The organism is Desulforhopalus vacuolatus (assembly GCF_016918505.1).
In the GTDB taxonomy this organism is placed as follows: Bacteria; Desulfobacterota; Desulfobulbia; order Desulfobulbales; family Desulfocapsaceae; genus Desulforhopalus; species Desulforhopalus vacuolatus.
In genome coordinates this window covers 1-115,343 of the sequence record NZ_JAFFPZ010000006.1, presented here as the reverse complement: position 1 = coordinate 115,343, position 115,343 = coordinate 1, and the positions used below count along the sequence as shown (strand labels likewise).

At 51.4% G+C, this 115,343-nt stretch carries 99 protein-coding genes; 37 read left to right on the top strand and 62 right to left on the bottom strand.

Translation table 11 applies throughout. The features are described 5' to 3' along the window. Positions 1 to 49: 49 nt before the first annotated feature. Positions 50 to 937 carry a glucose-1-phosphate thymidylyltransferase RfbA gene (gene rfbA, locus JWG39_RS05890; RefSeq protein WP_205218452.1) on the top strand — a complete coding sequence of 296 codons (888 nt, stop codon included), beginning with the start codon at positions 50 to 52 and terminating at the stop codon, positions 935 to 937. Continuing rightward, complete coding sequence (rfbD, locus tag JWG39_RS05885) at positions 934 to 1,815, top strand: dTDP-4-dehydrorhamnose reductase (protein ID WP_205218451.1); 882 nt, start codon at positions 934 to 936, stop codon at positions 1,813 to 1,815. Before rfbA ends, rfbD begins: the two co-directional genes overlap by 4 nt. A 458-nt stretch (positions 1,816 to 2,273) precedes the next feature. On the opposite strand, the gene JWG39_RS05880 is transcribed toward rfbD, so the two are convergent. Further along, positions 2,274 to 2,861 carry a CvpA family protein gene (locus JWG39_RS05880; protein ID WP_205218450.1) on the bottom strand — a complete coding sequence of 196 codons (588 nt, stop codon included), beginning with the start codon at positions 2,859 to 2,861 and terminating at the stop codon, positions 2,274 to 2,276. Between the two features lie 211 nt (positions 2,862 to 3,072). Here JWG39_RS05880 and mutM point away from each other — a divergent pair, with 211 nt between their 5' ends. Then, a complete protein-coding gene (mutM, locus tag JWG39_RS05875; protein WP_205218449.1) occupies positions 3,073 to 3,897 on the top strand; it encodes a bifunctional DNA-formamidopyrimidine glycosylase/DNA-(apurinic or apyrimidinic site) lyase in 825 nt (274 codons plus the stop codon). A 516-nt stretch (positions 3,898 to 4,413) separates the two neighbouring features. On the opposite strand, the gene JWG39_RS05870 is transcribed toward mutM, so the two are convergent. The 7 genes from JWG39_RS05870 to rpmH are packed head-to-tail and all read right to left on the bottom strand — an operon-like array spanning position 4,414 to position 10,279. Next, positions 4,414 to 5,631: a molybdopterin molybdotransferase MoeA gene (locus JWG39_RS05870; protein ID WP_205218448.1), complete on the bottom strand. Its 1,218-nt coding sequence runs from the start codon at positions 5,629 to 5,631 to the stop codon at positions 4,414 to 4,416. After that, positions 5,628 to 7,058 carry a tRNA uridine-5-carboxymethylaminomethyl(34) synthesis GTPase MnmE gene (gene mnmE, locus JWG39_RS05865; RefSeq protein WP_240192014.1) on the bottom strand — a complete coding sequence of 477 codons (1,431 nt, stop codon included), beginning with the start codon at positions 7,056 to 7,058 and terminating at the stop codon, positions 5,628 to 5,630. Before mnmE ends, JWG39_RS05870 begins: the two co-directional genes overlap by 4 nt. After that, positions 7,012 to 7,854 carry a Jag family protein gene (locus JWG39_RS05860; protein WP_205218447.1) on the bottom strand — a complete coding sequence of 281 codons (843 nt, stop codon included), beginning with the start codon at positions 7,852 to 7,854 and terminating at the stop codon, positions 7,012 to 7,014. Before JWG39_RS05860 ends, mnmE begins: the two co-directional genes overlap by 47 nt. Before the next feature lie 13 nt (positions 7,855 to 7,867). After that, entirely contained in the window at positions 7,868 to 9,547 is a 1,680-nt protein-coding gene (gene yidC / locus JWG39_RS05855; protein WP_205218446.1) for a membrane protein insertase YidC, read from the bottom strand. 20 nt (positions 9,548 to 9,567) lie between these two features. Further along, positions 9,568 to 9,795: a membrane protein insertion efficiency factor YidD gene (yidD, locus tag JWG39_RS05850; RefSeq protein WP_205218445.1), complete on the bottom strand. Its 228-nt coding sequence runs from the start codon at positions 9,793 to 9,795 to the stop codon at positions 9,568 to 9,570. Positions 9,796 to 9,798: 3 nt separating this feature from the next. Further along, positions 9,799 to 10,173, bottom strand: coding sequence for a ribonuclease P protein component (gene rnpA / locus JWG39_RS05845; RefSeq protein WP_338032183.1), 375 nt, complete (start codon positions 10,171 to 10,173; stop codon positions 9,799 to 9,801). Continuing rightward, the gene (rpmH, locus tag JWG39_RS05840) at positions 10,142 to 10,279 is read right to left on the bottom strand and encodes a 50S ribosomal protein L34 (protein WP_205218444.1); all 138 of its coding nucleotides are present in this window, start codon (positions 10,277 to 10,279) and stop codon (positions 10,142 to 10,144) included. The genes rnpA and rpmH overlap by 32 nt, the downstream gene beginning before the upstream one ends. A gap of 605 nt (positions 10,280 to 10,884) precedes the next feature. Here rpmH and JWG39_RS05835 point away from each other — a divergent pair. The 4 genes from JWG39_RS05835 (at position 10,885) to JWG39_RS05820 (ending at position 17,095) form a co-directional block, all read left to right on the top strand. After that, entirely contained in the window at positions 10,885 to 11,745 is an 861-nt protein-coding gene (locus tag JWG39_RS05835) for a class I SAM-dependent methyltransferase (protein ID WP_205218443.1), read from the top strand. Further along, the gene (mnmG, locus tag JWG39_RS05830; RefSeq protein ID WP_205218442.1) at positions 11,745 to 13,649 is read left to right on the top strand and encodes a tRNA uridine-5-carboxymethylaminomethyl(34) synthesis enzyme MnmG; all 1,905 of its coding nucleotides are present in this window, start codon (positions 11,745 to 11,747) and stop codon (positions 13,647 to 13,649) included. Before JWG39_RS05835 ends, mnmG begins: the two co-directional genes overlap by 1 nt. A 98-nt stretch (positions 13,650 to 13,747) precedes the next feature. Further along, the gene (lgt, locus tag JWG39_RS05825) at positions 13,748 to 14,581 is read left to right on the top strand and encodes a prolipoprotein diacylglyceryl transferase (RefSeq protein WP_205218441.1); all 834 of its coding nucleotides are present in this window, start codon (positions 13,748 to 13,750) and stop codon (positions 14,579 to 14,581) included. A 312-nt stretch (positions 14,582 to 14,893) separates the two neighbouring features. Further along, positions 14,894 to 17,095, top strand: coding sequence for a SulP family inorganic anion transporter (locus tag JWG39_RS05820; RefSeq protein WP_205218440.1), 2,202 nt, complete (start codon positions 14,894 to 14,896; stop codon positions 17,093 to 17,095). 127 nt (positions 17,096 to 17,222) lie between these two features. On the opposite strand, the gene JWG39_RS05815 is transcribed toward JWG39_RS05820, so the two are convergent. From JWG39_RS05815 to efp, 3 genes are all read right to left on the bottom strand, one after another. After that, positions 17,223 to 17,687, bottom strand: coding sequence for a pyridoxamine 5'-phosphate oxidase family protein (locus JWG39_RS05815; protein WP_205218439.1), 465 nt, complete (start codon positions 17,685 to 17,687; stop codon positions 17,223 to 17,225). Between the two features lie 229 nt (positions 17,688 to 17,916). Next, positions 17,917 to 18,807, bottom strand: coding sequence for an EF-P lysine aminoacylase EpmA (gene epmA, locus JWG39_RS05810; protein ID WP_205218438.1), 891 nt, complete (start codon positions 18,805 to 18,807; stop codon positions 17,917 to 17,919). A 9-nt stretch (positions 18,808 to 18,816) separates the two neighbouring features. Then, positions 18,817 to 19,380, bottom strand: a complete 564-nt coding sequence (gene efp / locus JWG39_RS05805; protein WP_205218437.1) for an elongation factor P — start codon at positions 19,378 to 19,380, stop codon at positions 18,817 to 18,819. A 327-nt stretch (positions 19,381 to 19,707) separates the two neighbouring features. On the opposite strand from efp, the gene JWG39_RS05800 reads away from it, so the two are divergent. From JWG39_RS05800 to JWG39_RS05785, 4 genes are all read left to right on the top strand, one after another. After that, positions 19,708 to 20,193 (top strand): metallophosphoesterase family protein, encoded by a 486-nt coding sequence (locus JWG39_RS05800; RefSeq protein WP_205218436.1) that lies wholly within the window; start codon positions 19,708 to 19,710, stop codon positions 20,191 to 20,193. Positions 20,194 to 20,197: 4 nt separating this feature from the next. Further along, the gene (locus tag JWG39_RS05795) at positions 20,198 to 20,710 is read left to right on the top strand and encodes an HIT family protein (RefSeq protein ID WP_205218435.1); all 513 of its coding nucleotides are present in this window, start codon (positions 20,198 to 20,200) and stop codon (positions 20,708 to 20,710) included. After that, positions 20,707 to 23,364 carry a DNA mismatch repair protein MutS gene (gene mutS / locus JWG39_RS05790; RefSeq protein ID WP_205218434.1) on the top strand — a complete coding sequence of 886 codons (2,658 nt, stop codon included), beginning with the start codon at positions 20,707 to 20,709 and terminating at the stop codon, positions 23,362 to 23,364. Before JWG39_RS05795 ends, mutS begins: the two co-directional genes overlap by 4 nt. Positions 23,365 to 23,530: 166 nt before the next feature. Then, on the top strand, positions 23,531 to 25,369 hold the full coding sequence (locus JWG39_RS05785; RefSeq protein WP_205218433.1) for an N-acetylmuramoyl-L-alanine amidase: 1,839 nt from the start codon (positions 23,531 to 23,533) through the stop codon (positions 25,367 to 25,369). Positions 25,370 to 26,022: 653 nt separating this feature from the next. Here JWG39_RS05785 and JWG39_RS05780 read toward each other — a convergent pair. From JWG39_RS05780 to JWG39_RS05740, 9 genes are all read right to left on the bottom strand, one after another. Further along, entirely contained in the window at positions 26,023 to 26,439 is a 417-nt protein-coding gene (locus JWG39_RS05780; RefSeq protein WP_205218432.1) for a F0F1 ATP synthase subunit epsilon, read from the bottom strand. Between the two features lie 130 nt (positions 26,440 to 26,569). After that, the gene (gene atpD / locus JWG39_RS05775) at positions 26,570 to 27,982 is read right to left on the bottom strand and encodes a F0F1 ATP synthase subunit beta (RefSeq protein WP_205218431.1); all 1,413 of its coding nucleotides are present in this window, start codon (positions 27,980 to 27,982) and stop codon (positions 26,570 to 26,572) included. 59 nt (positions 27,983 to 28,041) lie between these two features. Continuing rightward, positions 28,042 to 28,908 carry an ATP synthase F1 subunit gamma gene (gene atpG / locus JWG39_RS05770; protein ID WP_205218430.1) on the bottom strand — a complete coding sequence of 289 codons (867 nt, stop codon included), beginning with the start codon at positions 28,906 to 28,908 and terminating at the stop codon, positions 28,042 to 28,044. Positions 28,909 to 28,951: 43 nt separating this feature from the next. Beyond that, positions 28,952 to 30,475, bottom strand: a complete 1,524-nt coding sequence (gene atpA, locus JWG39_RS05765; RefSeq protein WP_205218429.1) for a F0F1 ATP synthase subunit alpha — start codon at positions 30,473 to 30,475, stop codon at positions 28,952 to 28,954. 5 nt (positions 30,476 to 30,480) lie between these two features. Beyond that, positions 30,481 to 31,023: an ATP synthase F1 subunit delta gene (gene atpH, locus JWG39_RS05760; RefSeq protein WP_205218428.1), complete on the bottom strand. Its 543-nt coding sequence runs from the start codon at positions 31,021 to 31,023 to the stop codon at positions 30,481 to 30,483. Beyond that, positions 31,020 to 31,703, bottom strand: a complete 684-nt coding sequence (gene atpF, locus JWG39_RS05755; protein WP_205218427.1) for a F0F1 ATP synthase subunit B — start codon at positions 31,701 to 31,703, stop codon at positions 31,020 to 31,022. The genes atpH and atpF overlap by 4 nt, the downstream gene beginning before the upstream one ends. Beyond that, a complete protein-coding gene (locus tag JWG39_RS05750; protein WP_205218426.1) occupies positions 31,703 to 32,128 on the bottom strand; it encodes a F0F1 ATP synthase subunit B in 426 nt (141 codons plus the stop codon). Before JWG39_RS05750 ends, atpF begins: the two co-directional genes overlap by 1 nt. Before the next feature lie 292 nt (positions 32,129 to 32,420). Further along, positions 32,421 to 35,066 carry an alanine--tRNA ligase gene (alaS, locus tag JWG39_RS05745; RefSeq protein ID WP_205218425.1) on the bottom strand — a complete coding sequence of 882 codons (2,646 nt, stop codon included), beginning with the start codon at positions 35,064 to 35,066 and terminating at the stop codon, positions 32,421 to 32,423. Positions 35,067 to 35,148: 82 nt separating this feature from the next. Then, positions 35,149 to 35,706: an isochorismatase family protein gene (locus JWG39_RS05740; protein ID WP_205218424.1), complete on the bottom strand. Its 558-nt coding sequence runs from the start codon at positions 35,704 to 35,706 to the stop codon at positions 35,149 to 35,151. A gap of 590 nt (positions 35,707 to 36,296) precedes the next feature. On the opposite strand from JWG39_RS05740, the gene JWG39_RS05735 reads away from it, so the two are divergent. After that, positions 36,297 to 36,590: an ArsR/SmtB family transcription factor gene (locus tag JWG39_RS05735; protein ID WP_205218497.1), complete on the top strand. Its 294-nt coding sequence runs from the start codon at positions 36,297 to 36,299 to the stop codon at positions 36,588 to 36,590. A 255-nt stretch (positions 36,591 to 36,845) separates the two neighbouring features. On the opposite strand, the gene JWG39_RS05730 is transcribed toward JWG39_RS05735, so the two are convergent. The 3 genes from JWG39_RS05730 to JWG39_RS05720 all read right to left on the bottom strand — a co-directional run bounded on the left by JWG39_RS05730 (position 36,846) and on the right by JWG39_RS05720 (position 44,402). Next, positions 36,846 to 41,075 (bottom strand): PEP/pyruvate-binding domain-containing protein, encoded by a 4,230-nt coding sequence (locus JWG39_RS05730; RefSeq protein WP_205218423.1) that lies wholly within the window; start codon positions 41,073 to 41,075, stop codon positions 36,846 to 36,848. 242 nt (positions 41,076 to 41,317) lie between these two features. Beyond that, positions 41,318 to 42,322, bottom strand: coding sequence for a type I glyceraldehyde-3-phosphate dehydrogenase (gene gap / locus JWG39_RS05725; protein WP_205218422.1), 1,005 nt, complete (start codon positions 42,320 to 42,322; stop codon positions 41,318 to 41,320). A 367-nt stretch (positions 42,323 to 42,689) separates the two neighbouring features. Then, positions 42,690 to 44,402 (bottom strand): glycogen synthase, encoded by a 1,713-nt coding sequence (locus JWG39_RS05720; protein WP_240192011.1) that lies wholly within the window; start codon positions 44,400 to 44,402, stop codon positions 42,690 to 42,692. A 101-nt stretch (positions 44,403 to 44,503) separates the two neighbouring features. Between JWG39_RS05720 and JWG39_RS05715 the strand changes: the two genes are divergently transcribed. The 4 genes from JWG39_RS05715 (at position 44,504) to JWG39_RS05700 (ending at position 47,761) form a co-directional block, all read left to right on the top strand. Further along, positions 44,504 to 44,662, top strand: coding sequence for a hypothetical protein (locus tag JWG39_RS05715; RefSeq protein WP_205218421.1), 159 nt, complete (start codon positions 44,504 to 44,506; stop codon positions 44,660 to 44,662). A 14-nt stretch (positions 44,663 to 44,676) separates the two neighbouring features. Next, the gene (locus JWG39_RS05710) at positions 44,677 to 46,461 is read left to right on the top strand and encodes a UbiD family decarboxylase (protein WP_205218420.1); all 1,785 of its coding nucleotides are present in this window, start codon (positions 44,677 to 44,679) and stop codon (positions 46,459 to 46,461) included. Beyond that, on the top strand, positions 46,461 to 47,171 hold the full coding sequence (locus JWG39_RS05705; RefSeq protein WP_205218419.1) for a pseudouridine synthase: 711 nt from the start codon (positions 46,461 to 46,463) through the stop codon (positions 47,169 to 47,171). Before JWG39_RS05710 ends, JWG39_RS05705 begins: the two co-directional genes overlap by 1 nt. A gap of 311 nt (positions 47,172 to 47,482) precedes the next feature. Continuing rightward, complete coding sequence (locus JWG39_RS05700; RefSeq protein ID WP_205218418.1) at positions 47,483 to 47,761, top strand: HU family DNA-binding protein; 279 nt, start codon at positions 47,483 to 47,485, stop codon at positions 47,759 to 47,761. Between the two features lie 24 nt (positions 47,762 to 47,785). Here JWG39_RS05700 and JWG39_RS05695 read toward each other — a convergent pair whose 3' ends face one another. Beyond that, positions 47,786 to 48,523 carry a gamma-glutamyl-gamma-aminobutyrate hydrolase family protein gene (locus tag JWG39_RS05695; protein ID WP_205218417.1) on the bottom strand — a complete coding sequence of 246 codons (738 nt, stop codon included), beginning with the start codon at positions 48,521 to 48,523 and terminating at the stop codon, positions 47,786 to 47,788. A gap of 152 nt (positions 48,524 to 48,675) precedes the next feature. On the opposite strand from JWG39_RS05695, the gene JWG39_RS05690 reads away from it, so the two are divergent. Continuing rightward, a complete protein-coding gene (locus tag JWG39_RS05690; protein WP_205218416.1) occupies positions 48,676 to 49,503 on the top strand; it encodes a cytidylate kinase-like family protein in 828 nt (275 codons plus the stop codon). A 96-nt stretch (positions 49,504 to 49,599) separates the two neighbouring features. Here JWG39_RS05690 and JWG39_RS05685 read toward each other — a convergent pair whose 3' ends face one another. From JWG39_RS05685 to JWG39_RS05640, 10 genes are all read right to left on the bottom strand, one after another. Then, a complete protein-coding gene (locus tag JWG39_RS05685) occupies positions 49,600 to 49,905 on the bottom strand; it encodes a Dabb family protein (protein WP_205218415.1) in 306 nt (101 codons plus the stop codon). Between the two features lie 105 nt (positions 49,906 to 50,010). Beyond that, positions 50,011 to 50,382 carry a NifB/NifX family molybdenum-iron cluster-binding protein gene (locus tag JWG39_RS05680; protein ID WP_205218414.1) on the bottom strand — a complete coding sequence of 124 codons (372 nt, stop codon included), beginning with the start codon at positions 50,380 to 50,382 and terminating at the stop codon, positions 50,011 to 50,013. 78 nt (positions 50,383 to 50,460) lie between these two features. Further along, positions 50,461 to 50,838: a NifB/NifX family molybdenum-iron cluster-binding protein gene (locus tag JWG39_RS05675; RefSeq protein ID WP_205218413.1), complete on the bottom strand. Its 378-nt coding sequence runs from the start codon at positions 50,836 to 50,838 to the stop codon at positions 50,461 to 50,463. Positions 50,839 to 50,985: 147 nt separating this feature from the next. Then, positions 50,986 to 51,879, bottom strand: coding sequence for a 4Fe-4S binding protein (locus tag JWG39_RS05670; RefSeq protein WP_205218495.1), 894 nt, complete (start codon positions 51,877 to 51,879; stop codon positions 50,986 to 50,988). Continuing rightward, positions 51,879 to 52,739, bottom strand: a complete 861-nt coding sequence (locus JWG39_RS05665) for an ATP-binding protein (RefSeq protein ID WP_205218412.1) — start codon at positions 52,737 to 52,739, stop codon at positions 51,879 to 51,881. Before JWG39_RS05665 ends, JWG39_RS05670 begins: the two co-directional genes overlap by 1 nt. 17 nt (positions 52,740 to 52,756) lie before the next feature. Then, entirely contained in the window at positions 52,757 to 53,119 is a 363-nt protein-coding gene (locus JWG39_RS05660; RefSeq protein ID WP_205218411.1) for a response regulator, read from the bottom strand. A 42-nt stretch (positions 53,120 to 53,161) separates the two neighbouring features. Then, the gene (locus JWG39_RS05655; RefSeq protein ID WP_205218410.1) at positions 53,162 to 53,560 is read right to left on the bottom strand and encodes a NifB/NifX family molybdenum-iron cluster-binding protein; all 399 of its coding nucleotides are present in this window, start codon (positions 53,558 to 53,560) and stop codon (positions 53,162 to 53,164) included. 154 nt (positions 53,561 to 53,714) lie between these two features. Further along, a complete protein-coding gene (locus JWG39_RS05650; RefSeq protein ID WP_240192009.1) occupies positions 53,715 to 55,100 on the bottom strand; it encodes a sigma-54 interaction domain-containing protein in 1,386 nt (461 codons plus the stop codon). A 637-nt stretch (positions 55,101 to 55,737) separates the two neighbouring features. After that, positions 55,738 to 56,139: an H-NS histone family protein gene (locus tag JWG39_RS05645; protein WP_205218409.1), complete on the bottom strand. Its 402-nt coding sequence runs from the start codon at positions 56,137 to 56,139 to the stop codon at positions 55,738 to 55,740. 540 nt (positions 56,140 to 56,679) lie between these two features. Then, positions 56,680 to 56,919, bottom strand: coding sequence for a hypothetical protein (locus JWG39_RS05640; RefSeq protein ID WP_205218408.1), 240 nt, complete (start codon positions 56,917 to 56,919; stop codon positions 56,680 to 56,682). Between the two features lie 543 nt (positions 56,920 to 57,462). Between JWG39_RS05640 and JWG39_RS05635 the strand changes: the two genes are divergently transcribed. From JWG39_RS05635 to JWG39_RS05620, 4 genes are all read left to right on the top strand, one after another. Further along, positions 57,463 to 59,241 carry an ABC transporter ATP-binding protein gene (locus JWG39_RS05635; protein WP_338032180.1) on the top strand — a complete coding sequence of 593 codons (1,779 nt, stop codon included), beginning with the start codon at positions 57,463 to 57,465 and terminating at the stop codon, positions 59,239 to 59,241. Then, on the top strand, positions 59,234 to 61,030 hold the full coding sequence (locus JWG39_RS05630) for an ABC transporter ATP-binding protein (protein ID WP_205218407.1): 1,797 nt from the start codon (positions 59,234 to 59,236) through the stop codon (positions 61,028 to 61,030). The genes JWG39_RS05635 and JWG39_RS05630 overlap by 8 nt, the downstream gene beginning before the upstream one ends. Positions 61,031 to 61,443: 413 nt before the next feature. Then, entirely contained in the window at positions 61,444 to 61,683 is a 240-nt protein-coding gene (locus JWG39_RS05625) for a hypothetical protein (protein ID WP_205218406.1), read from the top strand. Positions 61,684 to 61,812: 129 nt separating this feature from the next. After that, positions 61,813 to 62,535, top strand: a complete 723-nt coding sequence (locus JWG39_RS05620; protein ID WP_205218405.1) for a hypothetical protein — start codon at positions 61,813 to 61,815, stop codon at positions 62,533 to 62,535. A 143-nt stretch (positions 62,536 to 62,678) separates the two neighbouring features. On the opposite strand, the gene JWG39_RS05615 is transcribed toward JWG39_RS05620, so the two are convergent. The 3 genes from JWG39_RS05615 to JWG39_RS05605 form a co-directional block, all read right to left on the bottom strand. Next, complete coding sequence (locus JWG39_RS05615; protein ID WP_205218404.1) at positions 62,679 to 63,017, bottom strand: P-II family nitrogen regulator; 339 nt, start codon at positions 63,015 to 63,017, stop codon at positions 62,679 to 62,681. A gap of 21 nt (positions 63,018 to 63,038) precedes the next feature. Then, positions 63,039 to 64,310 (bottom strand): ammonium transporter, encoded by a 1,272-nt coding sequence (locus tag JWG39_RS05610; RefSeq protein ID WP_369130577.1) that lies wholly within the window; start codon positions 64,308 to 64,310, stop codon positions 63,039 to 63,041. A gap of 356 nt (positions 64,311 to 64,666) precedes the next feature. Further along, positions 64,667 to 66,040 (bottom strand): ExeA family protein, encoded by a 1,374-nt coding sequence (locus tag JWG39_RS05605; RefSeq protein ID WP_205218402.1) that lies wholly within the window; start codon positions 66,038 to 66,040, stop codon positions 64,667 to 64,669. Between the two features lie 269 nt (positions 66,041 to 66,309). Here JWG39_RS05605 and JWG39_RS05600 point away from each other — a divergent pair, with 269 nt between their 5' ends. The 4 genes from JWG39_RS05600 to JWG39_RS05585 all read left to right on the top strand — a co-directional run bounded on the left by JWG39_RS05600 (position 66,310) and on the right by JWG39_RS05585 (position 69,836). After that, positions 66,310 to 67,041, top strand: coding sequence for a glycosyltransferase family 2 protein (locus JWG39_RS05600; protein WP_205218401.1), 732 nt, complete (start codon positions 66,310 to 66,312; stop codon positions 67,039 to 67,041). Continuing rightward, positions 67,038 to 67,679, top strand: coding sequence for a lipid-A-disaccharide synthase N-terminal domain-containing protein (locus tag JWG39_RS05595; protein WP_205218400.1), 642 nt, complete (start codon positions 67,038 to 67,040; stop codon positions 67,677 to 67,679). Before JWG39_RS05600 ends, JWG39_RS05595 begins: the two co-directional genes overlap by 4 nt. Positions 67,680 to 67,716: 37 nt before the next feature. Further along, the gene (locus JWG39_RS05590; protein ID WP_205218399.1) at positions 67,717 to 69,219 is read left to right on the top strand and encodes an ArnT family glycosyltransferase; all 1,503 of its coding nucleotides are present in this window, start codon (positions 67,717 to 67,719) and stop codon (positions 69,217 to 69,219) included. A gap of 68 nt (positions 69,220 to 69,287) precedes the next feature. Further along, a complete protein-coding gene (locus JWG39_RS05585; RefSeq protein WP_205218398.1) occupies positions 69,288 to 69,836 on the top strand; it encodes a DUF2062 domain-containing protein in 549 nt (182 codons plus the stop codon). A 332-nt stretch (positions 69,837 to 70,168) separates the two neighbouring features. On the opposite strand, the gene JWG39_RS05580 is transcribed toward JWG39_RS05585, so the two are convergent. Continuing rightward, complete coding sequence (locus tag JWG39_RS05580; RefSeq protein ID WP_205218397.1) at positions 70,169 to 73,435, bottom strand: AAA family ATPase; 3,267 nt, start codon at positions 73,433 to 73,435, stop codon at positions 70,169 to 70,171. 69 nt (positions 73,436 to 73,504) lie between these two features. Here JWG39_RS05580 and JWG39_RS05575 point away from each other — a divergent pair, with 69 nt between their 5' ends. After that, positions 73,505 to 73,687, top strand: a complete 183-nt coding sequence (locus tag JWG39_RS05575; protein ID WP_205218396.1) for a hypothetical protein — start codon at positions 73,505 to 73,507, stop codon at positions 73,685 to 73,687. Positions 73,688 to 73,938: 251 nt separating this feature from the next. On the opposite strand, the gene JWG39_RS05570 is transcribed toward JWG39_RS05575, so the two are convergent. The 3 genes from JWG39_RS05570 to JWG39_RS05560 form a co-directional block, all read right to left on the bottom strand. Continuing rightward, positions 73,939 to 75,174: an exonuclease SbcCD subunit D C-terminal domain-containing protein gene (locus JWG39_RS05570; protein ID WP_205218395.1), complete on the bottom strand. Its 1,236-nt coding sequence runs from the start codon at positions 75,172 to 75,174 to the stop codon at positions 73,939 to 73,941. Positions 75,175 to 75,367: 193 nt separating this feature from the next. Next, complete coding sequence (gene pta / locus JWG39_RS05565; RefSeq protein ID WP_205218394.1) at positions 75,368 to 77,476, bottom strand: phosphate acetyltransferase; 2,109 nt, start codon at positions 77,474 to 77,476, stop codon at positions 75,368 to 75,370. Between the two features lie 684 nt (positions 77,477 to 78,160). After that, entirely contained in the window at positions 78,161 to 79,375 is a 1,215-nt protein-coding gene (locus JWG39_RS05560) for a tetratricopeptide repeat protein (protein ID WP_205218393.1), read from the bottom strand. Positions 79,376 to 80,287: 912 nt separating this feature from the next. Between JWG39_RS05560 and JWG39_RS05555 the strand changes: the two genes are divergently transcribed. Further along, positions 80,288 to 81,169, top strand: coding sequence for an aq_1923 C-terminal domain (locus JWG39_RS05555; RefSeq protein ID WP_205218392.1), 882 nt, complete (start codon positions 80,288 to 80,290; stop codon positions 81,167 to 81,169). A gap of 362 nt (positions 81,170 to 81,531) precedes the next feature. Here the strand turns inward: JWG39_RS05555 and JWG39_RS05550 are convergent, their stop codons facing one another. Then, complete coding sequence (locus JWG39_RS05550) at positions 81,532 to 83,868, bottom strand: hypothetical protein (protein WP_205218391.1); 2,337 nt, start codon at positions 83,866 to 83,868, stop codon at positions 81,532 to 81,534. Positions 83,869 to 84,284: 416 nt separating this feature from the next. On the opposite strand from JWG39_RS05550, the gene JWG39_RS05545 reads away from it, so the two are divergent. Beyond that, a complete protein-coding gene (locus JWG39_RS05545) occupies positions 84,285 to 84,761 on the top strand; it encodes a ferritin family protein (protein WP_205218390.1) in 477 nt (158 codons plus the stop codon). Continuing rightward, positions 84,758 to 85,216: a DUF3124 domain-containing protein gene (locus JWG39_RS05540; RefSeq protein ID WP_205218389.1), complete on the top strand. Its 459-nt coding sequence runs from the start codon at positions 84,758 to 84,760 to the stop codon at positions 85,214 to 85,216. Before JWG39_RS05545 ends, JWG39_RS05540 begins: the two co-directional genes overlap by 4 nt. 106 nt (positions 85,217 to 85,322) lie before the next feature. Here JWG39_RS05540 and JWG39_RS05535 read toward each other — a convergent pair whose 3' ends face one another. The 5 genes from JWG39_RS05535 to JWG39_RS05515 form a co-directional block, all read right to left on the bottom strand. Beyond that, positions 85,323 to 86,165 (bottom strand): cytidylate kinase-like family protein, encoded by an 843-nt coding sequence (locus JWG39_RS05535; RefSeq protein ID WP_205218388.1) that lies wholly within the window; start codon positions 86,163 to 86,165, stop codon positions 85,323 to 85,325. A gap of 183 nt (positions 86,166 to 86,348) precedes the next feature. Beyond that, positions 86,349 to 87,053, bottom strand: coding sequence for an ABC transporter permease (locus JWG39_RS05530; RefSeq protein ID WP_205218387.1), 705 nt, complete (start codon positions 87,051 to 87,053; stop codon positions 86,349 to 86,351). Next, positions 87,054 to 87,746 (bottom strand): ABC transporter permease, encoded by a 693-nt coding sequence (locus JWG39_RS05525; RefSeq protein ID WP_205218386.1) that lies wholly within the window; start codon positions 87,744 to 87,746, stop codon positions 87,054 to 87,056. A gap of 117 nt (positions 87,747 to 87,863) precedes the next feature. Further along, complete coding sequence (locus JWG39_RS05520; RefSeq protein WP_205218385.1) at positions 87,864 to 88,646, bottom strand: ABC transporter substrate-binding protein; 783 nt, start codon at positions 88,644 to 88,646, stop codon at positions 87,864 to 87,866. 175 nt (positions 88,647 to 88,821) lie between these two features. After that, positions 88,822 to 89,589 (bottom strand): ABC transporter ATP-binding protein, encoded by a 768-nt coding sequence (locus JWG39_RS05515; protein WP_205218384.1) that lies wholly within the window; start codon positions 89,587 to 89,589, stop codon positions 88,822 to 88,824. Between the two features lie 127 nt (positions 89,590 to 89,716). Here JWG39_RS05515 and JWG39_RS05510 point away from each other — a divergent pair, with 127 nt between their 5' ends. Continuing rightward, complete coding sequence (locus JWG39_RS05510; RefSeq protein ID WP_205218383.1) at positions 89,717 to 90,223, top strand: YgjV family protein; 507 nt, start codon at positions 89,717 to 89,719, stop codon at positions 90,221 to 90,223. On the opposite strand, the gene JWG39_RS05505 is transcribed toward JWG39_RS05510, so the two are convergent. Next, positions 90,214 to 90,600, bottom strand: coding sequence for a YkgJ family cysteine cluster protein (locus tag JWG39_RS05505; RefSeq protein ID WP_205218382.1), 387 nt, complete (start codon positions 90,598 to 90,600; stop codon positions 90,214 to 90,216). The two genes, JWG39_RS05510 and JWG39_RS05505, sit on opposite strands and share 10 nt — an antisense overlap. A gap of 65 nt (positions 90,601 to 90,665) precedes the next feature. Here JWG39_RS05505 and JWG39_RS05500 point away from each other — a divergent pair, with 65 nt between their 5' ends. Further along, entirely contained in the window at positions 90,666 to 91,424 is a 759-nt protein-coding gene (locus tag JWG39_RS05500; RefSeq protein ID WP_205218381.1) for a tRNA threonylcarbamoyladenosine dehydratase, read from the top strand. A 4-nt stretch (positions 91,425 to 91,428) separates the two neighbouring features. Then, positions 91,429 to 92,298 (top strand): radical SAM protein, encoded by an 870-nt coding sequence (locus tag JWG39_RS05495; protein ID WP_205218380.1) that lies wholly within the window; start codon positions 91,429 to 91,431, stop codon positions 92,296 to 92,298. 199 nt (positions 92,299 to 92,497) lie between these two features. On the opposite strand, the gene JWG39_RS05490 is transcribed toward JWG39_RS05495, so the two are convergent. Further along, positions 92,498 to 93,715 (bottom strand): OmpP1/FadL family transporter, encoded by a 1,218-nt coding sequence (locus tag JWG39_RS05490; protein ID WP_205218379.1) that lies wholly within the window; start codon positions 93,713 to 93,715, stop codon positions 92,498 to 92,500. Between the two features lie 239 nt (positions 93,716 to 93,954). On the opposite strand from JWG39_RS05490, the gene JWG39_RS05485 reads away from it, so the two are divergent. After that, positions 93,955 to 94,812 (top strand): sirohydrochlorin cobaltochelatase, encoded by an 858-nt coding sequence (locus JWG39_RS05485; RefSeq protein WP_205218378.1) that lies wholly within the window; start codon positions 93,955 to 93,957, stop codon positions 94,810 to 94,812. A 464-nt stretch (positions 94,813 to 95,276) separates the two neighbouring features. Here the strand turns inward: JWG39_RS05485 and JWG39_RS05480 are convergent, their stop codons facing one another. After that, positions 95,277 to 96,209, bottom strand: a complete 933-nt coding sequence (locus tag JWG39_RS05480) for an MBL fold metallo-hydrolase (protein ID WP_205218377.1) — start codon at positions 96,207 to 96,209, stop codon at positions 95,277 to 95,279. On the opposite strand from JWG39_RS05480, the gene JWG39_RS05475 reads away from it, so the two are divergent. Continuing rightward, a complete protein-coding gene (locus tag JWG39_RS05475; protein WP_240192008.1) occupies positions 96,208 to 96,555 on the top strand; it encodes a J domain-containing protein in 348 nt (115 codons plus the stop codon). The two genes, JWG39_RS05480 and JWG39_RS05475, sit on opposite strands and share 2 nt — an antisense overlap. A 268-nt stretch (positions 96,556 to 96,823) precedes the next feature. Here the strand turns inward: JWG39_RS05475 and JWG39_RS16915 are convergent, their stop codons facing one another. The 5 genes from JWG39_RS16915 to JWG39_RS05450 all read right to left on the bottom strand — a co-directional run bounded on the left by JWG39_RS16915 (position 96,824) and on the right by JWG39_RS05450 (position 102,188). Continuing rightward, positions 96,824 to 97,738: an EamA family transporter gene (locus JWG39_RS16915; RefSeq protein ID WP_205218376.1), complete on the bottom strand. Its 915-nt coding sequence runs from the start codon at positions 97,736 to 97,738 to the stop codon at positions 96,824 to 96,826. After that, on the bottom strand, positions 97,735 to 98,709 hold the full coding sequence (locus JWG39_RS05465; RefSeq protein ID WP_205218375.1) for an SPFH domain-containing protein: 975 nt from the start codon (positions 98,707 to 98,709) through the stop codon (positions 97,735 to 97,737). The genes JWG39_RS16915 and JWG39_RS05465 overlap by 4 nt, the downstream gene beginning before the upstream one ends. Before the next feature lie 73 nt (positions 98,710 to 98,782). Continuing rightward, a complete protein-coding gene (locus JWG39_RS05460; protein WP_205218374.1) occupies positions 98,783 to 99,250 on the bottom strand; it encodes an NfeD family protein in 468 nt (155 codons plus the stop codon). A gap of 331 nt (positions 99,251 to 99,581) precedes the next feature. Then, a complete protein-coding gene (locus tag JWG39_RS05455; RefSeq protein ID WP_205218373.1) occupies positions 99,582 to 100,829 on the bottom strand; it encodes a zinc ribbon domain-containing protein in 1,248 nt (415 codons plus the stop codon). 75 nt (positions 100,830 to 100,904) lie between these two features. After that, positions 100,905 to 102,188, bottom strand: a complete 1,284-nt coding sequence (locus JWG39_RS05450; protein WP_205218372.1) for a hypothetical protein — start codon at positions 102,186 to 102,188, stop codon at positions 100,905 to 100,907. 295 nt (positions 102,189 to 102,483) lie between these two features. Between JWG39_RS05450 and JWG39_RS05445 the strand changes: the two genes are divergently transcribed. Next, entirely contained in the window at positions 102,484 to 102,981 is a 498-nt protein-coding gene (locus tag JWG39_RS05445; protein WP_205218371.1) for a dihydrofolate reductase, read from the top strand. A gap of 50 nt (positions 102,982 to 103,031) precedes the next feature. Here JWG39_RS05445 and JWG39_RS05440 read toward each other — a convergent pair whose 3' ends face one another. The 6 genes from JWG39_RS05440 to JWG39_RS05415 form a co-directional block, all read right to left on the bottom strand. After that, positions 103,032 to 103,427: an iron-sulfur cluster assembly scaffold protein gene (locus JWG39_RS05440; RefSeq protein ID WP_205218370.1), complete on the bottom strand. Its 396-nt coding sequence runs from the start codon at positions 103,425 to 103,427 to the stop codon at positions 103,032 to 103,034. Positions 103,428 to 103,828: 401 nt separating this feature from the next. Next, on the bottom strand, positions 103,829 to 105,118 hold the full coding sequence (locus JWG39_RS05435; protein ID WP_205218369.1) for a citrate synthase: 1,290 nt from the start codon (positions 105,116 to 105,118) through the stop codon (positions 103,829 to 103,831). 212 nt (positions 105,119 to 105,330) lie between these two features. After that, positions 105,331 to 106,206: an Hsp33 family molecular chaperone HslO gene (hslO, locus tag JWG39_RS05430; protein WP_205218368.1), complete on the bottom strand. Its 876-nt coding sequence runs from the start codon at positions 106,204 to 106,206 to the stop codon at positions 105,331 to 105,333. Between the two features lie 396 nt (positions 106,207 to 106,602). Then, positions 106,603 to 108,774, bottom strand: coding sequence for an L-lactate dehydrogenase (quinone) large subunit LdhH (gene ldhH, locus JWG39_RS05425; protein ID WP_205218367.1), 2,172 nt, complete (start codon positions 108,772 to 108,774; stop codon positions 106,603 to 106,605). Positions 108,775 to 108,784: 10 nt separating this feature from the next. Further along, positions 108,785 to 109,345 (bottom strand): LutC/YkgG family protein, encoded by a 561-nt coding sequence (locus JWG39_RS05420; protein ID WP_205218366.1) that lies wholly within the window; start codon positions 109,343 to 109,345, stop codon positions 108,785 to 108,787. 47 nt (positions 109,346 to 109,392) lie between these two features. Then, entirely contained in the window at positions 109,393 to 109,743 is a 351-nt protein-coding gene (locus tag JWG39_RS05415; RefSeq protein ID WP_205218365.1) for a cupin domain-containing protein, read from the bottom strand. A gap of 369 nt (positions 109,744 to 110,112) precedes the next feature. Here JWG39_RS05415 and JWG39_RS05410 point away from each other — a divergent pair, with 369 nt between their 5' ends. Both JWG39_RS05410 and JWG39_RS05405 read left to right on the top strand, forming a co-directional pair. Continuing rightward, positions 110,113 to 111,864, top strand: a complete 1,752-nt coding sequence (locus JWG39_RS05410) for an SLC13 family permease (RefSeq protein ID WP_205218364.1) — start codon at positions 110,113 to 110,115, stop codon at positions 111,862 to 111,864. Positions 111,865 to 112,604: 740 nt separating this feature from the next. Beyond that, a complete protein-coding gene (locus JWG39_RS05405; protein ID WP_205218363.1) occupies positions 112,605 to 112,859 on the top strand; it encodes a hypothetical protein in 255 nt (84 codons plus the stop codon). A 424-nt stretch (positions 112,860 to 113,283) separates the two neighbouring features. On the opposite strand, the gene JWG39_RS05400 is transcribed toward JWG39_RS05405, so the two are convergent. Then, complete coding sequence (locus tag JWG39_RS05400; protein WP_205218362.1) at positions 113,284 to 114,657, bottom strand: ATP-binding cassette domain-containing protein; 1,374 nt, start codon at positions 114,655 to 114,657, stop codon at positions 113,284 to 113,286. Positions 114,658 to 115,343: the final 686 nt, after the last annotated feature.

The following is a 115,343-nucleotide window of genomic DNA, read 5'->3' as shown; positions in this document are numbered from 1 at the left end:
AATTCGTTAAATATACCCCTTTTTACCAACAACTTCAATTTGGTCATCCATGAAAGGAATAATCCTCGCCGGAGGCTCCGGCACCCGTCTCTATCCCCTCACCCGCGCTATCTCCAAACAGATGATTCCGGTATATGACAAACCGATGATCTACTATCCGCTGTCGGTGCTCATGCTTGCAGGAATACGCGAAATTCTCATCATCTCCACGCCAAAGGATCTGCCACTCTTCGAGCAGCTTTTCGGCGACGGTTCCCAGCTTGGCCTCACCATTGAGTATGCGGAACAGCCAAAGCCGGAGGGTCTGGCACAGGCTTTCCTCATCGGCCGGGAGTTCATCGGCGACGACTCCGTTGCCCTGATTCTTGGCGACAATATCTTCTTTGGCCCGGGATTCACACGAATTCTCCGTGAAGCAGCAGCACTGAAAACCGGCGGGCTCATCTTCGGCTACCTTGTCCGTGACCCAAAGCGTTACGGCGTTGTCGAATTTGATAAAGACCGGCGAGTAATCGGCATCGAGGAAAAACCCGCTGTGCCAAAATCAAAATATGCCGTTCCAGGTCTGTACTTCTACGGCAATGAAGTCGTGAAGATTGCCGAAAACGTCACCCCTTCCGCACGCGGCGAACTGGAGATCACCGACGTCAACAACGAATATCTGCGTCGCGGCACTCTCAAGGTGCAGCCGCTCGGCCGCGGCTTCTGCTGGCTCGATACCGGAACTCATGAATCACTGCAGCAGGCCTCAAGTTATATTGAGGCAGTACAGGAGCGGCAGGGACTGAAGGTGGCCTGTCTTGAAGAGATCGCCTGGGAACTCGGTTATATCAGTCTCTCAGACGTAGAGGCGCTGGCACAGGACATGCTGAAAAATCAATATGGCCAGTATCTGATGGATTTTGTTACACAACAACGGCTGGAGGAAGCAAAATGAAGATTCTTATCACGGGAGCCGGCGGCCAGCTCGGCCGCGACTGCCAGCGTGTCATGGCGGAACACGAAATACTGCCCTGCACCCACAGAGAACTCGATATCGCCAACGCCAATTCGGTAAACTCTCTGCTGGAGAAAGAACAGCCGCAGGTGATTATCAACGCCGCCGCCTATACAGCTGTCGATAGATGCGAAACGGAGAAAGAAGCGGCCCGCCTCGGAAACACAAAGGGCCCCAAAAACCTCGCCACTGCCGCCGCACGCATTGACGCACGGCTGCTGCACATCTCCACCGACTACGTTTTTGACGGCGAGCGGCAGGTACCACAGAGCTATCTTGAAAGTGACCCGGTTTCACCGCTGAGTGAATACGGCCGCAGCAAACTGGCCGGAGAGCAGGCGATTGTCGCCTCGGGATGCAACGCCGCCATCCTGCGCACCGCCTGGCTCTACTCCGCCCACGGCGGAAACTTCCTCAAAACCATGCTGCGTCTCGCCCTCGCCGACGGAAAGCGGGAGCTGAAAGTGGTTAATGACCAATATGGCTCACTTACCTGGTCCCGCCCGCTGGCCGAACAGCTCGCCCTGCTGCTTACTTCCGACATCACCGGTATAATTCATGCCACCAGTGAAGGCCATGGCACCTGGTATGAGGGAGCGTGTTACTTTCTCAACCGTCTCGACGTACCATACACCATACGCCCCTGTACCACCGAAGAGTACCCCACTCCGGCACACCGCCCCCATAACTCCATTCTCGAAAACAGCGTCCTCAAAACAGCGGGAATAAACGTCTTTAAGAGCTGGCAGGAACATCTTGACGATTTCACCAGTGAATTTGGCGGGCAGCTCATTGAAGAGGCCAGGACCTCACTTTGAAGCGTATACCATTCCTATTAAGTTATGCCCCGTTTTGCATCCCGTTTATCCATTCGTGGTTACAAACGACAAAAGGAACCACAAAAGGAACTGCAAGAGAAACCACGAATGAACACGAATGGACACGAATTATTACTCATTCGTCATCGCCAAAAATTGCCTTCCCGCTTTAAATAGAAAAATTCTTTGTTTTCAAATGCTTTTTGCCCTTATTCGCCTTATTCGAGCAGTTATTCGTTGGCAAAAAGTCTTTTCGCTTTTTGCCTTTCTTCGCGTTCTTCGCGGTAAAAAATGTAATTGGTTGTAATTGGTTGTAGTTGGTATTAGTGAAAATTAGTGTCCATTCGTGGTTACAAACCCTGTCCTTTCCGCTTTTGCTTTCCTTCGTGTTCTTCGTGTCCATTCGTGGTTACAAAATGCAAAAGGAACCACGAATGGACACGGATAAACACGAATTATTACTCATCTCTTTTCAGGGTTGTATCAATATATTTTTTCACCCGTTCCATATTGATGGCCGGAGTCTTCTGTTCCAGCGATTTGCGGACATCTGAATCACGGATGAAGTTTCGAGTATAATCCGAGGCATCGTTGAGTACGTCGCAGGTGGCACATTTGCGCAGCATGTCATTCTGCGGTGCCAGGAAAGTACCGAGAATAAGGTGCAGCAGAACCACAACCATCACTCCCTTGAAAAAACCCACCACCCCGCCAAGAAGATGGTCGAACCAGCTGGTGAGAGTCATCGAGAGAACAAGGCTGAGCAGCTTGCCAAGCAGCACGACAACGATATAGGTGACGATGAAGAGAATAACGCAGGCAACGAGAAAGATTACCTTTGGATTCTCTGACACATCTTTGAGTATCGGAAAAAGCTCTTCGTGGTATTGGCTCGCGACAAAGAAACCAAGGTAAAGGGCCAGCAGCGCCGTCACCTGTTTAACCGCCCCAACCCAGAGTCCCCGGGCAACAAGCAGGCCCAGGATGCCAAGAATAACCATATCATACATCGTCAGCGGTCCGAGCAGTTCATGAAGATTGTTCATAGATTTTGCACTCCCTTATGTATTAATTTTTTTGCTTTTCCCTTTCTCCCTTCTCCCGTCCTTCCCCTTTTAGTTTCGATGAACTGAAGCAATATACTGGTGGATACCAGATATCGTTCTTATTTTGTGTTGTCCACGGTTTTTTGAGAAGGTACACATTGTAACAGTTAAATAATGGCAGAAATGAGAAAAACAACAAGGATTATTTACCATGCCCGAACTCCCCGAAGTTGAAGTAATCCGCATGGGTCTTGAGCCCCATCTCGTCGGTCGCAGACTGGAACGTTTCTACAGCAGCGGCAAAGCACTGCGCACCCCCGTTCCCGTCAAAGAGCTGTCGACGCTCTGCGGCGGGCAGATTACCGCCGTCCGCAGGCGTGCTAAATACCTGCTTTTTGATCTCGACAGCGGGGAACTGCTGGTCTTCCACCTTGGCATGACCGGCAACCTCGGCCTCTTTCTGCAGGGTACACCGCGCCGTCTCCATGACCACCTTGAATTTATGCTTGATGACAGTACTCTGCTCCGTTACCACGACCCGCGCCGCTTCGGGCGGGTGGCAGTACTCGCCGCCGGGGATGAAACCGCGCGACAGGTCTTTTTTCGCACCAGCGGGCCAGAGCCCCTCGGCGAGCACTTTACTGCGCAGTGGCTGAAGGAAAAGGCAAGAAGACGGAAGATTTCCGTGAAACCTTTCATTATGAGCAGCGAAGTCGTGGTGGGCATTGGTAACATCTACGCAAACGAATCTCTTTTTGCAGCCGGTATTCGTCCACAGCGCAGTGTGGCAAAAATCACCATGAAAGAGTGGCAGCAACTGGTGGAATGTATCAGAAAAACCCTGCGCTTCGCCATTGAATGTGGAGGTTCCACCATCAGTGATTTTCGCAGCGTCGATCAGCAGAGCGGCTATTTTCAGATGAATTTTCAGGTCTATGGCCGGGCGGGCGAACCGTGCAAAAGATGCGGCAGGCATATTGAGAAAGAAGTGCTTGGCGGCCGCTCAAGCTGCTTCTGCCGCAACTGCCAGAAATAATACTATTTCTCTTAAGTTATGCATCCGTTTTGCATCCTGTTTATCCATTCGTGATTCCTTTTGCATTTTGTAACCACGAATGGACACTAATTTTCACTAATATCAACTACATTTTTTACCGCGAAGAATGCTAAGGAAAGTAAAAGCGAAAAGACTTTTTGCCAACGAATAACTGCTCGAATAAGGCGAATAAGGGCAAAAAGCATTTGAAAACAAAGAATTTTTCTATTTAAAGCGGGAAGGACGGGAAAGGCGAAAAGCGGTAAGGCAATTTGGGGCGATTACGAATGAGTAATAATTCGTGTCCATTCGTGTTCATTCGTGGTTTCTCTTGCAGTTCCTTTCGTGGTTCCTTTTGTCGTTTGTAACCATGAATGGATAAAATGGAGACAAAACGGGGTATAACTTAATAGGAATGGTATTACATCCTGTTTATCCATTCGTAACCGCCAAAAAAAGATGTCCACGCAGTTGCGTTCTCTGATCAATACAAAATGTAAATGGTATAAAAAGGAGTCAGAAAGGCAGCAGGTGAACCTCGACAAGGTCTCCAGAATGCAGTTCCCGGTCAGCAGGAAAGACAATGTGACACTGCGCCTGCTCCCTTTTTCCCACAGGTCGAACAAAACATTCTCCTTGCAAAAAAGAGAGAACCCCACTCCTGAGACGGGGAAAACGGGAAGCAGAACCCGCCGAAGAAAGCAGTTTCGCCGCAAAAGCCGTTGGCCAGCATTTCTCTGAATTCTCACCTTCAAGCAGCCGGAACACCGGCACGAGCAGTTCTTCAGTAAGAGTGGAGACCGCGCGGGGCGGTCCGGGCAGTCCGAGAACAACAGCACCGTGCAGCCTGCCAAACAGCAGCGATTTCCCCGGCTGCATGGCCAGCGTATCAAAGAAAATCTCCCCTCCCATCCCGGCAAAAACCTCCTGCACCAGATCAAACCTGCCCGGCCCCATGCCGCCGCTGGTAAGAATCAAATCAGCATTTTTCATGATGGCACCGGAGAAAAAAGAAGCCAGCACTTCTTTCTCATCACCGACCAGGGTCACAGAAAAGTCCCGGGGATAAAAACGCTCAAGAGCCGCTTTCATGAACAGGTGATTTACCGACACTTTTTCTCCAGGCCCGGGTTCCCTGCCAGCCACCAGCTCACTGCCGGTACAGCAGAGCGCCACCCGTGAACGACTTCTCACCGAGAGAGTGTGGACACCGCAGGACACCAGCAGAACAACATCTTCAGCAGAAAGTCTGTGCCCGGCAGGAAAAAGAATCTCTCCCGCCGCACTGTCCATTCCAACCTCGCGGATATAACTGTTTTTCGGCAACTGCCGTGGATAGACACGCCCTCCCCGCAGCTCACAAAATTCATGGGGCACAACCACCGCTCCCCACCCGGCGCACACCATCCCACCGGTAAAGATGCGCTGGGCAGAACCAGGCACCAGCTCTGGCACATCCCGAGTACCGGCTGCCACCTCAAAACAGACCTCAAGTCCTGTTTGCGATGCTGTAATAAAATCGGCAGGAAAAAAAAGGAAACCGTCGCGCAGAGATTCCGCGAAACGGGGTGAGGGGCGGGCGGCAGAAATGGCCTCGACGGTTACCCGTCCAATGGCCTGTTCCACAACAACACTCTCTGCAGGAAGGGGTGTGATATGCCTCTCTACTTCCTGCCGCCAGGCAAACAGGTCGGAAGAAGAAAGAGAAGTGACAGGAACAGCCGGCTTCATCATTTTCCGAGGCAGAACTCAGCAAAAACCACGTCGAGTACATCCTCCGTAGTCGTTTCACCAACGATATCGCCAAGGGCTCCAAGACAATCCTGCAGATCGACGGCGATGAGGTCGAAGGTCAATCCTGCCTCAAGTGTCTCCATGATGCGGTCACAGGCGGTCACAGCACGTTCAAGGGAAACTTTGTGGCGCAGATTGGGGGTACAGCCAGCTTCTTCCCACATATTTTCGCCTCCGGTAATCTCTGCATAGATGGCATCCCGCAACTCTTCCAGCCCCTGCTGCTGCTTTGCTGAGATCACCACCGAGCCACGCAGACCGGGGAGAGAAGAGAGATCAGGCGGGACAGGTACCAGATCGCTTTTATTGACCACCGCCAGCACCGGCTTCTGCTGCACCACATCATACAGTGCCAGGTCTTCAGGTCGCAGGCCGCAGGAAGCGTCCACCACGAAGAGGACCAGATCGGCCTGATTGAGCAGGCACTTCGCCCGGAGAATCCCCATCTCCTCAACCTCTTCCGCACTCTCATGGATTCCGGCAGTATCAACGATGCGCACCGGCACCCCGCCGATGTCCACAACCTCCTCAATGGAGTCGCGGGTGGTACCGGGAATAGCGGCAACCAGGGCCCTCTCCTCATTGAGCATGGCGTTGAGCAGACTGGATTTGCCCACATTGGGCAACCCGGCAATGACCATGGAGATACCTTCACGGTAAATCCGTCCCTGACCGGCACGTCCAAGCAGGCGCCCCAGCGGAGTTTGTACTTCCTTTTCAAGCTGTTTTAGAAGTATGTCATGATCAATGATCTCCACATCTTCTTCCGGAAAATCTATTGCCACCTCGACATGGGCGCGGGCGTACAGGAGAGACTGACGAATCGGCTCCAGCGCCTTATAGAGGGCACCGGAGAGCTGTTCCTCGGCAAGGTCAACACCTTTCTTCGTCCGCGCAGTAAGGAGTTCTACCACCGCCTCGGCACGGGTGAGGTCAATACGCCCGTTGAGGAAGGCACGACGGGTAAATTCTCCCGGTTCCGCAAGACGCACCTCGTGGCACAACACCGCCTCAAGAACATTTTCCAGGACAAGAGAACTTCCATGGCATTGAATTTCCGCTACATCTTCAGCAGTGTAGGAGTGAGGTCCCGCCATAAAGACGGCAAGGACTTCATCAAGCAGGCGACCCTCCTCGCGGATATGGCCGTAGTAGAGTTTATGACTTTCAGAGAAGGGTGCAGCAGAAGAAGCAGAAACAAAGATTTCACGCAGAACAGGAAGAGCGCGCTCTCCACTGATGCGGATGATACCGATCCCTCCCGCGCCGGGGGGAGTAGCGATTGCAGCAATAGTATCGATTTGCGAAGTGGTCATTGGCTCACTCTTCACGACGGCGGCTGCTCCGGCGACTTTTACGGCCACCATTGCTGCTGCCGGGTTTATAGATTAACACTTTTTTAAACATTCCTTCACCTACAGAGCGACTCCGCACCCCGCTGTCATGTCGCAGGGCAAGATGCACCTCCCGCCGTTCGGTCGGGCTGAGTCCGGGCATGATCCTGGAGCTGCCTCCATCTTTGACAGCTGCGGCCAGTGTGACAGCCTTCACACAGAGCTCTTTTATCCGTCGGCAGCGATAGTTCCCGACATCAAGATTAATCCGCAGCCGCTCCCGTGATTTGCGGCTGGCAATTTTGCGGATGAGATACTGCAAACTATCCACCACCCGGCCCTCTTCCCCGATCAACTCCTCTTCAAAGTCACCGTGGAGTTCAACATTAACCGTCAAACCCTCAACCTGAACCTCAGTGGTGGAAGGAAATCCCATCAATTGAACTATCTTCACCAGTTCACTGCAGATACTCTCCACAATTTCCTCGCTGGCCTGAGCTTCCGTCCCCTGCGACACAGGTGCGGCAGGGGACGGGGAAGAAAATGCGGGAACTGCAGTTGTGGACTTTTCCGCGCCACTTTTTTCCGGCTTCAGAAGTCCCTCGTCAAAGATATCGGCCATTCCAAAGGGATCATCAGCGATTTCCCCCAATGCAGCTTTCATCCCCACTCGTATGCGGGCATCTTTGCGACCAATTCCGAATATTCCGGCAGAACCGGTATCAAGGACTTCCACCTTGAGCTGCATCTGGAGAACCCCGAAATCGGCGCAGGCTGATTCAATGGCTCCGTTTACATCTTTGCCGGAATATTCCTTCATCTCGGGCATACACTCCTCTCTGTCAGGCCTTTTTCTCCAACGTATGTGACTTGCTTTCACGGTTGATCACCACCTGCTGCAGAATACTGAGAAGGTTATTGACAAGCCAGTAGAGTACCAGTCCTGAAGGAAAATTGAGGAACATAAAGGTGAAAACAATCGGCAGTGCCATCATGATTTTGGCCTGCATCGGGTCGGCAGTGGTCGGAGTCATCTTCTGCTGCAGCCACATGGATGCACCCATCAGCAGGGTGAGTACCGGGAGGCCGCCGAGCCACGGCAGGTCAAACCCGATATAGAGCCGATCAGGAGCCGCGAGGTCAGTGATCCACAGCATGAACGGCGCGTGCCGCAGTTCAATGGAAGCCAGCAGAACTCGATAGAGGGCAAAGAAAAAGGGGATCTGAATAACCATCGGCAGACAGCCGCCAAGCGGATTAACCTTGTAGGTTTTGTAGAGATTCATCACCTCACGGTTCATCGCCTGCGGTTCATCCTTATATTTCTCTTTGAGCTTCGCCATCTTCGGCTGCAGCTTCTGCATATTTTTCATCGACTTCAAACCTTTATAGGTAATCGGCCAGAAAAGAGCTTTGATGAGAACGGTGACAAGAATGATCGCCACGCCGTAGTTATGGACAATGGAGTAGAAGAAATTGAGCAGCCAGAGCATCGGCTTGGCAATGACAGTGAACCAGCCGTAGTTCATCGACTTTTCAAGATTGTAACCGATGTCGCGCAGCAGGCTGACCTTCTTCGGTCCATAATATAGTTTATACTGCCAGTTCTGTGAGGCACCAGACTGCAGGGTAATCATGGTGCCAGCAAGCTGGGTACGTACCAGATCTTCGCTGCCCTGCATGGTATAACTCTGGCCATCACCGTCTTCCGGCACGAGGGCACAGAGAAAATAACTGCTTTCGTAGCCAGCCCAGTTGATATTACCGTTGAGAGTAATCGGAGCCTGCTCAAACTCGTCAGGTTTCACCTCATGCAGCTCATCGTTGATGTAGGCGGACGGTCCGGTGAAGAGAAAGCGGTCGGCTGAAGAGGAAACACCGCCACCGAGAGAGCTGTCCACCTGGTCGAGCATGGGTGCCCCCTGCAGTGGAGCACCGCTGTCATTGGTCACCTTGATGTCAAGACCAATGAGATAGGTATCGTTGCGGAAGGTATAGATCCGCTGGATCGTCACACCGTTGCCAGCATCGGCTGTAAGAGTCAGCGTCGCGGTTTTGTCGCCTTTGCCAGCAAGCTTGATTGCCGGAGTAGATGCAGTGTACAGAATCTGCGGGCTGGTTACACTGCCCCAGGAGAACGCAAGTGGATATCCCTGCTCAGCGGTTGTGGCGATAAACTGCATCCCGGGAGAATTTTTAGCGCTGGTTTGACTGTAGCGTTTCAACATAAAGCTGTTGAGGGTACCGCCGTCTTCTGAAAAAACCGCCGTATAAAGACTGGTATCAACGGTAACCTTCTTCGGTTCCCGATCATAGACGACTGGAGACAGTGCAGGCATTTTCGCCAATTTTCCAGCAACGGCCGCATTCGGCTGATTCTGTGAAAGAGGAGCATTCACCTCGGCACTCTTTTTTGTCTCTCCAGGCTGCTCCGCAGGCGGAGTCGGCATAAAAAAATACTGATAGCCAAGGAGGATGACAAAGGAGATTGCGACAGCCAGAAAGGCTCTTTTATTATCCATGGGAAAGTGTGTAATTGGGGTTAAGGAACGGGATCATAGCCACCCCGGGAAAAGGGGTGACAGCGAAGCAGGCGGCGCAGCCCGAGAAAGGAACCGCGCAGGAAACCATACTTCTCAATAGCCTGCATGGCATAGACCGAACAGGTGGGAGTAAAACGACAGGAGGGCGGCAGCAACGGCGAGATCCAATATTTATAGCCTCGCAGCAGAGCAATTGTGGCCTTACCGGGAATCTCTAGAATCTTCATGCTCTACGTATCCCTGCGACAAAGTGCCTCCACAGCCGTGCGGATCTCGGCGGGATGGTCGAGGATAAAATCCGGTCGAACGGTGAAAACGATATCCTTTGACAAAGGAAAGAGATCCCGATTACAGCGAAACGTCTCACGGATAATCCGTTTGAGACGATTTCGTCTCGCGGCACCGCGTATTTTACGATGAACACTGATACCAAGACGATTAAAAGGAAGGTCGTTGTTGAGACAGATCAAAGAAAAGCCTTTAGCGTGTAATCTCTTCCCGCTGCTGTATACGTGCTGATACTCCCATCCTTTACGAACCAGATGGGATTTCGGCAACCGTTGACCGGTCAATTTATGCAGAGAGACGTTTGCGGCCTTTGGCACGACGGGCGCGGATAATAGAACGGCCTGCGCGGGTGCTCATTCTTGAACGAAAACCGTGGCTGCGTTTACGTTTAATATTACTGGGCTGAAATGTTCTTTTGCTCATTGTTCTTTTCCTTTACGATTTCCCGCTCTCATCGGGAGTTGTCAACAAAAAATCCCCGTGAGGCGGGGACAAAGATGATAAAACGGCAATAAAAACATATTTTCAGGAAGCTGTCAACGATTTCCTCAGACTCTCCTTCTCCACTTCGGCACAGCCCCTGGACTGCGACAGAATGACGGCCGGGGGTGAAAAGCCCTCGAAATCAGAGGATCTCTGTCGATGATTTTATGCCAGAAACCCCGACAAATATGGTATACTCCCCGCCCCGATGTTCCTCAACAGAAATGTACTTTCTCAAAAACCGCTGGAAAACAGTTTTTTTCACCGCGAAGAACGCGAAGGAAGGCGGAAGAAGGAGACGGGAGACGGGAGACGGGAGACGGGAAAAAGCAAAAGGCGGTAAGACAAAGACCGGATGGCCAGCGAAATAGGCGAAACACACGAAAGTTTTTATATATAAAAATGCCTTTTTTCGAGCTCTTCGCGTTCTTCGCGGTGAAAAAATTGTCTTACCGCTGTTGGCTTTTCCCTTTCTCCTGTCTCCTTTTTTGTCTTTGTCTTTTTCCATAAATTTTTAAGCAATTACACAGAAATCAGGAAACTTCATGCCCGTAACTGCAAACATGCCTGCAAACATACAGACCGCCGCCGACATCGACTGGACCGAGCTGCGCCGCCGTGCCATGGCGGCCAAATCCCGCAGGGCAAAGAGCGCAGCCGACTGGGACTCCCGCGCCGACTCCTTCGCCAGCCGGGTAAAGGACAACAGTTATGTTGATCTTGTGATCGACAACCTGCCGCTGACTCCACAGACGACTCTACTCGATATCGGCAGTGGTCCCGGCACCCTTGCCCTGCCCATCGCCAGATGCGCCGCAGCCGTCACCGCGCTGGACTTTTCCGGCCGCATGCTTGAGCTGCTGGAGGAAAAGGCCGCCGAACAGGGAATCCGCAATATTACGACAAAAAAGCTGGACTGGCAGGATGACTGGCAGGCGGCGGGGATACTCCCACACCACATCACCCTCGCCTCCCGTTCCACCGCCGTGACGGACCTGCCAGCTGCATTGAACAGACTTAATGCTTTTGCCACCGAGGCTGTTTTTCTCTCCGACAGCGTCAGCCCGACACCGTTTGAACCGGGAGCATACGAGGCCGTCGGCATTGAATTCCGTCCCGGCCCCGACTATATCTATACATTGAACATACTGCACAGCATGGGCATAGCTCCAGACGTAAAGATACTGGAATTTGACAGGGTGAAGCACTACGTCAACCTTGAAGAAGCACTGACCAGTTTCCTCTGGATGTTCAACACGCTTGATGCAGAGCAAACCACACGACTCTCCGAATATGTCCGCTCAATCAGCGTCATCGAGCCGGATGGAAGCCTCACTCTTACCCGCAGGACACCGCCACGCTGGGCGCTTATCTCCTGGCAGAAAACAGAATCAACAAAAAAATAATGAAAGAAAAATACGATGTTATTATCGTCGGCGCGGGACACGCCGGCTGCGAGGCAGCGCTGGCCGCCGCCCGAATGGGCTGCAAAACGCTGCTTACTGTTATAAACATTGACACCATTGGTGCCATGTCGTGCAACCCGGCCATCGGTGGCCTTGCCAAGGGTCACCTGGTGAAGGAGATTGATGCCCTCGGTGGAGAGATGGCAAAAAATATTGACGCCACCTCCATTCAGTTCCGAATTCTCAACACGTCCAAAGGCCCGGCAGTCCGTTCCTCCCGGGCTCAGGCAGACCGCCTGCTGTACCGCCTGCGAATAAAATCAGTGATTGAGAACACTGACAATCTGACGGTGAAACAAACCATGGTCAGCGGTCTGCTCACCAGTGCAGATGACTCCCGTGTCACCGGCATAACAACCAGTCTCAATGAAGAAATTCCGGCGAAAGCAGTAATCATCTGTACCGGTACGTTCCTCGGGGGACTGGTGCATGTCGGCCTGAAACACTTTGCCGCCGGACGCTTCGGTGATCCCGCCTCGGCGGCCCTTTCCCGCTGGTTCCGTGAACACGGGTTTGAAGTGGGACGAATGAAGACCGGCACCGTTCCCCGCCTCGACAGCCGCACTATCGATTATTCACAGCTTGAGCTCCAGAGCAGCGACAGGCCGCCAGGCTTTTTTTCCTACTCCAGCTCTGGCGAATACACGCTGCCGCAGCGTCCCTGCCACATCACCTGGACCAACGAGCGCACCCACGAGATTATCCGCGGAGGTATCGACCAGTCCCCGCTCTACGCCGGGATCATCCAGGGCGTCGGCGCCCGCTACTGCCCGTCCATTGAAGATAAAGTGATGCGCTTTCCTGAAAAGCCGCGCCACCAGATTTTCGTCGAACCTGAGGGCCTGGACACCTGTGAGATCTACCCCAACGGTATTCCCACCAGTCTGTCACTGGCCACCCAGCAGGCGATGGTCAACAGCATTCAGGGCTTTGAAAAAGCGAAGATTATTCGCCCCGGTTACGCCATTGAATACGATTATATTGATCCTCTTGGCCTCCTTCCCACCCTTGAGACAAAACGCCTGGGAGGGCTCTTTCTTGCCGGGCAGATCAACGGCACGTCCGGCTACGAAGAAGCGGCGGCACAGGGACTGATGGCGGCGATCAACGCGGTACGTCAGATACGCCAGGAGTCTCCCTTTGTTCTTGACCGTTCCGAAGCCTACACCGGAGTGCTCATTGATGATCTCGTCACCCGCGGGACAAAGGAGCCCTATCGGCTCTTCACCTCTCGCGCCGAGTATCGCCTGTTGCTGCGGGAGGACAACGCAGATGCCCGCCTTACCGCCAAAGGGTATGAAATCGGTCTGGTGAAACGTAACGCCTATGAGCGTTTTCACACCAAGGAGAACAGTATTGTCTCCGGTATTGCCGCCCTCGAACAGATTCATCTCACTCCAACACCGGCAGTTAACGAGTCACTGGCGGCGCTCAAATCCACTGAACTGAAGCAAAAGAGCTCCCTCGCGGAACTCCTCCGCCGCCCGGAACTTAACATTGCCGCTTTTCTCCGCCTCCCCCTGGAATCCGTCGACCACGAAACCGTCACCGCACTCAATGAAGGTGCAGTGCATCACGAGGTGGAACTGCGGATAAAATTTAAAGGTTATATTGAACGCCAGCAGGAGCAGGTCACCCGCTTCAAGAAGATGGAGAGCCAGCTCCTGCCGGATGATATGGACTACACGGTGCTTTCCGGTCTCTCCAACGAGGTCGTTGAGAAACTCAATAAAGTACGGCCGAAGTCACTGGGACAGGCCTCCCGAATTTCAGGCATTACCCCGGCGGCTGTCTCCGTACTGCAGGTACATATACGGCGTCTCTCCGCACAAAAGAAAAGCTGACGATGTCTACGTCCTTTTGCAGGGAACCTTGACAGACTGCTTCTTCAAGGTTCCCTGAAGCCTGTATCTTTTCAGGATAACTTCTTCCCGCAACTGCCATGCATTATCCCCAGATCGACCCCGCCATCTTCTGTCTTGGCCCGCTTTGCATACGCTGGTATGGCCTGATGTATGTCCTTGGCTTCCTTGCCACCTATTATCTCGTTAAACTGCAGATCAGGCAATTTCATTTCACCGCTTTTGAGAAACACTTCGAAAATCTCAACGCAGTTCTCGTTATCGCCGTAATGCTTGGCGGACGGCTCGGCTATGTCCTCTTGTACAACTGGAGTTACTACTGCCGTCATCCGCTGGAGATTCTCGCAACCTGGAACGGTGGGATGTCCTTCCATGGGGCCTGTTTCACCGTCATTGTCACCGGCTGTTTATTCTGCCGGTGGAAGAAAATAAATTTTTGGAAGACTGCCGACCTCTATATCGTTACTGTTCCAATAGGACTCGGCCTTGGCCGGATTGGCAACTTCATCAACGGTGAGCTCTACGGCCGGGTGACCACATCCCTGCCGGGCATGATCTTCCCTGACGGCGGCCCGCTGCCCCGTCATCCCTCGCAGCTCTACGAGGCCGTCCTTGAAGGACTTCTTCTTTTTTGTATCCTCTGGACCCTGCGTCGCCGTCCCTGGCGCGGACTTCCCAACTGGCCTCACGGCTCAATGCTGGCCTTCTTTCTCGTCGGCTATGGCGTTTTTCGCATCTTTATTGAAAACTTTCGCGAACCTGATGTCCAGATTGGCTTCCTTTTTGCCCATATTACCATGGGCCAGCTCCTCAGCAGCATAATGATTGCCGGTGGAGTACTGCTCTGGCTCCTGCTCAGAAAGGTATCAAAAAAAACAGGGGAAAAAGACACGGCTAAAAGTAAAAATTCCTAAAAAACAAGCGCATGGCAGAGAGAAGTCCTGTTTTTGCAGCCAATCTTATAATTGTCATTTCGCAAAGTCCTTGACTTTATTGCCAAATCAGCCTTAATTATTCGAATTGGTTTTTTTTAGAAAATGAATGATGGCTCAGTCAATCTCTGCTGTGCTGTACCTGCGGGTTCAATGAAAGAAAGCAGCTCTTGTTCCAGTTCAAGGCGCAGAAAGATTTCTGCCACAGGCAGATGTTTTCACGTTTTGTACATCTGAACAGGAGATGCGTATTTCAGGGTTCCCGGGTTTTCAGTTCATACAAGGAGCTTCCCCATGATCCGCAAGATTTTCCCTTTCCTCGGCTGGTTCGAGGAATACGACATCGGCAAGTTCAAGATCGATTTTATTGCCGGTCTTACCGTGGCACTGGTACTTATTCCGCAGTCCATGGCATACGCCCAGCTTGCTGGTCTGCCAGCCTATTATGGACTCTACGCGGCCTTCCTGCCACCAATGGTTGCCGCCCTCTTCGGCTCCAGTCGTCAGCTTGCCACCGGTCCGGTGGCCATTGTCTCGCTGATGAATGCCGCCTCGCTGGAACCCCTGGCGACAGCCGGTTCCGCCGGTTTTATTGCCTACTCCATCGTGCTGGCACTGACTGTCGGGATATTTCAGTTCCTCCTTGGGGTTCTGCGCCTCGGGCTGGTAGTGAACTTCCTCTCTCACCCGGTAGTCAACGGCTTTACCAATGCCGGGGCAATCATCATTGCGACCTCTCAGCTTTCAAAATTTTTCGGTGTTTATGTAGATGCCGCCCACCACAATTATGAAACTCTTGTGCGGGTCTGCCAGGCAGCTTTGGAATATACCCATATACCAACGCTGCTCTTCGGTATCAGTGCAGTTGTTATCATGGCAGGTCTGAAAAAGATTAATCCGCGTATTCCAAACGTGCTGGTTGCGGTAGCGACAACCACCATTATTTCCTGGTTGATCGGCTTCAACAACGATGTACATGTTTCTCTCTCCAACATCCACTCTCCGGCAGTCGTCGAAAAAATTATTGAGTTCAACCGCGTTACCGGTCAACACATGGAGCTGGTGGAGCAGCGGAAAAACGCCACCCTGAAAGTGGATGAAATACATCAAAAAGACCACATCAAACTCGATGAGGAAATCCTTCGTCAGCTTAATATTGTCAATGTAGCCAATTACAGAATTGATCTGCTCAAGGAGCAGGAACACGAGTTGCGCACCGCACTGCGTGCTGTGAAATTTTCAGAGATTCTTCAGAATGACAAACAGATTTTTTATGAGCAGGGTCATGTACCCGAGGGAATAACCGCCGACAAGACAACCTGGCGCCTCAAAGTAGGCAATAATCAACTGAATACTGAGAGTATTTTGCTTACGGGTGGCGGTGCAGTGGTCGGTACCATCCCCAAAGGTCTGCCGCAATTCACCATGCCCCATCTCACCATCCACTCCTTTTTGCAACTGCTGCCAACGGCAATCATTATCTCACTGCTTGGCTTTATGGAAGCGGTGGCAATTGCCAAAGCAATGGCTTCCAAGTCTGGCCAGAAGCTTGATCCCAACCAGGAATTGATAGGTCAGGGGCTGGCCAATATCCTTGGCTCATTTACATCCTCGTATTCCGTCTCCGGGTCCTTCTCCAGATCTGCCGTGAATTTCCAGGCGGGGGCGGTCTCCGGCCTCAGTTCAGTGGTCACATCAATTGTGGTGGTGGCCACCCTGCTTTTCTTTACCCCCCTGCTGTACCATCTGCCCCAGGCAGTACTTGCAGCAGTTATCATGATGGCTGTCATTGGACTGGTCAACATCCGCGGTTTCATGCATGCATGGACAGCGCAGTGGTATGATGGCGCAATCTCCATCATCACTTTCCTCGTCACCCTCTACTTTGCCCCCCACCTCGACAAGGGCATTGAGCTCGGTGTGGTGCTGTCACTGCTGGTCTTCTTCTACAAAGCAATGCGGCCGACCGTAGTCACTCTCTCAATGAACTCAGAAAAGGTCCTCGCTTCCTCGGAATATTACGGCCTGCAAGGTTGTCAGCACATCTCGGTAATCCGCTTCGACGGCCCGCTCTTCTTCACCAACGCCAGTTATCTTGATGAGCAGGTAACCCGTTATCGGACTGATCTGCCCAATCTTCGCTATATTCTTCTTGACGCCCGCGGCATCAACGACATGGACGCCTCTGGAGAAGAAGCACTGCGCATGCTCTGTGAACGGGTACGCAGTGGACATCTGGGCTTTGCCATCTGCGGAGCTAAATTCCAGATGTTGAAGGTTATGGAGCGAACCGGTCTGCTGGATGTTGTCGGTAAAGAGTGGATGTATCCCGACAGTAAAGCGGCAGTGATTGCCTTGACGAAAAAGGTACACGATGACAGTTCGGTTCCACTGGAGGCCTGTGAGAATTGCCCCCTGCAGCAATATGTGCCGAGACCGGAAGAAGAACCAAAGAAAAAGAAAGGGTTTGCTGGGAAGTCGAAATCCGGAGCATGAAGCTGCGGGTTGTTATACGGGTAGCTTGAAACAGCTCGTTATTCAAGGTACCCGTATACTTTTCCCTCAATACAGTTTGCTTAGAGCAAACTGCATTGAGGGTTTTTTTATGTAATTTTCTGGCGTTCTACTCCTGCTTCTTATATCTGCGGCTGATCTCCTCAATATCTATCTCCCACACCTGCACTCCCTTGAGCGAAAGAGAGGCGGGAGCCCATTTTTCCTCTGCATACTGACTGATGATACAGGTAAGCGCGGCGCGTTTTGCCTCATCATCCGTCAATTCGCGGGCTACCCCCTCACCAATAACCGTGCGAAAGGAAAACGACCAGTTACAGGGCTTCTCTGCCGCTTTCACCTGCACGCCGTCTTCAAATTCAAAACAGACCCGGCCGTTTTTTTCCAGAATCACCTGCTTGCGCCCCTTACGACTGGAGCTGTGAAAATAGAGCTTTTCTCCGTCATAGCCGAAACAGAGGGGGACAAGCCAGGGTCTGTCACCATCCACGACAGCGAGGCGCATCACCACACTTGCGCGGATTACCGCATCAATTTCAGCCTTTGCTCCATTGTCATTTTCTTTATCGTGCATGGTTGCTCCTTATATTTTGTAACTTCTCAAAAAGCGGAAAGATTTTTTACCTTCTTCCGCCTTTCTTCTGTTCTGCCCGCTTTAAATTACAAACTCTTTATTCTCAAATGCTTTTGCTTTCCTTCGCGTTCCTTCGTGTTCTTCGCGGTAAAAAAACTGTCTTACCGCTTTTCCCTTTCTCCCGTCTCCCTTTCTCCCGTCTCCCTTCTTCCGTCCTTTTCCTTTTGAATCACAAATCCTCTGCGGAAAAAGTCTGAACGTCTTCAAGTGCAGTTTTATTGAGCGCCAGCATCAACAGACGATCCACCCCGAGAGCAATACCTGCGGCCTCGCCCATGGCGGGCAGGGCAGCGAGGAACTGCTCCGGCATTGCTGCCCGTCGTCCCCATTGTGCCTTAATGTGTTCAATTTCCTGCGTAAAGCGCTGCCGCTGTTCCTGCGCGTCGGCGAGTTCAGAGAAGCCGTTGGCCACCTCAACTCCTCGAATATAGAGCTCAAAGCGCTCCGCTACCTGAAGATCAGCCGGACTTCGTCGGGCAAGCGAAGCCATCTCCGCAGGATAGTCACAAAGAAAACACGGCTGTTGCAGACCAAGCTGCGGTTCGATGTACTCCACCAGAACCTCATCAAAAGAATCATCCTCCAGCGCCTGCTCAAGCGGTACAGGGGAAAAGCGACCAAAGGCCTCCGCCACCGTAAGTTGCGGCCATCGGCCGGAAAGATCTATCCCCGCGAAACAGTCTGTCTCCGGAAGGCCCCTGGAAACAGTGCGAATTAACTCTTCACAGTCACGCATCAGCTGATGATAGTCGGCTTCACGCCGATACCATTCGAGCATAAGAAATTCCTCACTGTGCAGTCGGCCACGCTCACCCCTGCGGAAACAGGGGCAGATCTGAAAAATCCGTTCCGCGCCAAGAGCGAGCAGCCGCTTCATACAGAGTTCAGGCGATGCCTGGAGGAGCCAATCCTCAGAAGCAGGGGGCTGGATGTTGGTTTCGGGGATGAGCACCGGCTGGCGTACCGGAGTATCTGCTTCAAGGAAGTCGTGTTGATAAAAGAAAGAGCGCAGGACACGAAAAAAGGCCGCACGGGTGTGCAGCCTCTGCAGGTTAATCATGGGAAAGCATCACTCTTTTACCCGGGTGACGTATGCCCCGGTACGGGTATCAATCTGCAGCCTGTCACCCTCTTCAACAAAAGGCGGGACCTGTAATTCATACCCCGTCTCCAGAGTCACCGGCTTGGTGTCGGTTCCTGACGTATCGCCCTTGACCCAGGGATCCGCCTGAGTAACAGCGAGGTCAACAAAAATGGGCAGCGAGATGTCAATAGCCTGATCGTTGAAAAAAAGCATCTCTACTTCCATATTATCAAGGAGGAAGTGGATATTATCCCCGATCTGCTCAGCGGTAAGCATTATCTGATCGTAGGTTTCAGTGTTCATAAAATGAAACTCATCACCCTGATTGTAAAGATACTGCATCGTTGACTCTTCAAGACCCGCTTCGTCAAATTTATCATTGGAACGATAGGTCTGCACCAGCTGATTGCCAGTGATCATATTACGCATCTTACACCGGTAGAGCGACTGGCCCTTTCCCGGTTTGGAAAATTCAAAATCAATAACAATGTAAGGGGCACCATCAATCTGCACCTTCAAGCCCTTGCGTAAATCAGAAGCAGTGTACATATTTCCTCCAGCCTGTAAAATATCGTTAAATCAGGGTTTTCCCTGTTATTTGCCCGTTTTGGACATATAAAGAAAAATATTATACAGGAAACCCCCGTCAGCCTGCAACCCTATCTCCCTTCAAGATGTGGAGAATGCTGCTTCTGTACAACTTCATGGCACAAATTAAACAGGGAAGGACGTTCGTCTCCCTTTTTTATCCCCTGCCTACTCCCTTTTTTCACCACTGCTGGTATACTGCACGTTGTTATTATTTTAAGCGGTGAATTCCAGTATCGTGCTCTCTTCTCCGTATTTACGCACTCTTCCCCCCGTCACAGGTTGACTATGATTAAAGCAGGTGTTCTCTCTGATACCCATCTCTGCCAGCCGGATAAAAATTATCTGCGCAATTGTATAAAAGCCTTCAGCGACTGTGAAGTAATCTTCCATGCTGGAGATCTCACTGACCTCTCTGTCCTTGAGCCCTTTGCCAATAAAAAGGTTTATGCCGTAAGTGGAAATATGTGCAATTTTGAGACCTGGAAAACACTGCCCGAAAAACGCCTTGTTGAACTCGAAGGGATAACAATAGGCCTTACCCATGGTGCAGGCAGCCGCACAAATATTGAAGACCGTGTTTTTGAGGCATTTCCGGATGCCGACTGCATAATTTTTGGACACACCCATCTGCCAGTCTGTTACAACTACGGTCCGGTGCTGCTGGTCAACCCGGGCAGCTTCCAGGCGGTAAGCCGCTGGGGCGGACCAGGGACCTATGCAATCCTGACCATTGACAACAACTCCGTTCGCGGAAAAATCCATCAACTCTGATACTATGAAAAATCTCTGGAATCCGTGGCGCGAGGAACATGTCCTCGGCCGTGAAGAAAAATACGATTACTGCATCTTCGAGCCACCCACTGAGGGCAGCGACAGTAAGGAACATCTCCTGCTCTATCGGGACAGCCATGCCGTCATCCTCCTGAACCGTTTTCCCTACGCCAACGGCCATCTGCTCATTGCCCCCGCACGCCATATTGCCGATATCACTGAACTCTCTTCACAGGAGAACGAGACAATTATGGAACTTCTCCAGGTCAGTTCCTCTATTCTTCGCGGTGAGCTGCACTGCGATGGCCTTAATATCGGCTGTAACCTTGGTGAAGTGGCCGGTGCGGGAATCGCCTCTCACCTTCACTTTCATATCGTGCCACGCTGGGAGGGCGACCACAATTTCATGACCGTGGTCAACGAAATTCGTACCATTCCCGTTCATATTGCCCACACCTTCGACCAGCTCGTTCCCGCTTTCCGCGAACTTTTCCAGATCAGACACCCGCAACGATGAGCAAAGAAAGTAAAGTAAAAAAGATCACTCCCATGCTCAAGCAGTACCTGGAAATCAAGGAGGCACATAACGATGCCATCCTCTTCTACCGCATGGGCGATTTTTACGAGATGTTCTTCGACGATGCCATTGAGGCCAGCCGCATCCTCGGAATCACCCTCACCTCGCGCAATAAGAAGACGGACGCAGTACAGGTGCCGATGTGCGGCATTCCCTATCACGCGGTACAGACCTACCTGCCAAAACTGATTGCAGCAGGACGCAGGGTGGCGATCTGCGAGCAGGTGGAGGACCCCGCCGAGGCAAAGGGAATAGTCCGCCGCGAAGTGGTCCGCATAGTCACGCCGGGTGTGGTCACCGACGACACTCTGCTCGACGAACGCAGCAACAACTACGTATGTGCTCTCTGGAACAGTAACGACAGCTGTGGAGTGAGCCTGCTGGATGTCAGCACCGGTGAATTCCTGGTCTCGGAGACATCCGGCGACGAGACAATCTCCAGTGAAACTCTTGACCTGCTCAACCGTTTTACTCCCTCGGAAATTCTCTTCTCGGAGGAAGATACAGCTCTGCAGGAGAGCCTGAGGAAACGGCTTCCCGATATCTGTTATACCCACTGCAACGCCGACCATTTCCACTTTGACAGTGCAAAGGAACTGCTGCTGACCCACTTCAACGTCCTCAACCTTGACGGCTTTGGCTGCGGCAGCTTCAAGGCAGGGCTGTGCGCCGCCGGAGCTCTGCTGCAGTATGTCAAAGAGACCCAAAAGGCCTCGGTTGCTCATATCGAACGGCTCTCCCCCATAGAGACCAAAACAATCCTGCATATCGACGACTCTTCCCGCCGCAACCTTGAACTCACCAAGACTATCGCGGGAGGCAATCGTCAGGGCTCTCTCCTCGCCGTACTCGACCACACCGTCACCCCCATGGGGGCACGGCTGCTCAAGCACAACCTGCTCTTCCCGCTGCAGAACCGCAACCAGATCCACGACCGCCTTGATGCCCTTACCTGGTTCTTCAATAATTCTCCGGCACGGGAACACCTTCGCGAGCTGCTCGGGGAGGTATATGACCTTGAACGCCTCAATTCACGGATGATCCTTGGTTCTGGAAATGCCCGGGATATGCTTGCCATCAAAAGCTCGCTTGCGGCGCTGCCGGAAGTGATCACAGCCCTTGCCCCCTGTGATACCCGAAAACTCATCTCTCTCCGTGAGGAGATGGATCCGCTCACCGATCTGCACCAGCTGCTGGAAAACGCCATTAGCGAAGACGCCCCCATTACTCTGCGCGAGGGACGGCTCATCGCCGCCGGTTACAATGCCGAACTCGACGAACTCAACACCCTGTTGCACGACGGCAAAAAGCTTATTCTCGATCTGGAAAATAAAGAGCGCCAGGCCACTGGCATCCCCAGACTGAAGATTGGTTACAACAAGGTATTCGGCTATTTCATTGAAGTAAGTCACCTCCATGCGGCAAAGGTCCCGCCCCACTACATTCGGAAACAGACACTGGTCAACGCTGAACGTTTCATCACTGATGAGTTGAAGGAGTTTGAAACCCGTGTGCTCAGCGCACAGGACCGCAGTGTAGAGCTTGAATATCAACTTTTTCTTGAAATTCGCCAGAATTTGGCAGCTGCCAGTTCTCGCATTCTTCATACCGCTGCCCTGCTTGCCCGCCTCGACGTTCTCCTCTCTCACGCTGAGACAGCCCATCGCAACAACTACCGGCGGCCGATGGTGGAAGACAGTGATGAGATTTGCATTATTGAGGGCCGACATCCAGTCATTGAACTCATGCTCCCCACCGGCCAGTTTGTCCCCAACGACATCCTCCTCAACCAGCAGAGCGACGAAGTACACATCATTACCGGTCCCAACATGGCCGGGAAATCAACAATCCTGCGTCAGACTGCCCTCATAGTGCTGATGGCTCAGATGGGCTGCTATGTTCCCGCAGAGAAAGCGCAGATCGGCATCGTAGACCGTATCTTCACCCGTGTTGGAGCGATGGACAATCTGCGTGAAGGACAATCCACTTTCATGGTCGAAATGAGCGAGACAGCCAACATTCTCAACAACACGACGGAGAAGAGCCTTGTCATCCTTGACGAGATCGGCCGGGGCACGTCCACTTACGACGGCCTCTCCATTGCCTGGGCCGTGGCCGAAGAACTGGTGGAGAAGAATGGCCGTGGTGTGAAGACTCTCTTCGCCACCCACTATCACGAACTCACCGACCTTGCCCTTACCCACCCGCGGGTACGAAACTACTCCGTAGGCATACGGGAATGGCAGGGCAATATCATTTTCCTGCACAAGCTGGTCAAAGGGGGCACAAGCCGCAGCTACGGAATACAGGTGGCAGCCCTCGCCGGAGTACCACCACAGACAGTGGCCCGGGCTGGCAGGATTTTAACAGCCATCGAACAGGGCAACTTCGCCGCCGTATCAAGAGGAGCAGGTGACTCCGGGAAAGCAGAGGCACAAAAAAAGACCAGACACCCGACCCAGCCATCTCTTTTTCTGCCACCGCCCAACCCGGCGTTGAAAATTCTCGCCGGGCTCGACCCTGATTCCTGCACACCGCGGGATGCACTCAACACTCTCTACGCCCTGAAGGAGGCATACAACAAAGGGCTGTGAAGAGGGAAAGAAACCTTTCTCACATCACACCAACCGGGCGTTTCTTTCTTTACGCTGTCCCCGGTCTCCCGTATAATGTATTGATTCCTGCATCTCTTCCTCTTTCTTTTGAATACTCATGCTGCGATGCCTTTTTTCAATCCTTTTTTTCGCTGGAAAATTCCTTGTGTCGGTTCTGCTGATTCTCTGTATTCTCCTGCCTGCGACCTCTGCCAGCAGCGAAACGCTCTCTGAGAGTGATGTCAACGAACAGTACCGAAACGCCAGATTCTATCTCAATCAACTACAGTCAGAAAGCAAAGGCGGCACAACCCGTGAGCAGTGGCTGCGAGGTGCGCGAAACTTTCGTCTGGTCTATCTCTCCCATCCCCGCTCCGACCTGGCCCCTCGATGTCTCTTCATGCTTGCCCGTGTTCATCGACAAATGTTTACCATCTTCCATAAAAAGAGAGATCTCAAAGAGACTATCACCTACTACAAAGATGTTATTCGCCTTTTCTCTGCCAGTAATCTCGCTGACGATGCGTGCTATGCCCTTTCAGACCTTTATATGAAGCAGAAGCATGACCCAAAAAAAGCAGGTGATTATTTGCGTCGTATCGTTGAGCAGTATCCACAAGGCGATATGATTCCCCGTGCCGAGGCACGGTTGAAACAACTCTCCCTCGACTTCGACATCCCCCTGCCGCAGGTAATGATCAGCCCCCGGGGTGACAGCAGTCAGCTCAACGCCATGCGTCCGGTAAAATATTGGTCTTCCTCTAATTACACCCGGGTGATCATCAGCGGAACCAACCCTGTGAACTACAGAACCAGAAACCTGCCAGCCACAGCGCAACAGCCCGCCCGCCTGGTCATTGACTTTGCCAACAGCTATATTGAACCGCGCTACCGCAGGCCTGTACCAATAAAAAATGGACTGCTCCGCCAGGTGCGCACCGGCCAGTTCACACCCGACACCGTACGGGTGGTACTCGATATTGACTCCATCGATGACTATGATATCTTCAGCCTGCCTGATCCGTACCGGGTGGTCATCGACGTCCACGGCAAGGCCACTGAACTTCCCCGCCAGGTGCCGACAGGAAATATCAGACTGGCCGATGAGACTGGAGTCTCGGCACAAAATATCCAGGTCATCCACCCGGTCAACCACAAAATCAGATATGCTGCGGCAAAGGGCAAAACAACAGCAGAAGCCCGGAATCCCCCCGTCAATATCCCCGTTCTTCATGATACAAAAAAGAGAATGTACGAATATTCCTCCGCAGGATTTCACAGCAAACCAGTTTTCTCCCTCGCCCAGCAATTTGGTCTCGGCATAAAAAAAATTATCATCGACCCGGGTCACGGTGGCAAAGATCCCGGTGCCATGGCCTTTGGACTTCAGGAGAAGGATATCGTTCTCCAACTGGCGAAAAAACTGGCACCAATTCTGGAAAAGGAGCTTAACTGTGAGGTTATTCTCACCCGCAGTGACGACATCTTCATACCACTTGAGGAACGCACGGCGGTGGCAAATACCAACGGTCACACCGATGCCGATCTCTTCATCTCACTGCACGTCAATGCTCACGAATCAGCCAGTATAACAGGCATAGAGACGTACTATCTCAATCTGACCCGGGACCCCGAGGCAATGCGGGTGGCGGCAAAAGAGAATGCCACAACCACCCATCAGATGAATGATCTGCAGGAACTCCTCTCCAACATAATGAAGAACTCGAAGATTTTAGAATCGAAGCGTCTTGCTGAGACAGTGCAGCGGGCTGTTATTGAGGGAGAAAAAAAGCGCGGGGTAACGATTAAAGATCTTGGTGTCAAACAGGCACCTTTTGTTGTACTGATTGGGGCAAAGATGCCTGCCATCCTTATTGAGGCCGGTTTTATCTCCAACAGGAAAGACTCTAAAAACATGACAAACCCTGCCTGGCTTGAGAGCCTTGCACAAGAAATTGCCTCCGGTATAAAGTCCTACACACAAAGTATTAAGGCTGTAAAATAGAGGAGAGGGGAGACAGGAGACGGGAGACAGGGAAAAGCAAAAGACGGAACAGCGAAAAACTTTTTGCCAAAGGAAAGCTCTAAACATCCGAATAAAGGCAAAAAACTTTAAAAAATATTTTAAAATTATACCATTTACACTTTGTATTGACCAGAAAACGCGACTGCGTAGACATCTTTTTTGGCGATGACGAATGAGTAATAATTCGTGTTTATCCGTGGTTCCTTCTGCAGTTTGCAACCACGAATGGACACGAATTTTCACGAACAGGGACAACACATTAAACGAAAATGTTTGTATCCGAAGTTAAGCCGTACATTGCACCAGGAGTATGAATCAACTTTGGGAGTCATCCGAAAGTCGGGGTTGAGCGTTTTACGCTCTAATATCCCGTGTCTTCCGTGGTTTACCAGGAGCATGAGAACAGACCGAATTCAACCACAAGGGCATTCTCTTATGTTTTTTTCAGTAATAATTCGTGTTTATTCGTGGTTCCTTTTGTCGTTTGTAACCATGAATGGATAAACAGGAGACAAAACGGGGTATTTCTTAATAGAAATGGTATGAGAACTCATGGCAACTGTATAAAAAAAAGGAGCAATTGCCTGAACGGCATTGCTCCTTTTTATTGAAAAAAGAAATGGGGAAAAGACTTAATAGTTCTTTCCGGCCAGCTTCAAGCGTATGAGAGAACGCTGCAGAGCAAGCTCCGCGCGGGTCTCATTAAAATTATCCATCTTTCTGCCTTCTCCGGCAAGAAGCCGTTCAGCACGCTCTTTTGCTTTCATGGCGCGCTCTACATTAATCTCACTGCCCCGTTCCGCACTCTCCACCAGAAAGCTTGCCTTATTGCTGGAGACCTCACAGAAACCGCCGGAGATCATTATATTCTCCTTCTTCTTCCCGTTTTCATAAGAAAGAATGCCGATCTTCAGAGCGGAAAGGAAAGGGGCGTGGTTTGCGAGTATTCCGAAGTCGCCACTCACGCCAGGTGCGGTGACGATATCAACATCTTCGTCAACCTTTTTACCGGCGGGGGTTACGACCTCCAGTTGTATCTGCTGTCCCATATTTTTCCCTCGTATCAGGTAACGGCCAGGAGTCAAAAGACTCCCGGCCATTCTACTCAACGTTTTGAATCAACGCATATCCAGAGAACATCAAGTATCGACGTCTCATATCAACTGCACGTACTGTATCTTATTTGCCAGCCGCTTCCTTGGCTACGGCCTCATCAATGCCACCGACCATATAGAAGGAGTTTTCACCCATATCATCATGCTTCCCTTCGAGGATCTCTTTGAAACCCTGGACGGTATCGGCGACAGTACAGAACTTCCCTGCCATACCGGTGAAAACCTCAGCAACATGGAAAGGCTGAGAGAGAAAGCGCTGAATTTTCCGTGCGCGGGAAACCAGCATCTGATCTTCTTCAGAAAGCTCGTCCATACCGAGAATCGCGATGATATCCTGCAGGTCCTTGTATTTCTGCAGAGAGACCTGAACACCGCGGGCCACCTCGTAGTGGTCTTTTCCGATAACATTGGGATCGAGGATACGAGAAGTGGAGTCAAGCGGGTCAACAGCCGGATAGATACCAAGCTCGGCAATCTGACGGGAGAGAACAACAGTACCGTCAAGGTGAGCAAAGGTGGTTGCCGGTGCAGGGTCAGTCAAGTCATCCGCAGGAACATATACACACTGAACGGCGGTAATGGAACCTTTGGTGGTTGAGGTAATTCGCTCTTGAAGAGCACCGAGGTCAGTGGCCAGAGTAGGCTGATAACCAACCGCAGAAGGAATCCGTCCGAGAAGTGCAGAAATCTCGGAACCGGCCTGAGTAAAGCGGAAGATGTTGTCGATGAAGAGAAGTACGTTCTGACCTTCCTCATCACGGAAATATTCCGCTGCAGTAAGACCGGTAAGAGCAACCCGTGCACGGGCTCCCGGAGGTTCTGTCATCTGCCCATAAACCAGCGCTGCCCTTGGCAGTACGCCGGATTCTTTCATTTCGTTGTAGAGATCGTTGCCCTCACGGGTTCGCTCGCCAACGCCGCAGAATACGGAGATACCACCATGATGCATGGCAATATTATTTACCATCTCCATCATGATAACGGTCTTACCAACACCGGCACCGCCGAAGAGTCCCATCTTGCCACCAAGCGGGAAGGGAACCAGCAGGTCAATAACTTTAATACCGGTTTCAAGTACCCGTACTTCAGTATCCAGCTCGGTGAAAGCCGGAGCGAGACGGTGAATGGGCATAAATTTGTCGGACGTGATCTCGCCCAGACCGTCAACCGGATGGCCAACGACATTCATAATACGGCCGAGAGATGACTTGCCGACCGGAATGCTGATGGGAGCACCTGTATCGCGAACCTCCATCCCCCGTACCAAACCATCGGTAGCCTCCATGGCGATACAGCGACAGATGTTGTCGCCGAGCTGCAGGGCAACCTCAATAACAAGGTTATCCGGCTCATCGTTGATGGTGGGATTCGTGACAAGACAGGCATTCAGGATCGCGGGCAACTGGCCCGGCTCAAACTCCACATCGATAACAGGGCCGATGACCTGTGTTATTTTTCCTTTTTTTTGTTCGCTCATTGGGTTTTACCCCTCCTCAAAGTCTGATATTTGAATAAAAACTTTCTCGTAAAGAACTTTTATTTGAGTGCCTCTGCACCACCGACGATATCCAGCAATTCGTTGGTAACCGCCGCCTGCCGTGCCTTGTTATAGATAGTAGTGAGACTCCCTACGATATCTTTGCAGGCGGTGGTGGCAGCATCCATCGCTGTCATCCGTGCCGCCTGTTCGCTGGCCCCAACCTCAAGCATGGCATGATAAATCTGCACGTTGAGGTAAAGCGGCTGCAGTGTCACCATCAGTTCATCAATGGAGGGCTCATAGATATAATCACCGCTCATTCCGGCTTTCTCCCCTTCCGGTATATGGGGAACTACGGGTAACAGGGGCGCAACAGCAGGCCTCTGCACCGCCACCGAATGGAATGCTCCGTATATCAACTCAACTTTATCCACCTCGCCAGCAAGAAAACGGGTAGAGACATTAGAGGCGATATCGCGGGCATGAAACATCTGGAACTTGCCCATGATGTCTTTATATCCCTCACGGACTCGACCAGTATTTTTGAGGAGTTGAAAACCCTTCTTGCCTATGCAGAGCAGAGTGACTTCCTTGCCTTCAGCCTCATATTTTTTCAGATGTTTCCACGCCTCCTTCACCACATTGGCATTAAAGGAGCCGCAGAGTCCACGGTCAGAGGTAAAAACAACCAGCTCGACCTTTTTAACCTCACGTTCTTCCATCAGCGGAAAGCTGCCGGAAGAGTCACCAGAAGCAAGATTGGACATCGTTTCGTTAAACTTGGTCGTATAGGGCCGAAACGCCTCCATCTTATCCTGGGCTCCCCGGAGCTTTGCCGCAGCCACCATATTCATGGCCCGGGTGATCTGGGAAGTTTTCTGAACCCCCGTGATCTTCAATTTTACTTCTTTTAAGCTCGCCATAACCTGACCTTTTTCTTTGAATTTGGGTTAACTCGTTTCAACCTCAGTTCAAACTTTTCGTTGCTTTGAAGGTATCGCCGAAACTGGTCAGGGTCTTATTGAGCTTTTCTTTGATGGGATCGGTGAAAACTTGCTCTTTGACAAGGTCGGTGAAGATGGAAGGCTCATTAGATTCGATATAGTTATAAAGTTCCTGCTCGTAGTCAGCAAGTGCAGTCACCGGCAGCGTATCGAGAAATCCATTAGAACCAGCGTAGAGAATAGTGACCTGCTTTTCCATCGGCAGAGGTTGATACTGTGGCTGCTTGAGGATTTCAACAAGACGCTCGCCACGGGTCAGCTTTGCCTGGGTAGCGGAATCAAGGTCAGAGCCAAACGCCGCGAAGGCGGCAAGTTCTCGATATTGTGCAAGATCGAGACGCAGGGTACCGGCAACCTGTTTCATCGCTTTTACCTGGGCTGAACCACCAACCCGGGAGACTGAGAGTCCAACGTTAACTGCGGGACGAACCCCGGAAAAGAAAAGGTTTGGCTCAAGATAGACCTGACCGTCAGTAATGGAGATAACGTTGGTGGGAATAAACGCGGAAACGTCACCAGCCTGGGTCTCAATAATCGGCAGCGCAGTAAGAGAACCGGCACCAAGTTCATCACTGACTTTGGAAGCCCGCTCAAGCAGACGACTGTGGTTATAGAAAATATCCCCGGGATACGCTTCACGTCCTGGCGGACGACGAAGAAGCAGGGAGAGTTCGCGGTAGGCAACAGCCTGTTTGGAGAGATCATCATAAACGATCAGTGCATGCTCTCCCCGGTCACGGAAATATTCTCCCATGGAACAACCGCCAAACGGTGCGAGATACTGCATCGCTGCCGGATCAGAAGCACAGGCGGAAACCACGGTGGTTTTTTCCATGACGCCATTCTTGCGTAAAGCCTCAACAACAAGGGCAACGGTAGATTTCTTCTGGCCAACAGCAACATAGATGCAGTGCACATCACTATTTTTCTGCGCGATGATGGCATCAATGCAGAGGGCAGTTTTACCAATCTGACGGTCACCAATAACCAGCTCACGCTGGCCGCGTCCGACAGGTGTCATGGCGTCAACAGCCTTGGCCCCTGTGTAGCAGGGCTCATGCACACCTTTTCTTGCAATAACACCTGGTGCAAGTCTTTCAATATGTAAGAATTCTTCAGTCTCAATGGCACCAAGGCCATCAATGGGCTGACCAAGAGCGTCAACAACACGACCTTCCATGGCAGGACCAACGGGAACCTGCGCAATACGACCGGTCCGCTTGACAACATCACCCTCTTTAATTTTGCGGACATCTCCAAGAATTGCACAACCGACGTTGTCCGCTTCAAGGTTAAGAGCCAGTCCCATAACACCGCCCGGGAATTCAAGCAATTCCATGGCCATACAATTTCCTACCCCGTAAACACGGGCAATACCGTCACCAATGGAGATAACAGTCCCGGTCTCTTTGAGATTGACCTCGGTCTCGTATCCGCCAATCTGATCCTTAATAATTTGACTGATTTCTTCGGCTTTGATCTGCATTGTGGTTATCTCCCTTTAATGGAATCTTTTAAACCTGCAAGCTGGGTACGGATGCTGCCGTCCAGTTCAAGATCCCCCACACGGGCGATCATTCCGCCGATGATAGACTCATCAACGCTGGTCTCAAGCTCAACCTTCCTGCCTGTTAATTTTTCTAAAATTTTCTGGATTTTATCCGTAAGTGCTTTGGTAGTTTTTGTCGCAGTAACCACAGTACCATGGCTGATGCCCTGTGCCTCTTCGAGCATTTTCTGATAGCTCTCGGCAATCTCAGGAAGGATCTCCGCGCGGCGTTTTTTCACCAGCAGACGAAAAAAATTCCCCACAGGGACATCAAAACCGGCGGCCTTGACCAATTTATCTATCACCGTCTCCCGCACGTCCTGCGGGTAGAGGCGGTTCGTTATGCTGTCTTTAACCTCAGGCCTTTTCGCCATCAGGGCAACAAAAGAGTTCAAGCTCTGACCAAACAGCTTTTCTTTCTTCTGCTCACAGCCAATGGAATAAAGTGCTCTGGCATAGCGTTTTGCGAGGATCACCTGTTTCACGATATCGCCTCCACTTTATTAAGGTAGTTCTCAATGATAGCCTTTTGATCGCTGGCTCTGAGATTTTTTCTGAGCAGTCCTTCAGCCATGGTTACAGCCTTCTCTGCCACCTCCTCACGCAACATGGTGCGAGCCTCGGCGACTTCATTTGCCACAGCCTGTTCAGCAGAACGCATCATCTCTTCTGCAGCGGATTCAGCCCGTGCAATAATATTGCGTTTCTCCACTTCGGCCTGGGCTACAGCCCGTTCAACAATCTTGTCAATATCCGCCTCAACGACGGCAATCTTCTGCTGGAAGTTATTATAAGACTGTTCAGCAACCTGCTTGCGTTTTTCGAGATCATCAATCTCATTGACAATTTCTTCACGACGTGAAGAAAGAGACTTGCCGAGAGGTTTCGCAGCAAAATGGACAAGTATGATCATCAACGCGATGAAGTTGACAATACGCCAGCCGAAATCTTTGAGTTTCGCCTGAGAAAAGGGGTCAACAACGTGCTTCCCGGCGTGGGTGGTATCAAGAGTTTCATCCATAATGGGAATGGTGGCATCTATCACTTCAGATGCAGCCTGCATTGCCTTTGAGTCAGCGGGAACCGAGGCAAAAGCAACCGGAACAGACAAAAAGAGCAGAGACGATATCGCCAGCACCCCTGCAAATTTCTTCATGTTTTTCATTACAGGCTCCTCCTCAGAATCTTACCAGCCATCTCTTTCGCAAATCCCTGAACTCCAGAATCAAGGCTGCTGCGGGCAACCTCGATTTCAGATTTAAGTTCGGCAAGTTTTTTCTCTTTCATCGCCTCACTCTCTTCCCGGATAGCTTCGAGCCGGGCATCGCCCGCCTTTTGAGCTTCATCACGGGCAGCGTCGAGCGCAGCCTTCGCTTTGCCGGAGGCCTCTGCCATTCTGGCATCAACTTCCTGCTGGCGCTGATCGGCCCTTTGCTCAAATCCGTCGGCATCATCACGCATGCCCTGTAATCTTACGGCTCTCTCCTTGATAATCTGCTTTACCGGCTTGTAAAGCATTCTGTTCAGAAGGAACATGAGGACAATCATGTTGATGATTTGGAGAAGCAGAGTCTTGTCTAGTGTAACCATGCTTGCAGCTCCCTGAATAATTAAAAAAACGAAATATTTCACACCGGCCCAGCCACAGCTGCACCGATGTAGACCATAAATGGAAGAAACTCGAAACAACTATCCGACGACTGCTGAACAGCTTAAGAAAAAAAATGAATCTCCATTCACAAATTCAGTTAAAATCCATAACGTAATTGAGCGAGAGTGTCAACTAATTTTCACCTGTACAGCACGCTCCCGCCTCGAATAAAACGTCTTCCACCACAGTGAAAAACGTCCCTGAAAATGGTGTCTTTCCATGGATGTTCATTTATTTAAGCAGCTCTTTGACAATGCCCGGGACCGCAGCTACGGCTTCGCTCACTTTATCTGCCATCGGCCCCCCCGCCTGGGCCATGTCTGGACGTCCACCACCCCGTCCTCCGACAAGAGCAGCAACTCTGCTGACCAGTTCACCGGCCTTGATCCGCCCGGTGAGATCTTTGGAAACGATGGCAAGCAGAGCAGCCTTGCCCGCTACCACTCCGCCGATGACCGCCACACCGCTGTTGAGCTGATTGCGAACTTTATCACCAACTTCACGCAGGATTTTGGCATTTTCCAGTGGAATCTCAGCAGAAACAACTTTAATGCCATCCACTTCTACTGCATTTTTTAACACTGAGTCAAGATCAGAACTGGCCAGTTCTTTTGACAGCTCAGCGGCCTTCTTCTCCGCCGCTTTCAGACTTGCCTGCAGGGCGGCGACTCTGTCACAGGTCTCCTCAATACTGGTGGCGGAAAGCATTCCGCCGAGTCGAGTCTGTCCAGCAAACACCTGCTGGATCCAGGCAAAGGCCGGCTCGCCGGCGACTGCTTCAATACGCCGTACTCCGGCAGCAATTCCGATCTCGGACTGCACCTTGAAAACACCAATATCACCGGTGGCAACGACATGGGTTCCGCCGCACAACTCCTTGCTGAAATCTCCCATGGTGACAACCCGAACCTTGTCTCCATACTTCTCACCAAAGAGGGCCATTGCCCCTTCGGCAACAGCTTCGTCTTTCTCGATAATCCGGGTAACCACACTGGCATTGTGTCGAATTTCTCTGTTGACCCGCCGCTCAATTTCAGCCAGTTCCTCCGGTGTTACCGGCGAAAAGTGGGTAAAGTCGAAACGCACCCGATCTGCCTGCACCAGCGAACCAGCCTGTTTGACATGATCACCGAGCACCTGCCGCAGAGCTGCCTGCAGAAGATGAGTAACACTGTGATGGCCGGCGATGTGACGACGGCGTGCCTCGTCAATCTTCAGCTTCACCTCCATCCCTTCTTCCAGTGTCCCTTCAACCACGTTCAGGGAATGGAGAACAATCTTCTCGCCGGTTACCGTGGTATTACTGACATGGGCGCGACCGCCCTGCCACAGGACCTCACCATGGTCGGCAGACTGACCGCCGGACTCCGCATAAAAGGGTGTCCTGTCAACAAAGAGGCGACCACGCGCCCCGGTGGCGAGGCTCTTCACCCGTGTACCATCCGCGTCCAGCAGGCCGAGCACACGGCCGTTACCACATTTTTCTTCATAACCGGTGAAAACGGTGCGTACGCCCATCTCGGCAATACTCTTCACCCCGTCACCCTGCAACTTGACACTTTCCCCCTTCCGCGATGTACGTGATTGTTTACGCTGGCGGGCCATCTCTGCCTCAAAGCCTGCTTCATCGAAACCCAGCCCGCGCTCAAGGGCAATATCACGCACGATATCAAAAGGAAAGCCAAAGGTATCGTAGAGTTTGAAAATAAAGGTGCCGGAGATAATTTGATCCGCACCGAGCCTGTCAATCTCCCCGGCGAGCAGAGCCAGTCCTTTTTCGAGGGTCTCGCGGAAACGCTCCTCCTCATTGCGGGTTACCTTCTTCAGAAGAGTTTCGGCATCCACAACATGGGGAAAAGCACCCTTCATCTCCTCAATGACCACCTTCACCACATCGTAAAGAAAGGGCCTGTCCAGCCCCAGCGCCTTACCGTAACGTACCGCCCGGCGCATAATGCGCCGCAGAACGTACCCCCGTCCCTCATTGGAGGGCAGCACTCCGTCTGCAACAAGGAAAGTGGTGGCGCGGGCATGATCAGCAATAACCCGCATGGCCACATCATCACCCTTACCGGCACCGTATTTCCGTCCGGAAAGTTCCTCGATACAATGCAGGATGGGTGCAAAGAGGTCGGTATCGTAGTTATTCTGTTTGTCCTGCAGTACGGCGGCGATGCGCTCCAGCCCCATGCCCGTATCGATGCTCGGTTTGGGCAGCAGGGACAGCGTGCCGGACTCATCACGGTTATACTGCATGAAGACCAGATTCCACAACTCCAGATAACGGTCACAGTCACAGCCAATTTTGCAGTCACGGCTGCCGCATGTGGCGGCGTCAGGTCCCTGATCTATATGGATTTCAGAACAGGGGCCGCAGGGTCCGGTATCGCCCATGGCCCAGAAGTTGTCCTTCTTTCCCATGCGTACAATGCGGCCCTTCGGCAAGGTCTCCATCTTCTTCCACAACTCTTCGGCTTCATCGTCGTCATCGTAGATGGTCACCCAGAGATCTTTGGGATCAAGGCCGAGTTTCACGGTGAGAAATTCCCATGCGAAACGAATGGCATCTTCCTTGAAATAATCTCCGAAGGAAAAGTTGCCGAGCATCTCGAAAAAGGTGTGGTGGCGGGCGGTATAACCGACATTTTCGAGGTCATTGTGCTTGCCGCCGGCCCGGACGCAGCGCTGGCTGGTAACAGCGCGGTTATAAGGTCTCTTCTCATCGCCCATGAAAACCCGTTTAAACTGCACCATCCCGGCGTTGGTGAAGAGCAGTGTCGGGTCGTCTGCGGGAACAAGAGAAGAACTGTCCACACGAGTATGACCTTTCTCTTCAAAATACTGCCAGAACAAATTGCGAATGTCGTTTCCTTTCATAATTTTCTCTGCGTGTTGCTCTTTATTGTGTGCACAGACATCTGGATGTCAGGTGCGTTATTCAGTGTAGTTCAGGTGATAATCAAGCGGTTATAAGGGAATGGATCTTCTTAAACTCCGGTGTTCCTGCTCTGCCGAGCAGGGAGTAAATGAACATCTCGGTCGGCCCCACGATTGCCCCCGCCGCACGAAGCTGAAGAAGCGCCTCCCGGTGATCCTCTTCTCTTCGCGAGGAAACCGCATCGGACAAGACCCAAACCTTTTTACCGGCAGCCAGCAAAGCCAGTGCAGACTGCCAGATACAAATATGGGTCTCAACACCAACCAGGACAAAGGTCTCCAGTTCCGGTCGAGCCGCAATTTCCTGCGCTATGCTCTCCACTGCAAGCAGATTGAATGCGGTCTTGTCATACTGTGGTGTATCGGCAAGCAGCTCCTCAAGTTCCGGCACGTACGGCCCGAGCCCCTTGCGATACTGGGTAAAGGCGAGAGTCTTTACCTTCAATTCCCGGGCACAGCGTACCATCAGTGCGGCCGCCGCAGCTGTTTCGTCAGCCCGGTGAATAACCTCCATCAATCGCGTCTGAAGGTCAACGACCGCGAGGCAGAAATGCGCGGGATCAAGGTTCTCTGGTATCATCTTTATTCCTTTTAATTTATATTTCCGGGAACATCGAATACCCACTCTTTCGCCCCCTCTTCGTTACAGTAAAAAATTTATCCTCGGAGGTAAGCACCAGACTCCAGGTAAGCGCCAGACTCCGTGATCAAAGTTATACCGGTGATGAACGGTAAGCCGGTATAAGTACCTTCACGAAATTCTTTTCAAAAAAAACACGGAAATAATTTCCAAGGTACTAACAGGCCTGCGGTAAATTTTCTCCTGTGCCTCGAATATGAACGAAATACAAGGTTCTTCAAGGTACCCCTTCTGACAACGTAAACACGTGTGAAACTGCAAAGCAGACAGTAATTTTTCAGTAGACTCTTTTTTGTGGCGCAATTCAAGTCCGCGCGAAGAAGGTGTAGTTTTTTTTATTTTCGCTGACTTCTCACACACGAAATTTCTTTTCAAGATTTTTTATGACGTGTATAATTTACAATTATTCATTATTTGTGTATTTTCATGCGTTTAATTTTTTACCCATTCTTTTCTTCAGGCCCTCCATAATGTCAACTCTTGAACAGTCTCCTGCCCCCTCATCCGGGACAACCTGCGACGAAACGGTCATGATTGACGAGGAGATTGAACATGTCTCCCGGTTATTAAAAGCCGTGTCCCATCCTATCCGCCTGAAGATTCTCTGTCTGTTGCAGGACCGCGAACTCACCGTCGGAGAAATTCGTGAACAGGTTAAAACCACCAATGCCAATGTTTCCCAGCATCTTGGGGTACTGCGAAAGCAGGGCATTATAGATTTTCGCAAGGATGCAAACTTCATTTTCAACTTCATCAGTGACAAACGCGTCGTCGAGCTGATTCGAAAGCTGGACGATCTTTTTTGCCCTGCGAGAGAAAAATAACCCAGAGAGGAAAAGTACATAAAGGCTTTTACCGCGAAGAACACGAAGAAAGGCAGGAGAAAGACAAAAGACGGAAAGACTGGATGGCCAACGAAACAGTCTCATCCCACAACAGATGTTATTGAGTTTTGTTGCCCTGCTTTTTCCTGCCTCCCGTCTCCTGCCTCCCGTCTCCCGTCTCCTGTTTCCCTTCCCGGTTGAATCCTTAACCGGGCGTTTTTCTGTTTCTGCCACAACCACTCTGCCTGAACCAGTTTACAGTGGCATGATGTGATACTCTTCGCGAACCGCATGTTCACCCTTGAAAACTTGCCCGGTACGACCATCAATAGAGACATGGTCGCCACGATTGATCCGCTCACCCTCCAGCTCACACCACCCTTCCATGTCGAAAACTTTCATGCTGCGACAACCTACCACGCAGTACTTTTCAAGCCGCACAGCAACCACAGAGGCATGCGAGGTCTGGCCACCCCTTGCAGTGAGCAGCCCCTGGGCGAGAGAGATCATCTTGATATCCTCCGGAACCGTATCCTGGCGAATAAGAATAAGCGGAGAATCCTTGTCCTTGAGACGAATTTCAACAATATCCTCCTCAGAGAAAACCGCCCGTCCGGAAAGCGCTGATCCGGAAACGCCTACCCCGCTGCCGATCCACGCGGCCTCCAGTTCCCCGGGCTCTGTCTCGACAAAAACGTTGAGATGCTCCTTCTTTTTGATGGTGATCATGTCCCGTGTCTGTAGATAATAGAGGTCTTTTGCCTCGGGACTCTCAAAGGTAAATTCAATTTCCTGCGGATTCCAGTGATTATCATAGACAAGCTCGCGGGAAGTTTCCAGCAGAGCTTTGTAAATGGCGGGGAAGCGTCGTTCCAGGGATTCATCCACCAGACGGCCGTCCAGCTCTGCCTGCTCCACAGAGATCGCACAGCTGGAAACCAGCCCGCTGACGATATCCTCTCCCTGATCGCCGAAGGCGTAGTCACCCCACAGCGCCACCCGCTGAACCTTGCGATAGGGGTGAGCTGTGAAAACCACACCCGCACCGGACTCCTGGCTCCTGTTCCCAAGCACCATGGTCTGCACAATGACAGCTGTTCCCCAGGAATCGGAGACATCCATGATATGACGGAACTCCACCGCCTTTTCCGTATTCCAGCTCTCCAGTACCAGTTCAATGGCGTTGATAAGCTGCAGCCAGGGATCCTCCGGGATTGAGATACTGCGACGACGGGTGAGGTTGCGGTAGGACAGCGCCAGCTCCTTCATCTGCTCACTGGAGAAATCCCGTTTCAGCCCCACGCCGTACTCCGTCTTGGCGGCATTCATCAGGCTCTGAAAATCGTCTCGCTCCATGCCGGAAATCATCCCCCAGCTTTGCACGAAACGGCGGTAGTTGTCCCAGGCGAGATAGGCGTTGCCGTTTTTCGCCACAGACTCTTCAATAATATCCTCGTTGAGACCAACATCATGGATAGTGGCCATCATTCCCGGCATGGAGATGGAACCACCGGAACGCACCGAGAGCAGCAATGGATTCTCAGCACTGCCAAAAGTCCGCCCGGTCACCTGCTCCACTTCGTTAAGGGCTTCGCGCACCCGCTGCATAAACTCATCACGGGTTCGTCGGTAGCTGAACACAACCTCCTGACAGCGGAAAATTTCCGTGGTGATAATAAATGCCGCCGGGACCTGCTTGCCGAGACGTGAAATATTCACCAGATTATACCCTTTGTTCCCGAGGTGAATAAGGTCGTCGGTATAGGGATTGGGCCGGTGCATCAGAGAGATGGCCTTCTCCGGGTTGTAGCTCATAAGAATATCAAGCTTCTCACCGTCGAGCAGATTCTTCTGATTTTCGAGGGTCTGCAGGATACGCAGGATAAAGTTGTCGAGATGCTGCAGACCGAAGGTGGAAGCAATCAGCTCCCGCATGAAAACCTCAGAGAGGCGGGGGATGGCAGCCGCCATATCATCCTCGTCATACAGCCCTTCAAACTTGGTAAGGATGTTTACACTGCCAATCTGCGGGATAATAATTGACAGGTTATTCTGGTGAATATTGGTGTAGTAGGAGTAGATGATATCCTTTACTCCCTCACTCATGCCGCGCAGAATGTCGAGATACTGGGTGTAGGAGAAACGCCTCACCTTCAACGAACTCTCCAGCAGATTAAGCTGGATGCTGAGCCGACGCGAGCTGATACCGTCGATGGAGAGCGCACGCATGTAGAGACGGATACAGCGGGCAATAGTATAGAACGTCGCCTGAGTGATGATGGAGAGGTTGAGGGTCTCCGGCAGCTTCTCAAGATAGAGATTGGCCAGCTTTTCCAGGCGAAAGGAGAGGCTGAGGGCATCAAACTTTTTCTCCCGGTAGCGTCCATAGACCGAGGGGATGTCCACGGCGATGTGCCGCTTGTAATAGATATCTTCCCGGACCTCAAACTTCTTCGGCGAGAGGATGGTGTCTTTCAGGCTCTCCAGCGCCCCAAGCAGGGAACCGAGAATCTTCTCAGTGTCCGTTTCGTCAAGCTGCTCCGGCAGGGAATGCAGTTCGGGAAAGCTGTCCTGCACCACGAGATTGATCTCTTCGCGCAGCTGCCTGAAACCCAGTTTGTACTTGCGGTTGAGCAGGGCATACATGCGCAGCATCAACTCAAAACGGCGCACCTCTCCAGCACAGCAGTCACTCTGCTTCACCAGCCAGGCTTTTAGATCTTCGTCCTTTATGTCAAGAATATCATGTACATGGCGAACTTTGAAGTCACTCCACAGTCGATCACTGAGGATGTAGAGATCATCAACCAGCGGCCCACTGGTGACAATCTGCAAATAGACATCCTCGGGAACATAGGGGATGATAAGCGTCTTGTCTCGGAAATGCCAGAATTTGAGAATCGCCTGGGTAAAGTCAACAATCAGGTTGGAACTTTCCACATGCCCCTGCTTGCGCAGAAAATGAATAAGCAGGTCTTTGCGGTGATGAATCTCATCGAGTTCGGTACTGACATCCCGCAATTCCCCCTCTGAACCAATCTCGTTGAAAAAGACCGGCATCAGTTTGGTAAACTGCTTGCTGAGGTTGTAGATCGGCTCAATGGGATGGTTAAGCAGGCTGGTGATATCCCGTTGGAAGAGATCGGTATCCTTGACGCAGGTGCCGGAAAGTTTGAGGTGGATAATCAGCGCGGAGAAAAGCGTGCCACACCATTTCGGCTCGCGCATAATAAGATGCAGCCAGATACGGATATTGGCGAGATGAGCGGGGTTGACCAGTGGCTGCCAGTTGTCATCCACGCCCGTCACCCCGGCATGCTGGAAGCCGAAACGCACTACGCCGAAGAGGAAAGCCTCCACCATGCGACTGTTGCCGCGGTCGAAAATCTCATCTCCGATCACCTGAATGCACTGCAGGGAAGTGTGCGGATATTTGCGCACGTTGGCCTTCAACAGCTGGAACGCGGTGAGCAGAAACTCCTCAATCTGCTCAAAGCTTTGCTGGCGAATGAGGCTGACAAGGCTGCGATTGATCTCACGCAGGGTCTCCTCATGGATCAGCGAGAGGCCGGTGGTATCCATAATTTTGAAAAGGAAGAGCAGCTTGCGGTTCTCCTCGAAATCATCTGAATCGCTCGCCTGGAAGCCCCCTTCAGCCATTCCCTGACTGGGGATAGCGCGATATTGACGAACGATATCTATATGGTCGAGAAGATCATCAAGCGGCTCAAGCTCTCCCTTTTCCACACGTTCACGCCACTTGCGTAAACTCTCATGAGAAATCTTCACAAAGAGGTGGGAGGCACCGAAGTCCTTCTCCTCAATGGAGCATCTCTCAAGGAACCAGCTCATCGGATCATCCTCGTGCAGCCAGTAATCGTAACACTCCAGCAGGGTTGTCCTGAGAAATTCATAATAGCTGTCAAGCATGAAATCAGAGCAGGATTTCTGCATCTTTTTCAACAGGGGAGCCAGCTTTTTCACTGTATGCGGACTCTGGTAAAACTGCTGCAGCAGCGCCGGCTCTGTAACGCCGAGCGCCTGAAGATCATGAAAGATCTCCTCAATCACTGAGGCAAAACGGGCGGCATCTTCCGGCTTGATTTTTGCCAGCATCTTCTCCAGCCAGATCATCAGCGCCGCAACGACTTCAGAGGAAACCTGCGGATTGCGCCGTGCATCAAAGAGTGCTTCCAGAAAGAAACCCGAGAAAAGGTGGATGCATTGTGGCCCCTCTTCTCTGGAGAGGTAGTGGTGAACATTTTTCAGCACAAAACTTCGCAGATGAGGCAACACCATCTGCCAGTTATGATATGGGTGACAGATCTCGACAAGGAGACTTTGAAGGCTGGCCTCCAGGCCCTTGAAGTTCTTAACCACCTTGAGCAAAACGTTGTACTCTTCTGGAATTTCCACCTTGATGGAAGTTTCAATAAGATTGGCTCGCAGGGCATCCGATTCGATAATTTTTACTTCGCTGTCCATGATGATCTCCACTGTTTTTCTTCCCGCAGAGGGGGAAGTTTTTCTCTTTGTACAACTTTACCACAAAACGGTCAGGAAGGTTACGATCACACCGTGAAAAAGCAAAAAGACCCCGCTGCACAGAAGTGCAGCGGGGTCTTTTTACAGGGTACCTTTACAGGAATATTGAAGATCAATGAAATACAAGGTTCTGCAAGGGATCCTTACGCCTGAAAAAAATCTGAAAATCAGAGTGCCTAAAATCAGAGTGCCTTATTGGACTCCATATGGCAGATCAGGTCGAGCATACGGTTGGAGTATCCCCATTCGTTGTCGTACCAGCTGAGGATCTTCACAGTGGAACCAAGCACCTTGGTGGACTGTGCATCCACGATAGAGCTGCGGGGATCACCTTTAAAGTCGATGGAAACCAGCGGTTCTTCAGAAAACCCGAGGTAGCGGCTCTCGGCGGCTTTCAGTGCGGCGTTCACTTCCTCCGCAGAGGTCTCACGGCTGACTTCCATAACGAGGTCGACAATGGAGACGGTCGGAGTAGGGACACGAACGGCAAGACCGTCAAATTTTCCTTTCAGTTCCGGAATAACGAGAGAGACAGCGGCGGCGGCACCAGTCTTGGTCGGAATCATGGAGAGAGCCGCAGCACGGGCACGGCGATGATCGCTGTGTGGTGCGTCAAGGAGACGCTGGTCGCCGGTATAGGCATGAATAGTGGTCATCAGGCCGCGCTCAATACCAAAGTTGTCAAGGATAACCTTGGCGAAGGGAGCAAGGCAGTTTGTCGTACAGGAGGCGTTGGAGACAATGTGATGCTGAGTAGCATCATACTCATCTTCATTAACGCCCATGACAAAGGTCTTCACGCTGCCCTTGGCAGGAGCGGAGATAACAACCTTCTTTGCGCCTGCATCAAGATGCGCCTGAGCGGTCTCGGCGTCACGGAAGAAACCGGTGCACTCGGCAACGTAATCCACCCCAAGGTCTCCCCATGGGATATCTACAGGATTGCGATGGGCGCTGATGGAAATCCGTTTGCCATCGACAATCATTCCTTCACTGTCCGCACTGACATCATACCCGGAGCGGCCCATGTTGGAGTCATATTTCAACAGGTAGGCAAGGGTTGCGTTGTCGGTAAGATCGTTTACATGAACAACTTCGATATCAGCAAAGGCCGGATCGGAAGTCATTGCACGATACATATTGCGGCCAATACGGCCAAAACCATTAATACCTATTCTGATTGACATAATACTCTCCTTTTTTACGTTGTGTCGTTTTAAGAGTCTTGAATCTAATAGTAATTTACTCTCTACTATAGAAAATTATACGTTTCTATAAATCCTTAAAGATCTTCGATAAAACTGAAGTTTAAAAGATTCTCCACGTATGTACTCGACAGACTCTACCGAGCTACAATATCCATGGCTGCTGTAGTACAACAGTTTACACGAATTATAGGGATTGCAGGTTCCTTTTGCTTCAATTTTCATACTGCATTACAGATGAATCTATACAATACTGCTGCCCCGGTGCAATCCTGGTAGTGATCCGCAGATTCCAGTGACACTCTGTCTACCGGGTTCCCTGCTGTAGAAGACGGGATTCAAGGGACCCTTATTTCTGTACACAGTTGATCTGTTGCGCGCGGCTTTCATCGTAGAAGGAGAGATACTTTTTCATCACCTCATCCCAGGTATAGTGCGAGTAGATCTCCTGCACCGCCTGATACTGAATCTTTCTCCGCTCCTCTGCAGAAAGGGCAATCGCCCTTTCAAGGGCATCAAGCAGTGATTCCATGGAGATGCCGGAATAGGCCAGCCCCGTCTTACCATCTTTCACCTTTACCAGACCACCAACATGACGGACAATGGGGATATTACCGTAGAGCTGTGCTATAAAGTCGGTTAGACCACAGGGCTCAAAGCGCGAAGGAATCATGAAAAAATCCCCTGTCGCGAAAATCAGCCTGCCAATATCGGAATCGTACCCGTCAAGAAAGCAGAAACGCCCGGCAAATTCCGGCTGTTCGGCGTGAAAAGCGAGCTGCTCTTCAAGTCCGACATCACCATCACCGAGCAACAGCACCTGGCAGTCAGGGTGTCGCTGCAGCAGAGTCGGCAGAACTGCAATCAGAGAATCCACCCCTTTGTCGTTGTTAATGCGGCCTACAAAGGTGAAAATAGTTGCATTTTCCAGTTGTGCAAGGGTGCCATGCTGATGAAGTGTGCCGTGCAGCCCATGTTCCAGCATCAGCAGCAGTTCACGGCGGCAACGGGCCTTGCCGTGAAGATTATCTTCTTTGTTGGCAGGATCGTAGATAAAATCTGGATCCCCTCCGGCAAAACTCTCCGGGTTATAGAGCTCCGGGTCAATACCGTTGGTGATACCGTGCAGAACTATATTACGTGCCTTGAGGGTATGCCCGAACCAGCCGGTCATATAGTCGCTGTCGGTATCCATCAGCTCACGGGCGTAATTTTCGCTCACCGTATTTACCAATGAATAACTTGAGGCAACCAGCAACGGGTCAAATTTATTTTCGAGACGATTTCCATCAATAACCTGCGGAGGCAGACCACTTACAGCAGCGGCAAAAGGCAGGTCGGTAATTTCCTGATGGTAGCCGCGACCGGCGTTATGCACGGTGACAACTGCCGCAGTCCCTCGAAAATAGGTCTTGTAGCCGGCAATTTCACGTATCATGGCTGGCAGCAGAGCAGTGTGTCCATCATGACAATGGATAATGCTCGGTCGAACACAAAGGGCAATAAGCAGCTCAAGAGCCGCCTTCTGCAGCAGCACATTCATGGCAAAGTAATCCGCATGCCCTTCAGAAGCTTTCTTCCAGGCCACAGACTTCTCCTCCTCGTCTGTGTAAGTGTAGACATTGTGCTTTTCGCGGAAACGCTCACCCTCGATCAGGTAGATTTTCACCCCGTTCTCTTCCTTGACATAGAAGCGAACTCCCTCGCACATACGCTGTTTCGGCAGGTTCATCTGGATGGAAAGCGCCAGCTCCTGGTAGGGACAGAGGGGATCCATCACTGACTGAAAGCCTTCAGCTTCAGGGGCCATAAAGCCATAACGCGGCAAAACGACACTCACCCGTCGTTTACCCGAACGAGCCAGGGCTTTTGCCAGCTGAAAAACCACATCCTTCACTCCACCTGCACCGGCCAGTTCACCATATTCCCGGCTCACCATCCAGATATCGCAGAGATCGCTGCCATGAATTTTCGCTGTCTTGCGCATAAGCCCATCAAGACCACTGACACAAGATGGCCGGGGCGGCGCAAATTCTCCCTCAGAAGGTATCACATCACTCATCTCACCCTCCCCCGCTTTGATGTGGGGCATTTGTAAAAGTGTTCGCAGGAAACCGATACAACAGACCTTTTTTTCTAAAGAGAAAAGAATAAAGGTTTCCTTTGTTTGACGACGGGAGCAAAACACTCTACTATCTGCTCAACGTCCTGCTCAAAATTCCCACCAGGGATCTTGAAAAATCAGCAGAGAAATTGATTGCTCAAATTTCCCGTTATTTCAGGCAGCAGACTGGAAGACCACGGCCTGATTTTTCCACTTAACACTGGAGTGTACCATGCAAAAACAGAAACTGCACGACTTACAAGATTTCCTTAAATTGCTGCAAAAGGAGAATCAACTTCTTGTTATTGAGCAGGAAGTTGATCCCCGTCTTGAGATCGCCGAGATCCATCGCAGGGTCATTGCTGCCGGGGGCCCCGCCCTCCTTTTTACCAGAGTCAAGGGTTCTCAATTTCCTGTGGTAACCAATTTGTTTGGCACTGCGGAACGTATAGAACTGGCCTTCGGCGGCAAACCGCAGCAGTTTGTAAAAGACGTGGTCCGTCTGGTGGAAACCTCCATGCCCCCAACGCTGTCAACCCTGTGGGAAAGCCGCAGACTCATCACCGACGCCATAAAAATCGGCATGAAAGAGATAAGTGTCGCACCGGTGATGGAGTGCGTGCAGCAGCCACCCATGCTCTCTACTCTGCCTCTGCTCACTTCATGGCACAGCGATGCCGGTCCCTTTGTCACCCTGCCACTGGTTTATACCGAACATCCGGATGGCCGTGGACATAACCTCGGGATGTATCGTATTCAGCGCTTCAGCGACAGCGAGACCGGCATCCACTGGCAGATTCACAAGGGCGGCGGCTATCACTACCACGAGGCGGAGAAACGTGGTGAGGCACTGCCCCTCTCCCTCTTCCTCGGCGGCCCGCCGGCACTCATGCTGGCGGCAATTGCCCCGTTGCCGGAGGACCTGCCGGAACTGCTGCTCGCCTCGATGGTGATGGGCGACAAACTGGAGATGGCCACCGACCCCCGGGACGCCTGCCACCGTCTCATCGCCCGCACCGAGTTTGCCATTAAGGGAAAGGTTCCGCCATTCCTGCGCCACCCCGAGGGTCCCTTCGGCGATCACTACGGCTACAACTCCCTGCAGCACGATTATCCGGTCTTCCAGATCAGCCATATCTACCACCGCAAGGGGGCTGTCTACCCGGCCACCGTGGTCGGGCGGCCGAAACAGGAAGATTTTCTGCTCGGCGACTACCTCCAGGAACTGCTTTCACCGCTCTTCCCCCTGGTCATGAAAGGTGTGAAGGAGTTGAAGACCAGCGGAGAGGCAGGATTTCACTGCCTCGCCGTTGCGAGGGTAGAAAATCGTTATCCCCGCGAGGCCTTCGCCAACAGTCTGCGTATTCTTGGCGAAGGACAGCTTTCCCTGAGCAAATTCCTTATAACCACTGACGGTGATACAGATCTCAGCAATTTCGCCACATTCTGGCCCCACATCCTTGAACGGGTGGATTGGAAACGCGACCTTTTCATTTTCGACAACACCTCCATGGACACCCTTGACTATACCGGCCCCTCGGTCAACAAGGGTTCCAAGGCACTGTTAATGGGATTGGGCCGGGAAAAGCGCCGCGAGCTGCCACAGGAGTTTCATGGGGAGCTGCCCTCCGGCTGCTCTCAGGCAAAGGTCTTTCTGCCGGGCACTCTCGTCGTACAGGGGGCCAGTTGGAAAGAACGCCCCGATCTCGCCAGGGAACTCGCCGAATACAGCGGACTGGGTAACTGGCCTTTTGTTCTGCTGGTGGACAACGTGCGCGAGGCAACATGCTCAATGCAGGAGTTCCTCTGGACCTTTTTTACCCGCTTTGAACCGGCGGCAGATATCTACGCCAAAGCCTCCGCCGTCAGTCGTTTCCACATCGGCCTTGAGCCCCCGGTAGTCATCGACAGTCGCCTGAAGCCCTGGTATACTGATGTGCTTGAGGTGGACCCGGAAACAAAGGCACTGGTAGACAGTCGCTATACTGAAATGATCCCTTCACAATGGAGACTCTGATGGAGAAAATGCGACTGCAGAAATTCCTCGCCCGCTGCGGTGTCTGTTCACGACGAAAGGCAGAGGAGTATATCGCCGCCGGACAGGTAAAAGTAGACGGGCAGACAGTTACCGAGATGGGCGTGTCCGTGGGAGAGGAGAATCACGTCACCTTCAACGGCCGCCTGCTTACTCTTGAGGAGGAGTTTGAATACTACCTGCTTAACAAACCCGCTGGCTATATCACCACCCTCTCCGACCCTCAGGGACGCCCTACCGTCACCTCCCTCCTCAGGGGGGTGAAAACCCGGATATTCCCGGTAGGACGCCTCGACCTCGACACCGAAGGAGCACTCCTTCTCACTAATGACGGAAATCTCGCCCAGCGCATGCAGCACCCCAGCCTGCATACGAAGAAGCACTACGAGGCACTGGTCAAAGGTCGGCCAGCGGCAGCGGCACTGCGGCAGCTTGAGCAGGGCGTGGAACTTGAAGGAAAACTGACCGCACCGGCGAAGGTTCATCTGGTGAAACAAGGGGAAAACAGTGCAGTGCTGGCGCTGACTCTCCAGGAGGGGCGGAAACGGCAGGTAAAGAAAATGTGCGCCCATATCGGCCACCCGGTACTCTTTCTGAAAAGGACAGCCTACGGGCGTCTCACTCTCGACGGCTTGAAACGGGGGGCATGGAGACGACTCAGCTCTGTAGACTTAGAAAAGATTTTTTTGTAAAATTCTCTTTACAAACTGACTGATTCCTGATTAATTTAAATCTTAATATTCGCAATAAATATACCATAATATTATATAGATATTTCATTCCCCACACGACCAGCTGACAGGATTATACAGTCCTCAAATTGCAAGGAACATCGAATAATCGGTATTTCGCCCATCTTCTTCGTTACAGTAAAAAAATTTAATTCAATCCGGGCCATGCAGTACGATAAAAAGCGTGGACTCAGTGCCCTTCAAGGATAACAAATGGCTGAGGACGATCATTCTTCAAAATTTTTTCCAGCCGATATTTACTGGAGTCGAAAATGAATAAATCAGAACTGATTGAACACCTTTCCGAAACGCTCAATCTTCCGCAACGGGAGGCAACGGCCATCTGTAACACAATCCTTGAACGGATGACGGAGGCCCTCTCCGATGGTGACAGTATTGAGATTCGCGGCTTCGGCAGTTTTGTCATCAAGAAATATGAGGCCTACGAAGGCCGCAACCCCAAAACGGGCAAAAAAATTACCGTCCAGCCCAAAAAACTTCCTTTTTTCAAAGTCGGCAAGGAATTGCGCGAGAAGGTCAACAACGACTAAAGGGTACCTTGAATAACCAGCATCTCACCCGCTTTTACCACCTGCGGCCTCGACAAAAGTCTCAAAAAGTCTTAAAAAATGGTGATGCTTACAGGTCAGGTCCTCCGGATGCCACTGCACTCCCACTGCAAAGGGATGCTCTTTGTGTTCAATCGCCTCTATAATGCCGTCTTCCGCGCGGGCCGTAACAATAAAGTTATCCGCAACCCGTTTTACCGCCTGATGGTGAAAAGAATTAACCATCAACGTCTCTGTCCCAAAAATTCTCCGCAGCAGAGAATCTTCCCGCAGCTTCACTCGATGGTAAAGCGCATCCACCGGCATGGCTTTTGGTCTATGCCCGAGAGGATGCTCCAGCTGGCTGAAAATATCCTGATAGAGAGTCCCCCCGCCCGCCACGTTCATGAGCTGCATCCCGCGACAAATCCCGAGAACAGGTATGTCGCGCTTTACCGCAAGATGCAGGAGATGGCTCTCGCAGGAGTCACGTTCGGAATTGATACAGTCCACATTGCACAGAGGATCCTCTCCGTAGAGATGCGGGCTGATATCCTCATTGCCACCGGTGAGCAGCAGTCCGTCAATCAACTTGAGGTAAGAACCAGGGACATCTGGATCACAAACCATCGGCAGCAGCATGGTGAGTCCCCCCGCCTCATGCACAGAGCGTATATACCCGTCACTGACCGCCGCGTACCTTTTTTGCGAATGTTCCATTATGCAGGTGGTAATACCGATAACCGGCCTGTTCTCTTTCTTCATTTCTCTTGTCCTTTCACACAACTTTTTAAGTATTGGCAGTCCGTTCTTTTTACAGGAATCGCCGCAGCCATGCAATCCGTCTTTTTCTTTCATTTTTATGGTGCTTCAAGTATTGTGAACAGTAAAACTAATTCAGATGGGGAGGAGTAAAAATGTCCATTGTCACCATAGCACGAGGTTCCTATAATAAGGGGAAAGAGGTCGCTGAAGGGCTGGCCGAGGCACTTGGCTGCGAATGTCTTTCGCGGGATATACTGCTGGAGGCATCTGACCGCTTCAATATTCCCGAGATCAAGCTGGTCAAGGCACTGCACGATGCGCCCTCGGTGCTGGAGCGTTTCAGCCACGGCAAGGAGCGCTATTTTGCCTATTTTAAATCTGCTTTTCTTTCTCATATATCCGAAGGCAATGTGGTCTATCACGGACTCGCTGGCCATTTTCTGCTGCGGGAGATGCCCAATGTCCTTAAGGTGAAGGTAAACGCACGCATGGAAGACCGGGTTATTGATGAGATGGAGCGAGAAAGCTGCTCACAGTACACCGCCTGCTCTAATCTGCAGCGGGACGACGAAGAGCGTCGTAAATGGGGCATGCAGCTCTATGGACTCGATCCGTGGGACGCCCGCCTCTTTGATATCGTCTGCAATGTCGATACCTTGAAGGTTCCCGATATCGTCAGTATGCTGGAACGTCTGTGTCGACTCCCGCAATTCAAAGAGACGGAGGAAAGCCTGAAATACCTCCGTCAGGCAGCGAAGGTCGCCGGAATCAAGGCGCTGGTGATAGATACAAGTCCCAACGCCAGGGTAGAAATTATCAATAAGAAAAAGATTAAACTGGTCGGAGTGAAAGGGGACAAGAAGTTTCGCCACAAGCTGGAGCAGAAACTTGTCGATCTTTATGATATTGAAGATGTTGTTTTCAAAAAGACATCAAGGGTGGACAGCGGCCATATCAACGTCTTCCACAGTCTCGAATAAACCTTCCAGCTGCTCCATCAAAAAAAAGACGTCTCCTCTGACGGGGAGACGTCTTTTTTTTTAGCTTTCAACCCGAGATTGAAATTCAGGAGACCCTCAAACCTCAAAGTCAATCGCCTGACGCGAATTCACTACTTTTTTGATAAAACTAACAATTTTCTGATGCTCGGGGTGGTCATTGTAGGCGGCGAGATCAGCAGTCGTGTCGTGGGTGGAATGCAACACAATCTGAGCATCCACAGTGGTAGTTGCCGCCAGTTTAACTGAAACTTCAACAGCTTTAAGGGTATCGATCTTCCCCCTCAGTGCTTCAATCAGCTCTTTAATCTTCAAGCAGTTCTGCGCAGCAGTTGTCCCCTCAGCCTCATCTTTCAGCGTCCACCATACGATGTGTCGAATCATGATGCATCTCCTCTGTTTATTTTTTATGGGTTCCCGTTGCCGGGGCAAGACATTTTTAAATCGCCCCATCCTTCACCGGACAACAAAGGGATTTACAGAAGACCGTTAACGATTCTGACCATTGTGGCTGTCTACGGTGGCATCACTGGCATACTCGGCGCCTTCGGCGATAAATTTATCCAGGGCTTCTTCGACGGTTCCGGTAATGCCGTTTACCACCTTCACTCCCCCGGCGTTAAGGGTGTTGAAGGCATTTGGGCCACAGTGACCAGTCATCAGCACATCTGCGCCCTTGTCGGCAATGAGATTTCCAGCCTGGATTCCGGCCCCTTTGAAAGCATTGGAATTGGAGCTGTTATCAACTGCTTCAAACTCTTTTGTTACAGAATCAACGATAATAACCCACGCAGCACGGCCAAAACGGGGATCAGTCTGAGAGCTGAGTTCCGGGCCCTGGGATGTAATTGCAACTTTCATAGTATTCCTCTTTATTATTCAACAAAAATTTCATGGCAGGGGCAAGAAGTCCCTGCCATATTGCCAGTCCCTTTCAGCTTACTGACCGCCACCACAGACCTGAGTGTCCGTAATCTGCGACAGTTTGTCGGCAGCCATGTCCTCAACTACCGGACGGATGTCACGGCGCTCGCCATCGTAATAGACCTCAATGCCCACTTCTTTGAAGCCCATCAGCGGACGCATGCCGATACCACCGACCACGAGACGATTCACCCCGGCATTGGCAAGAAGCTGAACCGGAACCATGCAGCCACCCTGAAGATGCTCTTTGTTCGCGAGCAGGTTCACTTCTTTGATTTTTCCATCCTCAATATCAATGAGGGTGAAAACGTCGCAGTGTCCGAAGTGACCTGCACGTTGACCGTCAAGTCCACCTTCTCCATCCGAGGGTACCGCCAGTTTGTAACTTGCCATGTTTCTACTCCTTTTTTGTGTTAACAGTAAGGGCCTGCGCCCGTTTATATTTTTTGCCTGTACTGCAGCAGGAGATCTGCACAGTGAGTGCTTTCAATGAGAAAGTCAATTCTGCGAGATCTTTTTCTCCTGCTGCAGGAGAAAAGATCAGCGCAGATCAGCGATTCCCATGTTATTCATAGCCTTGCTTGCCAGCACCTTTTTCCAAATCTCCCGGACAGTCTTCGCGGCATCGCTCTCTGGAGCGAATTCAATAATATTCTCTGCGGCCACCATCGCCTTGACAAAGCTGGGATCAAAGGGGATACGCCCAACCAGCCCGAGCGACTGCTCCACAGCCCAGGCCTCTATTTTTTCAGTCATTTCCACATTGAGATCAAACTTGTTTACTGCCACCAGCCCCGGGACTCCAAAATGCTGACCCAGCTGGGCCACCCGCTGCATGTCGTGCAGACCGGAAACCGTCGGTTCAACGACAATCACCAGGGCCGCCGCACCGCCAACAGCAGCGATTACTGGACAGCCAACCCCTGGAGGGCCGTCAGTAAGCAGCAGATTGCGCCCTTCGGCTTCCGCCAGCTGGCGCCCCTCCTGGCGCACCAGACTGACCAGTTTACCGGAGTTTTCCTCAGCAATTCCGAGCCGGGCGTGAATCATCGGTCCAAAACGGGTTTCGGAGTGAAACCATTCTCCACACTGCTGTGTCGGAAAATCAATCGCCTCCTGCGGGCACATGTCAACACAGACTCCGCAACCCTCGCAGGCGATCGGGTCCACATGATAGTCTTCTGAAATCGCATCAAATTTACACACATCCAGGCAGACGCCGCAGGCCACGCAATCCTCATTGCGAATCTCAGCAATTCCACCACCCATGAAAGCATGAGATTCCACAACCTTCGGCTTCAGCAAAAGGTGCAGGTTGGCAGCGTCCACATCAGCGTCGCAGAGCACTCCATTCTCCATGAGGGAAGCGAATGCAGCCGCAATACTGGTTTTACCGGTGCCACCCTTGCCACTAATAATTACTATCTCCCGTATCATGCTTTTGCCTCCACGATCTCGGCTATACGCGTATAGAGCCGTTGAAATTTTTCCCGCCATTCCGGCGAAACATTGACAATTGACTCTCCACGGGAATAGGCCTCGGCAAAGCTGCGCTCAAAGGGAATCTTCATGAGGATCTCAAGTCCTTCACTCTCTGCATACTCCTGCACTGTGTTGTCACCGAGATCGGCCCGGTTGATGACCAGTCCGGCAGGAATACCGAGTACCTTGACTGCCTCAACCGCAAGCTGCAGATCGTGCAAACCAAACGGGGTCGGCTCAGTAACAAGCAGGACGAAATCGGCTCCACGCATCGCCGCAATCACCGGACAGGAGGTGCCCGGCGGGGCATCAATGAGAGTCAGCTCCGCCTCGTTCTCGTGGCGGCGCACGGCCTTAATCAACGGCGGGGACATCGCCTCGCCGATACGAATGCGGCCAGTGTGTATCGCATGTCCGTTCACCATCCCGGACTCAACAACACCGAGACTGCGACTGTCATCACCAATTGCCCCAAATTCACAAACGAGCTCGCATCCACCGCAGCTGTGGCAGAGCGCCGGAAAAACAAGCACTGTTTCCTTCACGAAGGCGAGAGCGGCAAAGCGGCAGATATCGACACACTTTCTGCACCCGGTACATTTCTCCTGGTCAACGACCGGAACAAAAGTAGTTATCTCGGTCTCTGTCAGCACCCCGGGATCGAGGAAAAGATGGAGATTAGGTTCCTCGACATCACAGTCGAGCATGTTGAAATCCTTTACCAGACCGCTGTCCTGCAGACTGAGGGCAAGGTTGGCAGCAACGGTTGTCTTCCCGGTGCCTCCCTTGCCACTGGCTATACTGATTATCATAAGGTCTCCGCTGAAAGTTAAAAGAGATTGGTAATGGAACGTAAAATTATCAAGAGACGAGCAACCTCGGCAGCATCAGGCTTCGGTTTTATCTGCATGAGAATCCCCAGTCCTTCGGTCTCCTCATGGAAATCCTCGGGAGAGTCCCCACTGACGAGAGCGCAGTTGGTCAGGGGAAATTTTCTGGTGAGGGTATGCGCAAATTCAAGACCACTGGCATCCTCCAGCTCTTCCCCAACACAGACGGCATCAAAGGTTTCCCCCTCGACCAGTCTCAGAGCCTCGGCAGCGGAAGTACAGGTCTGCACTTCAGCCTGATCGCCGAAAGCCGCAGCGAAGTCAGCAAAGGTATTGTTCTTCTCAACAAGCAGAATTTTCATGGTGTTCCTCTCATCCATTTTGAATTATTCAGAGTTTCTTTTTTACAATATCAGCTTCTCTGCGTCCCACGGGCAGGCCGCCTGCGCCCTTTTCCGACAGCAGCACTGCCGCAGACAACCGGGCATGGCAAAAGAACCGAGATCTTTCCCTGCCGCGAGACTTGCCAGCACAGGTTCCACTTCACCGGCGAGAAAGGGAATAAGCTCAATTCCCACCGCCTGTAAACGCTGCAGCCCACGCTCACAGAGAGCACCACAGAGGAGCAGCTCTATCCCCTCATCCCTGTGCAAACGCCCCACCGCTGCAAAGGGCGAGCCGCTGACGGCATACTCCGTACGGCGGACAATCTGTCCTTCGTCCAGCTCCACCAGCAGCAGCCGACGGGCACTGTCGAAGACGGGGGAGACACGGGTCTCCCAGATGGTGATGGCGAGTTTCATAACAGCTCCTTGATGGTTTATCTCTATGAAGCAAAGATCGTGCCAGTTTGAAAGCATTGGCTTTACAGGGAAAGAGAAGAGTCAGGGTCGCAAAAAAGAGACTGTATGAGACTGCAGGAGTCGCAGAAAGCGACTCAGGACAACAGAGACAGGTTCAACGGTTGCGGCCATCCTTTTCCGGCAGGATGATGCCATACTTCCTGATCTTGCGAAAAAGCGTGCTCTTGTGCACACCAAGTGCTCTGGCGGCGGCGAGGCGGTTCCAGCCATTCCTCTCCAGGGCCGTGACAATACTCTCCGCCTCGGAGTTGTGGACTGCGAAGCGGATACCGGAGGAGGCGGGGGCTGTGCTCTTCTCGCGAAGCTCCGGCGGCAAATGCGCCACATCAATCTCCTCCTCGCGGCAGAGGACAAAACCACGCTCAATGATGTTTTCCAGTTCACGGATATTTCCCGGGTAATCGTGGCCCAGCAATAATGACATCGCCTCCGGCGTGAGTCCCTTGATCTCCCGGTCAAGACGACTGTTCATGCGGTGAATAAAGCGTTCCACCAGCAGCGGAATATCTTCACGCCGATCACGCAGAGGCGGCAAAGTGAAACGGATGATGTTGATACGATAGAAGAGATCACGACGAAAGGTACCAGCGCTCACCATTGCCGCCAGATCACGGTTGGTGGCAGCGAGGATACGCACATCCATCGGGACCTGCTCCACCGCTCCGAGAGGCTGATACGCCTTCTCCTCAAGTACCCGCAGTAATTTTACCTGAAAAGCGGGGGAAGTCTCACCAAGCTCATCGAGCAGGACAGTTCCGCCACTGGCCGCAGCAAACAGTCCGGGTTTATCCTTTACCGCATCGGTGAAGGCACCGGCACGGTAACCAAACAATTCCGATTCCAGCAGGTTGTCCGGGAGGGCTCCGCAGTTGATTGCCATAAAGGGCTGCTTCGCACGTCTGGAAAGCTGATGCAGACTGCGGGCCAGCACCTCCTTGCCGACTCCCGTCTCCCCCTCTACAAGCACCGTACTCTCACTCTCCGCCACCTGCGGTAAGATGGCAAAGATACGCGCCATTGCCGGACTGTGGCTGACCATCTCTCCCACTCTGCCCACATCGCGCAGTTCACGGCGCAGCTCTTCAACAAGAGAATGATCACGGAAGGTCTCCACACCACCGATGACTCTGCCGCTGCTGTCCCGCAGCACCGCCGTACTTACGCCAATGGGCACCCGTTGCTGTTCGTTGTTAATGATCCAGGCCGAACTGGAGACAATAGAGTGACCATCCTCCATCGTCCTTTTAAGGGCGCAGTCCCCCTCACACATGGTAGAACGGAAAACCTCCCAGCAACAGCGGCCGAGAGCCTCGTCACGAGGAGTGCCGGTAATCTCCTCAGCGGCGCGGTTGAAGCTGGTGATGTGCCACTCGTGATCCACAGTGAACACCCCTTCCGAGATTGATTCGAGGATGAGATCGGTAGCGAGTTCTTTCTCACTTCGAGGATCATCCGAATGTATTTTGTTACCGTCGCTCAAGGGTCTCCATGACGTAAGGGAACATCGAATATGAATGAAAGACAAAGTTCTTCAAAATACCCGTACGGGTAAAGATTTTCAACGATGACTTTTGGGAACATCGAATAATCGCTTATCTTCTTTGTTACAGTCAAAATTTATCCCCGGGGGTACGCGTCAGACTCCGAGATCACAGTTATACCGGTGATGAACGGTAAGCCGGTATACGTACCTTCACGAAATTCTTTTCAAAAAAACACGGAAATAATTTCTAAGGTATTAACAGGCCTGCGGTAACATTCCTCCTGTGCCTCAAATATGAACGAAATGTGAGGTTTTTTAAGATACCTATATCTCTTTTGCAATGTTTCCAAAGATTTTTTTGGCAAATTACATCTACACCACCGCTGCGTTTCAGGGATGCCCGGGTATTGCAGGTCACGGAAAAACCCATTATAAAATCCAGCGTTTTCAGATTAACGGTATGGGCTTTTTTTTCACAGGACAAGAACAGCTCTGCAAACAAAGGTCAGGATATTAACGACTTCAAACAGGAAACGGGTGAATATGGGACTTTTTGTCTCCACAATTCACCCGCTTTACCATACCACTCAAGAAACATTTACTTTTCTTCTTTTATCCAAAGCTGGAAGAAATTTTACTTGATGAGGAATTCATCCATGGTTTTTCCCATGTCAAGCTGCTCTTTGAAAACATTGGGCTTCCGTCCCTGACCCGTCCAGGTAATACGCTCACCAGAGTCAGTCTGGATTTCATATTTAGGTGGACGCGGAGCACGTTTTCCTCTTCGCCCTTTCCCGGATGCTCCACGGGAGAGCTCATCAACGGAAATTTCGGAGCGGGCCATGATCTCTTTTATCGCCTCAATATCAGCGAGTTTCTCCTCGTTTTCCCTCTTTTTTTCCTCTATTTCCTTATATCGATCTGCAATAATGAGATCGAGTTTCTCTTTGATTTCCTCAAGCTGTTCAATATCGAGAGATTTAACAGCACTTTTCAGTCGACGGGCGTGGGTAATGATTTTTACAATTTCCTGCATTGAGTTTTCCTCTTTCTGAATGTTAAATTGTTTAAGTCACGCAAATTATATTTCCTTACAACTCTGCCCATAATATAAACAGATCAAAAAATTTCAAGATTATTTTTACAAAACCAAATTTTTTATACTTTTCAAACCAGTACGAAAGAGAGTTGTTACTGAATTTAAATAATAATTGCAATACTTTTTCCGGGGATAACGGCAATAAAAAACCCATTCTCTATTTTATATGTGCTTCGTTACCAGTTTACGTATCGATTTGCTCAAACGAGAATAACAGGATGTCGTTTTTTGATCCCGGTGTGAGGAGAAAATTCGCCTCAACTTTTCATGTCAACGTCTCTCTGCATCCCGTAATTATGCCGAAGAGTCGCTTTATTACTAAGACAATATCCTCTTTATTTCTTGCTCGGGTTTGACCACAAATCGTCAAAAAGACTGATGCGTTTCATCAAGGCAGCCAGGACTTAATTCAAGTGAGAAGTGCGACCTTTCCTCAAAAAGGTGCTCATGAATACACCCACTGCCCTCTCTCACTTTTTATAAAAGTAGAAATATCCAATTTTTTCGACCATAATCTGAGAAGATGTCCATTACCGTTTTTTCTGTTCCCATGACTTCAGATATTTTCTCGTGGGTCGCAACTTCTCCACCATTAGAGAGAATCATTGTGTGTATATGCTCTTTATTACAGAGTTCCGCCAGAATTCTCGGGCGATCCTGCGGGTTGACGGTTACCCCTCCCTGCTGTTTCCCTTTTAAGAAATCCTGTTTCAGCAAGATCTTTCAGCTGATATTTTTTCCCTTGAGTACGTTGATGCTACATGTTGCCGAGAGCTGTATACGCCGTCGCTGGTTTGTGTCTGACGATTGAACCCTGTTTCAGCGTACTCTCTTTTCAAACTGCTGCTGTCGCACGTATTGTACTCCTCCAGAGATATGGTTTGAAAAAGATGATTTTTATGTTTTGACTGAAATTCCAGCAAAAAGACCCGCAGAGAAACAGCACTGTTGAGAAATACGTTTCATTACGGCCGCAAATAAACGATATATGTACTTCTGATACATCGACATGATCCGGCACAATCCAGAGAGAGGAACAATCTCATACATTCCTGGTTATATTTCCACCACGGGAAAAACGGAGAGCAGCAAAAAGCAGCATGGAGAAAAGGTTGCCCACCCGCCCTCTCCTGCATATACTGCATAGAGTACAGGGACAGGAAAATTTCCGTGTTGTACTTCATTCCGAACTGCACGGAGGTCATCGTCGATCTTAATCCATTCATATAAACCCCTCAGCGGGGCCAGCAAATTTTCTCTGTGAAAAACGCCGATAAAAATATAAAGACAGCAGACGAAAGGATATCTTTTTCAAGCCTGCGCCATATCCTCGGCCCCATCTTCAAACGCTACCGCTTCCGTCTCGCCACCGGCTTTGCAGCACTGCTTCTTGTAGACATGATGCAGCTCTTCATCCCGAAAATAATGCAGCATGCCATTAACGGTATCAGTGATGGAACCATTACCGAGAGAGATCTTTTCCTCACCGGCACGCTGATTATCACCCTTGCCGTCGGTATCGTACTGTTCCGCTTTCTCTGGCGGATATTGATAGTCGGTTTTTCACGTCTGCTTGAACGCCGCCTGCGTGACGATATATTCAGCCATCTGCTGAAAATGGACATTGCCTTCTTCTCCCACTATTCCACCGGTGATCTGATGGCCCACTCAAGCAATGATCTCAACGCCGTACAGATGGCCTGCGGCATGGGCCTTGTGGCTGCGGTAGACTCCGTCGTCATGTCATTCGCCGCAATGGGTTTCATGGCCACCATTGATATAAAACTTACCTGTATCGCCCTGCTGCCCCTGCCGTTGCTGGCCATCGCCACCCGTTATCTCTCAGCACGCCTGCACCTCTATTTTTCCCGGGTACAGAAAAAATTTGCCGGACTGACAGAGTTTTCCCGTTCAACGTTACTCTCCATCGGCCTGATCAAGGCGTGGACAATGGAGAATTTTCAGACCCGCCATTTCAATCGCCTCGGGAAGAGCTATATGCACAGCAACATGGATGTTGCCCGTATCCAGGGGATAATTAATCCACTCTCCGCCCTGACCGGCAGTGTCGGCATGCTGCTGGTGCTCTATGTCGGCGGCCGCCTTGTTATCTCCGGCAGCATAACCATCGGCGGCTTCATCGCCTTTATTGCCTATCTTTACATGCTTATCTGGCCGATGATCGCCATCGGCTGGGTGACCAACCTTATACAGCGCGGCCTCACCTCGCTGGGACGGGTCGAGAAAATTCTGCAGAGCCGCCCTCAACTCCACGATCCTCCCATGCCTGCCGGAACTGTTCTGTACGGCAGGGAATTCCGCCTTGTCAACGCCTCTCTCACCCTCGGGGAGACACAGGTCCTTGATGCAGTCAGCCTTACTTTTGGCCTCGGCACCCACGGTATCACCGGGCGCACCGGCTCCGGCAAATCAACCCTCTGCCGCCTGCTCGCACGGCTCCATCCAGTAGAAAACGGCATGCTCCGCTTTGACGGCTTCGATGTCAATACCCTGCCCCTTACCACCGTACGGGAACAGATCGCCTGGGCAGGTCAGGAACCAGTGCTCTTCTCCGATACCATCCGCAACAACATTGCCTTCGGCCGCCCGGATGCCAGTTTTGAAGAGATCCGCCATGCCGCCAGCATGGCGGCGATGGACGATGAGATTCTCGCTCTTGCTTCCGGCTACGACACCCTGATCGGTGAACGCGGCATGAAACTCTCCGGCGGCCAGCGCCAGAGACTTTCCCTCGCCAGAGCCCTGCTCTGCAGGCGCCCGATACTGATTATCGACGACGGACTCTCCGCCATCGACACCGCTACCGAATATGAAATCTTCAGCCACCTCCGGCAGGGAGGCCACCGCATCATTATTTGTGTCTCCAACCGTATCAAAATGCTGTCGATGATGGATACGGTACATATTCTTGATAAAGGCCGCCTTGTTCACTCCGGCAGCCATAAGGAGATTCTTGCCACAAGCTCCTTTTACCGTGCCATGTACGACAAGCAGATGAGAGAAAACGCCGATGCGTAATTACGGCTACAGCGAAAAGGGACCCCACTCCTTCGGCGATCTTAACCTCTGGCGACGCATTGCGACCTATGCCTGGCCCTTTCGCGGGAAGTTTGCCGTTGCCCTGCTGCTTTCACTGCTCATCACCGCCGCCACTCTTGCTCAACCGCACCTGCTGCAGCTGGCCATTGACCACAGCATCACTGCGGGCGATATCCCGATGGCAAAACGCCTCACCCTGCTCAGCCAGGACACCGCACTCTACGGGCTGGTCATCCTCATTGCTTTCCTCTGCAGCTTCGTGCAGGTTCTCCTGCTGCAGTGGCTTGGCCAGACGATCATGTACAACCTGCGGCAGAATCTTTTCCGCCACCTGCTGGATCTCGATCTCAGGTTCTTCAATACCCATTCCACCGGACAACTGGTCACCCGGCTCACCAATGACGTCAACAACATGAACGAGATGTTCACCTCGGTGGCGGTAACTCTCTTCAATGACCTGCTGCGTCTCAGCGGAATCCTCATTCTTCTCTGTATGATGAACCTGCAGCTGGCCGGACTGATGATGCTCTTCATTCCGGCAGCACTGCTCATCACCGGCATCTTCGCTCACCTTCTCCGCGAGGCCTTCCGCAAAATCCGCAGCCAGCTCGGGAAGATCAACGGCTTCCTTTCGGAGACACTGGCGGGCATCAGCATCCTCCAGCTCTTCGTCCATGAGGAGTTGAGCCGACAGCGTTACGCACAACTCACCGGTGAATACCTTCACCGCACCGTTGCCCAGATCCGCCTGTTCGGTGCCTTCATGCCACTCACCGAACTGCTCAGCTCGTCAGCCGTTGCGGTCATCCTCTGGTATGGCGGCAGTGAGGTGCTGCGCAGAGAGCTCACCCTTGGAGAACTGGCAGCCTTCCTCAGTTACATGCGCCTCTTCTTCCAGCCACTGCGCGAGCTGGCCCAGAAATACTCCATTGTCCAGTCGGCCATGGCCTCGGCGGAACGCATTTTTGAGATGCTCAACCAGCAGACTTCCTGTCCCGCACCGACCCACCCTCTCCATATCAAAGCACCGCAAGGCGAAGTGGTGTTCGATCGAATAACCTTTGCCTATGAAGAGAAGGAACCCGTCCTCAAAAACGTCAGCCTCACCCTGCCTGCGGGAAAAACGGTGGCAGTGGTGGGAGCCACCGGTTCGGGAAAATCGACCCTTGTCAAGCTGCTGCTGCGGTTTTATGACCCTCAGGAGGGCTCGGTGCGTCTCGACGGCATTGACCTGCGACAGCTCGACCCGTCAGAGCTGCGCAACATTGCAGGGGTAATCTTTCAGGATATCTTCATCCTCGATGCTACCCTCCTCGCCAACATAGTTCTCGACAGGCCGACCAGTCGTGATGAAGTAGAAAAAATTCTCACAGAAACCGGCATGAACCGCTTCGTCTCCCGTCTGCCGAAGGGGCTGGACACCCGTATCGGTGATGGCGGGCTTGATCTCTCCACCGGCGAGAAACAGCTCCTCTCCTTCGCCAGGGTCCTCTGTCGCAAACCTCTGCTTCTGGTGCTTGACGAAGCCACGGCGGCGATAGATACGGAATCGGAAAATATCCTTGAAGAGGTGGTCGCCAAAAGTTTTTCCGGGCGAACTTCCCTGATCATTGCCCACCGCCTTGCCACCGTCCGTCGCGCCGACCTTATCATCGTAATGGCCGGGGGGCAGGTGGTTGAACAGGGCACGCACAGTGAACTGCTTGCCGCCGGTGGCCAGTACGCCAGACTGATAGAACTGGACCTGCGAACGGGATTTGAGGAGTGATACCATTCCTGTTAAGTTATACCCCGTTTTGTCTCCTGGCTACCTCCTGTTTATCCATTCATGGTTACAAACGACAAAAGGAACCACGAATAAACCACGGAAGACACGGAATATGAGAGCGTAAAAAGCTCAACCCCGACTTTCGGATACTCCCAAAGTTGATTGATAATCCTGGTACACTGTACGGCTTAACTCCGGATACAGACGTTTTCGTTTAATGCGTTGTCCCTGTTCGTGAAAATTCGTGTCCATTCGTCATCGCCAAAAAAGATGTCTACGCAGTCGCGTTCTCTGGTCAATATACAGTGTAAATGGTATGAAACATTGCGATTTCTGGCGGAAACAGTACCCTGTGCAGAGAAAATGACATCCTGGAGAAAGAAGAATTTTTACATGGGGAGGAACGAAAAAAGATGAAATTTCCCTGGTGGCTCAGCATCCTTATCGGTGCAGCGTTCTATGGTCTTTGCACATGGCTGCTGCCGAACATGGAAACACAAAACGCCGGTCTCAACAGATTTTTTGCGGCAGCCCCAGATCTCGCGCCTGTTCTCTCCATCCCCTTTTTACTCCTCGGAGCCAAGCTGCTTTACGACCTGCCCTCGGCGGATAGAAATGAGAAAGAAGATTCTGAGAAGGGGAAACCAAAATAATCTGTTCCATGGCAATGAAGAAAAAGAAGTATTTTCAGAGTTTCTGAAATTGTAAAAACACACCACCTCCTGTATAAAACGCGCACACCTTCATTTTCCCGCGCAGTTTCCATTAACATAGAGAAGACCATGACCTCACTCACCCGAAAATCCACTCCCGAAGAAGATCTGCAGATCCTCCGCAGCCGACTCATCAACGAAGCGAATAAACTGTTGACACTGGCCTCCAATGTTCTGAGCACCACTACCTCTCCCGAGAAACCCGAAGCGGCACCGGAGGTTAATGAATTAAAGTTCCACGAGTTCCGTATCTCCGCCCTCTCCTGGCTCAGCAGGGTTTTCGGGGATGACCATACCACGACATCTTCCTTCAAAAACGAAGTAACCCACGCCACAGCCAGTCGTACCAACCGGGGTGCGGGTATTATCGAAGCGGCAAAGCAGCAGCTGCAGGGGGATTGGCTGACCACTACCCGGGGCGGGATTACCCTCAGTCTTATCACCGCTTTCATGCGCCGGGCAAAGGCCCAGTTTGCCGAAGGCAACTGCCGGGCCGCAGTTATCTTCTGTGGTGGAGTGATAGACGAACTGCTGCGCCGGATGAGTATGAAGGAAGGAATCTCCCTCGTAAACGATGGTATAAGCGGCCGGGGTCACAGTAAGAAGCCTCTGCAGCTCACAGGGGATCTCTACAAGAAAAAGGTCTATGACCGCACCACTAACAAGCAGCTCACCCTGTGGATTGGACTCTTTAACGAGTGTATAAAGGATGACACTCCGGCACCGGAAAAGACCCTTGTCGCGAAAATGCTGTATGAAGTGGAAAAAATTCTCAACGACGCACAGCTCTGAGCATCTGCAACACGTCGGGAGAGAAAGGCGCAGGGTACAGCCTTTCTCTCGGCTCAGAGTTTCTTTACCACGCAAAAAGGGGTGACCACTGTTTCAGTGGCCACCCCTTTTTTTTTCAGATACTGCTTCTCCAGCAAGAGAACTTACAGGGCATTTTCTCCCTTTTCTCCGGTGCGTACCCGCACCACCTCTTCAAGGGGCAGGATAAAGATCTTGCCGTCGCCAATCTTCTCGGTATTGGCAGCCCCACGAATCACAGTAACCATCTGATCGACCTGCTCATCTGGTACAGCCAGCTCTATCTTGATCTTCGGATTAAAATCGATATTATACTCAGCACCGCGATACATCTCCTTGTGCCCCTTCTGCCGGCCATAGCCTTTCACTTCCGACACCGTCATGCCGGTAATCCCGGCGTCGGTGAGAGCGTCTTTCACCTGTTCCAGCTTGAAGGGTTTGATGATTGCCTCTATTTTTTTCATGTTCTGCTCCTTTCGGATCTTTTATTTATCGCCGGAAAATTCAGGATATGCTTCCAATCCACACTCAGCAATATCAACACCGCTGTACTCTTCTTCTTCACTCACCCGCAGCCCACCCATTGCAACTTTGATAATCAACCACATAATGAGACTGGTGATAAAGACCCAGGTAAAAATACAGACCACACCGGTCAACTGAGCGACAAAGGTTCCTGTGCTGAGCGGTACTGCCATAAGGCCAAAAATCCCACAAACTCCGTGAACTGAAAGTGCACCAACCGGGTCATCAAGTTTCAACTTGTCGATCGTAATAATGGACACGACCACAAGCAAACCGGCTACAGCCCCAATACCCGTTGCCAGAAGTGGCCCCGGAGCTGTCGGCTCGGCGGTAATTGCCACCAGACCGGCCAGCGCACCGTTCAGGGCCATGGTAAGGTCAGCCTTGCGGAACCAGAACTGAGAAAGCAGAAGAGCAGTGACCAGACCAGCCGCAGCTGCCCCGTTGGTATTGACGAAAGCCATGGCGACGGCATTGGCATCAGCGATGGTACTCACTTTCAATTGAGAACCGCCGTTAAATCCGAACCAGCCTACCCACAGGATAAGTGTGCCGAGGGCGGCAAGCGGCAGATTGGAGCCGGGGAAAGCCTTAATTTTCCCGTTTTTATATTTTCCTGTCCGGGGACCGAGCACCAGTACTCCTGCCAGCGCGGCTGCGGCACCACAAAGATGAACAACTCCGGATCCGGCAAAATCGACAAAACCAAGTGTATCAAGAAAACCTCCACCCCACTTCCAATATCCTTCTATCGGGTAGATAAAACCACTCAGAACGAGAGCGAAAGCAAGAAATGCCCACAGCTTCATCCTCTCTGCCACCGCACCGGATACGATCGACATGGCTGTAGCGACAAAACACACCTGGAAGAAGAAGTCCGCGAGGTGCGAATATGTAATGTCTCCACCGGCAGCCTGTACTGCTGCGGCAGTATGTTCCGGGCCGATAAGAAAAGAGAAGCCGGGCAGCACACCAGAACCGCCACCGTACATTATCTGGTAACCAAACAGCAGATACATAATGCAGGCCACGGAATAGAGGGCCACATTTTTAGTAAGAATAACTACCACATTTTTAGACCGGACGAGACCTGCCTCCAGCATGGTGAAACCGGCCGCCATCCACATAACCAGTGCACCTGACATGAGCAGATAAAACGTATCCAGTCCATACCCAAGTGAGATGATTGACGCGTGGGCATCAAATTCTTCAGCTCCCGCCGTCCCGGCCATTACCAGCAGGGCAAGGGTTGTTACCGCTCCAACAGTTCCTAATTTCCAGATTTGAGACTTCATTCATTCCTCCTGTAAGGTTGTTTCTGCAATCATGTATGCTACAGAAATTCAAGAATACTGCCAACATTTTAGCAAGAGTTATGCCATTTACAAATTTTATCTGAAAAAAAATTATATACCTGTTTTAACGTTTTTTTTATAATTCCAGAGGAAGGCTTGTTTTTAAAATATAATAACATATATGTATTACTGCTTCCATAAATGTTACCTTTTTGTACTTTTTAATATATCCTGTCTATCTTTCGCCTGAGAGTTTCTCTTTTTTCCAATGAGCACTGCAGGGAGCCTTCAGATCAATTGTCGATATATTCGAGAAGATACACTTCAATTTTGCCGTATCCGGTCGGTATGGGATCAGGCTCCTTCAACTCGTCAGTCCGCAGGGGTTCAAGATTCCCGGCAGGTCGGTTGGGGAGAACCAGCGGAATCTCCTGCGAGGATTCAACAGTATCGGCCTGCGACAGAGGAAATTCGGTTACTGGCGAATCATCCAGCGGGACCTGCAGATCGATCGTCGGGGTAAAGATCTTGTCATAGAGAAAATAGAGGCCGAGACAAAGAGCAAGGGCAATAAAACCACGCAGAGCGTGGGTCAGCCAGAGATCACTGCTGTGCTGATCATCCAGAGGAACAAAGGGTTCCTTATCCTTATCCTCTTCTGCCTCCGCTTTCTCCGTGGAAATCGCCTCCTCATCTTCCCATTGCCCGCCAACCGCTGACACAGCCTCGGCGGCGGCCACGGAAGAGGTCGATTCAATATGAGGAGCAGGCTGCTCTTCGGCAGGTGCCTGCGCAAAACTTTCCTGTTCCGACGCATCCTGGGGCGCTTCAGTACTCTCAGCCACATCCTGCTGAAAAGCAAGAGGTTCTGGAAATTCTCCCTGCAATGCACAGAAAGTGATAAATTCCGGTGTGAGCACGGCATTCTGTTCCGCAGCTTCAGACAGAACTGCAGTGCAGAGTTCATTGAGTCGGGCTGGCTGACCGCCTGAGTATGTGTGTAAAAGTGGGAAACAGCCCTCGGCAAAGACGGGTTCGTTGCAACCGGCAGCCTGAAGCCGATACTCGATATATTCGCGGGTCTCAATCTCATTCAATGGTTTCAGCTCGGCATGCCAGGCCATCTTCTGACGCAGAATACGATTATCGGGCTGGTCAAGGAGAGAAATCAGCGGGGAGCGGCCCACGAGCAGCAGATTGAGCAGACGACGGCCATCCTTCTCCAGCCCGATAAGAGTGCGCAGCTCTTCAAAAAACTCCTGACGTAACCCTTCCGCGTTATCAATGACCAGCAGAGCAATCCTGCCCTTTTCATGGACCTCTTTAAGCAGTTTGCTCAGCTCCATCATAAACTGCAGTCGCGTGAAGGCCTCTTTCTGCAGACCGAAACCGGAGAGGATACTGTTGTAGAACTCCACCATACCATTGGGTATATGGGAAATGCAGAGGGTTGTGGCCTCTTCCTGTACCTCGTCAAGCACCATTTGCAGTACGGTGGTCTTTCCCACCCCCTCTTCGCCGATGAGCATCTGAAAGCCGTTCTTCTCATAAATACCTTCGCAGAAGGCTTCGACAACCACCCTGCGGGACTCCCCATTCCACAAGAAATCACGGTTCGGCCGGGCCTCAAAGGCCTTCTCCTTGAGATTGAAATAACTGTCATACATGGCGGGTAGTCCTCGGCGACTTGAAGTGATTATTTTACGCACTGAAAATCTGTTAAAATTTCTTCTTTTTATACCAGAAAAGCGACGAAAAAAGCAAGATAAGCCTGATTTCTTCCCCTCTGTTTTCAGGAACCTGGTGCATCGAGTATCCCCAAATCATGGTGAAAATACTTGAGTTCAGAGAAACGCTCTGGTATTAGTGTGCGGTTATCCTTATACAGGGACGCTCAAAGGAATAATCCATATCTCAGAGTCCCTCAGTGACCTCCATGCAACCTGCACTCACAATTATCGTTCCAGTCTATAATGAGGAAGAAAGTCTGCCAGTTTTTTTCGCGGCGATGGATACGTTCCTCGCCACCACACCTCTGCCGACTGAAGTTCTTTATATCAATGACGGCTCAAGCGACAACAGTCCGCAGCTGCTGCGTGACAAGTGCGCCGACGATCCCCGCAGCCGATTTCTCTCTCTGAGCGAAAACCGGGGCCTCTCCACTGCCATCAAGGCCGGTTTTGACCACAGCCACACCACTCTGACCGGTTATATCGACGCCGACCTGCAGACTCACCCCGAAGACTTTACAGCTTTCCTGCCATACTTCCCGGAGTATGACATGGTCAATGGCATCCGCGCCAAACGCCGCGACAGCATCGTCAAGAAGATCTCCTCGAAGGTGGGAAACGGCTGGCGGCGATTTATGATTAATGACGGTATTCGCGATACCTGTTGTCCGCTGAAAATTCTGAAGACCGAATACGCAGTGAAAATTCCCTTTTTCCATGGCATGCATCGTTTTCTCCCCGCCCTCGTACAGCTTGAAGGCGGCCGGGTGAAACAGATTCCGGTTTCCCACTCCCCACGGATGGCGGGGGAGGCGAAATACCACCTCTTCAACCGTCTTGTCGGCCCCTTTTTCGACACCCTCGCCTTCCGCTGGATGCGCGACCGCCATATATCCTATACCGTCGCCGAAGAGAGTGCGACCGATAAGGCCAAATGAGCCAGACCCTTATCTACGCAATTGGCTTTGCGGCACAGCTGCTTTTCTCTGCACGCCAGATCACACAATGGATCAGCTCAGAGAGGGCGGGCAGAGTTCTCTCGCCGCTGCTTTTCTGGCAGCTCTCCATCGTTGCCTCCTTCCTGCTGATGCTCTATGGCATTCTGCGGGAAGATTTTGCCATTGTCATCGGTCAGGTACTGACCTATCTCATTTATACCCGTAACCTCTATTTTTTCGGTTTCTGGCAGAAAATTCCCTTCTTTTTCCGCCTGCTCTTCATTTGCTTTCCAGCCATTGCTGTCACCATTCTCGCCACCACGGGCCACCAATATAATTTGTCAACGCTGCTGACAAACAGGGAGATCCCACGCCAGCTGATGATATGGGGTATCGCCGGGCAGCTTGTCTTCACCTTCCGCTTCGTCTATCAATGGATCTGCAGCGAAAAGCGGAAGGAATCGGTCCTCCCGCCGGGATTCTGGCTGATCAGCATCAGTGGTTCGGCAATGATCCTCAGTTACGCCATTCTGCGGAGAGATCCGGTTCTCTTTGCCGGCCAGATATTCGGTTTTGTCGTCTATTCCCGCAACCTGATTCTCGGCCTGCGTGCACGTGATAATACTCAGCAAAAGTAACCCGCCCCTTCCGTCTTAACCTTCACTTAACAACGCCATGGCCCGCCCCAATATCAATATACCCTTTCTGTTCCTTCTGCTTGCCTACTTCACATTCCAGGTCGTGCTGCGGGTAAATCTGACGCACGGCCTCGACTACGATGAAGCTGAGCAGGTTCTCTTTGCCCAGTGGCTGCTGCCGGGCTACACCGAACAGCCGCCTCTCTTCACCTGGATACAGCACGGCCTTTTTCAGCTGTTCGGCAACAAGACCCTTGCCCTCAGCATAATGAAAAATGCCCTGCTCTTTTTCACATATCTCTTTACCTGTCTCAGCGCACTGCGCCTGCTGCGAAACGGCCACACCGCCATCCTTGCGACGTTGTCACTGCTGCTTATCCCCCAGATCGGCTGGGAATCGCAGCGCGACATGACCCACACCGTGCTGGTGGTCTGCGCTGCTGCCGGAACCCTGCTGGCCACGCTGCGGGCAGTCGAGAAACAGAGCCTTCTCAACGCCCTGCTTCTCGGCCTCGGCATCACCGCCGGATGTCTCGGCAAGGCCAACTACTTTCTCTTCCTCGCCATCCTTCTGCTTACCCTGCTCAGTATTAAAGAGGGGCGACAGGTCATCTTCAACCGCTTTTTCCCCCTCGCCCTGCTCCTGCCCCTGCTGCTCTGCGGGGAATATTTCTGGTGGATGTACAACAATCAGGATATCGTCTTCTCTGCCACCCGCAAGTTCAAGCTGGCAGAGGCCGATTACCATGTCCGGGGAATAATCAGCATGGTACAGGCGATAACCCTTTTTCTCTTCCCCTTCTGGCTCTTTTACGTGTTAGTTTTTCCGACCGGAGTCAAACCAGGAAACATTGATAAACCGGATTTTGGTCAGCGCTTCATCGCCCGGTACATCCTCATCTTTCTCCTGCTGCTGCTCATCGTCGTACTCAGTTTCAAGGTAACCTATGTAAAAGACCGCTGGTTGCAGCCGATGCTTTTCTGTGCTCCAATCTGGTTTTTTTCCCGGCTTACGGCAGCACAGGTAACAGCAAAACGTTTTCGCGTCTTTTTTGGCCTCGGCATCCTCGCCATGGCGGGGGTCTATATCGCTTTCACTCTGCGTATCGTCGGAGCTGGCTGGTACGGTGAAAACAGCAAATTTTCCCGCATGAACTATCCCTTTCCGGCCATGGCAACCACCCTGCGTGCCGCAGGATTTGACGGAGGTCTGATCCTCACCAACAAGCGTTTTCTGGCCGGGAATATGCTGCTCCTGTTTCCCCACAGCACGGCATTGATCCCCGGTTATGGCTTTGAAAAGCAGCTCTCAGAACAGCAGGCCGCCGGATATAAAAAGGTACTGCTGGTGTGGATGCCCTCCGAGAGTCCGAAGATTCCGGAAGAACTGCGGCGCTATGCAGAGAAGATGGGGGTAGATGTACAGACACTGCATAAAGAGAACATCACCCGCCCGTGGCTTTATAGCAACACACCATCACAGAGTGTTGTCCTTGGTACAGCCCTCGGGAAATGGCAGGGAAGAAAGCAGCTGCAGTAATTTACTTCCAGCCCCGCATGCTCTATAGTTTATATGTCGTGAAAAGATATTCCTTCTTCTGGAGAGTCATGAGTAAAAGTACACCAAATCCACCGGTCCGGCGGCGTAATCTGGCGTTCAAACTGCGGCCCATTCTGCGCTGGATCACCAGACTGCGCAGTACGCCGCACGCTATTGCCGGCGGACTTGCTTTGGGAACGTTTGTCTCGCTCACACCCACGGTGGGCATTCAATTCTTCATCGTAGTCATTATTGCTTCGCTGCTGAATCTGAACCGTGCCGCAGCTATTATCCCTATCTGGATTACCAACCCGGTGACTATCGCCCCGATTTACACGTTCAACTACTGGATCGGCCTGCAGTTTGTGGACGGCCCGCCAGTCAAACAGGTGTCAGAACTCTTTCTGGAGATCAGCAAGAGTATGGCGAAAATGCAGTTCTGGGAGATCAAGGAGCAGTTTAACGTTATCCTCCACACCGGCAGAGAGGTTATCCTGCCACTTACGGTGGGCAGCGTACTGGTTGGACTGGTCTGCGGGGGCATAACCTGGGGTCTCTCCATCTCCCTGCTGAAATTTCTCAATACCCGCCGTCGGCGAAAAAACATTCTCTACTGAGCGGGTTTCTTATACCATTTACATTTTGTATTGACCAGAGAGCGCGACTGCGTGGACATCTTTTTTTGTGATTACGAATGAATAAACAGGATGTAAAAAGGGCATAACTTAATAGAAATGGTCTAATTATGCGAAAAAGGGAATTTTTTATAAAAGCGTAACTTCTTAAAGTTTTTTGCCTTTATTCGCATGATTAGAGCTTTTATTCGTTGGCAAAAAGTTTTTCGCTGTTCCGTCTTTTGCTTTTCCCTGTCTCCCGTCTCCTTTCTCCTGTCTCCCATCCCCCTGCCTTTGAATTCGCCAATAGAAAGTGAAAGTGGCATTTAGTACGGTCACAACTTAATAGGAATGGTATTACTCGACTTTTTCACCCTCCTGCTTACCCCCGCGCCACGGAGAGCACTCCGTCCGCCGCTCTGCGGTACCACTTCAATCTGCGTGGGAATCCGCTCCTTCAGTGCGGACACATGAGAGATTACGCCGATCAGTTTACCGTCCTTCTGCAACCCGCCAAGGGCGTCCAGTGCCATCTCAAGGGTCTCATCGTCGAGGGTTCCAAATCCTTCATCAAGAAAGAGGGAATCCACCTGCACCATACGGCTGGCCATCTTTGACAGGCCGAGGGCAAGCGCCAGACTGACGAGGAAACTCTCGCCGCCGGAGAGATTGTCGACAGGACGAACTTCCCCGGCCTGGTCATTGTCGCGTACGTTGAGTTTCAGCGGAAAGTCATGGTCGCGCTCCAGCAGATAGCGGTCCGTCATCCTGATCAGCTGACGACTGGCATGGGCGACCATCAACTCGAAGGTGAGCCCCTGGGCGAAGTTGCGGTACTTCTTGCCGTCACTCGAACCAATCAGCCCGTGGAGCCGCTGCCAGACCGCCAGCTGCTGCCGCTGCTTCTCCACCGCCGCCTGGCGGGCGACGATACTCTCCCGCGCCGTACGGTCAACCTCAAGCCGTTGATGCAAAGTGACTGCAACATCCCGCTCTGCCACCTCCTGCTCTTCAAGCTCCTTCAACAATGGCGCGAGTTCTCCCGCCTTCTGAGAAGTTACATTCCGCGCCTTCTCCTTCTCAAGTCGGGCACTGCGGTCCCCGCGAAGGGCGGCAAGCCTCTCCTCACGCTTCTCCAGCTCCCGCTCCACCGCCGTGAGTTGTGCCAGCTCTTCTGCACGGAGACGCACGGCGGCAAAGGCAGACTCATCAGGAAAACCGACAGCAGCAAGGGCAGCAACAAAGGCACTCTCAAAAGCGGCCAGCTCAGGGGCACGCTGCTCAAGCTGACTCGAAAGTGTGGCCAGAGAAGATCTCATCCCCTGCAGTTCGGCACGGGAATTTTCACCCCTGGCACGGGCATTATTTTCGTCGGCGGCGGCCTGTTCCACATCCTGCTGCAGCCGTCTCTCCTCGGAATCAACGTCTCTCTCGCCAAACAGCTCTGCGCGTTTCTGAGACTCTTCCGCAAAACGTGCCTGCAGGTTTTTTAATTCCTTTCGACGGGCTGTCAGCGCCTCCTCTCCGCTCTCTATCCTGGCCAGAATTCCTGCCTTCTTCTCCATCAGATCGCTCTGTTGTTTCTCGACGACCTCTCCCTGCTCCTCCAGTTCCTGCCAGTGACGGCAGCGTTCACCGAGCAGATCCAGCAGATTGTCCTCCTCGACATTAACAGCGAAAGGTTCAAGCAGGTTTTGCAATTCCCTCCTCATCTGCTGCAGACGCCCCTGCAGTTTCTCCATGCGGGCTTCCCGTTCCAGGTTCTGCTTCTCCGCAGTATCACGTTTGAGACACGCCACCGCAAGCTGTTGCTCCCCCCCCGCACCGACGGCCAGCAGCCGCTTCTCTTCATCAGCCATCTGGCGATATTTCACCTCCAGCTTTTCGCAACGGAGAATCACGTTGTTCAACGTTGCGAGTCGTTTTTCTTCACCATCCGGCAGCGGTATTCCTTCGACAAAAGGATGTTCCAGCGCGCCGCAGAGTGGGCATGGCATCCCCGTGCTCAAACGACGGCGTTCAGCTTCAAGGTCAGCGATACGCCCCAAAAGCCCGACGGTACGTTCAAGATCGCCGCGTTCCCGGCGGATCTCCATGATATCCCGGCCATTGAGCAGTTGCTTTTGTTCCTCCGCCACCGAATTCAGTTGCCGCTGCACACTGATCACGGCCTCGTTCTCAGCCTCGCCCTTCTTTTCGAGAGCAGTCACATTATCACGCAGCTGCTGCCAGACTCCCCGCGCTGCTGCAATCTCCTCCTGCTCCGCGTTGCATTCCACAATGGTGTCTGTAATATTCTCCAGCTTCGCCTGTACAGCCGGGAGCTGTCCCTCCAGCTTCGCATCCTGTGCGTTTTCCTTCATCCACCGCAAGCGATCTTCACTTTTTTGGCGAAGGATCTCAATCTGCTGTTCAAGTGTTTTTAACTCCCGCTGATTTTTCTTTTTCTGCGTTTCCCCAACTGCAACCATCCCGGCGGCCACTTCTATGGCATCCTTCCGCCCGGCCAGAGCAGCATCAAGCAAACGAACATTTTTCAGACGCGGCCTCTCCGCCTTCTCCGCTTCCACTGCCTGCGCAGCAGCCTTCTCCTTCTCCGTCAACACCTGCTGCGCCGCCTGCACCTTTTCTTCAAGGAAAGGCAGTTTCTGCTGACACTCCAGCCGTGTCTTCTCATCCTCTGCCCTGCGCCGTCGTGCCGCCGTCAACCCGGCATACTCTGTATCCAGCCGCGCTGCCCGTTTTCCAAGGGACAAGCGCTCTCCCTGCAGGGAAAATTTCTTCCTCTCCATGCCAAGCAGCCCGGCCTCCCGGTCAATCTCCGTGAGTTCCACCTCCAGGGTTGCCATGCCCTCACGCCAGAGCAACGCGCGTCCAGTCTGACCAATTCGGGTGGCAATAACCAGTACCCGTCTCCATATTCCCTGCAGCCTTTTCTCAAGCGAGGCCACCTCTTCTCTCTCCAGGACCTGAGTGCAGCTGATATCTGCCTGCATTTGGGTCAACTTCCCCTGTTCGAGGCGGGTACGCTCATGCACCCGGCGGGAGATCTCACTGTAGATACCGGTACCGGTTATCTCCTCCAGTACCGCAGATTTTTCATCCTCCTTCGCCCGCAGAAAGGAGTCAAAACTCCCCTGGGCAAGGAGAGTGGAACGGGTAAAGCGGTCAAAATCCATACCTGTCGTGCTCTCCACCTCCTCCATCACCCTGCCTTTCTTTGTCTCCAAAACCTCACCCGTAAGGGCGTTGCTAAACTCATACTTTGGCGGCTGCAGGGGAGCCCCGGCCTTTTTCCGTGATCGGTGCTGGCTGAAAAAACTGCGAAAGGTGCCCGAGCCGCAGGAGAAGGTAACCTCTGAGCGGCATTCGCCGGTGTGCCGGGACATGATCTCGTTGCTCGATGCAGTAATGTTGCCAAGGCGGGGAGTTTGCCCGTAGAGGGCGAGACTGATGGCGTCCAGCACGGTAGATTTACCCGCACCAGTAGGGCCGGTGAGGGCGAAGATACCGCCCTCCACATAAGGGCCGCCGGTAAAGTCGATATCCCATTCACCGTAGAGCGAGTTGAGATTTTTAAAGGTGAGGTGAAGGATTTTCATATTGCCCCCGTAGTCTTATAGATACCTTGAATAATACCATTTCCATTTTGTATTGATTCATCACCATTGATGGAAAATCGGCACGGCAGTGGTTTCCCACAATGTTGTTGTGTAGACAAGGCATGCCTTGTCTACACTGTGACGGGAAACGTAACGATAACAGTGGAATTACACAACCATTGGTGGGCTGAAATGGTAGTAATTCCCGGAATTATTAAGAGCAGGTACAACCGCGATTGGGCCCCCAAATGAGGCAAAAGCGTAACTTCTTAAAGAAGCTCTAAAAAGACAAAAAATAGAACAACAGCAATTCTCTGTTTAATTTTAAAATCTTTTTTAAATTTTTGTTGCCTTTATTCGCATGTTTAGAGCTTTCCTTTGGCAAAAAGTTTTTCGCTGTTCCGCCTTTTGCTTTTCCCTTTCTCCCGTCTCCTTTCTCCTTTCTCCTTTCTCCTGTCTCCCTTTTCTCCTGTCTCCCTTTTCCCGTCTCCCGTTTTTCCGCCTCACTCCCGATTACTGTCCTCTTCCCGCAGATCCCGCACAATCTCTTCATAACACTCGACAAGTTTACCCTGTTCCTCTTCGCTGATCTGCGCAGCAGAGAGACAACGCTGAAAGACCTCAAACTCGTCAAGATCATCAAGAGTTTCTCCCGCCCGGGCAGTCTGCAGAATCTGCGCCGCGAGTACGCTGTTTTTCACTCGCAACACCTCAAGACCGCTGCCCTCTACCGCCTCCTCAATCTGTTGCCGCAGGTTCTTCGGCGCGGCCGCCGCCGTATAGACAGCCTCAAGCCAGCACTTCACTCCTTTCTCTTTCAACACTTCAATGCCGGTGAGAATCCCGGCAAGATCTCCCTCCACACTTTCAAGACGTTGAAAATACGGCACTTTAAGGGAAGTAATGCGACATCCCTTCTCTGCTCTGGAAAACTCCACCAGCAAAACCTCCTTCTGCTGACGCGCCTCTCCGAAACCCATCGGAATCGGCGAACCGCTGTAACGGATATGCTCGACACCCCCCACCCTCTGCGGCACATGCAGGTGGCCAAGGGCAAGATAGTCAAAACACTCCGGAAAATTCTTGACAAGGGCAAGGTTGCCAACGTAGAGATCACGCACACCGTCACCTTCGGCAGTGCGACCGCCAGCGGTAAAAAGATGTCCGGTGGCAGCGAGAGGCAATCCGGGCAGATTCAGCCTGCGGCGCTGTGCCTCGGCCAGGATACCAGCCTCTCGATAGTGCGCCTCAATCCCTTCAACCAGCCGCATCGTCTTTTCACCGCCGCTCTCCCCCGCCTCGGCCACGCGCACGTCGCGATCCCGCAGATAGGGAACCGCAGCGAGAAGCAGACCCGGCTGCCCGTCGTTCTCCTCAAGCAGCAGCAGTTCCTCCTCAGGATTCTCCCGCATGCTGCCAATGACATGGATATGCAGATGTTGCAGCACCTGCTTCGGCGCTTCAAGAAAGGAGGGGGAATCGTGGTTGCCAGCTACCACCACGATATTGCGGCAGCTGGAGATCTCCGCTACTTGACAGAGAAAGTTGTAGTAGAGATTTTGCGCAAGATTGCCCGGCGTGCCAGTGTCGAAGATATCGCCGGAGACGACAAGGGCGTCGACCTGCTGAGCCTCAATGGTCTGCACAAGCCAGTCGAGAAAGGCGGTAAATTCGGGATAGCGGGTGCGACCGTAAAGACGGCGGCCGAGATGCCAGTCAGAGGTATGGAGTATTTTCATCGGTGCAACTCCGGGTTGAGAGAATAAAAAACGGGCGGCATGAAGTGTACATGCCGCCCGTAAATAGAACAAGGCCGTTAAACATCCCGTTGTCAGGGAACGCATCTTAAGATGCGCCGGGGAAACAGTAAAAAGCGGAAAAGCAAACAGCGGAAAAGCAGTTTTTCCCGTCTCCCCTTTGCCTGCCTCCCCCTTATTTCTGCGCCTGAGCCTGTACCGCTGTCATGGCGACGGTATTGACAATGTCAGTCACAAGACAGCCGCGGCTGAGATCATTCACCGGTTTGCGCAGCCCCTGCAGCAGGGGGCCGATGGCAACCGCGCCAGAGGATCGCTGCACCGCTTTGTAGGTGTTATTTCCGGTATTAAGATCCGGAAAGATGAAGACGGTAGCCCGTCCAGCGACTTTGCTGCCCGGCATTTTGGAGGCCCCAACGTAGGGGTCAATGGCCGCGTCATACTGAATCGGCCCTTCAATGAGCAGACCAGGATAAATGCGCTCCGACCGTTTGCGGGCCAGCTCTGTGGCCTCACGAACCTTATCCACCTGCTCACCTTTTCCGGAAGTTCCAGAGGAATAGGAGAGCATGGCCACCCGCGGCTCAATACCGAAGAGTCTGGCAGTCAGTGCAGAACTGGTGGCAATCTCAGCGAGTTCAGCAGCGGTGGGATTGGGGTTGACGGCACAGTCACCGTAGGCCAGCACCCGGTCATTGAGGCACATAAAGAAAACTGAGGAGACGACGGAGCACTCCGGCACAGTTTTAATAATCTGAAACGCGGGACGGATGGTGTTGGCGGTAGTGTGTGCTGCCCCGGAAACCACGCCGTCGGCGTGTCCCTTATAGATCATCATGGTGGCGAAATAGTTAAAGTCACCAATGGTATCACTGGCAAAATCCCTTGAGATACCCTTGTGCCTGCGCAGCTCATAGTAGTCATCTACATATTCATCGAAGTGTGGGGATTTAACCGGATCAACGATCTCCGCACCTTCGATGTGCAGACCGAGACTTCTCACCCGCTCGCCAATCCTTGCTTCATCACCAAGGATGGTAAGGTTGACGACATCCCGGCGCAGAAGGATCTCCGCCGCCTGCAGGATACGATCATCCTCACCCTCGGGGAGAACAATATGCTGTTTGTTCGCCTGGGCTCGCAGCAGAAGACGGGATTCAAACATCTTCGGAGTTACAGTAGTCGTCTTGCGGGTGATGATCTTATCCCGCAATTCAACCATATCCACATGACGTTCAAAAAGGGCCAGCGCCTCGTTGATCTTGCGGCTGTTGTCCGGAGTGATGGATGCGTGAATGGAGTCCACCCGAATTGCCGCCTGGTACGTATTTTCCGCCACGGAAAGAATCGGGACCAGGTCCGGAAAACCCTCAATGACCTTTTGTACGGCAGGTTCCGGTACCAGTCCACCGGTGAGCATAATCCCTGAGATATTGGGCATGGTCTTCGACTCCTCGGCGGCAAGGGAACCGAGAATAATGTCCGAACGGTCACCGGCGGTAATAATCAGATTTCCGTATTCAATGCGCTCAAGATAGTTCCGCAGCTGCATGGAGGCGATGGTAAAACCGCGTACATGACGGGTCAGTTTATCCTGTCCGTAAAGAACTTCAGCGTTGACCAGTTTTACCACCTCACCCACCGAAGGATTGCCGAGGTTTTCATTATCGGAAATAACGTAGACACTCTGTTTTCCCACCAGCGGATCATTCTCAAGAGCGGATTTTACCTTCTCAAAGGAACCGGGATCAACGCGGTTGACAATAGTACCCACCACACTGCTGCTCTTCTCAGCCAGCGACTCATAATAAACCTTCACTGAACGCCGAATATCATCAGCCTGCATATTACGGCCACCTGCGACCAGCAGTATCGGCGCTGCGAGATTGTTGGCAATAGTGATGTTGAGATCAAAATCAAAGGAGGAAGAGGCACCAGTCATCTCAAGCCCGTCAATAAGAACAAAATCAGCTTTCAGGGCAAGGGCGTTGAATTTATTAAGAATTTTTTCGTGCAGCTCATCATCCCGCCCCATTGAGATCAGAGTGTTGGCCTCATCGGCGGTAAAACCATACATCTCATCGTACTCAAATGTAAGGTCATAGTGGCTGCGGATAAGTTCGATGGTGTTGTCGTTCTCGTGCCGGGTGTCATCGACATCCACCAGCGGACGAAAGAAAGCAACTCTTTTAATATTCCGGGTGAGGAGCTCCATTAACCCGAGACTCACTACAGATTTACCAATGCGGCGTTCAGTCGCAGTAATATAAAGTTTATTTGCCATGCTGTACTCTCCAAATTTACAATAATGCGGGAATTCCCTTGCAGAATTCCTGTTTTCGCTTGAAAATTCGCCAATATACCGCTGCAAACCTGAAAATACAAGAACAGGAGGCAACACATAATAATGAGGGCGGTCTGTGTCCATACCAATGATGTTGTGAAAATAAAGTGAGCAAAGTACTTTTCCCGTCATGTACTGCAAAAAGTAACGTTATCACGGCAGAAAACAAGAGAGAGGCTCTTGCTCTTTATAGATGGGCAAAAAGATCCCCGATCTGATTACCCTTGACATGGACATGCCAGGATGGGTGATTTACACGTTGAAGAGATTGCTACAGAAGCCGAAACAACGGAGAAAAGCATCACTGCCATCCCCCTCATTTTTGTTTCCACCGGTGACACCCAAAAAAAACCGGGCCGCTCACTCAAAGTCTGCCGGAATTTTTTGGTCGATATTATAAAGGGAACTCAAAATATCGAATTCTTCAATTTCAGGAGAAGCATTACACCATTTACATTTTGTATTGGCGGATTCAAAGACAGTGGGACGGGAAAAGGGAGGCAGGAAAAAGCAAAAGGATACATTCTCACGTCTACCTGCCTTGTACGCCAGCCTCAGCGAACAAGGCCCGGCCAGAGGAAATGTCAGGAGGACGGCCCTCATGTACCCCTGTGCGGCAGGTGTTCAAGCCTCTTTCATTTTCATAAACCAGAGATCACCTTTAATCCAGGCGTCTTTTTCCCTTCGAATGGCACTCGCATGTTTTTCAATGATTTGCCAGCCTGTTGCACGGGCAACTCTTTCAATATAATGAGAACTGTGGGCAAATCGACCTGTCAACCGCAAAGAAAAGCCTTCTCCCGTCTTACTTTCTGTTGAAAAACAAAAGAGGACATCCGCAGTGGCACGCTGACGCAGCAGTCGAAACGTCTCTTTCAGCTCACCCAGGTAGATAAAAACATCGGCTGCCAGAATAAAGTCATACATCCTCGTATCCTGAGCCAGGAACTCATTAACATCGCATTCTGTTAGTGAATGATAAATTCCCTTCTCCCGGGCAATATCAATCATTCCGGGAGAAAGATCCACCCCTGACAACTGCCTGGTTACATCCGCAAAAGACTCGCCACTCAAGCCCGTGCCACAACCGAGATCAAGACCACAGTCAAATGATTTTTTCCAGGATGTCCCCTTTTCAACAACCTCTCGAATACTCTCAGGGACAGTATACTGAAGCTCTTCAACCAGACTTTTTTCATAGAATTTAGAATAGTTATCAAAAACTTCTTTAACATAAACCTTTGGCGGGGCCGCGACCTCAGCCCCGGTGAGTGCTGCAAGCATATGTTCGGCCATCTTGTGTGCGGGCTGCAGTTCCAGGACTCTCTTAAAATAAAAAACAGCCTTTGTTATATTACCGGACAAATGATAAACATAGGCGATATTATTATTAGCAGAAAAATGATCCGGAGAAAGATCTAAAACCCTCAGGTAGAGATGTTCGGCCTCATCAAGATATTTGAGATCCCTGTAGCAACCCGCTGCATTATAGAGTGTATCAATGCTTTCCGGCTCACTTTTCAAGATTTCAAGATAATATTTAAGGGCTCTTTCAATGTCACCCGTCTGTTTACAGCACAGAGCGAGATTAAAAATAATATCATTATCTGAAGGTTGCAACTCCGCAGCACGTTCAAATGATTTTCGGGCCTCACTGAAATTCTGACACTCATAAAGCAGCAGTCCAAAATTATAATGTAAAATGGGCGCTTCAGGAAAATGAGAGAGCAGTTTTTCATAGCCGCATCTGGCAGCTTCGTATCTTTGGTTCTGATGATCTTCGCAAGCTTGTAAAAAAATTGCGTTGAATTCTTCGGCGTTGATATATTTTTTTGTCATGATACACAATCGGGGAAAATCGTTTAATAAATTTTTGACTGTAACGAAGAAGCTGGGCGATTATTCGATGTGCCCTGCTCTAAAATGCGTTTTTTATAACATATTTTACATATCATAACAATATTCAGCAGAGCCTGCACAGGTATCCACTTTATTTTACGTGCTTTTTAACTTCTCCACTCAACTTTCGGAATGAAGACTCCGTATCTCTATTGGCTCCTTGCAAGACCAGCTGAACCCGGTGCTGTCTCCATTACCGTATCAAAGAATAATTCTGCTTGCCGTTACGGTCAAGGTTGTCAGACAAGGCATGCCTTGTCTCTACGTGGGACATTGCTGGAGCATTCTCATCTGGCTATTTTTGCACGGTTTTCTGGTAGATAACAGCTTGGTAACCCTCTGAAAAATCATAAAAAAAGACCTGGCAGGCTCTTTTTCGAAGAAGCTTACGGGTCGCAGTACGCGCCAGGTTATTGGGAGAATTCCATATTTTTCGCGTCAGGCCCTGAGTCCGCTTACTGAGCAGCAGTTTATTTTCATCAATCAGTTTGGACTTTTTTTCAACCAGTCGGGTTTCATTTTTCAGTTTTCCATTCTCACGGTATAACCTCTCGACTTCCTGGTGTACAATTTTCGATTGGGATCTCGTTTTCCTTCAAAGAGATAAGATAATTTTTCTTTTCTTCGCTTATATTTTATGGTTCCTTGTGATTGTGCACAGCTGAAAATGCTGTCTTAAAACGAGCCCCCCTGTACTTTTCTCACCCGATTATTGAGGAAGAAGAATCAACGTTTCGAAAAATATCGAAAAAAGGAGGAGTCCGCCAAAAATATTTGTATTATTTTGTATTTTCTTAAAAAGGACATATTGGATGTCTCTATGTAAAATTCATATTTTGATAAGGAAAAAAAATGAACAAAAAGAGAGCAGTAATCGCAGGTATAGTGATTATAGCAGCGGTCGCCTGGTTTGGTGGCAAGGCATGGCTTAATTCAAAAGCAGCAAAGGAAGTAGATTCTGCCATCGTCAAAATGGAGGACCAGACAGGTGTAAAAGCAACGTACAAATCTGTAGATATCAGCCCCTTCACCAGCGATGGGACCCTCTTTGATATAACCCTGACTACTCCTCAAAATGAAACCACCACTGTTGAGAAAGCCATTCTCACCAACTTTGACCGTAAAAATGAGATACCCGCCCATGCCACTCTGAAACTCATCGGCGTTAAAACAGGCGGAGACAATGCAGAGGTAAACGAGAAATTAAAAGAACTTGGCTACAAAAAATTGCCGCTGGCAGATGTAATCGGTTCGTATACTTATGACCACCAGAAAAAGGCTCTTAATGTCGAGGAACTCGGTGGGCAGATGAAAGGAATCGGCAGTTATGTGTTTAAGGCACAGTTTGGAAATCTGCTACTGGACAAAGAGAACATCAATTCCGGAGCCTTCCTCTTCAGCAGCATGGCAATTACGGTGAAGCAGGCATCCTGGACCTTTATTGATGATGGGTTAATGACCCGTCTCTTCAATGCCGAGGCAAAAAAACAGAATATTTCTGTTGAGGACCTGAAAGAAAAACTCAAGAATGACACTGCGCAAAATATGGCCATGCTGGGCGATTCTCCCCAGGTCAGGGACCTTACCATTGCTGTACAGGCGTTCATAAACAATCCGCAGCGTATCACCATTCTTATCAGGCCCAAACAGCCGGTTTCCGTCGGCCAGCTTATACAACTCGGCAACAACCCTGCTGAGATTTTCAGTACCCTTGGAATTCAAGTAAAACCTTGAATATTATGCCTGAAGGGGGCAATAACCATTTCTATTAAGTTGTAACCGTACTAAATGCCATTTTCACTTTCTATTGGCGAATTCAAAGGCAGGGGGATGGGAGAAAGGAGACGGGAGAAAGGGAAAAGCAAAAGACGGAACAGCGAAAAACTTTTTGCCAAAGGAAAGCTCTAAACATGCGAATAAAGGCAAAAAACTTTAAGAAGTTACGCTTTTATAAAAAATGCCCTTTTTCGTATGATTAGACCATTTCTATTAAGTTATGCTCGTTTTACATCCTGTTTATCCATTTGTAATAGCCCAAAAAAATTTCCACGCAGTTGCGTTCTCTGGTCAATACAAAATGTAAATGGTATCAAACCTCATCTCTTTTCCACCAGCGTTCGAACCTCCAAAGCAGCAAAGGGGAGATCGAGCTGCCCCTCCCCGGCGCTGAACTTTTCCTGTGAAAAAAGCTCCCGCCACGTGCCCTCTACAGCAACATTCGCACGGACTCCATAACGCAGGGTATTTGCACAGATCAACATCCGGCCCTCCCCGGACCCTTTCAGCGCACAATGCACCGCAGGATTTCCCGCCGCGTCTTTTGAGTAGGGCGAGGTCATACACACCTCCGGACGCGTATTCTCTGTCGCCTGCAGCCAGGGCTTCAACACTGCCAGCCTCTGTACCACCCGGGCAAAGTCTTTCTTTCCCTGCGGGGTTCTGTTGATCTGATCCCAGGTAAAGAACCAGATTCCCCGACTGCCATGAATAACAGAAAGCATGGCAAGGTCATACATCTCTGCCGCAGTGGGCAGGCGCGGCCAGCCCGAAAGAGCATTTTTCCCGCCCCCAAAGGCTTGAATTACCGACATAAGACGAGTGCGTCCGACATGCTCTGCAGCAATATCCATGGAATCCGGCAGCCAGGTCATCGGCATATCCGGCACTGGATACTGATCCAGCATAAAAAAGTCGGCACCGTTATTGTAGAAAGGTACGGTCTGCGGCCGAACCACCGCCATCATGGTCGGGAAATCTGGAAATCGAGCCTTGAGAAGACGCTGAATATCCTCCGTTTTCCACGAGGGGACACCGTGCAAAGAAGGCTCATCATTGACATAAAAGGAGAACTGTCCCTGTTTGAGTAACGCTTCATTCTCGTTGAGAACGGAAATGAGCTGCTGAGGGTCGCGAGGCACACTGAAGGTGCAGTTCATCCCCAGCTCAAGACACTTCTCCACACCGGCGCGATTCAGCCCCACGATGGCGGTGTTCAGTCCCAGTTTCTGCATGGCCGGAAGATTTTGCACCTTACCGCCGTAACTGCCAAGCGGGAAAAATGAACTGGTGGCCACCGGACGCAACGTCCCTTTTTCCTCTACCCACGGCCTCATGGTCGTCCGGCGCATGGAAAATGGCGTGGAGGAGTAACGATTGAGAAATTTGAAAGAGGAGTCGTGATTCTCCTCTGGACAGGAGACCAGCACCTTGACCCGCTGCCATTGACCCGCAAGACGATGAGTGTTGAGACGATACCGCTCTCCCCACAGTTCCACTTCCGGATAGGCGGTGGGGTCATTGCGGTTGTCGCGGAAAAAGTCAGCCGCAAAGAGGAATTTCGTCCCGGGAAAACACTGCTCCAGCGGTCCCTGCAGGGTGACCTGTCCTTCTCCCGGAGACAACTCTCCAAGGAGATTCTTCTGCGGGGAAAAGCCACTAAATATCGGCCATTCCCACGGCTGCATGGTACGCAGAGAATAGATCATCAGGCCGTCAGCTCCCCCCTGCTCTGCCTCGGAAACCGCATCGTTGAAGCCATCGGGCATCATCTCCTCCGCCTGCAGAATCGGCCATACCTCGGCACCCGCATCGGCGGCAATTTCTTTGAAATATCTGGTAACGTCTCCGATCCAGGGTTCACTTCTGCCGCACATGCGGTGATACGTCATCGGTGAGAGAACATCGGCCTCTGCAGCGAGTTGAGCTGCATTCTGCCCAAGGAGAGTGATGACTGCCCCGTTGAAATCAGACATGCGCCACGGCACAAGAAAAAGACCGAGCTGCAGCGGCTTGCTGCCTGAGTGAAGGATCTGTTTCGCCTCTGTGACAAAAGAGAGGATCACCCCCTGCTTCCAGGCGTACCACTGTTTTGCAGCGTTGGCCTTTATCCAGGCTGATTTTGCTGCCGTCCCCTGCAGCTTCGCTGGCAGTGTCACCCCGCTCTCCTTCTGGAATCGCGTGAGGCAGCGATCACACCAGCAGGTATCAAAGAGCTGCGGATCCTTCTCCTCCCAGTGACCGGGATAACGGATGAAATCAAGCCAGATACCGGATATGCCACCCCTGCCGCCATAGTCTCCCACCCATCTGCGGAGCAGTTCAAGGCGCTGCCGCCGCCATCCCTCGTGACTCGGACAGATACCACCAAATTTTGCCGGCATCAGAGTGCCATCGGCCAGCACCGGCACAGCATCGGGAAACTCCCGCCAGCCGCCACTGCCACCGAAAACATTAAGAGTAAGAAAGACCTGTCGGTTCAGAGCGGTCTCAGCGGAGATCCGCTGATGGTCAGGTGTCATCCACACCCGTTTCACCCCGTATTGTTCCAGCTCAGGCACACTCCTGTTCACCCCGTACATTCCGGTCGAGGAGGCCAAAAGAGGTGGTGTAGAGAGGAAAAAAGAGAGAAAAACCAGAAAATACAGTGCCGGCATATCAGCTCCATTTTTTGAGTTTGAGCGCAGGAATTGAGCGCAGGAAATGAACTCTTTTTATGAACAAAAGAGGTAATACCATTTTGGTACAAACCACGTCACTGGCAGTTTTCCCTGTGAATTCGTATTTTTACAATTTCACATAAGATTACATAGAAAAAATTCTCACCCTCTCTTATACTGCATTCAGGTATGTGGCACTTTGACCACAAAATTATCGGAAGTCCGGCAATCATATTTCTTTATCCCTGAAAATTATTCACATCAACTGCGGGCACTTCGTTTATCAGAACTTATCAAGGATTCATTGCAGTCCCCCGGATTCCAGTCAGAGATAGCGTACGAGTTCAAATTTCATCCGTCACAGAACTGAAGAGATCCCCTCTGTAACGTTCCGTGACACCGAGGATTTCACCATGTTCACCATAGCAGACATTTATAACATCGCCATCCAGGTGGAAAAAAACGGCGAAAAAGAGTACGAAAAGGCCGCAATCAAGACCTCTCTTCCCAAACTCAGAGAACTCTATACCTGGATGGCACAGCAGGAAGGCCTCCATGCCAACTGGTTTGCCCAACTCATGCTGGAAAAGCCTGAGCAGAGCAAAAGCCAGCAGGAGCTCAATACAATGGGGCGGGAGATGCTGCAGAAAATCATCCGTGAGAGTCACTTTCCCGTCGAGGAAAAAGAACTTGAGGAGATTACCGACCCCCTTGATGCAGTGAACTTTGCCATACTTCAGGAGAAAGAAACCATCACTCTCTACCAATTCATTTTCTCCCTCGTTGAAGACAGGGAGGTAAAGACGGACCTGCAAAAAATCGTTGCTGAGGAGGAAGGACATATCACAATCCTTGAGAAGATGCGCCGCGATCTCGGTGGAGACCAATGAGTCACCCGCTGCTGTCTCTGCTGACAGTCTTCTCTCTGCTGTTCTGTGCCGAGCTTTCTGCCTCTGCGGAGAAGAGCGTCGGGCAGACGATTTACGTCCCTGCCTATTCACATATCTATTTCGGCAATCGGGAGCACCCTCTGGCCCTCTCCGTCACCCTCTCCATCCGCAATATAGACCCGGCATCGGAGATGGTCATTACCAGCGTCACCTATTACCACACCGAGGGAGAACTGCTGCGTCAATTTGTCAAAACTCCGGTGCAGCTCGGCCCGCTCGGATCTGCCCGTTACGTCGTCGGACAGGATGACAACACCGGCGGTTCCGGTGCCAACTTTATTGTCAAGTGGCAGGCAGACAAACCGATAAACCCGCCGATTGTCGAGAGTGTGATGATCGGGACTCAGTCCATGCTCGGTATCTCCTTCACCTCCCGGGGTGAAGCAATTCAGTAAAACTGAACATCTTTTCTGTAACAAAAAAGGGACACCCGGACGAGAAGTCTGGAGTGTCCCTTTAATTTTTCGAGTGTCCCTTTAGTTTTTCCTGCTTCGAACCTGTTCAAAGGTCAAGGGTATAGATGGCATTGCCATGTTCCCGATTGTCATGAGATTCACTCCTGAACTCAACATCCTTCAAATCGGGATAGAGCTCCAGATACTTCGTCCGCAGCTCTGCCCGGCGATCATTCCTGCCCATGGGATAACCTTCGAGATGCTGCAGCACCAGCACGTCATCGTCAATGAAGGCAGAAACCTTCGGTGCAGCGCCAATCAGATCAGCAAGAACCGAAGCGAGGATGGAGTGTTTCTTCACCTTCTCCCGCGACTGCTCACTGCCGTCAAACGCGCCGCTCTCAATAAGCTCGGCAAGCATCTCCACCGCATCGTCAATGGTGATGGTATCAATATTGATGAAGACATCATAGAGGGTGCTGTCCCACGTATCCTTACTGAAAATGGCAAGACTCCAGCGCCGGCGGGCATCGTCATCTTTATGAATCAGATAACGCGCCTGCTCATTGCTTATGCCTTCATCCTCCATCTTCTTGTGTATCCGGCTCTCGAGATCAGCGATCACCCGAACCTTGCAGACATGGCGGATATTCGGCACGAGAAAATGACCGGCCATACCGCAGTAAACGATATTGTCGTTGACCATGTGACGCAGGAAGACAGCACGGTAAAGGCTCAGATAGTGATCTTTTTCACTGCTGAATCGTTCCAGCATGGAGGGCGCGTCATGGATAGCCCGCTGCAGGCGCTTCATCGGCACCGAAAATTCCTTACTCGTCTCCAGCAGCAGATTGCGGGAAAGATATTGATAGTCGAGGCGTCTGGCCAGTTTTTTTGCCACATAACGCCCCCGGCTGAAGGTGCCCTGAGAGATGGTTATAATTGCCATGGGAGCTCTCCATATAAAATTTGCGGGTCAGAATCCCTTGTTCCAAAATTATGGGCACCTTGAATATGAACGAAATACAAAATGTTTCAAGGTCCCTTATTTTAAGTTCCTTTTATTTATACCATGAAATGCAGAATTTGCCTCAACCCTCGAAAAAATTTCTCAGGGAGACATTTTTCAGCCTTATTCAAAATCCGTCACCCGTTCGGGAAGCAGGTGTCCCTGCCAGTGTTTTTCCAGCCTGCGAACGAAAAAGACGATGGTAAAGGTGAGACACATATAAAGCAGTGCCGCAGTGAGGAAAGCCTCCCACGGACTGTAGTAACGAGATTGAATAATCCGCGCCGCGCCGGTAATATCGACGATAGTGACAGTGCTGGCGAGAGCCGTGCCGTGGAGCATAAAGATTATCTCGTTGGAGTAGGCCGGCAGGGCCCGACGAAAGGCACTCGGCAGAATAATGCGCCGCAGCATCAGCATGCGCGACATACCGCAGGCCCGGGCCGCCTCAATCTCTCCGTGGGAGGTTGCAACAATTGCGCCGCGGATGATCTCCACAGTGTAGGCACAGGTGTTCAGTGTAAAGGCCAGCAGGGCGCAGAACCATGCCTCGCTGAAAAGCGACCAGAGTACACTCTGCTGCATCCACTCAAACTGCCCGAGACCGTAGTAGATAAGAAACATCTGAATCAACAGGGGAGTGCCGCGGAAGAAGTAGACAAAAGCACGGATCGGAGCCTGAGCCAGCGCCCCGCCATGTACCCGTATCACCGCCAGGGGAACGGCGAGCAGCAGGCCGATAACGAGGGCGGCGACGGTAAGCCAGACGGTGGTAATCAGGCCGTCAAGATAGATCGGCCAGCTCTCCTGAATAATCGAAAAATCCATTTACAACTCCCTGCTGAATCCGGCAGAATATCTCTTTTCAAGATATTTTAGCAGGATGATGGAAGCGCTGGTAAGCAACAGGTAGTTGATCGCCACCGCCCCGTAGAGCACAAAGGGCTTGTGGGTCGCCCCCGAGGCAAGCGCCGCCCGCTGCACCATGTCGTTGAGTCCGATGATGGAGACCAGGGCCGTCGTCTTGGTCAGCACCAGCCAGTTGTTGCCAAATCCCGGCAGGGCGTGGCGCATCATCTGCGGCAGGAGGATACGGGAAAAAATCTGCAGACCGGTCATCCCATAGGCGCGGCCTGCCTCCATCTGACCAGGGTTGACGGCAAGAATGGCCCCTCGGAAGGTTTCAGTCATATAGGCACCGAAAATAAAACCGATGGTAAGTACACCGGCGATGAAGGGATTAATGTCGATATACCCCTCATAACCAACCTTCTCGGCGATGGAGTTTACCGCCATCTGCCCGCCATAAAAAACGATGAGCATCAGCACGAGGTCGGGAATACCACGTACTACAGTGGTATAAAGCTTTGCCGGCAGCGAAAGAAAAGGCTGCGGCGAGAGTTTCGCGAGTGCGCCAAGCATGCCGAGCAGCACAGCTGCCGCAAGGGAAGCGAAGCAGACTTCAAGGGTGAGCACCGCACCAGCAAGAATTGTGTGGCCGTAGCCATAGAGTGTAAACATGTTCAAGGGAAGGAAGGAAAGCGAAGGGAACACTTCCCGCAGGGCAACCTGCGAGAAGAAGAACTGCCGTCAGCGTCCTGTGACCCGGCGGCAGCGCAACGACGGAATTCCAACGTCTTATTTCCCGTAAACATCAAAGTTGAAGTATGTATCCTGAATCTTTTTATACTCACCATTGGCGCGGATGGTCTGAATCGCTTTATTGAACATCTCGGCGAGTTTCGTATCTTTTTTCCGCACTTCAATCCCCACACCTTCACCAAACCACTTCTCGTCCAGCATATCGGGACCGACGAATTCATACTCGTTGCCATTCTCTTTGGTGAGGAAGCCTGTGTAGAGCGCCGCGCTGTCGGCGATAATCAGGTCAAGACGACCGGCAGTGATATCAAGGTAGGCCTCGTCGAGATTGCCGTAACGCTTGATCTTCACATCTTTGCCATATTTGGCGGTGAGATATTTATCGTGAATAGTCTCCCGCTGCACGCCGATGGTTTTTCCCCTGAGATCATTCTCAGTGAAATTGGAATATGCTCCCTTCTTCGCTATAAATTTTACCGGGGTCTGGTAATATTTATCAGTGAAACCGACCTTCTTGCGACGCTCTTCGGTAATCGACATAGAGGCGATAATGGCATCATATTTACGGGCGAGCAGGCCGGGGATCATGCCATCCCAGTTCTGCTGTACAAGGACAATCTCAACCCCCATGGCCTGGCCGAGGGCGTGGGCTATGTCAATATCAAAGCCCTTAATGCTGCCATCCGGCTCAATATAGCTGAATGGCGGATAGGCACCTTCCACGGCAACCCGTACCTTCTTCCACTCTTTGGCGAAAGATGTCGTGGTAAAACTGAGGGCAAGGAAGAAACAACAGAGAAATACAGCAATTTTTTTCATTGGAATCTCCTGAGTTCTGGTTGAAATATATTCTGCAGGAACAGGGTGAATCTCAACATTCCCCCGTACACGTTCTGCGGGAACATCGAATAATCGCCCATCTTCTTTGTTAAAGTTAAATTTATCCTCGGAGTATCCGAGGTTACAGGCGGGTAATTTTTTTTCAAGGTGCTCCCTACATCATGGCGGCGACAAAGTTCCGGAAACGATCCGTCACCGGTCGTTCAAAAACATCTTCGGGGGTACCGTCTTCCATGATCAGCCCTTTTTCAAGAAAAATGACACGGGAACTGACCTCCCGGGCAAAACCAAGTTCATGGGTAACAACGATCATTGTCCGCCCTTCAAGAGCAAGATCACGCATGACCTGCAGCACCTCACCGACCAGTTCCGGGTCAAGCGCCGAAGTCGGTTCGTCAAAAAGAATAACCTCCGGCTCCATACAGAGTGCCCGGGCGATAGCCACCCGCTGCTGCTGCCCGCCGGAGAGATGGATCGGATAGACGTGCAGCTTGTCACCGATACCCACCTTGTCAAGGTACTGGATCGCCATTTTACGCACCTCTTTCCGGTCGCGCTTGAGAACATGCACCGGAGCCTCCATAACATTTTCAAGGATGGTCATGTGCGACCAGAGATTGAACTGCTGGAAGACCATCGCCAGTTTCGAGCGAATCCGTTCCACCTGACGCATATCAGCCGGGACACTGCCATGCCGCAGTGTTTTCATCTGCACCTGTTCCCCGTCAACGCGGATAATCCCGTGGTCCGGGATCTCAAGCAGATTGATACAGCGCAGCAGGGTAGATTTCCCCGAACCGGATGAACCGAGAACAGAGATTACCTCACCCCGGCGGGCGAAGAGATCAATCCCCTTCAGCACCTCGTTGCGTCCGAAACTCTTGTGTATCCCCTCCACGGAGAGGGCATAATCAGTTGTCATTTCTCTCTTTTTCGTTAAGTGTGAAGATCTTACCGTCACAGATATACCCAATTATCCACAAAAATGTCAAAGAGAATGCCGGACACATCCTCCTTTCTCTTTCCCGATACCGTTCTGCGGAGCTGCCATGTCACCTTTCTTCCTCTCACAAATCCTCACCGGGCTGACACTCTGCTCTGATATAACATCTTTTCAATTGAAAAAAAGAAGGAATATCCTCCTTTGCCTCATCTTCTCCAGCAGTACCCTGGCCCTGCACTTCGCTTTGCTCGGCCATTGGACAGCCGCTTCCCTTGCACTCTTTGGTGCAATCCGTTTCGCCGTCGGCTTTTACACCGCGAACATACGTCTCGCCTGGCTTTTTGTCGCAATGATCGCAGTAATTACCATCTTCACATGGGAAGGCCCGCTGTCACTGCTTGCCTCAGGAGGCTCGGCCATCTGCAACCTCGGGACCTTTCAGCGTGAGGATAAGCGGCTGCGTCTGTTCATGTTCCCCGGTACCATCTGCTGGCTGAGCCACAATATTCTCGCCGGTTCCCCTGGAGCAGTGGTGGTAGAGATCGTTTTCTTCTGCTCAAATCTCATCGGGTATTACCGTTTTTATCTTGCTCCGAAAAGAAGTCAGTCCTGATCCATCCTCTTCTCGTACGCACACCAGCCGGGACGCGGCCCAACCTGCGGGTGGTTGCGGCAGGTCTCCGGCCGCTTCTCATACACGGTGCATCTGCGGGTGGTTTCATCAAGAAAAAGGCAGTCGCCACTGGCTCGACGGCTCAGGGTGAAGACACCGCTCCGGCTGTGGAAATGCTCCACCACTCCAGACTTTATCAGCCTGCGGGCGACATATTTCAGGTTCTCTTCCAGCTCCATCTCCTCCATCAATCCAAGGCGAATCAGATCCTCCGCACGGACCTCCACAGCGAGGCGACAGCAGTTGGCCACACAGCTGCGGCAGAGACGGCTGCGGTATCTGCTCCAGGTGGAGAGGTCATCAAGACTGGTTTTCATTGCCGTCCCCTGTTACAGCTGATAGATTAGTAGAAATTTCCATGATCCTTCTTGAGAGTATCTGCATGACTGAGACAAATACAGACCGTTTTGCCCGTACCCGCCTGCTCCTCGGCAAAGAGGCCTTCAGCCGCCTGTGCGGGAGCCGCGTTACCGTCGTCGGCATCGGCGCGGTAGGCAGTTATACCGTTGAAGCCCTCGCCCGCGCTGGCGTCGGCAGCCTGCGACTGGTCGATTTTGACTGTATCACTGCAAGCAATATCAACCGCCAGCTCCTCGCCCTCGAAAGCACCCTCGGTGCCACCAAGGTGAGCACCGCTGCGGCTCGAATTGCTGAAATCAACCCCGCCTGTGAAGTGCAGGCGGACGAACTCTTCTGCCGCAATGAAACCCTTGAGAGGATTCTCACCCCGCCGCCGGACCTGCTGATCGACGCCATTGATTCCCTCAATCCCAAGACCGACCTGCTCGAAGCAGCCTCCCGCCGACAGATCCCCGTCATCAGCTCCATGGGCGCGGCTCTGCGCACCGACCCCGGCGCGATCCGCAACGGCGATCTTTTCTCCTCCACCGGCTGTCCACTGGCGCGTAATGTTCGGCGGCGACTGCGACGGCGTGGAATCGACAGCGGCATCGCCTCCGTCTACTCCATCGAACCTTCCGCAGGAGGCATCGGCGGACAGGAGGAGTTTACCGAAAAGGGACGGGGGCGCAATATCCTCGGCAGTCTGTCAACCATCCCGGGGATCTTCGGCCTGACTATCGCCAACATGGCGCTGCTTCACCTCGCCGGCATCAAAAAACTTTCCATTGAAAAAGGCTGAAACCATGCATTACGAAGGTACCATCTACCGCCCGCCGAGTGAAGCGAACTCCATACTTCTGCAGATCACTACCGGCTGCTCTCACAACCGCTGCACCTTTTGCGAGATGTATCGTGACAAACGTTTTACCGTCAAAGAGACAGACACCATCATGGCGGATATCAACTTCGCCGCTGCCCATTTTCCGCATCACCGCAAGCTCTTTCTCTGCGATGGCGACGCCCTCATCGTGCCACAGGCGAAGCTGGTGGAGATCCTTCGCGCCATCCGCCGCCACCTGCCTGGACTTGCCCGCGTTGCCACCTACGCCAATGTGAAATCCATACGCTTCAAGAGCGATGAAGAGCTGGCCGAACTGGTTGAACTCGGCCTGACCATGGCCTGTGTCGGACTGGAATCCGGCGACGATGTCACCCTTGCCGCAATCGACAAGGGTAACGACAGCGCGCAGGCGATCGCCCAGTGTATCCGTCTGCAGCGGGCAGGCTTTAAACTCTCCCTCACCGTACTGCTCGGCATCGCCGGTATTGCCCGCTCCGAGATCCATGCCCGGGAAACAGGGAGGGTGCTGACCGCCATTGACCCGAAATTCATCGGTGCCCTCACCCTCATGCTCACTCCGGGCACCCCGCTTTTTGCCGATGCTGAAGCTGGACGTTTTCACCTCCCTGATGCCCGTGGCGTATTGCGTGAACTGGAGATCATGTTCGAAACAACCACCCTCTCCGGTGGTCTCTTCCACGCCAACCACGCCTCAAACTATCTGCCTCTACGTGCCCGCCTGCCCCGCGACCGCGAGCGTGTACTCTCCGAAATCCGTGCCGCACTGCGGGGCGAGACGTCACTGAAATCCGAGTCGCGGCGAGGGCTGTAATACCATTTACACTTTGTATTGACCAGAGAATGCGACTACGTAGACATCTTTTTTGGTGATGACGAATGAATAATAAGGGTCCCATAATTCGTGTTTATCCGTGTCCATTCGCGATTCCTTTTGTCGTTTGTAACCACGAATGGATAAACAGGAGACAAAACGGGGTAGAACTTAACAGGAATGGTATAAGCCGCAAAAATCAAAACATATAACTCACACTGCCAGTGATCAGCAGCGCAGAGGCATTACTGAATTTCCCGTAGACCACCCCCGTGGGATCCGCTTTGTTCGTACGATCCTGTTTGTAATCATAAAGGGCCGCAAGACCGAGCTCAAGATTTTCACTCACCTTGTACTGCGCCCCAAGAGAGTAGATCCATGCGTCAGCATCCGGGACGGAGAAATCCAGCGTCGCATCATTTACCGGAGACTGATCATAGGCAAAGCCGCCCATCAGGGTCAACACGCTGCTCGCCTTCCATGTGATACCGAGGCGAAAGGCATCGGAGTCTTCCCAGTTACGCGCCACCGGTGCTTCAAAGGGATTGCCGGGGATATCGGTATGAAAATTAAAGTCAAAGGTATCGTATTCACTCCAGAAGGTACGGTCCCAGGTCAGCTCCACGTTGACACTGTCCGTCACATCATACGCCACAGAGACAGCCAGTACAGCCGGTGCCGGAATGGAAAGGTCTGCCGTGGGGCTGACCTCTGTACCCATCAGATTAAGATTGACGGTATCATCGAATTTCATATCTACATAGGAACGCCAGGTGACCGCAAGATCGAGCCCTGTCATCGGCCTTACATCCACTGCAGCATTCCAGCCCCACGACGCCTTGTCGGTATCCACGCTGCGTCCGAGTTCTGTGCCAATAACAGTGGCATCACTCTTCACTGATCCACTGGCAAGAAGCAGACGCGGACCGGCAGCGATAGAGATCCAGTCATTGAAGGTGTAGGAAACGACAGGGTTGATCTCAATGACCTCAAGAGAAAACTCCTCAACAAAGGCCTTGCCGTATCCACTCTTCCAGTGCTTGGCAAGACCGTAGGGTGCGGTCACTGAAAGGCCAAAGCGGGTGCCGCCGAAATCGGGTGAAACCATGAATCCGGTGGGGATGAAAAAATTTTCATCCTCCGACGTATCGTTGTAAGCACTGGTACGGGCATCTTCGTATTCTACAGCTGAGAGGTAGATATAGGTGAGATCCGCCTCAACCTGCCAGCGGTCTTCGAGAAAGCCCATGCGTGCCGGGTTATAGTATGCGGTATCGGCATGACTGGAGGAAGCAATATTAGCCCCTGCCTTCGCAGTGGAATCTACGGACTGCTCGGGAATCCGCCAGCCTGACGCCATGGCCCCGGCAGGACAGGCGAGAAGAGTTGCAGCGACACATAAAATGCACTTTTTCATTTGTTCTCTCGGTTGAATTATAGATTTTCTATAATAGCGTAAAAATAACTTTCCTCCACAAAGTCGAGAGAATACAAGAGTTTGTGACTCCAGGCAAGCATTTGGAAAGTTTTTTACTCCGGGAAAGTATAATTTTTTTTACGCTTAAAAAAATAAATGTGCACAAAATTCATCGCAGATTATTGTTATTTTGAAATTTATGTAACTTCTCAAAAAATCCATGAAAAGAAAGGAACCCCATGAACAGACACGGATATATCGGTCGCAAAATGCGCACCCCCGAACTCAAAGAGAAACCGGCAATTATCATCGTCAGTTTCGGCACCAGCAGTCGCAGCGAGGCGGTGCTGGATCTTTTCACCACTGCACTTGAACAACGCTGGCCGGAACATCGCATCTTCCACGCCTTCACCTCTGCTGTCATCCGCCGCAGAAGCGGGAACCCCAGTCTGCATGAAGCCCTTGCCCATGCCGAGGCGGAAAACTTCCGCCGGGTGGTAATTCAACCCCTGCAGATCTTTCCCGGCACCGAATATCAGCAGATAGCCGAAACCTGCGAATTTTTCCCCGGCCTGCGCACCTTTCTCGGCGAGACACTGATGCACCGCTGGAATTACATTGAGGAAGTTCTGAAGGTTCTGGAACAGGAGTTTCTGCCGCCCTCGACAGGACTCAACCTTCTTGCCCTGCACGGTACTCCGCTCGCGGCAGATCCTGCGAATATTGTCTACCTCGGCCTGGAACGACTCCTCCACCGCCGCTACAGCAATGTCTGCACAGCCTCCCTGGAAGGAACTCCCGACTTTACAGGACTGCGTAACGAGCTGGTGCGTGATAACGCGGCAGGCAAATTCAATGAGTTGCGCATTATCCCCCTGCTCTACTTTGCAGGGCAACACGCCGAGGATGATTTGATGGGAGAAGAGGAGACAAGCTGGTATTCCCAGTTAACGGCTATCGGTTTCGACGATGTGACGTGCCTCTCAACCACCCTTGCGGGCAGTGACTATTATAAAGGACTGGGATATTATCCCGAGATTATTGAATTTTTCCTGCAGCGGCTGGCGAGGGTGATGGGACTGGCCGAAAGGTATTAGAAATTCGCTGCTCTTTTATCTCTACGCCGAAAACGTAAAGGGCAGGGACAAAAACTTTTACCGCGAAGGACGCGAAGGTTCGCGAAGAGTAAAGACAAAAAAGGAGACAGGAAAAAGCAGAGCAACAAAACCCGAGGACGTCCGTTGTGAGATGAAACAGTTTCAAGGGAACCTTGGGAAAAACAGAACAGCGAAAGGATTTTTTTTGCCAACTAAATACGCGAAACATGCGAAAAAAAAAGGCGGCTTATATATAGAAGCTTTCGTGTTTTGAGTGTGTTTCGCTGGTCATCCAGTCTTTAGCTTTCTGCCTTTGCTTTTCCGCTTTAATTACAAAAAAGCTTTGTTCTCAAATGTTTTTCGCGTTCCTTCGCGTTCTTCGCGGTAAAAAAATTGTCTTACCGCTTTTTGCCTTTCCCTTTCTCCTTTCTCCCTTTTTTCCGTCCTTCCCGATTTTTGAGAAGTTACCCAAAAACCTCCTCAAAGTGCCGGGCAACGTCGTTGTACAGCCCGGCCTCTTTGAGAGCGCTGCGCAGCAGTTCCGGCTCGGTGAGAAAATCGGTGAGGAAGAGCAACTCCGAAACCTTCAAGTAGATGTGAAACGGTCCTTTGATGCGTCCCTCAAGCATGACATCGAGTACCGTCATCAGATTCTCTCCCTGCCAGGGCCGAAAACGCTTTGCCCGTGAGAGAGCCGTATTCACATAGCTCAGCAGCATCTTCTTCACCCCGTGGCCACTGCGGTGGCCGGGGAGAACCGTGTTGCCCTGCAGGGACGCCAGTTCAACAATGCTTCTGCAGCAGGCCCTGTAGTTGAGAAAACGCTTGTCCTTTCCCGGTTCCAGATCAAGCACCGGAGATTGAAAAATCCCATCGAGCAAGGTGTCTCCACTGACAATCCAGCCATCCCCCTCATAGACCAGATCGCTTACCGAATGGCCGGGGCAGGCGTGTACCTTCAAGCCAAAATGCTCCGGCAATTTTTTCTCCACAATATGGTACCCTGGCGGAAAATCGGCATAGATCGACTCCTCCAGATAGGCCTTGTCGAATTGTTTCAGCCAGCTCTGAGGGAAACCCACTTCAGCCATCAGCGCGGCGATCCCCCGTCGTCTCTCCTCCCGGCGGACAATCTTCAGGTGATCAGCCTGCGGCATGTAAACCGTCACCCCCTGTTCCGCCAGCCACAGGGCCTGTCCCCAGTGTTCAAGATGGCCGTGGGTAAGGATGAGATTCTTCAACCGGGAAAGGTCAACATTTTCCGTCAGAAAGCGACGGCACTCCGCCGTCGGCGGGCCGCAGTCGAAAAGGGTCAATTCACCGTCCAGCTCAGTGCTGTAGCAGTGCACCGGCCCAACAATATAGGGTGTGGGAATAGTATGGCATTGTGGTATCATGATAATTTCACAGAATGAACGTTTTTCCTTCTTCTCTACAACTGATATGAATGCCACTGACATCCGCGAAGCACAAGAACTTCTCGAACTCCCGGAGCGTGCCACCCTGAGGCAGATCAAAAGCAACTACCGCACCCTCCTCCACCGCTGGCATCCCGACACCGGCGGCAACAAAGAGGCATGTGAGGAGATGACCCGCAGAATCGTCGCCGCGCAGAAGGTTATTCTCGCCTGGTGCGAAGAGTATTCCTACTCCTTCTCTGAAGAGGAACTCTCCCGCCTGCGCAGCGATGAGGAGTGGTGGCAGCAGCGTTTTGGAAAGAATTCCCCCTGGCATAACTCCTGAGCCTTATACCAATCACATTTTTTACTGACCAGAGAACGCAAAGAACAACAGTAATTCTCTGTTTAATTTTAAAGTTTTTTGCCTTTATTCGCATGATTAGAGCTTTCCTTTGGCAAAAAGTTTTTCGCTGTTCCGTCTTTTGCTTTTCCCTGTCTCCCGTCTCCCGTCTCCTTTCTCCTTTCTCCTGTTTCCCGTCCCCCTGCCTTTACATTCGCCAATAGAAAGAGAAAATGGCATTTAGTGAGGTCACAACGTAAGAGGAATGGTATTACTCCTCCCTCATCAGCAACAGCATCGCCAGACAGACAATCCCCACCCCCGGCAATGTTGCAGACTGAGGTATGCCATGACCGAGCAGCAGGTCATAGAGCACCACCAGCGCCGGATAGGTGTAAGAGTACGCCATCACCCGCGTCGGCCCCAACACCGGTACACAGACCTGCACGAGATAGAAGGAAACGATAGTGGTAAAGATGGCGAGATAGAGAATGCCGAGCCACACCCCCGCATCAATTGACACAAGGTCCGTGTGCAGAAGTTGATGTCCTGCAGCCAGAGCCATCCACACCATACCGCTGACAAGAATCCACCAGGTGATCACCTCCATGGTGTCCTCGGCCTTAAAAAAAAGCTTGATCAGTGGAGTGTAAAGCGACATGGCGAGGCAGGCAAGTGCGAATATCTTATCCCCGTATCCCCAGTGCATGGTGAACAGTATCGACAACTGACCGTCGCACAGTACCCACAGCGCTCCCACCAGACCGAGCAGCAGCGCAGAACCGCGCCACAGGCTGATTGCCTCCCGCACCAGCAGCAGGGAAAAGAGCGAAGAAAGAGCAGGGACAAGGGTATAGATAACACTGGTGTTGAGAGCAGTAGTGTAGCGCAGGGCATAAAACATGCCAATAAAAAAACCGGTGAGGCAGAGGCTGACAATACTGCAGCGCAGCAGGGTACGCAGCGACACGGTAAAGGTGGCACGCCAGCCGAAGCGGAGAAAAATCCACGGGCAGAAAAGTGCCACCGCCACGATAAAACGGACAAGGGTAAGTACCGCCGGATCCAGCCCCCGGGTTATTTTTGCCCCCACCACAAAGGTGGAGGCGATGAGCAGGGAGGTGAAGATCGTGAGAAGATGGGCGGTGAAAAGAGAGACTCCCACAGATGCCTTACCCCGGTTCACTCAAACCGCACCTTTGTCTTTTCTACGGACGTTTTTTCTGCGGATGTTCCATGTTCCTGCGTTTTTTTGATCGTGGCCATGGCGGTGGCAATCATCGAACTGACATCGGCGGCGTTGGCAGGAATGATCATGGTATTGCTGGTCTGTGCCAGTTTGCCAAACTGGTTGATGTAGTTCTGTGCAACTTCAAGGTTGGCAGCCTCAATACCGCCGGGAGAGGCCAGGACCTCGGCCACAAGGCGCACACCCTCGGCGGTGGCTTTCGCCACCATGAGAATCTCCTGAGCCTTTCCTTCCGCCTCATTGATACGCTTCATCTTCTCCCCTTCAGAGAGGAAGATCGCCTCGCCGCGGTCACCTTCAGCGCGGTTGAGAGTCGCCTGTTTCTGCCCTTCGGAACGTGCGATCTCCGCCCGCTTCTCCCGTTCAGCCTTCATCTGTTTTTCCATCGCCTCAAGTACCGTCCGTGGCGGCTGGATATCACGAATCTCATACCGCAGCACCTTCACCCCCCAGTTGGAGGCTGCTTCATCAAGGGCCGCAACAACCTGGCCGTTGAGGCTTTCCCGCGCCTCAAAGGTATTGTCGAGAGAAATCTTGCCAATGGCGGAGCGCAGAGAGGTCTGCGCCAGCTGGGCGGTGGCGAAGTGGTAGTTGTCAATCCCGTAGGCCGAGAGTTTGGCGTTTATCACCTGCAGGTACAGTACACCGTCCACCTCAAGGGTAACGTTGTCGGCAGTTATACAGGTCTGCGCCGAGATGTCGAGGGGTTCCTCCTTCAGACTTCGCTTATACGCGACGCGATCAAGAAAAGGGAAGAGAATATGAAAACCGGCACCAAGGGTCGTACGATATTTTCCGAGTCGCTCTACAACAAACTCCGAGCGTTGCGGAACGACAACAGCGGTCTTCAACAACAGAATAATGATGGCTGCAATGATAATCAGCAGTGCGATTGTTCCTGAGGTCATGTCTTTATTCTCCTGTAGTTTCGAGAGTTGTGAGTTTACAGAACATTTCACCCGCGCAGAGGCCTGCAGAGGTTCAGGAGTTCTGCAGAGGTTCCACTTCCATAACGAGATTTTTCTGTCTGATGATGGAGACCACACTTCCCACCTCAACAGGGACGGCCGCCGTGGCACCCCAGAAGGTGCCGCCATATTTTATCTGTCCGGTTGCCGGTGGATTGATGGCAAGAGTGACGGTGGCATGAGCCCCTGGTTTCGCATGCACCACATCCTCACCACTGTCCATGGAGTCTGCATCCAATTCTGAGGGGGCAAAGAATCGCCGCATCAGCACCCCCCGCAACAGGGCGAGAAAGGCCAGCGAGGTGATAATAAAAATCAGCAGTTGCCAGACGATGGCCAGTTGTGGAAAGAAGGTGGTAATCAGTGCGGTAATCAGGGATCCCACAGCAAAGAAAAAAAGCACCAGTCCGGGCACAGCCAGTTCCAGCAGTCCGAGGGTCACACCAATTATCAACCAGTAGAGGCCGGGGTAGTCAATCATGGATTACTCTCCGTTAAAATTCAGGGTTCTTTTCTCTCATCCGCACTCTTCAAATAACGCAGAAACAGATTATACCAATCACATTTTTTACTGACCAGAGAACGCAACTGCTTGAACATAAATCTTTTTTGCAGATTACGAATGAATAAACATGAGGTAAAATTGATCTCATTGTAGAAACGTCCGTTGTGCTGGAGACGCCCAAATCGATCATCTCTACGGAAATCTTTTGCTTTTTCCTGCCTCCTGTCTCCCGTCTCCTTTCTCCCTTTTCCCGTCCCACTACCTTTAAATCCGCCAATACAAAGTGGAAATGGTATTACAGGCTGCTCTATAAACCATTTTCTTCCCGTTCTTCCCGTTCTTCCCGGGAGAAGAAGAGTCTTTTATAGAGGACTGCTTTGAAGGCAGGGGCAAGAGCTGCATAGAGCATGGAAAAGAGAATAAAAACCAGCAGCGCAAAGCTCAGCGTTCCCATCTCCGGCTTCAGCATCGACCAGACCAGTTGCGGATCCATTCCATCAGGACCGTTGAAGGCCTGCGGGTTTGTTTTCTCCATCGCCACCAGACCGGTAAAAGCCCGTGTCAGTGGACCGAAGGCGATCAGCACAGGAAGCAGCATTGGGAGATAAAAGAGACTGACAATGACACTGAAGGGCGCGAAGGAACGATGCACCGCTTTACGTGAAATCTCAAGGGATTCCCAGTAACCGACACCGTGATCTACCACCAGTGGCAGGACAAAAAAGTAGCCGAGCAACAGATAGAAACCCGGGATTATAAACAGCATGAATCCAAGAAAGATGAGACAGGTGCCAACTATCTGCGCCTTGAATAACTCCCAGCGGCAGTAGCCTGCAAAGCCGTGCAGACACATTTTTATTTGTGGGACTTCTCCACGCAGATGAAGAATGGCAAGCCAGACAAGTCCGGCGAAAAGCATACCGCCAAAACCACTGAGGACAAGATATTCTGCAAAGGTAACCGGAAAATCGGGAAGCGACAACGCCTGCAGCAGCAGCACGAATATTCCACAGAACATCCCGCTGAGAACCTGCGCCACCCCGCTGAAGAGGCCAAGCAGCATTGCGCAGACGATGGCAACCCAGAAATAATTTCTGGAAAAGCCAACACGCACCGTCTCAGAGATAACCTCCCACACGGCAAGGTTCGGTTCGGAACGAATCAGGCTCTCTGTATCAAAATCCACCACCAGCGGGTGCGGATCTCTCTTCCACGTCTCATCGGCATATCCAGAATCTTCTTCGGGCTGTACACTCTGGAGTGGAGGCGGTGCAGCTGCCCCGACGCCAGCGGCTGCCTTCTCCTCCCCGACAATAAAAGATCTGCCGCAGGCGGGGCAGGTCACACTTCGCCCGCGCAGAGAACTGTCCATCTGGCCGCTTTTCCCGCAGAATGGACAAGAGACCGATATTTTCTCCTCCGTGGTAAAGGTTGCGGCTTCAGACGTCGCCTTCGCAATAAAAGACTTGCCGCATTTTCCGCAGCGCACGGTTTTTCCCTGCAGCGAATCATCCGCCGTCCCTTTCGCCCCGCAGTACGGGCATTCCATTTTCATATTTTTTCTCAACGCTGAAAAACAGAGGGCTGCCAGAGCAGCCTCTCTAAGAAATGTAAAAAAGACCAGACGCTCTCAGCGCAGCACCCTGTCTCCATACAGTGTCTGGTAAACCACCCCGGTCAAGACAAAAAACATCGGGATCGTCCAAATGAGTCCAATTCCAAAGGGAATAGCAGAGACTGCAACCAGCACCGGCATGATGATCATCATCAGGAGAAAGATCTTGAACCAGTGACGGGTAACCATTTTACGGGACATCTCCATCGCCTCCCAGATACCGAGGCGTTGATCAACAAGAAGGGGGATGGTCATCGACCATGCCACACTGAGGTAGAGTCCAGGCAGTACGAAGAAGGCATAGCCAATACTGGACAGGAGAGCCATCACCATCACGGCGAGAAAAAGTTGCAGGAGATTCCTGAAGCCGTGACCAGCCATGGAGAAAGAAGCAGAATCTCCCGCCGCAGCCCGTACGCCGGTGTAAACCATGCCTCCAATCAGTGCGATGTTCACCATTGCGAAAAGAAAAGAAACAAACACCAGTCCGAGAGCAGGCATCAAACCAATCTGAGAATCGGCCGCAAAAAAAGCAGGATCAACAGCACTGTCAAGACCCGAGACACTCTGCACAATCATAGTTATAACATTACCAAGAAACATCGACAGCGCAAGAGCCACTCCCTCCAGGAAAAACACCAGTTTGAATCCCCGTGTCCGCCGCCAGGCACGGCCAAGTGCCCATGCAATAGTCCAGCTGTCATCCACTTCGGCCTCTTCCGGCTCATCTTCAAAGGTGCTGTCTTCCATCGCGGCACGATCAGCTGGTGAAGCAATAAATTCATCACCCTGACCATGTTCCGGCAGGACTTCACGAAAAACATCTTCTTCCTTAAGATCACTCCCGTCCGTCGGGACAGATTTCGTGAAAAGGATCTCGTCGGGAAGTGTGGCAGCTGGAAAAGATTTTGCCCCGGTCAGCAGCCTCTCCGCCGCAGGGGGTTCTTCCAGGGAAGTTCTCAGATTAATCTCTTCGAAGGAATCCGCCGGGGTATCGGCAAATCCGAAATTCTCCGGTGAATCAACCGCAGGGGCAGCATCAGACTCAGCGGTAAAGAGCCAGTGGCATTGCGGGCAGCTCACTCTGCGCCCGAGGAAACTGGAGTCGACACTCCCTTCTGTCCCGCAGTTCGGGCAGCTCACAGAAACGGTCTTCACCCATTCGGTGAGATCCGGTGTGTCCAGCTCGGGAGGGGAAACCTTGAAGCGGGCCTTACATTTCGGGCATTTCACCCGGCGACCGACGAAGGAATCCTCAACCACCCCGCTCAGATGGCAACAGGGACAGGTAATTTTCATGATAACCTCCAGATATAGGGGAACCTTTATTCATCTTTGGGTTTCTCTCTCAGGACTGTTCCAGTGCACAAATTACAGGGAACATTAAATAATCGCCCATCTTCTTTGTTACAGTCAAAAAATTATGAAATTTATATTATCAAGAAAACCCCTGCCTGGTAAAAAAATGTACTCTTTCACAGAAAAAACACTGAGAACACTGGTATTATACCGAAACTCTGCATATTATGAAACATTGCAAAAAGAAAGGTACCCGAAACAGTATCAATTTTCATAAACTTCCTGACAAGGCATCATGGAAAAAATTATCATCGCCGCCATGGCCGCAAACCGTACCATCGGCCGCAACAACACCCTTCCCTGGCATATCCCGGAGGAGTTGCAACTGTTCAAGAAGGTCACCATGGGCTCCCCAATGATTATGGGACGAAAGACTTTTGACTCCCTGCCCGGTATTCTCCCCGGACGGAGACACATCGTCCTCACCCGGAACAGCACGTTTTCCGCCGCAGGAGCAGAATGTGCGGCATCACTGGCGGAGGCAGTCACCCTTCTTGAAAAAGATAACTGTAAGCGAGCCTTTATCATCGGCGGAGCACAGGTTTTTGCAGAAGCACTCGCCGTGGCAGATTTCCTCCGGCTGACACTGCTCAGCCGTGAAGTAGAAGGAGATGTCTTCTTTCCGCCCTTTGAAGAGAATTTTATCGAGGTACGCCGAAAGGTATTTACCGGTCGGGAAGACTTTACGGTAATAGAATATCGACGGAAGGGAGAACACAGAGAAGGGAAGTGAAAAGGAAAACACCCTGCCTGAGAAAAGCAGGGTGCAGAGTCAAGGTACCCTTATTTTTTCTGGCGCGTATTATAATCGTTCAAAGCGTTATAGAAGGCACCAACCGCCAGTTCAGCGCAGTGGAAATGATTCGGCGGCAGAGTTACAAGATAGTCAGCCACTTTCTCGGGAGTAAGCGCCCAGCCGTCATCAGGATTGCGGCCCTCCATCAAAAGGGAAACCGTATTGGCAGCAGCCATAGTGTTGTTACAGCCGTCAATGCAGAAATTTACCTGCTGCAGACAGCCGTCCTGTACAGCAATAAACATCTCCACCGTATCCCCGCAATCTCCGGTCCGGGTACCATAACCATCCGGTTCTTCCAGTTTCCCGTAACGCTCAGTACGGGCGACCATTTTCTGGAAATGATCTGAATGCTGCGGGATGAAGTTTTGTAGAATTCCCATAACCCACCTCCAATATTTCAAATAGTGTTCGTGTATAAGTATTCCGTAACGATAGTCTTGAATCTAATAGTAAATTATTATCTACTATAGGAAATTATACGTTTCTATAAATCCTTAAAGATCTTCGATAAAACCGAATTTTAAAAGATTCTCCACGTATGTACTCGATAGACTCTACCGAGCTACAATATCCATGGCTGCTGTAGTACAACAGTTTACACGAATTATAGGGATTGCAGGTTCCTTTTGCTTTCAATTTTCATTATGCATGTTTTATGTATAAATACAACCGTTTAAGATAGTATTCTTGTAGTAAAAGTATCCTTATAACGTTCTACTATATATTACATTACAAATGAATCTATACGATACCACCCACCCCGCAACTCCGCACCCGAAAATCAGAGTCGGTCTGAAATTTGCTGAAAATGCCGTAGAATCGGTCCAGTATAGATTTGTCTCGGACGGGAGATCCGCTGTTGATGATCATGCATTTCCTTCCAGTGAGAGATCCAGCCCGGCATACGGCCGATGGCAAACAGCACAGTGTACATGTTGAGCGGAATACCGATGACACGCAGAAGCAGGCCTGAATAGAAATCGACATTGGGGTAGAGGTTGCGCTCAATGAAATATTGATCCTTCAGGGTATGTTCCTCCAGCTCTTTGGCAATATCGAGCAGCTCATCCTTGAGATTGAGGGCACCGAGAACCTCATCTACATGTTTTTTCAGGATACGCGCCCGCGGGTCGAAGTTTTTATAGACCCTGTGGCCGAAGCCCATCAATCGAAACTCATCTTTTTTATCTTTGGCGCGGTCAATGTAGTACTGAAGCGGCTTGCCAGAGCGTTTGATATCCTGAAGCATTTCAATTACCGCCACATTTGCCCCGCCGTGCAGCGGTCCCATCAGCGCACTCACTCCGGCGGCTACCGAACTGAAGAGATTGGCGCGGGAGCTGCCCACGACCCGCACTGTGGTGGTTGAGCAGTTCTGCTCATGGTCGGCATGAAGGATAAGGAAGAGGTTGATTGCCTTGTCGATAATCGGCGACACTTTGTACTCCACATAGGGATCAGAGAACATCATATGCAGAAAATTACCACAGTAGGTAAGGTTGGGATTCGGCTGGTTGATCGGCTTGCCGCTCGCCGTACGGTAGGCAAAGGCAGCAACGGTCCGCACCTTGGAGAGCAGCAGACTTGCGGTCTGGCCAAACTCTTCTCCAGTTGTCGGCACCTCGAGGACCTCAGGATGAAAGCAGGAAACAAGGTTCAGCATTGCCGAGAGGATCGCCATCGGCGGCGCGGTATGTGGAAGTCCGGAAAAATGGTGCTCAAGATTGGTATGAATCGGCGCATGTACCCGGATCTGGTTGCGGAAATTGAGCAGCTGGGTACGGTTGGGAAGCTCTCCATAAAGGATGAGATACGCGACCTCAACAAAACTGGCGCGCTCAGCAAGCTCCTCAATGGGGTAGCCCCGGTAGCGTAAAATACCGTTGGCCCCGTCCACGAAGGTAATATTGGAAAGGCAGGAACCGGTACTGCCGAAGCCAGGATCGAGGGTTATGCAGCCGGTGACGTCGCGAAGATGCTGAATATCAATGCACCGTTCCCCTTCAGTTCCAACAAACGTTTCAAAATTGTAACTTTTACCATCAATGGTAATCGTCGCTATCTCGTCCATGGTCAAACTCCTGTGTCCTGAATAATTATGGTTCGAAAGAGAAAGGGCTCTCCGGAATGGTACTCCGACCTGAGCTGTCTGAAACTCCTTATTATATCAGAGCGTTGGGGAAAGGGCAAACAGGAACGAGAGGAAAAGATTACAAAAAAGGAGAGAAACCTTTATTTTGAAGGTTTCTCTCCAGGAGTATGCAACTCACATTTCAAGGGATGTCAATTGATCAAATTCGCGAGTTGCAAAAGTTCTTCCGCCGTAAAGATATACTTCTGGCGGCAGAACTCACAGCGCACTTCACAGGTATCACGCTCCGTAGCAAGTTTGCGCAAATCGTCCCGGCCGAGGGAGAGGAGAGCTCCCTCCATTTTCGTATGGGAGCAGTTGCATTGATACTGCAGTTCTTTGTGGTGAATTGTCCGGTGGGGAACCGCCTTGAAAATACGCGAAAGAATCTCCCCGGGAGCCACACTGCCAGCCAGCAGGGTCGAGAGCGGCGGTAGTGCGGAAATTCCTTTTTCAAGGCTGGAGAGATGTGCGTCCTCTGCCGGTGGCAGTGACTGAATAAGAAAGCCCCCCGCAGCCGCCACAGTCCCGTCCGGCAACAGGGAAACCGTAACCCCAACCGTAGAAGGCGTCTGCTCGGACTGCGCAAGATACCACGCAATATCCTCACCAATCGTACTGCTCCGCAGCGGAATGGTCCCGGGATAGATTTGGCTGACGGAAATGGTTTTCGTCACCGTCAACACTCCCGCGTGGCCCACACCACCCGCCACATCAAGCTCTCCGCCGATCAGTGGAAGCTCGGCATGGGGCTCAGCGACAAAGCCGCGCACCCAGCCGTCATAGCCCGCCTCAGCAAGGATCTTCTTCAGCGGACCGTTGCCCTCAAACCTGAGCAGCAGACTCTGGCCGTCCTTCATCAGGGCGGCAAGCAGCGCCGCACCAGTCAGTGCCCGCCCCAGAGCTGCCGCGGCGAGGGGGCCGACGTCGTGACGCCGACACCCCTCATTTACCAGTTCCGTGGTATTGCAGGCCACGCCGAAAAATCGTCCATTTTCGGCGATGACCCTCTCTATACAGTCTACCATCTTATGCCATTCCTGTTACGTTATGCCCCGTTTTGTATCCTGTTTATCCATTCGTGGTTACAAACTGCAAAAGGAACCACGAATGGACACGAATAAACACGAATTATTACTCATTCGTCATCACCAAAAAAGATGTCTACGCAGTCGCGTTCTCTGGTTAATACAAAGTGTAAATGATATAATATACCTGCGCTAAATTTCCCCCTGTACTTCAAAATCTTTTGCCTTTATTCGCATGTTTAGAGCTTTCCTTTGGCAAAAAGTTTTTCGCTGTTCCGTCTTTTGCTTTCCCTGTCTCCCGTCTCCTTTCTCCTGTTTCCCGTCCCCCTGCCTTTACATTCGCCAATAGAAAGTGAAAATGGCATTGGGTAAGGTCACAACTTAAGAGGAATGGTATTATACTCCAAAAGAATCGGCAAGCAATTCCATAGTGTGAACACAGCGTATCGTTTCATCCTGCTTGCCCAGCGCTCCACCGATCATCATCATACAGCCGGGACAGTCCACTGCCACCGTTTTCACAGCGGTGTTGCGGATATTTTCCACCTTGTCAGCAGTAATCTGTTTCGAGATCTGCGGATGGGTGAGGAAGGAGTAGGTACCACCGAATCCGCAGCAGCGGTCGGAGTTCGCCATCTCTTTGACGGTATAGCCGGCACTTTCGAGCAGTGCCCGCGGCTCCGCGAAAACGCCACTGCCCCGCTTGAGATGGCAGGAGTCGTGATAGGTTACAGCCTCGCTGCCCTGCAGATTCATCGCCTTCAGTTTTTCAGAAGCGTGCAGTACATTTTCCAGAAAAGCGGAAGCGTCGAGAACCTTCGCACCAATGACCTTCGCCTTCTCCGCCCATTCCGGTTCATCTTTCAGCCGTTCAGCGAAATCACGCCTCACACCCATCGTACAGGTAGGACAAATGGAGAGGATATAGTCTACATCCACGTCGCAAAAAGCCTTTACGCTCTGCCGCGCCAGATCTTTCCCGGTCTCAGTATCACCGGAATACAGGGCCGGAATCCCACAGCAGTTCTGCCCCTGCGGGAAGACGACTTTTACCCCGAGACGATTGAGCACTTTCACCATCTTCACCCCGACCTCGGGATAAACAAAGTCCCCGCCGCAGCCAACAAAGAAGCCGACTGTGCAGATAGGATTTTTTACCTTTTGTTCAAGGGTCTTAAAGAGATCACGGAAGGATCTGGGAGCAATGGCCGGCAAATCCCGCCAGCCGGTGATATCTTTCTCCATGAAGTGCATCGGCAGGTGTCGGATAACCCGACGCTCAGAAGGTGAACTCCCCTTCTGCGTTACCGGTCCCTGCAGCCTGGAAGCCGCCTTGATCATGGTGTGGAAGAGGTTGCGATTCTTCATTACCGCCCTGAAGGCAACGTTTTTGACCGTGCCCATACCGTATTTCTCAGTCACCTCGTGACGCAGTTTGAGGATAATTTCCTCAAGGTCGATATTTACCGGACAGACCGCAGAACAGGAACGACAGCCGATACAGGCGCGGACAAGGGGTTCAGCCTTCTCCAGCCCCTCGTAAAAGGCGGTGAGGATGACACCAATGGCGGAGATATAGACAGATCCAAAGACATGGCCACCGACGGTCTGGTAGACCGGGCAGACATTGGCACAGGCACCGCACTGGATACAGCGCAGGGCATCACGGCAGGCCTCTGATTCATAGAGGGTGCTGCGGCCGCCGTCAATGAGAACGATGTGCTGCTCCTTCGTTCCCCCATCGCAGGGAACAGCTCCTCGAATCCACGTTATATAGGAGGTGAGCAACTGAGCAGTGGCATTGCGCGGCAGCAGGCGGGTTATCTTGATGGCATCTTCCATGTTGCGCACCAGTTTGTGAATACCGGCAAAAACCACGTGGACCTTCGGCAAAGTGGAACAAAGTCGGGCGTTCCCCTCATTGGTCACCAGTCCGATACCTCCGGTGTTGGCAACGAGGAAATTTGCCCCGGTGAGACCTATGTCGGCACGGAAATATTCGTCACGCAGTCGTTTGCGGGAATATTCGACCAGCGGTTTGATTTCCGGTGCCAGTGTCTTGCCGGCATCTTTGGAGAAAAGGGCGGAGACCTCCTCTTTCACCAGGTGGATGGCAGGCATGACAAGGTGACTCGGACGCTGCCCGGCGAGCTGAAGAATCCACTCACCAAGGTCTGTCTCTACAGACTCAATTCCCGCAGCAGCCATTGCCCTGTTGAAGTGTGCCTCTTCAGAGACCATTGATTTTGATTTGGCAATCGTCTTCGCGCCCTTCTTCCGGGCAAGACTGGCAACATAATCGTTGGCCTCTTTCGTATCCTTCGCAATAAAGACCGTGGAACCGGCTGCCTCGGCATTTTTGATGAATTCGGCAAGCAGCGCCTTCCGGTTTACCCGCACGTCATCCTTGATTGCTCCAAGCTCTTCGCGCATGGCCTGAAAATCGAGGCCGGCAAACGCCTTTTCCCGGGCAACGAGGTAACCGTCACCGAAGGTATGGAGTGTCTCACTCAGTCGGGTGTTGGCAAGTGCCTTCTCAACATTTTCCTTGAAACTCATATCATTCATTCCGCTCTCCTCAATTTTCCATGAAATCGCTCGAAATTCCCTCTATCAACAACACATGTACCTCACGCGGACCGTGGGCGCCGATGGTCAGCACCCGCTCAATATCAGCGGTACGGCTCGGCCCGCTGATATAGGCGACATAGCGAGGCTCGTGGCCGCTGTGCAGGGCGGTCATCGCCTCCACAGCGCCAAGTCCGTCGGCAACGATGGTGACGGGGTCAACAATAACAAAATATTTCTCAGGAATGGTGGTCGCCAGCCGAACCTCTTCCGGGGTTGAATCGAGCACAATCGTACCACTCTCGCCAATGGCAAAATTACTGAAGGTGACCCCCCCCGCAGGCAGGTGACCAGCCTCGCGAAAACTGCCTTCATGGAGAGTCACTCCGGTATCCTGCAGCAGAGACTTCAGCCCGAACCTGGTGCAAAGCGTTGAGTCGGGCACAAGCAGAGGTCCTTCAGTTTTTTCTTTAATATATTTTGCAGCCTCTTTGAGATCCTGCAGTGCAACAACTTCACATCCCACCAGGGTCGCCTTTTCCATATAAAGCGATTTTAATTCCTCAAACATTTTCAACCTCCTGAATTAATAGGAAACTCATTCTATATTTTTGGGTATCAAAGCTCCGGGACACCTGCGGGGATGAGACAGATAAAAACGAATTCTTCGTTAGTGGTGTTCATCAGCTGATGCACCTCGCCCCCGGGAACAAAGATCGCTGTACCGGCTGCAACCTCCTGCCATTCTCCGTCAAGGAAGATCTTGCCGCTGCCGGCGTGAACAAAAATCTCATGCTCCCATTCATGACTGTGACGTGGTGTAAAGCCATCAGGTCCAAGAGTAAACACCCGCATGCAAAAGTGATCGGCACCGTCATCCTTCCCGATAAGCACCCTCCCCTTCACCGCCTTTGCAGATTCGTTGTTTATCAAAACCGGCTCGATTTCTGTGTATTTGATGATTTTCATTTTCCTTCCTCTTTTTTTTTAGCTGTTAACGATATTTTTTTTTCACCTTTAAAGTGCATGCAAGACAACGATTGGACCATTTTTCATACCTCGAATTCACAAAAAAAAACAAAAAAAACGCCATTGAACACGTAATAGCCCTATGCTTTTCAGGTTTTTTATGGAACCATAGCATGCTCATTTCTCGTTTGACCCATATCAATAATTCAGGTATTTTGATTCAATATATTTGTTTATAAGATTCAATATATTTGCTCAGAGAGATGCTCAATGGTACGGTTTTCTTTCTGTAATTTCGGCGTGATGTACACAATCGACATCCCTGCCATTCAGAAAGAGAATCCATCAAACAACCTGTAAGGAGACCTGATGACAAACGCAACAATGTTGTGGAACCGCCTCTGGAACTGGCACGATGAGACCAAAGCGCTGGTTCTGTTCCGACCGAAAAGCATGGTGCAGCACTATATCAAGAATCAGAAAAGCGAAACTGGCGAAGAACAGGAAAAAAATGCACAGTTCTCAGAAGAAATTTCTTCTGCCCCGGCGGAACACACCGGCCGGTTAAAAAGCAGTCCCGATGGCATGAATGAAGAAGGTCCAAGGAGATATACCCTGCGACAGAGGGTAAGCCTTATTCTTGGACCGGCGCTGTTTCTGCTCATGATTTTCCTCCCCACTCCGGAAGGCATGTCCATCCCCGCCCAGCGAATGGCCGCCGTAGCACTGTTGATGGCCGTCTGGTGGATGGGAGAGGCAATTCCCATCCCCGCCACCTCACTGATTCCCATCACCGCCTTTCCGCTGCTCGGAATCATGGGGACCAAACAAGCCACAGCCCCCTATGCATCGCACCTCATTTTTCTCTTCATGGGCGGCTTTATTATCGCCCTCGCGATGCAGCGCTGGAACCTCCATCGCCGCATCGCCATGAATATCGTAAAAGTAGTGGGATTCTCACCTGGAAGACTGATTTTTGGTTTTATGGTCGCCACAGCCGTGCTCTCCGCCTTTGTCTCCAACACAGCTACCACCGTTATGATGATGCCCATCGGTCTCGCCATTATCGCCCACGTAGTCGCGGAGGGAAAACGAGCCGGACTGGATAAAGAAATAGACTTTTCACCGGAGCGTTTCGCCTTCGGCCTCAACCTGATGCTCGGCATCGCCTACGCCGCCTCCATCGGCGGCATCGCTACTCTCATCGGCACCCCGCCGAACACCGTCCTTGCCGGATACCTGCAGAAGACCTATGGCTATGAGATCAGCTTTGCCGGGTGGATGAAGGTTGGTATCCCGCTGGTGGTTATCTTTCTGCCCATCTGCTGGTTATGGCTGACGAAAATCATCAACCCGATGAAATTGAAAAAGGTTCCTGGAGGACGCAACCTCATCAATCAGGAGCTCAAAGATATGGGAGCAATGAGCTCTGGTGAAATCGCCACTGCCATCGTCTTCGGTCTCACAGCTCTTGGCTGGATTTTCCGGGCAAAGCTGGGGGCCCTCGGCCTTTTCGATCCCAAAATGGTAACTGACGCGGCCATTGGCATGACCGGTGCCCTTATCCTCTTTCTCATTCCGCTCGACCTGAAAAAGAATATTTTTGTCATGAACTGGCACTGGGCACAGAAAATGCCCTGGGGAGTGCTTATTCTCTTCGGTGGCGGTCTCTCCATGGCGGCCGGCTTCAACGTAACCGGACTGGCGGTGTGGATCGGTTCACAGGTCAGTCTGCTTGAGGCTGCACCGATCCTGGTGCTCATTTTTGCCGTTACCACACTGATTATCTTCCTTACCGAGCTTACCTCCAATACCGCTACCTCAGCAATGATCATGCCGATCCTCTCGGCGGTAGCCATTGGTCTTGGACAAAATCCGCTCCTGCTGATTGTTCCGGCAGCCGTCGCCTCCTCCTGCGCCTTCATGCTGCCGGTAGCAACCCCGCCAAACGCCATTATTTTCGGCTCGGGTTATGTTACCATTCCGCAGATGGTACGCAGTGGTTTCGGCTTGAATATCATCGGAATTTTCCTCACGGTTCTCCTCACCTACCTCATTGTAGTACCAACCTTTGGGATTGATTTCGGAGTTATCCCCGCCTGGGTAACCGCCCAGATGTAAAAAGAGGTTCCCACAGAAGAAGCACAAAAAAGCCCCGCCGGTTTTTCCGGCGGGGCTTTTTCTGTTCACTGCGGAACCAACGGAAAAGGGGAGAAAAGGGGAGAAAAGGGAGGCAGGAGACGGGAGACGGGAGAAAGGGAAAAGCAAAAGGCGGAAAGACAATTTTTTACCGCGAAGAACGCAAAGAACGCGAAGGAAAGCGAAAAGTAAAATAAAAACAGATAGTTACAGTTTAACTATGTTACTTTGGTCGATGAACCATGTATACCATTTACATTTTGTATTGACTAGAGAACGCAACTGCGTGGACATATTTTGGGGTGATTACGAATGGATAAACAGGATGTAAAAGTAATCGCAATGGTGAGAACGGTGGCATTCATCATCATTGGTGAAAAATTGGCACAACAGTGATTCCAGCAATGATGTAGAGACAAGACATGCCTTGTCTACACGGTGACGGTAAACGTAACGATAACGGTGGAATGACACAACCATTGGTGGAATAAACTGGTAGCAATTTCCAGAATTATTAAGAGCAGATACAACCGGGATTGGACCTCCTTAAACGAGGCATAACTTAATAGGAATGGTATTATATCTTTACTCTTCGCGTTCTTCGTGTCCTTCGCGGTGAAATTCTTTGTCTTTTGCTTTTTCCTGTCTCCCGTCTCCCGTCTCCTGTCTCCCTTCTTGTCTTTGTTTTTTCCAGAACTTTTTGAGAAGTTGCAACAGGCACCTTGAAGTTCCTGGTAATCCTTGATATTTCAGAATATCCCCGTAGAATACGGCGAACCATCGGCAGGGATAAGCCCGCCGGACTACAATTACATCGCAGAGTAAAAATGAAATACATTATCTACATTCTCTTTTTCACCAGTCTTCTTTCCATCGGCATCGCTGCCCTGACCGAAGCCAATTCCAGCACAAAGGACAGCGACGGTTTCGGCCTTGAGTCAACACCTTCTTCCATTGAAGAAATGCTTGTGAAATAAGGGCAGCATACCAATTACATTTTTTACTGACCAGAGAACGCGACTGCGTGGACAAAGAGAAAAAGGAGACAGGAGAAAGGAGGCAGGAAAAAGCAAGACAACAAAACTCGATAACATTCGTTGTGGGATGAAACGGCTGAAGGTGTTCTTATGAAAGACAGAACAGCGAAAAGATTTTTTCCTTCCTTCGCGTTCTTCGCGGTAAAAAATTGTCTTATACCATTTACACTTTGTATTAACCAGAGAACGCAAAGAGTAAAGATAGAATAACAGCAATTCTCTGTTTAATTTTTAAATCTTTTTTAAAGTTTTTTGCCTTTATTCGCATGTTTCGAGCTTTTATTCGTTGGCAAAAAGTTTTTCGCTGTTCCGTCTTTTGCTTTTCCCTGTCTCCCGTCTCCTTTCTCCTTTCTCCCTTCTCCCTCTACTTCTTTCCGACTTCATACTCTTCAAGACGAACCCTCTGGTGGAAAAACGGGCGGAACTCGTCCTGCCGGTGACTGATATAGAAAAGCGTGGAAAGCTTTTCCTCTGCAGCCTTCTCGAGAAACTGCAGCAGCAGTTCGCGATTGTCGTCATCCAGCCCCTGGGTCGGCTCATCAAGCATCAACAGCTTCGGTCCCTTCACCAGTGCTCTGGCAATGAGGGTCAACCTCTGTTCACCATAACTGAGCTGAGAAAAGGGAAGATCCGCCACGTCCGCCAGCCCGGCCCAGGCAAGCCAGCGGCGGGCGGTTTCATGTTCCCGGCGGGTCGCCCGGGTATAGAGACCAATGGAGTCATACAACCCGGAGAGTACCACATGCAGCGCCGTTCCCACCCCGTGGTGGCTGCGGTGGAGCGCAGGGGAGACAATGCCCATCTGCTTCTTTATCTCCCAGATAGACTCGCCGCTGCCCCGCTTTTTGCCGAAGATACGCAGCTCATTGCTGTAGCATTTGGGATTGTCACCGGTGAGGATATCAAGAAGAGTTGATTTTCCACAGCCGTTGTGACCGGTGACGAGGGTGTGGTCGCCACTGCACACGGTAAGGTTCAATCCGGTGAAGAGGGCTTTCCCGCCATAACCGGCAAAACCATCCACGAGGGATATCAGCTCTTCGCCATCCTCTGCGGCCCCGATAAACTCCGGTGCAGCTTCTCCCACCACCTTTTCTCCGGTAACGATGGCACTGCGGGCAGCAGTCATCTCACCGGCAGCCACCATCCCGCCACCCTCAATCACCGCAAGATGACTGCACCATTCCGGCACATCCACCCTCGCGCTCACAAAGATAAATACCCCGCGTCCTTCTCCGATGACCGCCTGCAGTGTCTCATCAAGCACCCTGCGACTCTCGTCATCCAGCCCGTCATAGGGATTCTGTAATACGAGAACCTCCGCCCCGCCAAGAACCTCCATAAGCAGAATCAGCTTGCGATTCTGCCCGGAACTGAGCTGGCGGTAGCCGGTATTGAGACAACGCTCCATATCCAGCGCCTGTAAAAGTGGAAGATGCTGTTCCCAGTCAGGGAGAAATTTTCGGACGAGGGTCCCGGGATCAAGCTTATTCATGAAATCGCTGTCATCATTCCGCAACTCTTCCTCAAACATCTCCTGCTGACGACGGAAACTGAGGATGCCCATCTCCGGCAATTCCAGCCGCGAAACGGAATACTCTTCAAGGTCTCCACTGAAGAGGTGCAACAGCACCTCTGCACCGGAACGGTTTCCTCCCTGAATGCACCAGCTTTCTCCGCACTGAGGCGCAAAATGGTTGAAACTCAGCCCGGGATGAGAAAAATTTTCAATAATCATGAGGACAGCACTCTCTTTTCAGTATTTTATTCATTCGGCAGGTAATTATACCATTTACATTTTTGTATTGACCAGAAAAGCAACTTCGTGAAAATCTTTTGCTTTTTCCTTTCTCCCTTTCCCGTCCCTGCCTTTGAATCCGCCAATACAAGATGTAATACCATTCCTATTAAGTTGTAACCCGTTTTGCATCCTGTTTATCCATTCGTGGTTACAAACGACAAAAGGAACCACGAATGGACACGAATAAACACGAATTATTACTGAAAAAACCATAAGAGAATGCCCTTGTGGTTGCTTTGAGGTAATTGATGTTTTCCGTGTCCTTCCGTGTTTTCCGTGGTAGCAAACTACATGAGTATTGTGGCAATGTATTGTTTCTGCTTATCGATCCATCTGGAGCAGGGGCTGTTCTCATGCTCTTGGTAAACCACGGATAAACACGAATTATTACCAGTAGTGTCCGGTTAAGATTTTGCATGTAGAAAAAATAAATTACAAGGAGAAGTTTTTTTCTTGACAAATAAGTGAAATTCCGAGTTTGCCCTCCTTAAAAGACTAATCTTCTAAGGAGGTTACGATGGATTTTGTAACTTTTCGCTCCCGGCGATATGCTGTCCCATCACAAACACACTTACTCAAACCAACAAAGCAGGCCTTGGTCAATGCACCACCGCTTCGATCAA

Bases quoted from the DNA above. Each gene is read 5' to 3' on its own strand.
- rfbA (WP_205218452.1), top strand. From the start codon at position 50: ATGAAAGGAATAATCCTCGCCGGAGGCTCCGGCACCCGTCTCTATCCC.
- rfbD (WP_205218451.1), top strand. From the start codon at position 934: ATGAAGATTCTTATCACGGGAGCCGGCGGCCAGCTCGGCCGCGACTGC.
- JWG39_RS05880 (WP_205218450.1), bottom strand. From the start codon at position 2,861: ATGAACAATCTTCATGAACTGCTCGGACCGCTGACGATGTATGATATG.
- mutM (WP_205218449.1), top strand. From the start codon at position 3,073: ATGCCCGAACTCCCCGAAGTTGAAGTAATCCGCATGGGTCTTGAGCCC.
- JWG39_RS05870 (WP_205218448.1), bottom strand. From the start codon at position 5,631: ATGATGAAGCCGGCTGTTCCTGTCACTTCTCTTTCTTCTTCCGACCTG.
- mnmE (WP_240192014.1), bottom strand. From the start codon at position 7,058: ATGGTGGCCGTAAAAGTCGCCGGAGCAGCCGCCGTCGTGAAGAGTGAG.
- JWG39_RS05860 (WP_205218447.1), bottom strand. From the start codon at position 7,854: ATGCCCGAGATGAAGGAATATTCCGGCAAAGATGTAAACGGAGCCATT.
- yidC (WP_205218446.1), bottom strand. From the start codon at position 9,547: ATGGATAATAAAAGAGCCTTTCTGGCTGTCGCAATCTCCTTTGTCATC.
- yidD (WP_205218445.1), bottom strand. From the start codon at position 9,795: ATGAAGATTCTAGAGATTCCCGGTAAGGCCACAATTGCTCTGCTGCGA.
- rpmH (WP_205218444.1), bottom strand. From the start codon at position 10,279: ATGAGCAAAAGAACATTTCAGCCCAGTAATATTAAACGTAAACGCAGC.
- JWG39_RS05835 (WP_205218443.1), top strand. From the start codon at position 10,885: ATGCCCGTAACTGCAAACATGCCTGCAAACATACAGACCGCCGCCGAC.
- mnmG (WP_205218442.1), top strand. From the start codon at position 11,745: ATGAAAGAAAAATACGATGTTATTATCGTCGGCGCGGGACACGCCGGC.
- lgt (WP_205218441.1), top strand. From the start codon at position 13,748: ATGCATTATCCCCAGATCGACCCCGCCATCTTCTGTCTTGGCCCGCTT.
- JWG39_RS05820 (WP_205218440.1), top strand. From the start codon at position 14,894: ATGATCCGCAAGATTTTCCCTTTCCTCGGCTGGTTCGAGGAATACGAC.
- JWG39_RS05815 (WP_205218439.1), bottom strand. From the start codon at position 17,687: ATGCACGATAAAGAAAATGACAATGGAGCAAAGGCTGAAATTGATGCG.
- epmA (WP_205218438.1), bottom strand. From the start codon at position 18,807: ATGATTAACCTGCAGAGGCTGCACACCCGTGCGGCCTTTTTTCGTGTC.
- efp (WP_205218437.1), bottom strand. From the start codon at position 19,380: ATGTACACTGCTTCTGATTTACGCAAGGGCTTGAAGGTGCAGATTGAT.
- JWG39_RS05800 (WP_205218436.1), top strand. From the start codon at position 19,708: ATGATTAAAGCAGGTGTTCTCTCTGATACCCATCTCTGCCAGCCGGAT.
- JWG39_RS05795 (WP_205218435.1), top strand. From the start codon at position 20,198: ATGAAAAATCTCTGGAATCCGTGGCGCGAGGAACATGTCCTCGGCCGT.
- mutS (WP_205218434.1), top strand. From the start codon at position 20,707: ATGAGCAAAGAAAGTAAAGTAAAAAAGATCACTCCCATGCTCAAGCAG.
- JWG39_RS05780 (WP_205218432.1), bottom strand. From the start codon at position 26,439: ATGGGACAGCAGATACAACTGGAGGTCGTAACCCCCGCCGGTAAAAAG.
- atpD (WP_205218431.1), bottom strand. From the start codon at position 27,982: ATGAGCGAACAAAAAAAAGGAAAAATAACACAGGTCATCGGCCCTGTT.
- atpG (WP_205218430.1), bottom strand. From the start codon at position 28,908: ATGGCGAGCTTAAAAGAAGTAAAATTGAAGATCACGGGGGTTCAGAAA.
- atpA (WP_205218429.1), bottom strand. From the start codon at position 30,475: ATGCAGATCAAAGCCGAAGAAATCAGTCAAATTATTAAGGATCAGATT.
- atpF (WP_205218427.1), bottom strand. From the start codon at position 31,703: ATGAAAAACATGAAGAAATTTGCAGGGGTGCTGGCGATATCGTCTCTG.
- JWG39_RS05750 (WP_205218426.1), bottom strand. From the start codon at position 32,128: ATGGTTACACTAGACAAGACTCTGCTTCTCCAAATCATCAACATGATT.
- alaS (WP_205218425.1), bottom strand. From the start codon at position 35,066: ATGAAAGGAAACGACATTCGCAATTTGTTCTGGCAGTATTTTGAAGAG.
- JWG39_RS05740 (WP_205218424.1), bottom strand. From the start codon at position 35,706: ATGATACCAGAGAACCTTGATCCCGCGCATTTCTGCCTCGCGGTCGTT.
- JWG39_RS05735 (WP_205218497.1), top strand. From the start codon at position 36,297: ATGATTGACGAGGAGATTGAACATGTCTCCCGGTTATTAAAAGCCGTG.
- JWG39_RS05730 (WP_205218423.1), bottom strand. From the start codon at position 41,075: ATGGACAGCGAAGTAAAAATTATCGAATCGGATGCCCTGCGAGCCAAT.
- gap (WP_205218422.1), bottom strand. From the start codon at position 42,322: ATGTCAATCAGAATAGGTATTAATGGTTTTGGCCGTATTGGCCGCAAT.
- JWG39_RS05720 (WP_240192011.1), bottom strand. From the start codon at position 44,402: ATGAGTGATGTGATACCTTCTGAGGGAGAATTTGCGCCGCCCCGGCCA.
- JWG39_RS05710 (WP_205218420.1), top strand. From the start codon at position 44,677: ATGCAAAAACAGAAACTGCACGACTTACAAGATTTCCTTAAATTGCTG.
- JWG39_RS05705 (WP_205218419.1), top strand. From the start codon at position 46,461: ATGGAGAAAATGCGACTGCAGAAATTCCTCGCCCGCTGCGGTGTCTGT.
- JWG39_RS05700 (WP_205218418.1), top strand. From the start codon at position 47,483: ATGAATAAATCAGAACTGATTGAACACCTTTCCGAAACGCTCAATCTT.
- JWG39_RS05695 (WP_205218417.1), bottom strand. From the start codon at position 48,523: ATGAAGAAAGAGAACAGGCCGGTTATCGGTATTACCACCTGCATAATG.
- JWG39_RS05690 (WP_205218416.1), top strand. From the start codon at position 48,676: ATGTCCATTGTCACCATAGCACGAGGTTCCTATAATAAGGGGAAAGAG.
- JWG39_RS05685 (WP_205218415.1), bottom strand. From the start codon at position 49,905: ATGATTCGACACATCGTATGGTGGACGCTGAAAGATGAGGCTGAGGGG.
- JWG39_RS05680 (WP_205218414.1), bottom strand. From the start codon at position 50,382: ATGAAAGTTGCAATTACATCCCAGGGCCCGGAACTCAGCTCTCAGACT.
- JWG39_RS05675 (WP_205218413.1), bottom strand. From the start codon at position 50,838: ATGGCAAGTTACAAACTGGCGGTACCCTCGGATGGAGAAGGTGGACTT.
- JWG39_RS05665 (WP_205218412.1), bottom strand. From the start codon at position 52,739: ATGATAATCAGTATAGCCAGTGGCAAGGGAGGCACCGGGAAGACAACC.
- JWG39_RS05660 (WP_205218411.1), bottom strand. From the start codon at position 53,119: ATGAAAATTCTGCTTGTTGAGAAGAACAATACCTTTGCTGACTTCGCT.
- JWG39_RS05655 (WP_205218410.1), bottom strand. From the start codon at position 53,560: ATGAAACTCGCCATCACCATCTGGGAGACCCGTGTCTCCCCCGTCTTC.
- JWG39_RS05645 (WP_205218409.1), bottom strand. From the start codon at position 56,139: ATGCAGGAAATTGTAAAAATCATTACCCACGCCCGTCGACTGAAAAGT.
- JWG39_RS05630 (WP_205218407.1), top strand. From the start codon at position 59,234: ATGCGTAATTACGGCTACAGCGAAAAGGGACCCCACTCCTTCGGCGAT.
- JWG39_RS05625 (WP_205218406.1), top strand. From the start codon at position 61,444: ATGAAATTTCCCTGGTGGCTCAGCATCCTTATCGGTGCAGCGTTCTAT.
- JWG39_RS05620 (WP_205218405.1), top strand. From the start codon at position 61,813: ATGACCTCACTCACCCGAAAATCCACTCCCGAAGAAGATCTGCAGATC.
- JWG39_RS05615 (WP_205218404.1), bottom strand. From the start codon at position 63,017: ATGAAAAAAATAGAGGCAATCATCAAACCCTTCAAGCTGGAACAGGTG.
- JWG39_RS05610 (WP_369130577.1), bottom strand. From the start codon at position 64,310: ATGGCCGGGACGGCGGGAGCTGAAGAATTTGATGCCCACGCGTCAATC.
- JWG39_RS05605 (WP_205218402.1), bottom strand. From the start codon at position 66,040: ATGTATGACAGTTATTTCAATCTCAAGGAGAAGGCCTTTGAGGCCCGG.
- JWG39_RS05600 (WP_205218401.1), top strand. From the start codon at position 66,310: ATGCAACCTGCACTCACAATTATCGTTCCAGTCTATAATGAGGAAGAA.
- JWG39_RS05595 (WP_205218400.1), top strand. From the start codon at position 67,038: ATGAGCCAGACCCTTATCTACGCAATTGGCTTTGCGGCACAGCTGCTT.
- JWG39_RS05590 (WP_205218399.1), top strand. From the start codon at position 67,717: ATGGCCCGCCCCAATATCAATATACCCTTTCTGTTCCTTCTGCTTGCC.
- JWG39_RS05585 (WP_205218398.1), top strand. From the start codon at position 69,288: ATGAGTAAAAGTACACCAAATCCACCGGTCCGGCGGCGTAATCTGGCG.
- JWG39_RS05580 (WP_205218397.1), bottom strand. From the start codon at position 73,435: ATGAAAATCCTTCACCTCACCTTTAAAAATCTCAACTCGCTCTACGGT.
- JWG39_RS05575 (WP_205218396.1), top strand. From the start codon at position 73,505: ATGGAAAATCGGCACGGCAGTGGTTTCCCACAATGTTGTTGTGTAGAC.
- JWG39_RS05570 (WP_205218395.1), bottom strand. From the start codon at position 75,174: ATGAAAATACTCCATACCTCTGACTGGCATCTCGGCCGCCGTCTTTAC.
- pta (WP_205218394.1), bottom strand. From the start codon at position 77,476: ATGGCAAATAAACTTTATATTACTGCGACTGAACGCCGCATTGGTAAA.
- JWG39_RS05560 (WP_205218393.1), bottom strand. From the start codon at position 79,375: ATGACAAAAAAATATATCAACGCCGAAGAATTCAACGCAATTTTTTTA.
- JWG39_RS05555 (WP_205218392.1), top strand. From the start codon at position 80,288: ATGAACAAAAAGAGAGCAGTAATCGCAGGTATAGTGATTATAGCAGCG.
- JWG39_RS05550 (WP_205218391.1), bottom strand. From the start codon at position 83,868: ATGCCGGCACTGTATTTTCTGGTTTTTCTCTCTTTTTTCCTCTCTACA.
- JWG39_RS05545 (WP_205218390.1), top strand. From the start codon at position 84,285: ATGTTCACCATAGCAGACATTTATAACATCGCCATCCAGGTGGAAAAA.
- JWG39_RS05540 (WP_205218389.1), top strand. From the start codon at position 84,758: ATGAGTCACCCGCTGCTGTCTCTGCTGACAGTCTTCTCTCTGCTGTTC.
- JWG39_RS05535 (WP_205218388.1), bottom strand. From the start codon at position 86,165: ATGGCAATTATAACCATCTCTCAGGGCACCTTCAGCCGGGGGCGTTAT.
- JWG39_RS05530 (WP_205218387.1), bottom strand. From the start codon at position 87,053: ATGGATTTTTCGATTATTCAGGAGAGCTGGCCGATCTATCTTGACGGC.
- JWG39_RS05525 (WP_205218386.1), bottom strand. From the start codon at position 87,746: ATGTTTACACTCTATGGCTACGGCCACACAATTCTTGCTGGTGCGGTG.
- JWG39_RS05520 (WP_205218385.1), bottom strand. From the start codon at position 88,646: ATGAAAAAAATTGCTGTATTTCTCTGTTGTTTCTTCCTTGCCCTCAGT.
- JWG39_RS05515 (WP_205218384.1), bottom strand. From the start codon at position 89,589: ATGACAACTGATTATGCCCTCTCCGTGGAGGGGATACACAAGAGTTTC.
- JWG39_RS05510 (WP_205218383.1), top strand. From the start codon at position 89,717: ATGTCACCTTTCTTCCTCTCACAAATCCTCACCGGGCTGACACTCTGC.
- JWG39_RS05505 (WP_205218382.1), bottom strand. From the start codon at position 90,600: ATGAAAACCAGTCTTGATGACCTCTCCACCTGGAGCAGATACCGCAGC.
- JWG39_RS05500 (WP_205218381.1), top strand. From the start codon at position 90,666: ATGACTGAGACAAATACAGACCGTTTTGCCCGTACCCGCCTGCTCCTC.
- JWG39_RS05495 (WP_205218380.1), top strand. From the start codon at position 91,429: ATGCATTACGAAGGTACCATCTACCGCCCGCCGAGTGAAGCGAACTCC.
- JWG39_RS05490 (WP_205218379.1), bottom strand. From the start codon at position 93,715: ATGAAAAAGTGCATTTTATGTGTCGCTGCAACTCTTCTCGCCTGTCCT.
- JWG39_RS05485 (WP_205218378.1), top strand. From the start codon at position 93,955: ATGAACAGACACGGATATATCGGTCGCAAAATGCGCACCCCCGAACTC.
- JWG39_RS05475 (WP_240192008.1), top strand. From the start codon at position 96,208: ATGATAATTTCACAGAATGAACGTTTTTCCTTCTTCTCTACAACTGAT.
- JWG39_RS05480 (WP_205218377.1), bottom strand. From the start codon at position 96,209: ATGATACCACAATGCCATACTATTCCCACACCCTATATTGTTGGGCCG.
- JWG39_RS05465 (WP_205218375.1), bottom strand. From the start codon at position 98,709: ATGACCTCAGGAACAATCGCACTGCTGATTATCATTGCAGCCATCATT.
- JWG39_RS05460 (WP_205218374.1), bottom strand. From the start codon at position 99,250: ATGATTGACTACCCCGGCCTCTACTGGTTGATAATTGGTGTGACCCTC.
- JWG39_RS05455 (WP_205218373.1), bottom strand. From the start codon at position 100,829: ATGAAAATGGAATGCCCGTACTGCGGGGCGAAAGGGACGGCGGATGAT.
- JWG39_RS05450 (WP_205218372.1), bottom strand. From the start codon at position 102,188: ATGAAAATTACCTGTCCCTGTTGCCATCTGAGCGGGGTGGTTGAGGAT.
- JWG39_RS05445 (WP_205218371.1), top strand. From the start codon at position 102,484: ATGGAAAAAATTATCATCGCCGCCATGGCCGCAAACCGTACCATCGGC.
- JWG39_RS05440 (WP_205218370.1), bottom strand. From the start codon at position 103,427: ATGGGAATTCTACAAAACTTCATCCCGCAGCATTCAGATCATTTCCAG.
- JWG39_RS05435 (WP_205218369.1), bottom strand. From the start codon at position 105,118: ATGGACGAGATAGCGACGATTACCATTGATGGTAAAAGTTACAATTTT.
- hslO (WP_205218368.1), bottom strand. From the start codon at position 106,206: ATGGTAGACTGTATAGAGAGGGTCATCGCCGAAAATGGACGATTTTTC.
- ldhH (WP_205218367.1), bottom strand. From the start codon at position 108,774: ATGAATGATATGAGTTTCAAGGAAAATGTTGAGAAGGCACTTGCCAAC.
- JWG39_RS05420 (WP_205218366.1), bottom strand. From the start codon at position 109,345: ATGTTTGAGGAATTAAAATCGCTTTATATGGAAAAGGCGACCCTGGTG.
- JWG39_RS05415 (WP_205218365.1), bottom strand. From the start codon at position 109,743: ATGAAAATCATCAAATACACAGAAATCGAGCCGGTTTTGATAAACAAC.
- JWG39_RS05410 (WP_205218364.1), top strand. From the start codon at position 110,113: ATGACAAACGCAACAATGTTGTGGAACCGCCTCTGGAACTGGCACGAT.
- JWG39_RS05400 (WP_205218362.1), bottom strand. From the start codon at position 114,657: ATGATTATTGAAAATTTTTCTCATCCCGGGCTGAGTTTCAACCATTTT.